Raw genomic sequence first — 115,343 nt, forward strand, 5'->3', positions numbered from 1 at the left:
AGGTGGTTCAACAGCCAAATTGCCTGGAATGCGAGATTGCCAGTCATGGTAATAAAATTATCGTTGAAGTTGAACGCGAGTTTGTCGTCCAAATTATCGGCGAGACAAAAGTTGCCGTAAAAGTTGATCCAAAAGGGCACACATTCGATGACGGTGATGATTGGGGCTTTGACATTACGGACGATGAGCTGAGTGATGTCAAACCTGACTTTGTCGATAGCAAGGATAAGGATTAAGGAACTTACGAGGGGAAACTCTCGTAAGTTTTTTTGTGTTCGGATTATTATGGTGAAAGTAGTTAGTATCAACATTATAAATTTTTATTGACATATATACTCAGTATATGTATACTCAGTAATTAGTTACTCAGTATATATAAGGGGTGGGAGAAATGTGATGGATTTTATTGTGGAATTTCAATGGGAAATCTTTATTTTTGCTGAGCTTTTGTCACTTGTATCGTTATTGTTATTTGGTGGAGCTCGCTACATTTTTGGCAAACGAGAGCTTAGCTTAATTTTTTTGCTTTTATTTATTGTATTGCTCATGTTAGAAGCTGCTTTAGCGCTTGTCATTTATAGAGAAACAGGAGAAATTTCCTCATTCCAAATCGTGATTATTATCTTTCTCGTCTATGCTTGCACATTTGGTATTAATGATTTTAAAAAGCTTGACCGCTGGATGCGATTGAAAATAGGGAAATGGCGCGGGATTGATTTGCTTACTGAAAAAGATAAGTACGTGATGAAAAGACAAAAGGACCCTGAATACATTGCGAAAAAATATCGTTATAGCTCGCTTATCCATTTACTGATATTTACAGTGGCTCAAGTGATTTTTTTGGGGTATGGCCTGAGTAGTTTCGGTCAAGCATTCGATTATTTGAGTGATCTTTCTTGGGTTGGCACTGAAAATGTCCATGAAACGCCGTATCCAAACGAGGTTATACTCGGCATTTCGCAAATTTGGGGAATCGTTTTTATCGCTGATTTTATTTATTCATGGTCTTATACTATTTTTCCATCAAAACAAAGAGGTGAATAGGATGATTGATGTTGCAGGTTTAAAAAAAGAATATAAGGCAGGATCAGAAGTGGTGCCTGTCCTAAAAGGAGTTGATCTTTCGATAGAAGAAGGAGAGTTCGTTTGTATTATTGGGCCAAGTGGTTCTGGAAAAACAACGTTGCTTCATTTACTTGGCGGATTAGATACGCCTGCGTCTGGAGCTATTCACCTGAATCGTTCGGAGTTAACGTCCAAAAATGAGAAACAACGTACGATAATGCGGCGAAAAGAAGTCGGATTAGTCTTTCAAAACTATCAATTGCTGCCAACGTTAACGGTCTATGAAAACATCATTTTTCCATTACATGCGGATGGGAAGAAAGCATCTGAAGGCGATGTCCAAATGCTATTGGAAGCTGTGGATTTAGGAGGGTTTCAGAAAAGATTTCCCCATGAGTTAAGTGGCGGTCAGCAACAACGGGTGGCAATAGCCCGGGCGTTAATTCACGAGCCTGCGATTCTGTTAGCTGATGAACCAACAGGGAACTTAGACAGACAGCGGTCAAGTGACATTTTAGATTTATTAGCAATGTTTCATCAAGAACGGAAACAAACCATCGTCATGGTAACCCATGATATGTTTGCAGCAGGATACGCTGATCGGATTATTTTATTTAAAGATGGTGTCATTGAAGCGGAAGTGAAAAGAGAGGATGACGATTATGCTAAGTTCCTGGCTCGTTTCATGGCGTAATGTCACGCGCCATAAAAAACGCTTCTTTTTCACCCTTGTTGCCCTGGTTCTGGGTGTCGCTGTTATGGCGAGCATGCTCATTTCGAAGTCTACGTTCTCCAATTTAATGGATGAACAGGAACGGTTACATGCAGGCGATGCCGACTTTTGGATTCAAAGCAATGAGAGCACCTTTTCAGAAAATGAACTGGAATGGCTGCAGCAACAAGAAGAAGTGGAAGAGGGCGTTTCGCTATTTAACAAAAAAGGGTTTGCGGAGATGGAAACAGAAGATCCAGCGCAAGCCTCTGTCCGATTTACCGGTATTTCTGACTTTAACAATACTCTAATCGAAATGCCTGTTAAAGCGGGAGATGTTACAAAAGAAGGGCTCATTATAACGGATAATGCGGCAGAACTTTTCGGAAAAGAAATAGGGGATCAAATTTCTTTTCAAGATATGGGAAGTTTGGAAATCACGGCGATTGTTCAGGAAGGGGGCATGCTAAACAGTCCCAAAACGTTTGAGGCTGCAATACTGCAGGATATTCAAGTGATGGTCCCTTTAGAGGAACTTCAGCAATGGACCGGTATAGACAAACAAATTTCCAATTTTAGATTTAAGGTAAATAATGACACAGATGAGAAGCAACTGTTATCAGCTTATCAATCGGAATTAGAAGGGACGGATTTATTTGTCCAGCCTATTGTTGCAGATAGTCAGCAAAATAATGATGTGGAAGGTCTTTATTATGTATTTGACCTAATTGCTATATTGTCCATCTTCATCAGTTCATTTATCGCTTTTAATATGATCAATACGAGCATTATCGAAAGAAAAAAAGAAATTGCGATCATGAAAAGCCTTGGGTATACAAATGGAAATATCGTAAAACTTATTGTAAAGGAAATTGGCTTTCTGGCTGTCATTGGAACTATTTTTGGTTTGGGCATTGGAATTTGGCTTGGATTATATTTTCAAGATATATTAGTTTCAGTTATTGTCACTCAAAATGTTAGTTATGATGTCGTCATCGTGGGACCATTAATCATCTCTGCCATCGTCGGAATTGTATTTCCATTTTTAGCCGCAGCATGGCCCTTGTATAAAGCAGGAAAAACACCGATTTTAAAAGCGATGTTCGAAACAAGTGCAACACATAACAGCTTTAACAAACTAAACAAATTTAGGATCATTCTAGGGGTTATTTGTTCGGGAATTGGATTAATTGATAATGTGTGGGCGTTTTTATTTCTATTCGTTGGTCTCGTGCTGTTGTTCCCATTATGGATGAGAGTTGTTCAAATAGTTGTCAACCCTATAATGGCATTCGTGTTTCGTTTTTCGGGAAAGCAAGCGCTTCGTTCAATCAAACAATTTGAACAAAGAAATGCAAACACTGCAGCAATGCTCGCAATTGGTGTGAGCCTGGCCCTATTTATGAGTGCGGCATTACAATCATTACCTGAAGGCATGGAGGAAGAAATCGAGGCAACGTTTGGCGGAGATATCCTTGTCGAGAAAGAAACGCCATGGACGGATTCCGATTTGGATAACGTACAGGGGATAGAAGACGTAGAGGATGCAAATTCTTATACAGAGATCCCAAATGTGACATGGCATACGAAGGCCGATGAACTGCGGGAATTCTCCATTATATCTTTTCCAGATATAAACAATGCTGAGAAATTTGAATTAGTAGAGGAAGTGGAAGGAAATAGTAATCATCCTTACATTTATGTTGGGGAGCGTGCCTTAACGGAATGGGGCGGTGATGTTGGTGATGTCCTGACGCTGAATACTCCAGCCGGGGAGCAAAACTTTTTCGTCAAAGGAAGCGTCCAAACCTCACATAATACAAGTTATATTGCCTTTGTGGAGGAAGATGTAATAAAAAATGAGCTCAATTGGCCTCATGATTATCATCTTGCGCTGGATGCAGTGGATAAGGATGCAATTTCAACTGCGGTATTGACCCTGGAAAGTACTTTCGGCGAGGAAATTAACGGGATAAATACGGTTACTTTAACCAAAGAACAAACAACAAGTGCGGTAAATGGAATGGATGAACTGATGCAAGGGCTGTTATTGTTAATCATTGCCATTTCAGCAATTGGTATCAGCAATACATTATTTATGAATACGATGGAACGCGTTAAAGAAATAGGAACAATGAGAGCGATCGGTTTTACAAAAAGGCAGGTCCAATTTATGATTATAGCGGAAGGTTTATTCATCGGTTTTACCGGTGTGATTGTTGGGGTGCTGTATGGAATTTTAGTCATTTATTTAAATTCTATTTCAGCTGATGCACAGGGATTACTAAACTTTATTGTTCCTTGGAATAGTTTACTCATAGCAATAGCAGGCGGCGTTCTGTTTACACTGTTTGCTTCATGGCTGCCAAGCATTTCAGCATCACGCACTTCAATAAAAGAAGCGATCAATTATGAGTAAGTGGGGATATTCATGTCCGTAAAACATTCATTACTTGCCTTATTATATGAAAAATCCAGACATGGCTATGAATTAAAAACAGGCTTTGAAGAACTTGTTCAAGGAATGTGGCCTCTGAATGCCGGCCAAGTATATACGACGCTTGACCGTTTGGAGCGAGATTTATTAGTGCAATCACCTGGCCATGATAAAAAGGACCGAAAGCTATATACGATTACACAAGCGGGTAAAGAGGAGCTTTGGTCTTGGTTAGAAGAGCCAGTTGGCAGATCATTGTTCAAGGATGAATTTTACTTTAAGTTTCTTTGCGCCAGCCAGGTTTCTTATGAAAACAAGCTAAACATGATTAAGAATCAAAAAGAAACAATGCTTAAGGATATTTTGCAACTTACACAATTAAAAAAACAAATGTCACAATCGGGTAATGAAACAATGAAAATGCTAATTGAAGGAGCGTTACTTCATTTAGAAGCGGATATTAAGTGGTTGGATATGATTGTGGATCGCTGAGATTAAAAAGGGGTAGTCCGAAGTGGGGATTACCCCTTTATTATATATTTAGAAAGTTTTATTTTTTGTTCTAATCAATTTAAATAGCAATTATAAGGGTACTTTTTATCTTCTTTCCACACGATAATCCAAATACCTGTTTTTTAAAATTGAAAAGAAAGCATTAATATGGCAATCTGCTGCCTCGCTGATTTCGTCCAATCCGATCTCTGAACTCCGGCATCTAAAAAGACGCGTCAGCGATTTTTCATAACAAACAACCGATAACAGTCGTCTTTATTCGGCAACATATGCTATAATATATTAATATATTCGTATGGTTTTGGAGGAATTGTAATGGCTAAAACACCCATGATGGAGCAATATTTAAAAATTAAAGCTGAGCATAAGGATGCTTTTTTATTTTTCCGGCTTGGTGATTTTTATGAAATGTTTTTTGATGATGCCATTCACGCAGCAAGAGAATTGGAAATAACACTTACCAAACGGGATGGCGGAAAAGAGGATTCCGTTCCGATGTGTGGTGTACCTTACCATTCCGCGAGCAATTATATTAAAAATTTAATCGATAAAGGTTATAAAGTAGCGATATGTGAACAGGTTGAGGATCCAAAAGCTGCTAAAGGTGTTGTGAAACGGGAAGTCGTTCAATTAGTTACGCCCGGGACTGTTATGGAAACGAACATGCTGGAGGAACGTGATCATAACTATATAGCAAGTCTTTCCCATTTTCATGATGGTTCATATGTGATTGTTTATAATGATTTATCGATTGGTGAGAGCAGTGTTGCACTCATTTCCGGTGGCTGGGATGCTGTGTTGCATGAATTGTATAATCAGCCGATTAAAGAAATGGTCATTTCTTCTGAGTTGCCTGAAACATGCCAACAGGCCTTGTATGAAAAGTTAAATATAACAGTGTCATTCCAGGATGAGATCACATTTAAGGCTGAGTACCGGCCTCTGTGTGAGAATTTAAATGATGAACGTCTTGTACAAGCTTTCAGTCGGCTGCTTAATTACATACAAAATACACAAAAACGATCACTCGATCACCTGCAGCCTGCCAACGTTATTGAATTGGACTATTATTTATCATTGGATATGTACTCAAAGCGTAATTTGGAATTGACCGAGACCATCATGAAGAAAGGTAAGCATGGCAGCCTGTTATGGGTTCTTGATCATTCCGTCACAGCAATGGGATCGCGAATGCTGAAAAAATGGCTTGACCGTCCTTTGTTAAAGCAGCAGGAAATTGAAGAACGCTTCGATGTTGTGGAAGGTTTTTTACATGGGTTTATGGATCGCGATGCTTTGCGTGAAGCATTAAAGTCGGTATATGATCTGGAAAGGCTTGCTGGAAGGGTTGCTTATGGCAATGTCAATGCACGGGATTTGATTCAGCTGAAACAATCACTTGAAAAGATTCCTGAATTAAAGACAATTTTAAACCAATTTGATCAGGTAAAAATAAACGAATTAAGCAGGGACCTCAGCTATCCGGAATACCTTGTTTCCCTGCTCGTTTCCAGTTTACACGATGACCCGCCGGTATCCATAACAGAAGGCTCCATCATTAAGGACGGCTATCACGAAAAACTTGATAAGTATCGTGAAGCTTCCAGAAACGGAAAACAATGGATCGCCGAATTGGAACAGAAGGAGAGACAGGAAACCGGTATTAAATCGTTAAAAGTAGGTTTTAACCGGGTGTTTGGCTATTATATTGAAGTGACTAAAGCTAATTTGCATTTACTTCCCGAAGACAGGTATGAACGGAAACAGACGCTGACAAATGCTGAGCGGTATATAACACCGGAATTAAAAGAAAAAGAACAACTGATCCTGGAAGCAGAAGAGAAAAGTGTTGATTTGGAATATCAACTGTTCCTGGAAATACGTGATCAGGTAAAAGAACGTATTCCGGAAATACAATACTTGGCAGAAGTTGTCAGTCAAATCGATGTGCTCCAGGGATTTGCTGTTGTAAGTGAAGCTAATCAGTATACGCGGCCGCACTTTTCACAAGACAAGTTATTTATCAAAAATGGACGTCATCCGGTTGTCGAGCGGGTTATGAAAGATGATGCGTTTGTTCCGAATGATATTGTACTGGATCAGGAGACTGATATTCTCTTAATCACCGGCCCGAATATGTCCGGAAAAAGCACTTATATGCGCCAGCTTGCTCTAACAGTTATAATGGGACAAATTGGTTGCTTTGTCCCTTGTGAAGAGGCTCGGCTGCAGCTGTTTGACCAAATTTTCACGCGTATTGGAGCGGCTGATGATCTCGTTTCCGGCCAGAGCACATTTATGGTTGAGATGCTTGAAGCGAACCATGCACTTGCCAATGCGACCGAGAACAGTTTAATTTTACTGGATGAAATCGGTCGCGGCACGAGCACGTATGATGGAATGGCGCTTGCACAGGCAATCGTCGAACAGATTCATAATCATATTCATGCCAAAACTGTGTTTTCCACACATTATCATGAATTGACAACTTTGGAGAATTCATTGGATAAACTTAAAAATATTCATGTCAGAGCAGAAGAATATGAAGGGAAAGTTGTTTTCCTTCATCAAATAAAAGACGGTGCAGCTGACCAAAGTTACGGCATTCATGTTGCTAAATTAGCCGGTCTTCCCTCATCCCTGATTGACCGGGCAGGCTCGATTTTGGAACAGCTGGAAAAGAGCGATCAGTCACGCCCTGAAGAAGCTGGACAGCTGTCGTTTTTTGCAGAGGAAAAATCACCTGTCAAAGAGACGAAAGCACCATCCGGGCAATCTGACAATAAGCTGATCAATGATTTAAAAAATATTAATCTGTTTGAAATGACCCCGATGGATGCTATGAATGAATTATATCGATTGCAAAAACAGGCAAAAGCGTAAGATAGAAAGGACTGTTTCCATGGAAATCTTTCAAATGCCAGATGGACTTGCCAACAAAATAGCTGCCGGGGAAGTAGTGGAACGTCCTGCCTCTGTTGTTAAAGAACTGATAGAAAACAGTATTGATGCAGACAGTTCCTGGGTAAGAGTGGATGTGGAAGAAGCCGGATTGCAAAAAATAAAAGTGACTGATAATGGAAATGGCATGCCTGAAGATGATGCAGAGAAAGCTTTTTTGCGTCATGCAACGAGCAAAATCAAAAACGAAACGGATTTATTTCGTGTCAATACACTGGGATTCCGGGGTGAAGCACTGGCAAGTATTGCAGCCGTCAGCCGATTAACAGTAAAAACCTCACAAGGTGAAAGCGCTGGTACATATTTGTCAATTGAAGGCGGTACAGTTACTGAGAGGTCCAAAAGTGATGCTCGGAAAGGGACGGAAATCACTGTTGAAGATTTATTCTTCAACACACCTGCACGCTTAAAATATATGAAAACCATCCACACTGAATTTGGCCATATTACGGATTTATTAAATCGGCTGGCCCTGTCTCATCCAAATATTCGCTTTGAAGCCGTACACAACGGGAAATCACTGTTCAAGACAGCAGGCACCGGTGATCCGCTGCAGGTCATCAGCCAGGTTTATGGTATGAATGTTGCGAGAAAAATGCTTCCGGTCAAGCATGAAACACTGGATTTTACGATTGAAGGATATGTTGCTAAACCTGAAGTCACCAGAGCGTCCCGAAACTATATGTCGACGATTGTTAACGGAAGGTTTATTAAAAGTATGCAACTCGCACACGCTATTACGCGAGGCTATCATACGCTTCTCCCGGTTGGACGTTCCCCGGTCGTTGTTTTAACGATTGAAATGGATCCCGTTTTAGTTGATGTCAATGTGCATCCTACTAAGCTGGAGGTCCGCTTCAGCAAAGACAAAGCATTATTTGAAGCAGTGGAAGAAACGATTCGGGACGCGTTCAGACACACAACGTTAATACCGGAAATGGAACAGAAACAACCACGGCAACATAAGCAATCAGTTCAGGACACCATGACATTTGAGGAATCTGAACAGAAACCAGGCAACATTCCGCCTGATCAGCACGTGAAGGAATATAAACCCGAAATCTTTGGAAGCGAAATGACGGATCAAGTTAAGCAGTCATCTTCTTTCAACAGTCATTCGGGAAGTTCGGCAATTGATAACGGGGATCAAAGGCCAACTGATACACCAATCAAAGATCTCAATGCATCATCAGACCCATCAGTTAAAGAGGAACGAGTTCCTGTCATGTATCCAATTGGTCAGCTGCAGGGCACATATATTCTGGCACAAAATGAAAATGGTTTTTATATGATTGATCAGCATGCTGCTCAGGAACGCATTAAATTTGAACGGTTCAGAAAAAAATTGGGTGAAACAGTGAACGAACTGCAGGAATTATTGATTCCCTTAACCTTTGAGTTTTCAAAACAAGAAACCATTTTTATCGAACATCATATGCAGGAGCTTGAAAACATCGGTTTGTTTTTTGAACCATTCGGCAACCAGACTTATATTATTCGCTCCCATCCAAGCTGGTTTCCGAAAGGTTTTTTGAAGAAGAGAGGTTATCCGGAATGATGACCAGAATCATGCAGGAGAAAAGGTTGATTGTTGGAAAAATCAGGGAAGATGCCGCTGCTTTAATGTCGTGCAAGGAACAAACACACCATTTAAATCACGATGATAGTTCACGCTGCTGGAAAGCTTGCGGAAATCATTCAGATCCATTCACTTGTCCGCATGGAAGACCAGTTTATTCATTTCTCTTCCTATGAATTGGAAAAGATGTTTAAGCGGGTGATGTGACGGTAAAAGCGCCAAACCTTGATAAGGGTCCTGGCGCTTTTTTAAACTTATGCATGCTGTTCTGCACCTACAGCACCCCCTTTTTTCTCTATAGGTTACAATTGGCCAAGTAAAGCCATAAGATAAATAAAGACTTGTAATTTGAAGGTGGGGAGGAAATGAGTCAGGATAAAGAACGGGTTGGCTCCTGGGTATTAGCTATGGGTGTGATTCTGGAAGCTATTTCTGAAACGGAAAAGATTAACTTAGGGGAAAGTACCAGATCCCGATTGCTTGCATATGGTAACTCGCTTGCTGCAACTGCTAATGCACTCTTGGCTGATACCATAGATGAACTGGATTTCGAAAAACTCGGTCTTAAAACGCTATCAGCTGGTAATCTTGCTGTCGTTTATGGGAATATGGTGCCAACCTCAGATGAGGCAACAGATCGTTTGGTTGTTAAAGGGAATTTAAAGCAAGCATTGGGTGGAAGTTTGGCTCTCACTGAAGTTTTCAACCCCAAAGAAGATATACTCCTCTCGTATGGTGTCACCTTTATTACAATAGGGGCCTCAATCATAGCGATTGGAGGCGGCAAGGAACTAAGGGATATTGAAAATCGTCTTCCTGAAATTGGTGCATGGGTGAAGGCGTTAGGCGCAATTATGGTGATGTTCTCTTTTTTTCTAAATGACAATGGTAAGTAACGTCCGCAATTAAAGTAATGATAATTAACTCATTAACTCTGGCCATATTTAAAAAAATCGCGAACAATTGTTTGCCAATAAAACTTGAGTTATACTATAATTCCAGATATAATATAGGTTCAAACAAAAAATCATCAGAACAGTCATAAGTGTCATGTACTCATGTATAATTCATCAGCGCCTTGTAAAAACTAAAAGAAAAGAATGCGAGGTGTCATTGATGGATAATCAAAAACTTATCAATTTTTTAAATCAGTTATTGTCCAATTATTTTGTCATGTATGTCAAACTGCATCGCTATCATTGGTTTATACAAGGGAAGCATTTCTTTCAGCTGCATAACGTATTTGAAGAGATGTATACCACCATTGCTGAAGATTTGGATGACATTGCCGAAAGAGTATTAATGATTGACGGCAAACCATTGGCAACGATGACCAAATACATAAAGGAAGCAACGCTGGAGGAAGCAACAGCAGATGATACGGAAGATGAAATAACCGCCAAACTGATTGAGGATTATCAACAGCTAATAACGGAAATAAAAGAGGAAGGGATTCCATATGCATCTGAGAGGCATGATGAACCGACGTTGGATTTGCTCATTTCGCTTCAAGGCAAACTTGAAAAATATGTCTGGATGATGCACGCATATCGCGCGTATGAATAAGAAAGATTCGGCTCCAGCCTCGTCTTTTCAGAGGTCAGATGCCCGAAGTCAGACTTGAAGAAATCGGCGAGTTGCCGATTTCCATATTGAAACTGTCATCCGAAATTTTTTACTTTCTTTCCGATTTTTAAAATAACAGGGGAATGCTGATGAAGAAAACAGTCATAGCAATTGTTGGACCAACGGCCGTGGGGAAAACCGGACTAAGCGTTGAAATCGCCGGCCGTTTTAACGGGGAAGTTATCAGCGGGGATTCCATGCAAGTGTACAAAGGGTTGGACATCGGGACTGCAAAAATTACCGATGAAGAAAAACAAGGCGTCCCGCACTATATGCTGGATATTAAACATCCGGAAGAATCTTTTTCAGTCGCTGATTACCAGAGACTGGTTCAACACTATATTGAAGAAATAGATTCACACGGGAAAGTCCCGATTATTGCCGGGGGAAGCGGTCTTTATATTCAGGCTGCTTTATTCGATTATCATTTTTCCCGGCAAAGACGGGATGAAAAGGTTACCCAACAACTGGAACGCCGGCTGAATGATCAAGGAGCCGATGTTCTGTATAATTATTTGCAGCGGGTTGATCCGGATCAGGCCGCAAAAATTCATCCGAATAATCACAGGCGACTCATCCGCGCGCTGGAAGTCTATGAAACAACAGGAATAACGATGTCTGAATATCAAAAAAACCAGACAGACCAGTCACCATATAATCCTATTTTTATAGGATTGGAGATGGACCGCGATCTGCTATATAAGCGTATAAACAACCGGGTTGATCAAATGCTGGATCAAGGGTTGCTGGAAGAAGCCAAATCATTGTACAATCACGGTTATGAAAATCATCAAGCAATGCGCGGTATCGGGTATAAGGAATTTGTCCCTTATCTTAAAGGTGAGCAGCCATTTGATGAGACCGTTCGTTTATTGAAACGTAATTCCAGACGTTATGCAAAACGGCAATATACGTGGTTTAAAAATAAAATGAATGTGAACTGGTATACCATTACACCAGAAAAAAGTAAAGAAACATTTAGAAATATTTTAACAGATCTGGCAGGAATGTTACAAAATATATAGAAGTAATTAAATACAGATAGAAAAGAGGAGGAAATGCAATGGCACAGTCCGTAAACATTCAGGATCAATACTTAAATAAACTCAGAAAGGACCATGTTTCAGTTACAGTGTTTTTAACCAATGGTTTTCAATTGCGGGGGGTTTTGAAGGCATTCGATAACTTTACGGTATTAATCGAAACAGACGGAAAACAGCAGTTGATTTTTAAACACGCTATTTCAACATTTGCCCCGGTCAAGAATATTTCATTGGATAAAGAGTAGTAGAAACAGGTGGCCTCAGGGTAACGAATTCAGTTTTGGGAGAGAAAAAGTGAACACGCAAGCTAAACAACATTTTGCATACCATTTCTATACAAATTAACATCATAATCAGCACATAAAAACGCACAGGTATTAAAATCCGTGCGTTTTTACTTTATGTTTTTTTGTCGTAATAAAGGTGTTTTCATCATTTAAACAAGAAAACTCCCTTCTGATTTTGTGCTTAAAATTTAAAGAATTGTGCTATTGCTCTTGGAATTAAAAGCAGTATTTCGCCGATTGTCCAAGCATTCTATACTTTATCAAATTTTTCATCAGTTGTATTTTTGTATTCCTGGAATGGGGGGTACCTTACTTCAAGTTACACGCGTGATAAGCCATCCTTTACTACAATCGAAAGTTTTATCAAAAAAGGGGCATGTTGATTGTGAAAATTTTTTTAAAAATACGCCCCCAAATTGTATCTCAATTCGATTGTAGTTAAAACAACCTTTATTTAACCTTCGTAAGTATAGGCGTTTGTCACACCTTGCTCTTTCATCACGTATACTATCGTGACGAAGGAGTGATCATGTGGATACGCAAAAAACCCGAAACAAAAACGGACAAATTAATATTATTTTGCAGGATAAGCAGCCGGCACTTGCAGAAGATAATCAGTCTTTTACTGCCGGTAACTCTTTTTCACATATTGATTCGCAATTTTCCTCATTTATTGGCATGAAAGATTTAAAACAAACGATTAAAGAAATTTATGCAACAATCGTTGTTAATGAAAAACGAAACGAGATGGGTTTAACCGAGTCAAAGCAAGTACTCCATATGCTCTTTAAAGGAAACCCCGGGACAGGGAAAACAACAGTGGCCCGAAAGTTAGCCGAAATGTATTTTGACATGAATTTGCTGTCAAAAGGACATTTCATTGAAGCAGAACGTGCTGATTTGGTTGGTGAGTATATTGGTCAAACTGCTCAGAAAACAAGGTCTATCATTCAAAAGGCTATGGGCGGCATTCTATTTATTGATGAAGCCTATTCTCTTGCCCGGGGCGGGGAAAAAGATTTCGGTAAAGAGGCAATCGATACATTAGTGAAGCATATGGAAGACAATCATAACGATTTTGTATTAATATTAGCTGGGTATCCATATGAAATGGAGCGATTTCTAACACTGAATCCCGGACTGAAATCCCGATTTCCGTTTATATTGGACTTTCAGGATTATGATATCGATCAACTTATGAATATTGCCAAACAAATGGTTCAGGACCGGGAATATGAATTAACGAAAGAGGCAGAATGGAAGTTAAGAACACAATTATACAAACAAAAGCAAAAAACACACTATAATTTTGCTAATGCCCGTTATATTCGTAATGCTGTTGAACAATCAATCAGACGTCATGCGGTGAGGTTATTAAATAAAGAAATGTTTTCGATTGATGATCTGATTTATTTAACAGGTGATGATCTGAAATTTGATACAGATTGAATCAGGGGTGAATTGTAGTGTTGTCCGTTCTTTGCTATGATAATGACTGGAGATAAAGTATGAAGTTCTTCTTACAGGAAGAGGTATTAATATGTCAGAAAGAATCGTAATTATAGCCGTAAAAATGCCTGATGATCATGATGAACGTTTTGAATCATCACTTGATGAATTGAAATCATTGTCTGAAACAGCAGGAGGTTCCGTCGAAAAAGTTATTACTCAAAATCGGCAGCGAATCCATCCTGCCTATTATATTGGTGAAGGTAAAACGGCTGAAATCAGAGAAGCGGCTGAAGCGTTGGGGGCGGATATTGTCATTTCCAATGATGAATTATCTGCCGGACAGCTGCGTAATTTGAGTGATCATATCGGTGTTCATGTCATTGATCGAAGTCAGCTGATATTGGATATCTTTGCTCGGCGTGCCCGCACGAAAGAGGGTAAACTGCAGGTTGAACTTGCGCAGTTGGAGTATACGCTGCCAAGGCTGCGCGGCAGAGGAAAGGAAATGTCACGTTTAGGTGCAGGTATTGGAACGCGCGGGCCCGGTGAGACAAAATTGGAAACAGACCAGCGGCATATCAGACGCAGAATCGATGATATTAAACAACAATTAAAACAAGTTGTAAAACAGCGGGAGCAATACCGTAAACGAAGAAAAACAAATGATGCTTTTCAAGTTGCCATTGTTGGGTATACGAATGCCGGAAAATCCACGCTCTTTAATCAGCTGACAAAAAGTGATGCAATGGTGGAAAATCAATTTTTTGCTACACTCGACCCATTAACACGCCGAATTCAGCTGCCATCAGGCTTTCAAACACTTATAACCGATACCGTCGGGTTCATTCAGGATTTACCAACCTCATTGGTGGCAGCGTTCAGATCAACATTGGAAGAAGTGACCGAGGCAGATTTCATATTGCATGTTGTTGATGTGGCCAACTCCGATCTGGAACAGCATCAGCAGACAGTTAACAGCTTGCTGAACGATTTAGGCGCTGAAACAATACCTAAGCTCACAGTATATAATAAAAACGATCAGTTAAAGACAGATTTTATTCCGATGCAGCACCCCAATATGTTAATCAGTGCCATCGATTCAACTGATATTCACCGCCTATTGGAAAAACTGGAGGAAACACTGAAGCATGAATGGGACTGGTATACAGTGCATTTAACGCCAGACAGGGGGAAATTGCTGCACCGCCTGAAAAAGGAAACGATTATGACAAATCGTTCCTTTGATGAAGACGAAAATAAATATATCGTTAGTGGCTATATCCGGCCAACCCATCCCATGAAACGTTTCATAAAGGAGTATTAAGACACAGATGCTGAAAAATTTGTTATCACAAGCAGAAATTGACTGTACAACACAGCATGAAAAAGTATCCGAAATAGTCGAGACAAACCAGAAACGGGTACTTGATGCCTTTAAACGAAATCGTGTAAGCGACAGCCATTTTCAATCGACCACCGGTTACGGTTATGACGATCGCGGCAGGGAGATATTAGAGGATGTCTACGCCGACGTTTTTGCCGGAGAGGATGCACTCGTCAGACCGCAAATGGTATCCGGAACTCATGCCATTTCAACTGTTTTATTCGGGCTTTTGCGGCCGGGTGATGAACTGTTGTATATCACCGGGAAACCGTACGATACATTGGAGTCGGTCATTGGCATTAATGAAGAGCATAGCGGCTCATTGAACGATTTTCAAGTTACATATAATCAGGTTCATTTATTAGAGGACGGGTCCATCAACTTTCCGGAAATCCGGCAAAAAATGTCAGCACAAACGAAAGTGATAGGTATTCAGCGATCCAAAGGGTATGACGATAGACCATCGTTTACTATCGATGATATTGAAGAGATGGTCCGTTTTGTAAAAGAACTAAATGAAGATGTGATTGTGTTTGTTGATAATTGTTACGGCGAATTTGTTGAAGAACGCGAACCATTGCATGCAGGTGCTGATATAATGGCCGGTTCACTGATTAAAAATCCGGGTGGCGGTCTTGTACGTGCAGGAGGGTATATAGCCGGCAAAACGAGACTTGTGGAACAATGTGCCAACCGTCTGACTGCCCCGGGTCTTGGCAAGGAAACCGGCGCCACTTTCAATACACTGCAGGAAATGTTTCAGGGACTGTTTTTGGCTCCGCATATTGTTGGGGAGTCTTTGAAAGGCACCATATTGACGGCAAGATACCTTGATTTGGCGGGTTTTAGTACAAGCCCTGATTATAAGTCGCATCGCACTGATCTCATTCAGTCCGTTACATTTCATAATCCGGAAAGTATGATTGCTTTTTGCCAGGCGATACAGCATAATTCACCGGTCGATTCTTTTGTGACACCTTATCCAAGTAAAATGCCGGGATACCAGGATGAGGTCATTATGGCAGCAGGCACATTCATCCAAGGTGCCAGCATTGAATTAACAGCCGACGGACCAATCAGGGAACCTTATACGGCATTTGTGCAGGGTGGATTAACATATGCCCATGTGAAAATTGCACTCGAAGCAGCGGTTGATGCTCTGATTGAACAGGGATTGATGACAGTAAAGAGCTGATGACGATATTTAAAAGCTGTCATGGAATCATATTTGCGATACAACATTCAATAGGTTATGATGAAAACCATATTAAAACTTGCATCCCTTAGATTACAGACTAACAATTGAGGAGGAAAATAATGGGCTCAGGTTTAACCAGGGAACAGATTGTGAAACAAATTGAGGAAGAAAACGTTCGATTCATCCGTCTGCAATTTACAGACATGCTGGGAACGATAAAAAATGTTGAAATTCCACTCAGTCAACTGGACAAAGCACTGGATAATAAGATGATGTTTGATGGATCTTCTATAGAAGGCTTTGTCCGTATCGAGGAATCGGACATGTACTTGCACCCTGACTTAGATACATTTGTTGTATTTCCGTGGACGTCGGAAAAAGGGAAAGTTGCCCGATTTATTTGTGATATTTATAACCCGGATGGAACCCCTTTTGCAGGATGCCCAAGATATAACTTGAAACGAAATCTGCAGAAAATGGAAGAGCTTGGTTTTGATGCCTTCAATATCGGTACAGAACCCGAATTCTTTTTATTTAAACTTGATGAAAAAGGCCAGCCTTCACTGGAGTTAAATGACCGCGGTGGTTATTTTGACCTGGCACCGACAGATTTGGGTGAAAACTGCCGGCGGGATATTGTGCTTGAATTGGAAGAGATGGGATTTGAAATTGAAGCCTCACATCATGAAGGAGCACCTGGCCAGCATGAGATTGATTTTAAATATTCTGATGCAGTAAAACATGCTGATGATATTCAAACGTTTAAACTGGTTGTCAGGACAGTTGCCAGAAAACATAACCTGCATGCAACGTTTATGCCAAAACCATTGTTCGGTGTTAATGGATCAGGTATGCATGTCAATATGTCGCTATTCAATAATGGCGATAATGCATTTTTTGACAAAGAAGGAGAAATGCAATTAAGTGATATTGCCTATCAATTTACTGCTGGTGTCATTAAGCATGCAACAAACTTTACGGCCGTGACCAATCCGACAGTGAATTCGTATAAACGGCTTGTTCCCGGATACGAAGCTCCGTGTTATGTCGCCTGGTCAGGCACAAACAGAAGTCCGTTGGTTCGTATTCCGTATTCACGCGGACTGAGCACGCGTATTGAAGTCAGGAGTGTGGACCCTGCTGCCAATCCATATATGGCCATGTCGGTTTTGCTTGCCAGCGGATTGGATGGTGTTGAGAATCAATTAAGGCCTCCTGAATCTGTTGACCAGAATATTTATGATATGGATAAAGAAGAACGTGAGCAAAACGGTGTGAAAGACTTACCTGCTACATTAAAAGATGCTTTGGATGTGATGAAGGAAGACGATATTGTTGTCGAATCCTTAGGCGATCATCTTTACGAGCACTTTGTTGAAGCAAAAGAAATTGAGTGGGATTTGTTCAGAACAACAGTACACCCATGGGAACGGGAACAATATTTAACAAGCTATTAGTTTTTGAAGAATAGGTTTTGGTATGGTCATCATATACATGTTGAAAGACAACTATACGAATCTGCTGAATACTTAAAAGCTGACAAAAAGGAGCTGATAATATAATGGATGCTGGAACTGGCGGAGATGTTGCCGGAGCTTTGTTCGGCCTGCTTTTTATAGGGCTGTATGGTCTTGTTGTCATATTTATACTTGTTTTGTCCATTGTATTTATTTTTAAGGCTATGGGTTTCATGAAACGCAAAAATGAAATGGACCGGGAGCTTAATGAAAATGTCCGGCAGCTGGTCCACTACCTTCGAAAAAATCAGCTTGAAGGTCAACAAACGCAAGGACAGCCAAGTGAATCAGAAATTAAATTGAAGAATGAAACTGAAGAGGGGACAGATTGATAGACTAATACAATATAGATAAAAATAGAGCTCAAAACGTTACATTTGTGTATTAAGTATTTTTAGTCACTATTTAATTTGCCACAATTATGTATAACCTTAAACGAGGCTTTCATCAGCTAAATGTGATGAAAGCCTCGTTTTTAATCAATATTTCGATAAAGCCCGATTACTTTTCCTAATATGGTCACATTTTTATAAATGAGCGGTTCCATGGTTGCGTTTTCCGGCTGCAGACGGACGTGATCTTTTTCTTTAAAAAACCGCTTCACAGTGGCTTCATCTTCTTCGGTCATGCCCACAACAATATCACCATTTTGTGCTGTGTTTTGCTGTTTAACAATAACCATGTCTCCATCCAATATACCCGCTTCAATCATACTCTCACCCTCAATGACAAGCACAAACAAATTTTCGTCAGTTCCTGTAACGGTGCCTGGCAATGGTACAAATTCCTCGATATTTTCCACTGCGGTGATGGGAATACCTGCTGTTACTTTACCAATTACCGGAGCATAACGCGGTTCTTCTCTTGGTATGTGACTTTCTTCAGATTGTTCCAGGACTTCTATAGCCCTTGGTTTTGTGGGGTCTCGTCTGATAAACCCCTTGCTTTCCAGTCGTGCCAAATGACCATGGACGGTTGAACTGGAAGCTAGCCCGACTGCTACTGCAATTTCCCGGACTGACGGCGGGTACCCTTTTGCATCCACTTGTTCTTTAATATAGTCGAGAATTGCTTCTTGCCGTTTTGAGAGTTTTGTCATCTATTAAACACCTCGCACATAATATTTATTGAGAAAAGTATACCATGGATTTTTAAAATAGACAAACATTCGTTCGAAAAACTATTGACAAGATCGTACGTTCGTATATAATAGTATATACGAACAATAGTTCTTGTTGAACATTTAAAGGAGATGGCGCATATGTTTGGAAAATTAACGAAAACTGATATATTCTATTTAGCAGCTTTTGCAGCAGCATTGATATTTTTATATTTTTCTTTGATAACAAGTGCATAACAGACTTAAGGAGACTTTAACTTGAGAGCTATCATTTATTGCAGAGTGAGTACGGACAAGCAAACACAGGAAACGTCATTAGAACGGCAGAAAGAAGAATTGCTGGAACTTGCCGGAAACTATCATTTTACAGTTATAGATTGTATAGAAGAACAGGCAAGCGGCTATGAAATAGATAGAGATGGTATTTTTGAAGTGCTGGATTATTTTTCGGACAAAAAGGCAGATTGTTTGCTGATTCAGGATGAAACAAGATTAGGGCGCGGCAATACAAAGATTGCTTTGTTTCATCAATTGGAAAAATTGGATGTTCGCGTCTATTCAGGGCTGTATAATGGAGAATTTGAACTGTCTGAATCAGATTCCATGGTGCTGAAGATTGTCAGTATTGTAGAGGAATACCAACGTCAAATCCATAATATAAAAATCAAACGAGGCATGAGGAAAGCAGTTGATAACGGTTTTGATCCGAGTAAGAACCTAACAAACCGTGACAAGGCTCCCGGAAAAGAACGCAAATCATTTCCGATTGAGGAAGTCGTCCGACTGAGGCAAAACGATATGACATTCCGTGAAATTGCCAATACACTCAATGGATTAGGTTATCCGGTTTCGAAAGCAACTGTCCATCGCAGGTATCGTGAACACCTCCAAACTTGAATATGACGTTATGGAAGTGTAATATAAAAAGGCAGGAACACACATATTGTTCGTGCCTTTTTATTGGTTTTCAGGAGGTTTAAAAAATGTTATCAAAAGAAAAACTTGACCGCATAAATCAGTTGGCAAATAAGTCGAAAGAAGAAGGGTTAACCGTGAAGGAGCAAGCGGAACAAAAAGACCTTCGGGAAGAATATTTGCAAAATGTTCGCAAGTCCTTTAAAAACCAGTTTAAGTCAATGACCGTAAAAGATCCGGAGGGCAAAGATGTCACGCCAAAGAAAGTGCGTGATTTACAAAATAGAAACAAAAAGCATTAGACATAATATGACTTGTTACAATGCCAGATTCATTATAGAATTAGGATGGACATGAATGCTAACAATGGAAAGGGGTATTGCTTTGTCAGAATCAATCGAACAATTATCCATTAATACAATCAGGACACTAGCTATTGATGCAGTTGAAAATGCAAGTTCCGGTCACCCGGGTCTGCCAATGGGTGCAGCACCAATGGCCTACACCTTGTGGACCGATTTTATGACCCATAATCCAAAAAACTCCAAATGGTTTAATAGGGATCGCTTTGTTTTGTCAGCCGGTCATGGATCGATGCTTCTGTACGGTCTGCTGCATCTGTCAGGTTATGATGTAACCATTGATGATTTGAAATCTTTCCGGCAATGGGATTCACGCACGCCGGGTCATCCGGAAGTCCACCATACTGATGGTGTTGAGGCAACGACAGGGCCGCTTGGACAAGGTATCGCCATGTCAGTCGGAATGGCTATGGCTGAGGCTCATCTGGCAGCAACCTATAATAAAGAAGATATTTCGATTATCGATCATTATACGTATGCACTCGTGAGTGATGGCGATCTAATGGAGGGGATTTCCCACGAATCCGCATCACTCGCAGGTCATTTAAAACTGGGTAAACTCATCGCGCTATATGACTCTAATGATATTTCATTGGATGGTGAATTGAATCGTGCATTTTCTGATAATACAGAGGAACGGTTTAAAGCATATGGCTGGCAGGTTATCCGGGTCGAGGACGGAAATAATCTGAATGAAATCCGGAATGCTATTAAGAAAGCAAAAGAAAATACTGATCAGCCAACTTTAATCGAAGTAAAAACGGTTATCGGATATGGGGCACCAAATAAATCCGCATCAGCTGCCTCACATGGCGCCCCACTTGGTGAGGATGAAGTTAAATTGACGAAAGAGCACTATCAGTGGGAGCATGATGAATTCCATGTACCTGAGGATGTTTATGACGATTTCAGGGAAAAAATTGCTGTAAAGGGTGCAGATGCTGAACAAGAGTGGAACCGTTCATTTGAAAGCTACAAGGAAAAATATCCTGAAGCCGGTTCTGAACTGGAACATGCCATAAAGGGTGAACTGCCGGAAAACTGGGATAAGAATCTGCCGGTGTACGATACGGACGATGATGCCAAAGCAACACGTGCAACATCCGGTGAAGTACTGAATGAAGTTTCCAAATCTGTGCCATACCTTTTCGGCGGCAGTGCTGATTTGGCAGGCTCGAATAAAACAACAATTAAAGAACAGGACGACTTCTCACGCAATAATTATGCAGGTAAGAATATTTGGTTCGGTGTCCGTGAATTTGCAATGGCCGCAGCAGGAAATGGAATGGCACTGCATGGCGGAATAAAACCGTATGTTGGCACATTTTTTGTGTTCAGTGATTACTTGCGTCCGGCGGTAAGGCTGTCGGCAATCATGAATAATCCGGTAACTTACGTGTTCACCCATGATTCGATTGCCGTTGGAGAAGATGGCCCGACACATGAACCAATCGAACAATTACCATCGCTCAGACCTATGCCGGGACTTTCACTTATCAGACCGGCCGATGGCAACGAAGTACGAGCAGCATGGCGGTTTGCTTTGGAATCCCGGAATAAGCCAACCGCGCTGGTGTTGACAAGGCAAGGACTTCCTGTGTTGGATGGCACAAGGGAAAATGCGTATGAGGGCGTGAAAAAAGGTGCGTATGTACTCAGTGAAGTGGGCAAAGAGACGCCTGATGCACTGCTATTGGCATCAGGATCGGAAGTTCAGCTGGCTGTAAGAGCGAAAGAAGCGTTACGTGATAAAGGTATTGAGGTTAATGTTGTCAGCATGCCATCCTGGGATCGATTTAACGAGCAGGATGAAGCTTACAAAAAACAGGTGCTCCCGCCAAATGTCAAGAAGCGTCTGGCCATTGAAATGGCATCACCGTTCGGCTGGGAAAGATACACAGGTGATGAAGGTGATATCCTGGCAATTGATCGTTTTGGCGCATCTGCCAAAGGTGATAAAGTCGTTGAAGAATATGGCTTCAATGTTGAGAATGTCGTCAAACATATAGAAGCGTTATTACAAAAATAGTTTTACCAGGTGACTTTTCTCTCAAAGAAGGGTCACCTTTTCAATTGCACCAATATCGACAAAATTAGTACTTCTTTGCTTCACAGAGTGACAAACTTTTAAATAAGAATCGGTATAATAGAAGGGAAAGAGGGAGGGATTTTGTTGAATCATTACGCCATTTACTGGATAAAAGAAGAATTTGCTCACTTTTTTTATTATCGAAGTGATGTATTATATCGATTCATTAAAAGTTATGAATATGACCAAAATAGAGAGGACCTCGCTATGCAATTCCGCTATATAACCATAGATATTCCGGAGGAGCTGCTCATCTCGCGGATTATGAAGTATCAGCCACAACAGGCAGACACCAAAGTAGAAGCGAATAGTGTGAAAATCCATGAGAACATGCGGTATATTTCTTTACATATGGAGCAAAAACGTATAAACTTTCGGGGTGACATCATTCACGATGCAGAAGATTTACTTTTCCCTGCATTACGGTCTTTCCAGCCGTATTTTTTCGTTGTCGGAGACCGCCCATATGATTTTGGCTGGATTTCTCCGGTCGGTATGGGAAAGTATAAAGACAGGGGCGGACAAGTATTGTATTCTTATCTTTAGTTTACTATACTGTATGCGAGACAACATGAAGGAGGAAAGCTTTAATGGACGTGATTTGGGTTGTGTTAATTGCAATTTTGGCATTAATTGCGGGCGTTGCACTAGGCTTTTTTATTGCCAGAAAATATATGATGAACTATTTAAAGAAAAACCCGCCAATTAATGAACAAATGCTGCGCACACTTATGATGCAAATGGGACAAAAACCATCACAAAAGAAAATTAATCAAATGATGCGGCAAATGAATAACCAGCAGCAAGGAAAAGGGAAGTAACGGAATTTATTAATACAAACATTTGCTAACATACCCCTGATTATGTCACATAACAGGGGTATTTTACGAGTGCAGGAAAAAATTAAGCTTTATAAGTGTCGCTTTATTGTCAAAAACAGTTTCAGGTTCCAATTGATTTATTTGGTAAAATGTAGACAGGGCATACTGTAGGAGGATTATCATGTCAGAAGAAATTAATGTCTTCATAGCATTTGGAGCGGGATTCCTGTCGTTTATCTCTCCATGTGTTTTACCACTGTATCCGGCATTTCTTTCATATATTACCGGAATGAGTGTGAATGAGTTAAAAGATGAAAATAAAATGCTGACCAGGAAAAGTTTATTACATACGATTTGCTTCCTGCTTGGTTTTTCACTGATCTTTATTATGCTTGGATTTGGTTCCTCCTTTATTTCGGAATTCCTGGAGGCAAACCGGGATATTATCAGGCAGATAGGTGCTATTTTAATTGTGTTTTTCGGACTTGTTATTGTAGGCGTATTCAACTTTCAATTTCTCATGAAAGACCGGAAAATCACATTTAAGAATCGACCGGCTGGCTTTTTTGGTTCCTTTTTTATTGGTTTGGCATTTTCGTTGGGATGGACACCTTGTATGGGTCCTATTCTTGTGATTGTCATTTCACTGGCGGCCACCAATCCCGATCTTGGCATGGTTATGATGATAAGCTATATATTAGGCTTTTCGATTCCGTTTCTCGTGTTATCATTTTTCGTTGGAAAGCTATCATGGATCAGACGGCACAGTGCTAAAATTGTCAAAATAGGCGGCTATATCATGATATTCATGGGGGTTGCGCTTTACTTTGACTGGATGACCGATCTGACAGCTTTTCTGGCAAGCTTATTTGGATTCAGCGGGTTTTAGTAGTGAACTGGATTTTTGAAATGCTTTATAATAGATTGAATATAAAATGAAACAAACATGGACAAGAAGCAACAGTTGTCATGTTTAAATGTTTCAATGACGATTATTTTATCGATTGCAGAGGGCCGGCAAAGGTTCTTGGAGGGGGAATAAAGGATGGCAAGAATTCTTGTAGTCGATGATGCAAATTTTATGCGGGTTACACTTGGAGCTATACTGAAAAAACAAACCCATGATGTTATTGCTGAAGCAAAGGATGGGGAGGAAGCCATTAGACTTTACCATGAAATAAGGCCGGATCTTGTCACAATGGATATTACAATGCCGGTAATGAATGGAATCAATGCTATTACGGAAATCATAAAAACTGATCCGCAAGCAAAAATAGTCGTTTGTTCTGCAATGGGGCAGCAAAAAGTAGTCGTTGAAGCGATTGAAAAGGGTGCAAAGGATTTTATTGTTAAACCGTTTGATGAAAATCGGGTTTTGGAAGCGATCAATCATGTACTGCATGACTTTGAACCGATTAATTAGATGCTGGGAAAGGGCTGTTGACGAATGTTTTGGCTGGTGGTAAGTACCATTGTTGCAACCTTTATGGCTATTACGATGATCTTCATTCGGTTAAAGGCCTCTCAAAAGCCGGCATCTGTCAAGAAAATTATATTGCCCCCATTATTTATGAGCACAGGCGCCTTTATGTTTTTGTTTCCCATTTTTCGGGTTGATATGCTTCAAGTAATGGAAGCTGTTTTGGTTGGGATTATTTTTTCCGCTTTTTTGATAAAAACATCCAAGTTCGAAATAAAAGGCAGCGATATATATTTAATTCCATCAAAAGCATTTATTTTTATTTTATTTGGATTATTATTTATCAGGGTTATTATTAAACTGGCGATCGGAGCAAGTATTTCGTTTGGCGAAATGAGCGGAATGTTTTTCCTGCTTGCATTTGGCATGATTGTATCATGGCGGCTGGCAATGTTGTATAAGTTTAAAAAATTAGAAAAAGAACTTGAATAATCAGAGCTCCACAAAAAAATGGACACTAAATCAGAACATTAAAGTCATGGCTTCTCCCTTTAAGTTCTGCATTCCAATGATTACATCAATATATTAAAATGGCAATGCACCCAACTGTTTGAGTGGCATTGCCATTTTATTTTTTCCGGATAATTTTTATATCGAAAAGAGAGTATAAGATTTCGGATGATGTTTTTCAATACGAAATCGGCCAAATCGCCGACTTCCACCAATCCGGTCTCTGACTTCAGGCTTCTGAAAAGATACATCAGCGTGTTTTCTTATAACGGGCCTTCCAATTATCAGCATAATCGCTGCGGGATAATTTAAATAAATGATTATAAGGCGCTACATCAATCTCTTTTTCTTTTAATTTTTTCCTTAAAAATTTGTGATCTCTTTTCGGGGTGGCTAAAATATATCCTTCGATCACTATTTCCTGTGTTATTTCATTGTTTTCTTTCTTTAGAGCGACTTCACCTATTTTACCAACAATTTTATGCCTTGCCACATCTCTAAATAATTCGGGTACTGGTGCTACTAATTCTTCCAGAAGTATTTTTTCATTTTCTCGCCACATATGTTTCGTATTGTTAACATAATATTCTTCCCAGTCCATGTTAGAATTCCCGTCTTCTTTTGGCAATTGTTTCAGGAATTTACGAAACATAAAAAATCCGCCGATTCCCATGAGACTAATCAGCAAAATTCCCCATAAAATAATCAGAATGTCGTCAATTATTGACATATTATCACCTATTTTGATTTTTGAATATATAAAATAACAATAATTTCCTTTAACTTTTAATTTCGATAGGCTATTATAGTACCATAAAGATAACCGGCAGAGGATGAGAATTTTTTACATTAACGAATAACTGTACTATAATTTAGTACAATTAATGGAGTATTTCATACATAATATTAGCATATATTCGTTAAATTTGTCATATGAATGACTGTGAGTAAATTAATAGGTAAGGAGGGCAAGAGATGATTGACAAATATGGAAAAGAATTGTCAGAATTCAACGAAAAAGAACAACATTCAACAACTCCCCGAAACCTTTACGAATTTTACAGTTTGGCTTCGTTACCTTCCTCAATCCTTAATTGGATAGACAGAAACATGAACGGAATCATTACGCTATGGGATCAAAGTGGAGCAATTATTTACGTATCGAAATCGGCTGAACGGCTGGTAGGGTACACCGTGGCAGAAATGATTGGTACAAAATGGTATGAATGGATTTCTCCGGAAGATATCTCATATTTAAAAAAGAATCTGGATGTTATCCAAAGTGCTAAACAAGTTTTTAATATTAACATTCAAAATGTGCACGGTAAAAACATCTGGACGGAAAATCAATTAACACCCATTCATGATGAAAGTGGCAACCATTATTATGTTTCTGCCACAAAAGACATCACCGATAAAAAAGAAGTGGAAGAAATGATGATTCGGTCCGAAAAAATGTCAGTTGCCGGTCAGCTTGCAGCGGGCATTGCACATGAAATCCGAAACCCCCTTACATCGATCAAAGGCTTTTTGCAGCTTCTGCAGGCAGGTGTGAACAGAGAAGGCGAATATTATAAAATTATGGTCGATGAAATTGAAAAAATGGAGTCTATTACATCGGAATTATTATTCATTTCGAGACCGATGACAGATCACAAAGAATTGGAAAATTTACCGGGAATGATTAGTGATGTGGTTACATTACTGGAACCTCAAGCCGGTTTGAAAAATGTAGAGATTCTTTGGCAGCAGGACTTAAATCAGGACATAAATTGTGACCGCTCTCAAATTAAACAGGTTTTTATTAATCTATTGAAGAACGCTATTGAGGCAATGGAGGATTCCGGATACATAGAAGTCACTAATTACTTGCAGGATAATCAGGTTTTCATCGATATTATTGATGAAGGCCCGGGCATACCCGAAGAAGTCATACATAAACTTGGAGAGCCCTTTTTTACGACAAAACAAAATGGAACAGGGCTTGGTCTGATGATTACCCGGCAAATCCTGGAACGGCATGGGGGAAAGCTCGAAATACTGCAAAATGAAAAAGCCGGAACCACGTTCAGAGTTGTTTTGCCAAAACCATAAAATAAATGCTCATTAATTCAGTGGAGCGGTTTGCTCCACTGAAAATAAAAAACAAAGGCTAACTATTCGGACGGGTCCTGTGCAGGCACCTTTGTGACACGCGGGATAAAAAAATCTTATCACTTTTTATAACTTATTAATATATGTCATTCACCAGGAAACGATTGTTTTATAGAATTATTTCATATAAGATATATTTGTAGGGGTTTTTTGCCAGATAGAAATAAATCTTTTTATCTGGCATTTCAAATCAGGATTATGCCGTAAGCCTTGGCAAAAATCCGATTTTCTAATCAGCATTAGGGTATTGTGACAAAAGATGATAGGGAGGAGTATAGCTTTTATGGGTATTGATGCGAAAAAACAATTCGAATTAAATGGCAAAACGTATAATTTTTACCAACTAAAAGCAATTGAAGATGCGAATCTGGGCAAAATATCCCGTCTTCCTTTTTCTGTTCGTGTGCTGTTGGAATCACTCATGCGCCAGCAGGATGGCCATGTCATAAAAGATGAACATGTGGAAGGCTTGTCTAAATGGGGAACAAATAATGGCAGTGGTGTCGATGTACCATTTAAACCATCCCGGATTATCTTGCAGGATTTTACTGGTGTACCAGCTGTCGTTGACCTTGCTTCATTACGGAAAGCAATGGTTGACATGGGCGGCGAACCGGATAAAATTAATCCGGAAGTACCTGTAGACTTGGTTATTGACCACTCTGTCCAAGTGGATCAATATGGTACCCCAAATGCACTTCAGGCAAACATGGAGCTGGAATTTGAACGCAATATGGAACGCTACGAATTCCTGCATTGGGCACAAAAAGCATTCGACAATTACCAGGCTGTGCCGCCTGCCACGGGAATCGTACACCAAGTAAACCTCGAGTATATCGCAAATGTTGTGCATGGTCTTGAAAATGAAGACGGCACTTATGATGCATTTCCGGATACGTTGTTCGGAACCGATTCACATACGACAATGATTAACGGTTTAGGCGTCCTCGGCTGGGGTGTCGGCGGTATTGAAGCTGAAGCCGGAATGCTCGGACAACCATCATATTTCCCAGCTCCGGATGTAATTGGCGTTAAATTTACCGGCAGTTTCCCACAAGGAACAACAGCAACTGACCTGGCTTTAAAAGTTACACAGGTTCTTCGTGAGAAAAATGTTGTCGGAAAATTTGTCGAGTATTTTGGTCCCGGGCTAAAGGACATGCCGCTTGCTGATCGTGCAACGATTTCCAACATGGCTCCTGAGTACGGGGCAACGTGCGGCTTCTTCCCTGTTGACGATGAAGCATTAAGTTATCTTCGTTTAACAGGACGCAGTGAGGAGCAAATTGAACTGGTAGAAAAGTATTGTAAGGAAAATGATCTCTGGTATTCAGCTGATCAGGAAGATCCTGAGTATACTGAAGTTGTTGAAATTAATTTATCAGAGCTTGAACCAAATCTTTCCGGACCTAAACGCCCGCAAGATTTAATTGCACTGTCCGATATGAAAGAAGCGTTCAATAAAGCTATTACGGCGCCATCCGGAAACCAGGGCTTTGGCATGGATGAATCGGAGTTTGATAAAGAAGCAACAGTTGAGCATCCGAACGATGAAACGTCTAAAATGAAAACAGGTGCGCTCGCTATAGCTGCGATTACGTCCTGCACAAACACGTCGAACCCATACGTCATGCTTGGTGCCGGATTACTCGCAAAAAATGCGGTAGAAAAAGGTTTGAAGGTACCTGAATATGTTAAAACATCACTGGCTCCAGGGTCTAAAGTCGTTACACGTTATCTGGATGATTCAGGGTTACAGGAATATTTGAACCAGTTAGGCTTCAACCTTGTTGGCTATGGATGTACGACATGTATTGGAAACTCCGGTCCTCTGCGCCCGGAAATTGAAAAAGCAATTGAAGAAAGTGATTTAACGGTTTCTTCTGTATTATCAGGTAACCGTAACTTTGAAGGACGTATTCACCCGCTCGTCAAAGCCAACTACCTGGCATCACCGCCATTGGTTGTTGCATATGCACTGGCTGGGACGGTTGATGTTGATTTAAGCAAGGATCAACTTGGCACGGATGCAGACGGTGAACCTGTTTATTTGAAAGATATCTGGCCATCAATGGGAGATATCAAAGATGCTGTTCAATCTTCTGTAACACCGGAGATTTTCCGTAAAGAATACGAAAGAGTATTTGATTCAAATGAAAAATGGAATGAAATCCAAACGACTGATGAACCATTATTCGAATGGGACAGTGAATCAACATACATTCAAAATCCGCCATTCTTTGAAGGGTTATCAAAAGAAGCAGGTTCAGTTAAGTCGCTGGATAATCTGCGGGTGATTGGTAAATTCGGTGACTCTGTAACAACTGACCATATTTCACCGGCCGGAGCTATCGCAAAAGATATGCCAGCTGGACAATACTTACAAGAAAAAGGTGTATCACCGCGAAACTTTAACTCTTACGGATCACGCCGTGGTAATCATGAAGTTATGATGCGTGGCACGTTTGCCAATATCCGTATCCGCAACTTGCTGGCACAGGGTAAAGAAGGCGGCTATACGACATATTGGCCAACTGGTGAACTGATGCCATTTTATGATGCTGCCATGAAATATCAGGAAGACGATACCGGATTGATGGTTATCGGCGGAAAAGATTACGGAATGGGCTCCTCGCGTGACTGGGCTGCTAAAGGTACAAACCTGCTCGGCATAAAGACAGTCATTGCTGAAAGCTTTGAACGTATTCACCGTTCAAACCTGGTTATGATGGGTGTGCTGCCATTACAGTTTGAAAAAGGTGATAGTGCTGATAAACTGGGACTCACCGGCAAAGAAACATATACTGTAGAAATCGATGAAAATGTGAAACCACATGATCGCATTAAAGTAACAGCTGTTGATGAAGATGGAAACACAACCGAATTTAATGCTGTTGCCCGCTTCGACAGTGATGTTGAAGTTGACTACTATCGCCACGGCGGTATTTTACAAATGGTATTGCGGAATAAACTTGAGCCTGCTGATAATGTTGTGCAATAAGCTTAAAAACAGAAGCCAATACACCGTACTTATGGTGTATTGGCTTTTTTTGCATAGGCTAATTTAGTAAACCCTGTTGTTTTTAATCTCGCAGTAGATATAAAATGCGACACAGAGTGAGTAAGTCTGTTCGTAGCATTTAGTGAGACTCTCTAACCTCGCAGCTGGAATATACATGGTGCTCGTCGTGTTGCAAGAGAACTCGTTGATGCAGCACTCCTCGCAACTCGTAGCTTATTCGGTTGGAGATTTGCTCGTCGCTTTCCGGAGCGGTGTCATTGCACACAAATTTTTGCTATGTCGCAGTTTTGGATCTTTCGGCAAGAGCAACAATCTTTGACAAACAGGCTTTGCGCATAAAAGAGGTTGTTTATGAACAACTTATGACAATAGCTTGTTTAACTTTACATATTCAATAAATAGCAGGTACGATAGAAGTATATTAATCGCTATGTTAGGGGATACATTAATGGTTAAACGAGTCTTGGGAGTCGCACTGCTGGTGTTTATGATTAGTATGACAGTAATCAGTTTTACCGATACAGATGAAAGTGCAAATAATGCTGAACAAGACAGTTCTGAAGGTGCGGGAATCGTCCCGCCTGGTGAAACAGGGATTGAAGAAGGAAAAGTTGCTCCGGATTTTGAAGTGGAAACACTTTCGGGGGATACATTCCGATTGTCTGATTTGCGTGGCAGGAAAGTCATCATGAATTTTTGGGCCTCCTGGTGTGGGCCTTGTAAAGAAGAGATGCCCGAAATGCAGGCGTTTTATGAAGATTACGGCGACCAAGTGGAAGTTGTAGCTGTTAATCTGACCGGAAATGATTCAAGCATTGAAGATGTCCGTGAATATATTGATCAGAACGGCTATACGTATCCTGTTCCGTTGGATAAGGACTCTGAAATTCAAGATCAATATTCCATTTATAACATCCCAACGACTTACTTTATCGGAACTGACGGTAAAGTACAGGAACCACCAAAGCTTGGCCCAATGGATTACGATTATATGGTGGATATGATGGAAAAATTAACATAATACTTGGATAAATTTTGAAAGAAATGGCCATACTACTCTTAAATACATTAATTTCAAAAAGAAAGAATTTTTGAATAATGTTAAGAAGGAGTGGATAACGATTTCTTTAAAAAAGCGATTATCTTTTGATGAACTTGTACAGGAAAACCGTAAAGAAATTTTGCAGGATGAATCAGTTTTAGAAAGAATTGAGCAAAATATGGAAACAAAAATGCATCAATCTTTAGATAAAGAGCGTGCATAGCAGGAAATGCCTTGTCCATTTTGGTAAAGATTGCGGCGGCCAATAAGAACGGGCTTTTTCTTTTGTATATTATCACTGTTTCGGTAAAAAATTAAATTAGACACACCTTTTAAGGTGACATCAAATTGATCAAGGAGGATTTAAGTGGCTGATAAATACAACAACAAACCTAAACCGGATGACCGAAGTGATAATGTTGAAAAATTACAGGACATGGTACAGGATACCATTCAAAATATTGAAGAAGCTCATGATACGATGCAACATAGCTCCGGTGAAGAAAAAGAAAAGATTGAAGCGAAAAACAGACGACGTGAAGAAGCGATTGAAGGTATGCGTCGGGAAATTAAAGATGAGGCGAAAAAATAACGTTAACCTCAAGCCATTGAATAATGGTTTGAGGTTTTAACGTTCATGCAAATACGCCTATTTTAAAAAGAAAATATGATAAACTGTTTTATAGACAAACTGATTTAGGGGGAAGCAAAATTGCATAAAACAAACACACCAATTGAAGTAAGATATCAGGAAACCGATCAGATGGGCGTTGTTTACCACGCCAACTATCTTGTCTGGTTCGAAATCGGCCGTACAAAATATATTGAAAGCCTCGGTCTTACATATACCGATATGGAAAAGCATAATATCGTCTCCCCGGTGGTTGATGCTCAAATAAATTTTAAAAAACCTGTTCACTATGGTGAAAAAGCAGCTGTTGAAACGTGGATTGATACATATGATGGTATCCGGACTGTATATGGCTATCATATTTTCAAGGAAAACGGTGAAATAGCTGTTAGCGGGACGACAAAACATGTGATTGTTCACAAGGAATCTTTTCGGCCAATGTCATTGCGAAAAGCTTTTCCTGAATGGCATCAGGTATATTTACAGCAAGTGAATGGAGAATCCTGATGGCTTTTGGCATTAATCGGAATGAATTGAAAAAATGGAAAACAGAAGTGGAAAATGGCCATATAAGTTTTTTAACCCATTATTGGATTGATGAACGGTTCCCCGGATGTGATACAGTAACGAAAGTCGGATGTAATGATATGGAAAAACTGATTGCCTGGGGAGCAAAATATGGGTTAAAACCGAATTGGATTCATAGGGATAAACATCATCCGCATTTTGATTTGTTCGGCGAAAAGCAAGTAAGCATATTAAGAACTGAGAAGCAGTGGGAACAAATCAACAGGTTTGATTTATAGATCAGACTTATTCAAAAATCATGAAAAAGAGGCGCTCTGATAACGCCTCTTAATTATAAATGAACGCCGGTTCCTGTTTATTGTCATCCAGCTGGATCGTCAAATCCTTCCCATCGAAATACCAAGCGTCTTTATTTTCCACGAAGAACGTGATTCCCGCTTTAACCTTTGAAGCATATATATCATCTGGCGTATCATTGCTGACACCTAACGAGAATCCGGGTATTTGTCCGCCAAATCCGTACCGGACAAAAAAACGCAAATAGGATTGATCATCCAAATCGAATTCTTCTTTATACCACTTTGCAGCTTCGTTCGTTATGCTTAAATTCAAATTGATCACTCCTTGAGGGACTCGGCTATTTTTCTCGTTTTTCAGGTACTAAATCGACACCACCAGCATGAAAAGGGTGGCATTTACTGATTCGCCGCATAGTCAGATAACCACCCTTGAGAAATCCAAATCGCCGGAAAGCTTCCAGTCCATATTCAGAACATGTGGGAAAAAACCTGCATGTCGGTGGTTTAAATGGACTGATAGCCTTCCTGTAAAATTTAATCAGGCCGATAAAGATATATTTCATATTATTTATCCTTCCTGAAGTTCGTCCTGCACTTTATCATACGTTACTGACGCTATAGCATCATGCATATGAATGGACTCTTCATTACGGCATTGAACCTGAAACCTGGTGACAAACGGCATTTCGTATAAATCAGCCGCTACAAGCCGTGTTAAATCTTCAACGAAACGGGGATTTTCATATGCCTGTTCGGTAACTATTTTTTCGTCAGGCCGTTTTAGAACAGGGTGCAACCTGGCACTGGCATTGCTTTCTGCTGCCTCGAGCAGAAATTCTTTCCAATCGGTTGTATCCTCATCGAAATCCTCTGCCAATGATACAGTCATGGTAACCTCCCCGCGCTGGTTGTGGGCACTGTATTCACTGATTTCTTTCGAGCAAGGGCAGAGAGTCGTAATCAGTGATGATAAAGTAGCTTCCACAGTGAATCCTGCGAGTGTATCATAGTTCACACAAATGGTAACATCCGCATGGTTCATGCCGGAAAGTTCTGATTGAGGGCCCCGGCGCTCATAAAACCACGGAAAACTCACCTTGATTTTGGCGTCCTTTTGGTTTAACCGTTCGGCCAGGTCTTTCGTGAATGTCTTAAGTGATTTTAAGTCAATGACAAAACCGATTTGATGAAAAGCCTGAAGCTGCTCTGTAAAACGGCTCATATTGGTGCCTTTACTGGATTTATTAATGCTCGATGAAAACTCAAACTCAGCAATTGTTGTTTGTGTTTTTGGCTCGAGGTTACTCGCAACAGTAATCGGATGTTTTACATTAGCGATTCCAACTGCATCAAGATCAAATAGAAAATCTTCCTTTGTATTTTGTAAATCAGCCATTTTGCTTTTTTCACTTGGTTTTGTTCTAGGACCGGGCTCGACAGAACCAAATAGTTGATGACGTTGTGCTTTATCCGGTAACTGTTTCTTTAAGATTGTTCTAGCTTTATTCATAACGATCTGTGACCCCTTCCAATTATATCTGTTACTTACATAGTATACTAAAAGTTAAAATAAAGATTCAATTTATTGGTTTCGTATGGTTACATCCATGTGATTTTCGGTTCGGTTTTATTTTTAATCCGCTTGATATTTTCACGGTGACGGTAAAACACAAAAATCGTTAAACCGGCTGTTACGATAATCAGGCCCAAATCCCGAAAAAGAATGGAAACAATCACTGCTATGATACCGGTAACCATGGAGGACAGGGAAACATATTTGGAAAAATATAAAGTCATCAGAAATGAGGCTACCATCACAACGAATAATACAGGATTAATACCCAAAATAATCCCGCCTGATGTTGCTACAGCTTTTCCGCCATTGAATTTGGCAAATAAAGGATAGGTATGGCCGAGAACTGCAAATAAACCGATTCCCAATCGAAATGCTTCCACATCGAAAAATAAAGGAAGTACCGTTGCAAGCGTACCTTTTAATATATCTGCCAACGTCACGATTATGCCGGCTTTCATACCCAGAACCCGGAATGTGTTGGTTGCCCCCAGGTTGCCGCTGCCGCGTTCTCTGATATCAATATTGTAACCAAGTTTTCCGACAATAACGCCGGAGGGCAGAGACCCCAATAAATACGCAATAATAGCAAATACGATAAATTCCATAGCCTTTCCCACTTTCCAGCATATTTTAACTTAACCCTATTCTACCATGAAGTGGTGTTTCAAAGAACCTTTATTCGTTGTTATCGAGAAATATAGTTTATAAAATATGAATAAAGGGTATATAATAAAACTCTTCTAAGCTAAGAATGTTTGTTAAAAGGAGAAGCGTATGATTGAATTCAAGGATGTCAAAAAAGTATATCCCGATGGTACAACGGCACTTAACGATTTTTCATTAAAAATAAATGAGGGGGAATTTGTGACATTAATCGGACCGAGCGGCTGTGGCAAGACAACGACTATGAAGATGATTAACCGGCTGATTGAACCGACATCAGGCACGATTTACATAAACAATACGAACATTAATGATTATAATATTCATGAGCTGCGATGGAATATTGGATACGTTCTCCAGCAAATCGCCTTGTTTCCGCATATGACGATTGAGGAAAATATTGCCGTCGTACCGGAAATGAAAAAATGGAGGCAAAAAGAAATCAGGAAAAGAAGTAAGAAATTGTTGGATATGGTAGGGCTTGATCCATCAACTTACAAAGATCGGAGGCCAAGTGAGCTCTCAGGCGGTGAACAGCAGCGGATTGGGGTCATCCGTGCATTGGCGGCCGATCCGGATATTTTGATTATGGACGAACCATTCAGTGCTCTTGATCCGATCAGTCGTGAACAACTACAACGTGATATCAGGCAGTTGCAGGAGGAAATCAGGAAAACAATTGTTTTTGTTACACATGATATAGACGAGGCGCTGGCACTTGGCGATAAAGTTTGTCTCATGAAAGAGGGGCAAATCATTCAGGTAGATACGCCACAGCAATTAGTTTTGAATCCGGAAACCCAATTTGTAAAAGAATTTATCGGAGAACGTAAATCGCCGTGGCAAACTGCTGTTGATATCATAGCGGACCAAACAGAGGCCAATATCATAACGAAAGCGGCATATGAAGAAGGCAACTACCCGAATCAAGGGGTATTTATCATTAAAGATCAGAAAAACGATTATGCAGGAGCGGTGGCAGACGGCCGGCCAACAGACGATTTTGCAGTACTAGAAAATAATCTGCCATTATATAAAGCAACAGAAATGTTACAGGAAAGTAACCAGCAAGTATATCCGGTTCTTAAAAATAATCAGCTGATCGGGACACTGACATACAAAGATATTGTCTCATACTTGAAGCATGAAACAGCTGTGAAAGACGGGGTGATCCGGTGATGGACGCGTTCATTTCCGTTTTTCAAAACAGGCAGGACATGTTATTGGAAACAATTTGGGAGCATTTACAGGTTTCATTGATTTCATTAATTATTGCGGTAATAATTGCAGTACCACTTGGGCTTATACTTACCAGATATCAGCGGATAGCCGAGCCCATTATCGGTCTCTCAGCTATTCTGCAAACAATCCCCAGTCTGGCTGTTTTGGCCTTTTTGATTCCATTCTTTGGTATAGGTACGACACCTGCTATTATTGCATTAACCGTATATGGCTTGTTACCCATATTACGAAACACCTATACCGGGATTAATGAGGTGGAGCCGGCATTAAAAGAAGCAGCAACCGGAATGGGGATGAACTCCTTCAAACGATTGACCAAAGTAGAGCTCCCCATTGCCATGCCTGTTATTATGGCCGGCATTCGGACATCCATGGTTTTAATCATCGGAACCACCACAATTGCTGCGTTAATTGGTGCGGGTGGTTTAGGTGAACTTATCCTGCTGGGTATTGATCGTGGAGCCGATTTGAATCTTATCCTGCTTGGTGCTATACCGGCTGCTCTGCTTGCTATATTACTGGATTTCATTTTGCGTGGGTTTGAACGTGTTTCCAGACGGGCAGGGTTTAAATCATTTACGGCAATGCTCGTGATAGCTGTTTTAATTGTTGTTTCACCATTTTTCTTTTCACCGGCAAAACAGGCAGATCTTACAATTGGCGGCAAGCTCGGTGCTGAACCGGCTATTTTAATCAATATGTACAAACATCTGATTGAGGAAGAAACTGATTTAACGGTTGAACTTGAACCGGGGCTGGGAAAAACTGCCTTTGTGTTTGATGCTTTAAAGAATGGCAGTATTGATATTTTTCCTGAATTCACGGGAACAGCTATTGTCACACATTTGGAGGAGGAAACGGACAGTAATGAGGCAAGTGCTGTCTATGAGCAAGCCAGGCAAGGTATGGAAGAACAATATGATATGATTATGCTGGATCCGATGGCATACAATAATACATATGCTGTTGTCACAACACAAGAACTGGCAGAAGAGCACAATTTGGAAGCCATCGGTGATTTAAACCGGGTAGAAGATGAGATTACCGCCGGATTCACACTGGAATTTAATGACCGGTATGATGGTTATGTCGGTATGCAGGATGTCTATGATCTTAATATTGCCGATGTCCAAACGATGGAACCTGGAATTCGCCAGGAGGCATTAGCGAATGGTGAAGTCGATGTGATTGACGCTTATGCAACAGACAGCTATATGGTTGATATGGCCTTGACTATATTAGATGATCCCGAAAACCTATTCCCGCCTTATCAGGGCGCCCCATTAATGCGGGAGGATACATTGGACGATCATCCTGAGCTCGCTGACATATTAAATCAGCTTGGAGGCAAAATAACCGATGAAGAAATGCGCCAGTTGAATTATGAAGTCGATTACGAAGACAGAGATCCGGCAAATGTTGCTCGTGAATACCTGGTGGAAGAAGGACTTATCGAATAACTGAGGGAGGGTATTAAGCATGTCATGGGTAAATCCGTCAAATGAAACTGTAAAAGAGATTTTGGAATCAGCTGAAACGATTGCAGTGGTTGGCTTGTCAGATAATCCTGAGCGCACGTCATACCAAATTTCAAAAATCATGCAGGATCAGGGGTATACCATTATTCCGGTAAACCCTAAAGTTGATGAAGTGCTGGGAGAGAAAGCGTATGATTCCTTGACAGAGGTGGATGGAAATATTGATATCATCAATGTTTTCCGACGTTCCGAATTTTTGCCTGATATTGCAAAAGAAGCGGCACAAACGGATTGTCGCATATTTTGGGCACAGCAGGGACTTATCAGTCAAGAAGCCTATGATTATTTACAGGAACGTGAATTTACTGTCATCATGGATATGTGTATCAAGGTTGCTCACTCTGTCCTTGTCAAGTAAACAGGAAAATTGCTTGAATGGCCTTCTCAGGTCATTCTTTTTTTGTACTCACGAAAAATTATAGTATACTAATAACCGTGTATGACGATGATATCAGCTTTATACGATATAAGAATAAAATATGCATTTTACATTTACAAACAATTGTTCTATTATTGAAATTATCATGGGAGAACGTGTATGCTAGTTAAGAAAGAGAGGAGTCGGGCTGCATGGTTAAAGAGTCTTTACAATATACAGATGATTCGATTCAAGTACTGGAAGGTCTTGATGCCATAAGAAAGAGACCAGGTATGTACATTGGCAGTACTGATCAGCGCGGGCTTCATCACTTGGTTTTTGAGATTGTCGATAATGCTGTTGATGAATCTTTAGCCGGGTATGGGTCAGTGATTAAGGTAACAATACACCAGGATAACAGTATATCCGTCGAAGATACGGGGAGAGGGATTCCCACTGGTGTTCATTCCAGTGGAAAGTCCACAACTGAAGTCATTTTCACAGTGCTGCATGCGGGCGGAAAGTTCGGACAAGGCGGCTATAAAACAAGTGGCGGGCTGCATGGTGTTGGCGCCTCTGTCGTCAACGCCCTGTCTGAATGGCTGGAAGTAACCATTTTCCGTGATGGGCATAAATATTATCAGCGATTTGAAAATGGGGGTAAACCTGCCAGTTCACTGGAAAAAATGGGTAAAACAAATAAAAAAGGAACGATTATTCATTTTAAACCGGATCCTGCTATTTTTTCGACGACTGTCTATAATTTTGAGACGTTATCCGAACGATTACGAGAAGCGGCTTTTTTGCTGAAAGGGTTAAAAATAGAGTTAGATGATAAGCGGGAACAGTTAAAAGAGGTGTACCAATTTCCCGATGGACTGGAATCATTTGTAACGTATTTGAACGAAGAAAAAGATACGTTGCATCCTGTCGTTTCGTTTGAAGGGCAGCAGCAGGAAATTGAAGTTGATTTTGCATTTCAGTTTAATGACGGGTTCGCTGAAAATATCCTGTCTTTTGTGAATCATGTCCGGACAAAGGATGGTGGGACACATGAATCAGGTGCCCGTACAGCCATCACCCGCGTTTTTAATGATTATGCAAGAAAAAATACATATCTCAAAGAAAAAGAAAAAAATCTGGAAGGTTCAGATATACGGGAAGGTTTTACAGGAATCGTATCCGTTCGTATCCCCGAAGAAATGCTGCAGTTTGAAGGACAAACAAAAGACAAACTTGGAACGCCGGAAGCACGATCCATAGTCGATGCCATCGTATCTGAAAAGCTTTCTTACTTCCTGGAAGAGAATCCGGAGTCCGCTGGAGCGCTGATTCGTAAAGCAATCAAGGCGAAAGAAGCCCGTGAAGCTGCACGAAAAGCAAGAGAAGAATCCAGATCAGGTAAAAAGAAAAAGCGGAAGGAAACAATGTTAAGCGGCAAACTGACACCGGCTCAGTCCAAAAACCCGAAGAAAAATGAACTTTATCTCGTGGAGGGAGATTCTGCCGGTGGTTCTGCCAAGCAAGGACGCGATCGTAAATTTCAGGCAATTCTGCCGCTGCGAGGAAAAGTGATCAATACCGAAAAGGCTAAAATTCAGGACATTTTAAAAAACGAGGAGATCTCCACCATTATTAATACAATCGGTGCGGGTGTTGGCGGCGATTTTGATTTGAAAGATGCCCAATACGACAAGATTATCATTATGACCGATGCTGATACTGACGGTGCACATATCCAGGTGCTGCTTTTGACCTTTTTCTACAGGTATATGCGTCCGCTTGTTGAGGCAGGTATGGTTTATATTGCCTTACCGCCACTTTATAAAATAACGAAAGGTAAAGGCAAAAAAGAAAAAACCGTTTATGCGTGGAATGATGAAGAAATGAAAAAAACCATTGAAGAATTCAAAAACGGTTATATTATCCAGCGCTATAAAGGTCTTGGTGAGATGAACGCCGACCAGCTGTGGGAAACTACCATGAATCCGGAAACGCGAACATTGGTCAGAGTGACGATAGATGATCTTGCCAGGGCTGAAAGACGGGTGACAACATTAATGGGAGATAAAGTGGAGCCACGGAGAAAATGGATTGAAGGCCACGTTGAGTTCGGACTGGAAGAAGACGCTAATATATTGGAGAATGATAAAATTCATTCGAAATAATATGCAAAACACAAAAGACATTGCAGTATTGTTTTAGGGGGGATTGGTGTGGCACAAGCTGAAAATTTTTTGGATCTTCCACTTGAAGAAGTCTTGGGTGACCGTTTTGGAAGATACAGTAAATATATTATTCAAGAGCGGGCTCTGCCGGATGCCCGGGATGGATTGAAACCTGTTCAGCGCAGAATATTATATGCCATGAACGAGGAAAAAAATACTTACGATAAAAATTTCCGCAAAGCAGCAAAAACAGTTGGAACTGTTATTGGTAACTACCATCCGCACGGGGATAGTTCAGTCTACGATGCGATGGTACGGCTAAGCCAGGATTGGAAAGTACGCAACAGCCTCGTTGAAATGCACGGAAATAACGGCAGTATTGATGGGGATCCGCCTGCCGCTATGCGTTATACTGAAGCAAGATTGTCAAGAATCGCTTCTGAAATGCTCCGTGATATTGGGAAAGAAACAGTCGATTTCATTCCCAATTTTGATGATACGATTACTGAACCGGTTGTTCTGCCGGCTAAATACCCGAATTTGCTCGTTAATGGATCCACTGGTATTTCGGCAGGGTATGCAACGGATATACCCCCCCACAATCTGGGAGAAGTCATTGATGCTGTTATCAAGAAGATTGATAAACCTGCCGTTACCGTTGATGAATTAATGCGGGTAATGAAGGGTCCTGATTTTCCGACAGGCGGCATTATTCAGGGTGTCGATGGTATACGACAAGCGTATGAAACCGGAAAAGGCAAAATTGTTGTCCGCGGTAATGCATCAATAGAAGATATGCGCGGGGACAGACAGCAAATTGTAATCGATGAAATTCCGTATGATGTCAATAAGGCGAATATGGTCAAAAAGATGGATGAAATGCGGATTGACCGGAAAGTGGAAGGTATTGCCGAAGTGCGGGATGAAACGGATCGCACCGGTTTGCGGGTTGTCATTGAGCTCAAAAGAGGTGCCAGCAGTGAAGGTGTCCTGAATTATTTATATAAAAATACAGATTTGCAAGTGACATATAACTTTAATATGGTAGCTATTTATGATAAAACACCTAAACTTCTGTCATTACAGCAAATACTGGATTCCTATATTGTTCATCAAAAAGAAATCATAACAAGACAAACCACATTTGATCTGAATAAAGCAAAAGACCGGTCACATATTGTTGAAGGTCTGATCAAAGCTGTTTCCATTTTAGATGAGCTGATCGCTACGATTCGGGCGTCAAAAGATAAACAGGATGCCAAGAAACGTATCATCAATCAATATGAGTTTTCAGAAAAACAGGCAGAAGCAATTGTTATGCTCCAGTTATACAGACTTACCAATACGGATGTTACCTCACTGGAGCAAGAAGCGGAAGAATTGAAAAAAGAGATCAATAAATTGGAGAAATTGCTTTCCAGTGAGAAAAATCTATTGCAGCATATTAAAAAAGAGCTGAGACAAATCAAAAAAACGTTCGCTGACGATCGAAAAACCGACATTGAGAATGAAATTGAGGCGTTAACGTTTGATATTGAAGTGACCGTGGCAAGTGAAGACGTGGTCGTATCGGCAACGAGAGACGGGTATGTTAAACGGACAAGCATTCGTTCATATGGTGCGTCGAATGGGGAAGATTTCGGAATAAAAGATGATGATCATCTTGTTGGATTATTTGAGGTGAATACGACAGATCATATTCTGTTGTTTACAAATAAAGGCAAGTATATATATCTTCCTATCCATGAATTGCCGGATATCAGATGGAAGGATATCGGTCAGCACATCTCAAACCTTGTCTCAATTGATCGGGATGAGCGAATCATTCAAACGATCCCGGTGCGGACATTTAAGGATGGCGCGTATCTTGTCTTCTTTACTAAAAATGGTATGGTCAAGCGGAGTGAACTTGCCTTGTATAAAGCACAGCGATACTCTAAAGCATTGATTGCCCTTAATCTGAAAGGCGATGATGAAGTAGTTGATGTGTTTCAAACAAAGGGAAACTCTGATGTGTTTATTGGTTCCAATAAAGGATTTGGCTTATGGTATCATGAATCGGAAATATCCGTTGTCGGACAGCGTGCAGCAGGTGTGAAAGCAATCAAGCTAAAGGCGGACGAATACGTTGTGAATGGACAAGTATTTGATGAAGTATCCAATCCATCGATTGTGGTTGTAACCCAGCGCGGTGCGGCCAAACGAATGACATTAAGAGAATTTGAGAAATCCAGCCGCGCCAACCGGGGATTGATCATGCTGCGGGAGTTAAAAACAAAACCCCATCGCCTTAAAGGGCTATATATCGCAGGTGACAATGATACAATATCGTTCAAAACAAGCAAAGATGAAAAGCATAGTATATTCCCCCTTGAATTGTCGGTCAGTGATCGTTACAGCAATGGCTCGTTTGTCGTTGACAGCGATAATCAGGGTGAGGTTATCGAAGTATGGAAAGAGCCGATTTACGAAAAACCTTTTGAGGAATAACAGTAATAGCAGACAGTATCAGCATTGGATTACTGTCTGCTATTTCCTTTTAAAAAAAGCCTATGAAAATCTCCTTTGTATTTTCTGAAAAATGTGATATAGTGTAGTTGAATGAGGAAGGGAGGGTTTAGAACGGACCTACGAAAAAAAATTATAGATGAAGCATTGATTTTATTTGAAAAATACGGCTTTCACGGCGTTACAGTTAATCAGATTGTCGATGAAACGGGAACTTCCAAGGGAGGTTTCTATCATCATTTCACAAGCAAAGACGAATTACTGTTTGTCATTCACGATGAGTTCATTACGTATGTATTAGAAAAGGCAACGATTGCAACCGAAACATTTTCTGATCCAACTGAAAAGCTGCAGGCGATCATCAAAGATTTTGTGAAGACATTCGGACTTTACAAACCCCACATTTCGGTTTTTTATCAGGAAAATATTTATTTAAAACCCGAATACGAGAATCGTATCAAGAAAAAACGGGACCAGTTTAAACACATTTTGCTGAATGCTTTGAGAGAAGGAAAAGCAGCCGGTGAATTCCGCGAAGATCTGCCAGTTGAAATAACGGCAATGGCAATACTGGGAATGGTCAACTGGACATACAAATGGTATAAATATTCAGGTGTGAAAACCATTGACGAAATAGGGTCGATTTATGTAGATTTAATATTACGCGCAGTATTGAAAACGGATTCATTTTCCGGGAGCTCATATCAAAATTTGCTGATTAACAGCGTCAAGGAGGATTTACAGCGGTTTTTTTATGGGTGATACAGACCAACCAGTCGGTCTTTAATGATTATACGAGGGGGTTTGACATGAATTTTGAGCTGACAAAAGAACAGACGATGACTCGGAAAATGGTATCTGATTTTGCGGAGGCAGTCATTAAACCGAGAGCCGTTGAAATCGATAAAGAGGCGAGTTTTCCATTGGATATTTTCGAACAGATGGGGGAGCTCGGCATACTGGGGATTCCATTTCCCGAAGAGTACGGCGGCTCAGGCGGTGACACGCTCTCCTATGCCATTGCAGTGGAAGAGGTAGGCAGAGTCTGTGGCAGTACCGGTCTCAGCTTTGCAGCAACTGTCTCACTAGGGGCAAGCCCAATCTATTATTTTGGAACGAAAGAACAAAAAGAAAAATTTCTGACGCCTATGGCAGAAGGGAAGGCATTGGGATCGTTTGGGCTGACGGAACCGAATGCCGGTTCGGACGCCGGAGGAACGAAAACCACAGCAGAGGAAGATGGCGATGATTATATCATTAATGGCGAAAAATGTTTCATCACCAATGCGAGTTTCGCCAAAACAATTATTGTCACTGCTGTTACCGGAAAAAATGAACGGGGCAAAAATATCATATCTGCCATCATTGTACCAACAGATGCCGAGGGGCTGACCATTACCAGCGACTACGACAAAATGGGGGTACGCGGTTCGGATACCGCTGAGATTGTGCTGGATAATGTCCGGGTACCGAAAGAAAATCTGCTTGGCGATCCGCAAAAAGGGTTCAATCAATTTCTGTATACGCTGGACGGGGGCAGAATATCCATTGCATCGCTCGGCCTCGGTATTGCTCAGGCGTCACTCGATAAAGCGCTTGCCTATGCGAAAGAACGCAAACAATTCGGTAAGCCGATATCGGACTTTCAGGCGATTCAATTCAAGCTTGCGGATATGGCGATGGAAGTGGAGCTTGCCCGTAATATTGTGTATAAAGCAGCATGGCTGAAAGATCAGGATAAGCCGTTTTCAAAAGAAGCAGCATACGCCAAGCTTTATGCAACGGAAACAGCCTTCCGGGCAGCGAACCAGGCTATCCAGATTCACGGCGGTTACGGCTACATGCGTGAATATGAGGTGGAAAGGTATTTGCGTGATGCGAAACTGCTTGAGATAGGAGAAGGGACCTCCGAGGTGCAGCGGATGGTCATCGCAAGACAATTGGGGTGCTAAGCTTTTCAAGGCATTAAATTACCAAAATAACATAAACAAATATCATATCGCTATACTAGCGGTAAAACCCAAAAAATTGAATTAAGAGAACTTGCAATTGCGGAGATAAGCAGATAGGTCAATAGGGGGATTCGATGATAAATAAAATATTAATCGCCAATCGGGGTGAAATTGCAGCACGGGTGATCCGAACGTGTAAAAAACTGGGCATTGAAACAGTTGCCGTCTATTCAGAGGCTGATCAGAAAGCGCCGTTTGTATCAATGGCGGATGAAAGTTTTTTACTGGGTCCGCCGCGTGTTCAGGAAAGCTATCTTGATACTGAAAAAATCATGCCGATTGCCAAAAAGTCAGGTGCGGATGCCATTCATCCCGGTTACGGCTTCTTAAGCGAGAACGGTTCGTTTGCTGAAATGTGTGAGCAGGCAGGGATCCGATTTATCGGCCCTTCTGCTGACGTGATGGAAAAAATGGGAAGCAAAATTGCTGCCAGGGAAGCTATGGAAAAAGCCGGTGTCCCTGTTGTTCCGGGGACAGACGGAGCCGTTGCATCGTCTGATGAAGCAATCGAAATTGCCCGGGACATCGGCTATCCGATTATGCTTAAAGCGTCCGCTGGCGGCGGTGGAATTGGCATGCAAGTCGTCAATACCGATCAGGAATTGATAAAAGCATTTGAAAGCAATTCCAAACGTGCCCGGACATTTTTCGGCGATGGTGCCATGTTTATGGAGAAAAAATTGGATCATGCCCGGCATATCGAAATACAGCTCCTGGCAGACAGTCATGGGAATGCGATTCATTTATTCGAACGGGAATGTTCCATCCAGCGCCGAAATCAAAAGGTCGTGGAAGAGGCGCCATCATCATTCATATCGGATGAAACGCGGCAGAGAATGGGGGAAACGGCTGTCAAAGCGGCTAAAGCGCTTGGATATGTCAGCGCCGGAACGATTGAATTTCTCGTGGATGAACAGGAGAATTTCTATTTTCTGGAGATGAACACACGCATTCAGGTGGAACACCCGGTCACAGAGGAAATAACCGGGCTGGATATTGTCGAGGAGCAAATCCGCATTGCTGAGGGCAAAGAACTTTCAATTAGGCAATCGGATGTCAAAATCGATGGTCACGCCATTGAAGTGCGGATTTATGCAGAAGATCCGGAAACCTTTTTCCCATCTCCGGGTCACATTTCGGCATTTGAATTGCCTGATGGTGAACATATCCGTAATGAAGCTGCTGTGACAGACGGTTATGATGTCACGCCATACTATGATCCGATGATCGGCAAACTGATTGTAAAAGGGGCTGACCGGAGCGAAGCCATTTCTCTGTTAAAAGAGGCACTGTTAACTTATAAAGTTGAGGGCATTAAAACCAATATTCCAATGCTGAAAACAGTGGCTGATCACGAGCAATTCAAAAATGGAAATACGACAACAGCATTTGTTGAGACGTATTATTTGCCAATGATTCAAACAAACTAGGAGGTCGTTAATATGACAGAAATTAAGGCATCTATGGCAGGCAATGTATGGAAGATTACAGTAGATGAGGGTGAAAAAGTAGAATCAGATCAGGACGTCGTTATTCTGGAGTCTATGAAAATGGAAATACCGATTGCATCTGAAACGGATGGTACTGTCAAGGAGTTAAAGGTTTCAGAAGGTGATTTTGTCAATGAGGGAGACGTCATCGCGGTCATTGAATGATTGAGCTTATGTTTGTTCCAGTCTCTTCTGAGGGTCTGGAACAGCTGTCTGATCAGCACTTTCAGCCTGAATGCCATGAAAGGAGATGATCACTGTGGCATCACTTATAAACTATGAAATAAAAGATGGGCACATCGCCGTCCTAACACTGAACCGGCCGGAAGCGATGAATGCGATGTCAAAAGGCCTGCTCGATGAATTAAACGAACTTGTTCAAAAGATTAATGGAGACGATGCAATCCGGTGTACCATCATTACCGCCTCAGGTGAAAAAACGTTCTGTGCCGGAGCGGATCTCAAGGAACGAAAAGGCATGACAGAGGAGCAGGTAGTCGATGCGGTTCAGTCTATCGGAAGCATTGCAGCAAACATTGAAAATATGAAAATGCCTGTTATAGCGGCCATTAATGGTGCTGCTTTTGGAGGCGGATTGGAGCTTGCTCTGGCCTGTGATATCAGAATTGCTGCTGACCACGCTAAGATGGGACTGACCGAAACGTCTTTGGCTATTATACCCGGAGCAGGCGGAACCCAGCGGCTGCCGCGGTTAATCGGTCCAGGCCAGGCTAAACGCCTTATTTTTTCGGCTAAACCTGTTACAGCAGAAGAAGCTTACCAATTGGGTGTTGCCGAACAGGTTGCGTCATCGGATAATTTGCTGCAGGAAGCCATTGAAATGGCACAATTGATTGCAAAAAACGGACCTGTTGCACTCCGGCAGGCAAAATTGGCTATAAATAAGGGTTTGCAGACTGATATAACAACGGGCTTGTCGATTGAACACTTATGCTATAAAGAAACAGTATCAACAGAGGATCGTCTGGAAGGATTACAAGCATTTAAAGAAAAGCGAAAACCTGTTTATCAGGGAAAGTAAGAGAAGCAGGGAGGAAGAAAAATGAGCTTTACTGAAGATTTTAAACACCGCGTGGAAACGATTAAACAAGGCGGACAGGAAAAGTACCACCGAAAGAATAAAGAAAAAGGAAAGCTGTTTGTTCGTAAACGGCTTGAATTATTGTTCGATGAAGACATTGATATAGAAGATGCATTTTTTGCAAATTATATGGATGGCGGCTTACCTTCAGATGGTGTCGTTACAGGAATAGGAAAGGTAAATGACCAGGACGTCTGTGTCATGGCAAATGATTCCACTGTAAAAGCTGGTTCCTGGGGCAAACGGACAGTGGAAAAAATAGTTCGTATTCAGGAAACAGCAGCAAAGCTGGAAATCCCGATGCTTTATCTGGTGGATTCTGCAGGCGCACGCATTACGGATCAAGTTGAAATGTTTCCGGGACGCCGCGGTGCAGGACGTATTTTTCATAATCAGATCAAATTATCCGGCCGGGTCCCGCAAGTTTGTCTGCTTTTCGGCCCGTCAGCGGCAGGGGGCGCATACATACCTGCATTCTGTGACATTGTTGTCATGGTTGACGAGAATGCTTCCATGTACCTTGGTTCGCCAAGGATGGCTGAAAAGGTTATCGGCGAAAAAGTCAGTCTTGAGGAAATGGGGGGCGCCAATATGCATTGCTCGGTTTCCGGTGTGGGTGATGTGCTGGTGAAATCCGAGGAGGAAGCCATAACTTATACACGCAATTATCTTGATTATTTTCCGGCCAATTTCAGAAATAAGCCGGCCGCCGCTGAGCCGAAAGACGTTAAAGAATTTGAAAAATCGATAACGGAGCTTATTCCGGAAAACCAGAATGCCCCCTTCAATATGTATGATTTTATCAAGCGAATTATTGATGAAGATAGCTTTTGCGAGGTCAAGAAGAAATTCGCCCCTGAATTAATCACCGGGCTTTCGAGAATAAATGGTAAATCAGTCGGCATCATTGCCAATCAGCCGCGAATGAAGGGTGGCGTATTATTTCCTGACTCGGCGGATAAGGGTGCCAAGTTCATTCAATTATGCGATGCATTTAATATCCCGCTGCTTTTCCTGATGGATGTCCCCGGTTTCATGATTGGTACAAAAGTGGAACAAGCAGGCATTATCCGCCACGGTGCCAAAATGCTGGCCATGATGAGTGAGGCCACCGTACCGAAAATCTCAGTCGTTGTACGCAAGGCCTATGGTGCGGGACTTTATGCCATGGCCGGCCCTGCATTTGAACCTGATGCCTGCCTGGCCCTTCCGACAGCCCAAATTGCCGTCATGGGGCCTGAAGCAGCTGTTAATGCCGTTTATGCCAATAAAATAGCGGAATTGCCGGAAGAGGAGCGGCCCCAATTTGTAAAAGAGAAGCAGGAAGAATATAAAGATAATATCGATATTTACCGCTTAGCATCAGAAATGGTTATTGACGCCATTATAGACCCGGAAGATTTGAGGGACGATTTGATAAAACGGTATAAGGTATACGAAGCAAAGAACACAACATTCACAGACCGCAAACATGGTGTATATCCTGTGTAGGATCAAAACCCTTGGAATGAATGCCAAGGGTTTATTTTTCTGCTCGGTTGTTATAAGGTCTTTTTAGTTAACCATAATAATGTTACGTAAATTAGTTTATTTTGAATGTTAAACCTGAAAACTGGAATATGTTATGATAAAGGTAATTGCATTGATGCTCTGCTGATATGTACAATGTGGGCTCTGTATTCAAAGAGGTGACAGCAATCAGGATTCAGGACTTCATAATTACCAAACATTAAGCATATGAAGTGTCGACGCAGGCAGTGGTGCTTTGCTATAATACGATGAGAAGTAGCTTGGATGGAAGGGAAACGAACAGCGTGATGATAACAAAAGAAAAACAGACGCATATCACACAGCAGCATTTGGCGGGCCTATACAAGGTGATGAACGAAAATGGGGATACCAAAAGCGCTGATAAGCTGCTGCAAATCTATCAAAAAATGAATAATCAGGAGTTTATGATCAGTTTTGCCGGTCATTTTTCCGCCGGCAAGTCCTCAATGATCAATCATCTTTTAGGTCAATCAATCCTGCCGAAAAGTCCGATTCCAACGAGTGCAAATGTCGTTAAAATAAAATCCGGAAGAGGATCTGCACGTGTCTATACGGACGAAGGCACTATACTTGAATATGAAGAACCGTATGATTTCGATATCATAAAGGATTATGCGAAACGTAAAGGCAGTATTAAGGAAATCGAGATCAGCACCAAAGAGGCTGTTTTGCCTGTTGGATGCACAATTATCGATACACCAGGCATAGATGCCGCAGATGATGCAGATCGATTGATTACCGAATCCTCGTTACATCTTGTGGATGCTCTGTTTTATGTCATGGATTATAATCATGTCCAATCAGAAGTTAATTTGCATTTCCTGAAAAAAGTGCAGGATTATGGGATACCGGTGTACATGATTATTAATCAAATCGACAAACACAACGAACAGGAGTTGACTTTCAGGAACTTCGTCGAAAAAATTAAACAAACGTTTGATCAATGGGGCATACACCCGGAAATAATCTATTATTCTTCTTTAATCGAGGCTAATGCGCTCCATAATCAAATAGATGATATTAAAATGAAGCTGTTTTCGATGCTTGATACACAAAGAGATGATTTATTTAATATCGAGCGGTCTGTTAATCAGGTTACCAGAGAACATAAGGATTATTTGCACCCAGCTTTATGAAGACGAAATGGCAGAAATGGAAACGCCGGATGGACACAATAGAGCAGATGTTCAAGCACGTTTGGGTGAATTGCATGCTGAAATTGACCGTTTAAACGGTATACCGGATCAGATGGAGAAGGATTTCCTCAATGAATTGAACACCACCCTAAAAAATGCCTATCTCATGCCGGCAAAATTGCGCGACACAGCCCATTTATTTTTGGAATCCCGGCAGAGTGATTTTAAAGTCGGGTTATTTGGATCAAAGAAAAAGACTGAGGAAGAACGGCATAAACGGGAGAACGATTTTTTAACCGGATTGCAGCAAAACATCGAAACTTCTGTTCAGTGGAGACTCCGGGATAAATTGCTGAATCTGCTTCATGATTATGGGCTTTATAACCAGGAACTGACACAGCAGATACAAAACATATCCATAACTTATGATTCCGAATCACTTAAAGCGTTAATCAAACCGGGCGCAACCGTGAACGGCGACTATGTTCTGCACTATACCGAAGATGTTAGTCATGATGTGAAAAAAACGTATAAACAGGAAGTACTGAAACTCATGGATTCTGTTCATGATGAAATGACCCGTAAAATAGCCGAAGAGTCCGCTGCATATGAGTCAGAACGTGATAAACTGGAGCAAATCCATAAACAGCAAGAAACACAGGAATCGTTAAAAAATAAACTGCAGGAACAAATTCATAAAGTGGATGCAGCCTTAGCTGAACCACAGCCAGATACAGATATATGGGCATTAATAAAGGAGAATCTGGCGGCAAAACAGGGATCTGTCACACAGGCAGCGTCATTTCCTGTCAGGGAAACAATCGAACCTGACATTACGGAAACGAATGATCAGCCTGCTGAAAAGCCGGTGTATCCGGTTCAAACTATTTTACATGATCTGGAAAAGACAACAGATACGATTTCAGACTTGCCAGGATTTCGATCTATTATTGATGATTTGAAACGAAAACATGACAGGCTGAACAACCGCACATATACGATTGCTCTGTTTGGAGCATTCAGTGCCGGAAAGTCGTCACTGGCCAACGCTTTAATCGGTGAACACATTTTTGCCATCGGCGCCAAACCGACAACAGCCGTCACATTAATCGCATTCATCCGGTAACGGTCAAAGCGGGCACGGAACTGTAGTCGTGAAATGAAAGACGAAACAAAGCTCGTTAATGATCTGACATCACTGGTCAGTCAATTTTCACCAAAAGCGGATAATCTCGATGAGTTGCTGAATTGGATAACCGAGCGTCATATTCATCAGAGTGATCAATTGCATAAAACACATCAGGCATACCTGGCTGCCATTTTGAATGGCTATGAATACAGCAGAGCTGCAATTGGTCAGGAAAGGACCATTCATTTAGACGACTTTGCCGCCTATGTGACCGATGAAACAATTGCTTGTTACCTGGAATCAGTTGACCTTTATTACGATTGTTCATTGACGAGGGAAGGGATTACACTGGTCGATACACCTGGTGCGGACTCGATTAATGCCAGGCATACCAATGTCGCGTTTGATTATATTAAATATGCAGATGCGATTCTTTATGTCACGTATTATAATCATGCCTTTTCTCGCGCTGACAGAGATTTTCTAATGCAGCTCGGCCGGGTGAAAGATGCCTTTCATCTGGATAAGATGTTTTTTATCATGAATGCTTCCGATCTTGCGCAAGATGCATCGGAACGTCGTATGGTGCAGCAATACATTGAAGAACAGCTGACGACTTTAGGCATCCGCTTTCCAAGATTGTTTCCGGTTTCGAGCAAACAATCGCTTGAGGAAAAACGTCATGACAAAGTATTAAATGACCAAATGGAATCGTTTGAAGCGGCATTCGATCATTTTATCCATCACGAATTAGCTTCGATTACCATTCAATCAGCTGTCCGGGATATCCAGCGGGCAAAACAGGCAGTGCGGCAGTATCTGGATTCTCTTCAGATGAATGCTGAAGAGAAAGAGCAGGCACGCAAGGAATTGATGGAAAAACAATCATCTCTGCAGAAACTGGCTGATGAAATCGACACTGGTTTATATGAACAGAAAATCAGCCAAAAATTAGAGAAACAATTATATTATGTGCTTGAACGCTTATCGATCCGGTTTCATGATTTATTCAAGGAAACGTTTAACCCGGCTACAATCACGGGTTCGGGTAAAGAAGCTAAACAGCAATTGGAAAACTGTTTATGGAATCTGCTTGATTACACAGGCTATGAGCTATTACAGGAACTGCGGGCTGTTTCACTGCGAATCGAATCATTTATATATGATTTGAAGCAGGAGGTTTACCTTGACTATACCAGTAAAAGCAGCAACATTGACCATGCTTTTCTGCTGCCTGATTTTGAAGAATCGGAGCTGTCGACACCTGATTATGAACAGGCGTTTTCAAACCTCGACGCCCAAACATTCGAGAAGGAATTGAAGCAATTTAACGGGACGAAAGCATTTTTTGCTAAAAATGAAAAGGAATCAATGAAAGAAAATCTTTTTAATCGTTTATACCCTTTTGCAGATAACTATATTGCTGAAAACCATAAAACAATGCATGCAGCTTATATAAATCAATGGAACGCTATAATAGACTCTATCAAACGATTTATTGCGGATCATGTTGAAAACTATATTGATAACCAATTGCGGATGATTACTGACCAATCGATTGACTTGAATACGTTAAGCGAAAAACATGATATGCTCAATAAGATTTTAACGGAATATGAGGAGATGAAAGCAGAATGACGACAAAGCACCATAATATTATGCTGGTGGATGGCATGGTGCTGCTTTTTCGCGGGTTTTTTGCCACAGCATTCACAGGAAATTTTATGAAAACCAAGAGTGGCATGCCGACTAATGGTGTTTATCAATTCATGCGCTACTTTCTTAATGCAGCCGATAAATTCGCACCGACACATATAATTTGCTGCTGGGATATGGGGAGCAAGACGTTCCGTACTGATTTATATGACGGGTACAAGGCAAACCGGTCAGAGCCGCCTGAAGAGCTGATTCCGCAATTTGATCTTGTGAAGGAAGTTGTGGAAGCTTTTGCTATTCCTAATATCGGTCTGGAAAACTTTGAAGCAGATGACTGTATTGGTACACTGGCAAAGGAGTACTCGAAAGATCATGACGTTCTGATTTTAACCGGTGACCAGGATATACTGCAGCTTGTTGATGACGGTATCAGTGTAGCCATTATGCGTAAAGGAATCGGCAACTATGAAATTTTTAAATCGGAAACGTTTGTGGAACAAAAAGGTATAAATCCAAAACAAATAGTTGATTTGAAGGGGTTAATGGGTGATACGTCGGATAATTACCCTGGCGTTAAGGGAATAGGTGAAAAAACAGCTTTAAAGCTGATTCAGGAATATAAGTCGGTTGATGAGGTTCTTGAAAACATGGACAAGCTGCCAAGAGGTGTCCAAAAGAAAATTCGGGAAAACATCGATATGCTTCATTTATCAAGACAACTGGCAGAGATCAGATGTGATATTTCAGTTGCCTGTACACTTGATGATGCGGTATGGCAATACGACAAGCATATTGTGGAAGAAAAATTTGCGGATTTGGAATTTGGGAATTTAGTAAAACTTGTCAATTAAATGGGAAGACATTTAAAAAGCCCTGTCTTTCCTGGATATCAGCAGTGAAAGCCAGTTTATCATGTTGTTCTTAACCCCGCAGCCCGAATACACTCCGCTTTCCGCGGGTGCCCCGTGATCCTCCTCGCTCGTACCTCGCTGCGGGGTCTCACACTGGTCACTGTCCCCACAGGAGTCTACGTGTATTCGGGCTGCTCAGTGCATAAAATATATCTTTCAACTTATTCCAAAAGTAACAAACTCTAAGAAAACACCCTACTCATAAAAACAGGTGATGGTAAGCATAGATGAGCTGCCATATTGTTACTTTCCGTATATCACTCTTGCTTCGACCATAATCGCAAACAGCAGTGTTGCAACAGCCAAATGTAAAACAGCCATGGATAATGAGACAAATGAAAGGATCGTTAAAATACCGACAATGATTTGTACCAGGACAACGATAAGTGCCAGCAGCATGCGTTGTTTTAGAATGGTTTCATTCGTTTTATAGACTTTATACACGAGATAAATGATATATCCTGTTACAATTAGGGCTAAGACACGGTGTCCTGTCTGCAATAGTTGCGGGAGTGAAATGGGCAAAAATGAATTTTCGGTACAGTTGAGCCAGCCACAGCTTAGACCGATTTCCTCATGTTTTATGTATGCGCCAAGTCCGATGGTTGCAAATAATAAAATGATGATAGCGTTTAAGTGTTTTGTGATCACCGGTTTTGGAATTATATAGAGATGTTGATTCGGTTCATTCCGCCAAAACCAGATTAATAGTGCCATAAATATCATCGCGATCAGCAAATGAATGGTAATAATGATTGAAGGCAAATGATAAAATACGACAATGGCACCCATGATTAATTGCAGCGCGAGCAATGCAATCATCCAATTGGCTGCTTTCCGTTCGAGGCTGCTATTGTTTTCCCGTTTGACTTTCATAAACAAAAACAGACTTATAATAAATAAAACAGCACCAATCACGCGGTGCCCAAATTCGATCAGTGTTTCACCTTCCAAATTCGGTATGACTTTCCCGTTACATAATGGCCAGTCCGGACCACATCCCATCCCGGATTCAGACGATGCCACATACCCGCCGAATACGATCAGCAAATATGTCAAAATCAATGTCACAAAGGCTAATAGTTGTTTAGTCAAAACTGACACCCTTTCCAGAAAAAATAAGTACCCAGAATAGTGTAGCAAAGTTGGAAAAAAATGAAGTGTTCTATATCACTCGGCAGACAATTTTACAAATGTTTAGTATGATGAAACATATAATGAAATGCTTGAAAGGGGAAAGAAGGTTGCCATATCTATTTGTCTATGGAACGTTGCGGTACGGCGGTAAAAACCACCATTTATTAAACAGTGCCCGCTGTATTTATCATCAATGCCAGGTGAGCGGATTATTATATGACACCGGCAAAGGGTATCCGGTTTTGCAAGAAAATACATCTGATTGGGTTTATGGTGAACTTTACAGCATAACTGAATTTCAGCTGAGAGAAATTGACCAGCTGGAAGGGGTGGCAGGGGATAAACCTGAAAACCTGTTTCGTCATGTGACAGCTCCGGTCTCTAATGATATCGGCGAACGATACCGTGCCTTTGTTTATACAGGAGGACATATACCACATCATGATTCGAACCATATTCCATCCGGAGATTGGCTCGTTTATAAATACCTGAACCAGAATTCCTTGCTTTATTTCGCTTATGGTTCCTGCATGGATGATGATCGTTTTAAAAAGGCTGGTGTTGTCGATTATTTTACGAATGTGAGAGGCAGAGGTGTTGTGGGTGGCTTTGAATTTCAGTTTTCCAGAAAAACGGATGATGGCGGCAAGGCAGATTTAATTGAGAATAACAGAGAAAGCGTGGAAGGAAAAGTTTATGAAATACCGCTCGATGCAATTGATTATTTATATGAACGGGAAGGTGTCCATACCAGTTCATACAGGCCGGCTATTGTACCGGTAACATTAAATGGCTCAGTTTATCAGTCCATAACATTTATTGGTGTCAGCAAATCAGCCGAAACAGCTCCGACCGAATTGTATGGAAACGAAATTGTCAGAGGGGGAAATGGATATTTGAGCCATGCCTATTTACAAAAAATCCGGGGAAAAATCAGCCGATTGAGCACATGATTGTTCTTTAGGTTCTTTTCGTAAACTTTTGCAGGCTTCTTTCATAATGATTGGTATCATGATAAGCTTCCATTAGGGAATGGTAAAAGTAAATCGAACGAAAAGAAGGTGGTCACCATCGTGTTTACACAGCGGGAAATTTATGAATGGCAAAAACAGTACCCAATACTGAAGGATATTGTTCATTTAAATCCTGTATTTTGGATGAACCCGAATCTTAAAAAAATGAATGAGACGACATCCCTGCCTTTAACACGTGATGATATAGAAGAGGCGGAATCACGGTGGCAGCGTTTTGCTCCGTTTCTGGCAAATGAATTTCCTGAAACACGTGACAGTAACGGCGTGATTGAATCACCTCTGAAGGAAATCAACAGTATGAAAGAAACTCTCTTTCCATCAATAATCGATGGGAGATTGTATCTGAAGTGTGATCATGAATTGCCGATTGCCGGATCGATTAAAGCCAGAGGCGGCATTTATGAAGTTCTGCAACATGCTGAAAAATTGGCACTGGAAGCGGGAATGGTGCATAAAGATGATAATTATGATGTCTTTTCAAGTGAGCGGTTTAAGTCGTTTTTCAGTCAATATTCAATAGGTGTTGGATCAACCGGGAATCTTGGATTGAGTATCGGCATCATCAGTGCAAAGCTTGGTTTCCATGTGTCTGTATACATGTCACTTGATGCGAAACAATGGAAAAAAGATTTACTTCGTGAAAATGGTGCTGAAGTGCTGGAATTTGAAGGGGATTTCGGTGAGGCCATTTCTGCAGGCAGAGAAAAGACAAGGGCGGCACCGAATGGTTATTTCGTTGATGATGAAGATTCCAAGCATTTATTTTTGGGCTATAGTGTTGCTGCCCTACGGCTGAAGGAACAATTGAAAGATGAGAGTATAAGGGTTGATGCCGATCATCCATTATTTGTTTATCTGCCTTGTGGTGTCGGTGGATCACCAGGCGGTATTACGTTCGGATTGAAGCAGGTTTTTGGTGATCATGTTCATTGTTTTTTTGCTGAGCCGACCCACTCACCATCTGTTTTGATCGGGCTAGCAACCGGGGAAATGGATAATGTCAGTGTACAGGATTTTGGTATCGATAACCGGACAGAAGCGGATGGATTAGCTGTCGGACGGCCGTCCCGTTTTGCAACAGTGATCAGTGAGCAATTGGCAAGCGGGATTTATACAATGGCGGATGATGAATTGTATCGTCTGCTTGCCGATCTTGCTGACAGTGAAGGTATCTATCTGGAACCATCTGCAACAGCGGGGCTGATTGGACCCGAACGGATTTCCACGTATATCAGGGAAAAAAATATCGATACCAGCAATGCTGCCCATATTGCATGGGCAACTGGTGGTTCGCTTGTGCCGGCAAAGGATATGGAAATGTTTTATAATAAAGGGAAGAGCTTGAGATAGAAAGGTTGTTTTATAATGAAAGTCGCTCAAAATATGACAGAATTAATTGGCGAAACGCCGGTTGTTAAACTGCATCATGTTGTACCCGAAAATGCGGCCGATATATTTTTGAAACTGGAATCATTTAATCCGAGTAAAAGCGTCAAAGACCGTGCAGCGTACAGCATGATTAAAATGGCCGAAGAAGAGGGACTTGTTAAACCGGGTGCAACAATTATTGAACCGACCAGCGGGAATACCGGTATAGGCTTGGCAATGAATGCGGCAGCAAAAGGCTATCGGGCGATTATGGTGATGCCGGATAACAGTACACAGGAACGCCGTAATATTTTGCGGGCGTTTGGTGCAGAGGTAGTGTTAACACCAAGTGAGGAAAAGATGCCCGGGGCAATTAAGAAAGCAAATGAATTGCACGAGGAAATCCCGAACAGTTTTATTCCGCAGCAATTTGAAAATCGTGCCAATCCGGATATTCACCGGTCAACGACGGCCCTGGAAATATATGACCAAATGGATGGGGAACTGGATGCGTTTGTTGCGACTGCAGGAACAGGTGGGACTATCACTGGAACAGGTGACGTATTAAAAGAAAAGTTACCTGATTTACACATTGCCGTTGCTGAACCGGAGGGATCGCCAGTATTGTCCGGAGGGAAGCCGGGTTCACACAAACTCGTTGGAACCAGTCCCGGATTTGTTCCGGATATCTTAAACACATCTGTATATGATGAAATTTTGCAAATTGACGATGAAGATGCAGTTGACATGTTCAAATATCTCCCCCAAAAAGAAGGAATTTTTATAGGTCTATCAGGTGCTGCTGCCGTGTATGCGGCCGTGAAAGTTGCCAAACGGCTTGGAAAAGGCAATAAAGTATTATGTATGGCACCTGATACTGGCGAACGTTATTTAAGTATGAATTTGTTTGACGAATGAGCAGTTTTTAAAAGCTGCTCATTCTTCGTTATTAATGTGTGCTCCAATAATAAATTCGCGGCAGGCCCCAATAAATCCAGTAATCATGTAGAAGATAACCTCCGACAAAAATAATCATTTGCCAATCAAGATGTTTCATACCGTTCCTCCTCGACTTTTTGTCTTATTGATTATGCTATTTTCTTGTAAACTTGTCTAAGAACCAGCATTTTTATGGCAGCTATCACAGGTCTTTTTGTGGGGGCATATAGTATTGCGTAAGTTTTGAATTCAGTCAGGGGGAGAATGATGTATTCAACAAATCCATATTTCAGAAATGTGTATCCTTATGCTTACAGTCCTAATGGTATCCAGCCTTATAATTTTACGTATACTGATTACCGGCAGCAGCCAATCAGTGGGCAGGCTACATGGACAGAAGGCGGACAACTTACCCAATGCGGCATTCCGTGGTCGGATAATTTATACATGACTGCAGCAGTTGGGGAAAATTCCCCGTATCAATGCGGGCAGACAATTCAAATCACTTATCCGGCCACAGGAAGATCCATTTTAGTGGAAGTTGTAGATCAGGTGCCTGGTTTCCCGGATAATCGACTTAATGTACACCGCAGAGTATTTGAAACATTAGGTGCCAATCCGCAGCAAGGCGTCATCGATATTCAAATGACGCCGGTCTCAAATTTGGAGCAGCAGCAATGGGGGAGATATTTATTGGAAATTGTCCAAACGGCTTATTCAGGTTACAATGTGAACGAATACAGCTTTGTTGGCAAAACAGAGGAGTCCCCATCACGGGTGAGGGAAACATATGAATACGTCCTGCATTCATCCCAGGAAACAATAACAGTAAGAGCAAGTGTTCTTTATAATCCAAATAACAATCGGATTATTTCGTTTGATGTAAATGAAGTTTGATTTTCGTATATAACAAAAGAACTTAAGTGACTTTAAATGGTAACGAACAGTATTTTTCACTGTTCGTTATTTAATTTTTTAAAAATTTACACCAAAGACTAAAAAGTATGATATAATAAAGGGGAACATACGATCTGAATAATTAACTTAATGAAGGATGATAATATGGCTAGTGAAACGGGAAAGACAAGAAAACGAACACTTGCAACCGAAAAGGTGATAAGTTTATACAAGGAAGGTATGAGTACAACAGAAATTGCTGCAATGGCTAACGTTTCGTCCAGATACATAAGTAAGTTGCTTAATCAAAACAAAGTAGAATTAAGACCACGGGGAAGCTGGAAAAGAAAATATATATTTAATGAGAATTACTTTAAGACATGGTCGGAAAATATGGCCTGCATACTGGGATTTTTTATAGCTGATGGCACAGTGGCACGTGGAAGTCAGTTTATCAGTTTTGCACAGAAAGAAAAATATATTCTTGAGCATATTAAAAAAGAGATTGCTTCTGAGCAGCCTATATACCAACATAAAAAGACGGGTGTTTACATCTTGAATTTCAACAGTAAAATCATGAAAGAAGATTTAATGCAGATTCATGGTGTCATGCCAAATAAATCAAGCTCTATTGAGTTTCCGGAAGTGCCTGATAAGTACTTGAGTCATTTTATCAGGGGTTATTTTGATGGGGATGGTCATGTTAACTATGAAAAGTATACTGTCACGTTTGCAGGTGGTTCTGAAAAATTCATGAAAACTTTAATAAATATTTTGTCTAATAAAGGCTATAGAACTCAATTTGTTACTCAGGGTAAAAACTTTCGAGTACATATAAGGGGCAGAAAATCCATTAAACGATTTTCAGATTGGATCTATAATGATAGGAACAATAATCTTTATTTAAAACGCAAATATGAGAAGTTTGCAGAAGAAAAGCTGGATATTGAACAATTAAAAGACAGCAAAGATGTAAATACGGTTGAAGCTATTGCGAGTCGTAAAATAAGGGGAAACTTAAGTGTTCAGTTCATTATTTTTTCATACTCGCATTTACATAATACTTATTATAGGAATCTGTAAAATATTTTGTCTTAAAAAGAAGTATACTTATGATAGTGAGACAACTGAAAAAATCTCGGTGCAAAACAAACATGATTTATAGCGTGATTGATTTACTTTTTACATTATCCAGCATATCATTCATCTCCATAATTTTCTTTTTTAATGTTTCTGCTCGCGGATCAACTGTTTTATAGACGCGATGCCCGAATCCCATAATACGTTTTTTTGTTATTGAGTTTCTTGTGAATGATTTCACTTATTTTATCTTCTGTATTAATCCCTTCCATTATTTGATGATTCCGCCTGGTGCACCGCCATGCATGGGCATTTCATTGTCAATATGAAATGGAAAATCAGTTTGCAAAGTTTATCTCTGATTTCCACTTCAGTTAAAAAACAAAAAGCAACCAAATGGCTGCTTTTAATCCAAATCCACTTTGTTCAACGGTTCTTTTGCCGGGCCTTCAATGACTTCGCCTGTGTAAGAATATCTGGATCCGTGACATGGACAATCCCAAGTACGGTCACCCGAGTTCCAGTTCACTTCACAACCAAGATGTTTGCATGTTGTGTCAACAGCATACAATTCATTATTTTTGTCTTTATAAACGCCGGTTCGCTGTCCGTTAACACGTGTCACTGTAGCGTTGTCAGATTTCAGGTCCTTCACATTATCATTGGTATATTCAAGTTTTCCGCGAATCATATGTTTTGCAACATCGGTATTCATCTTTGTGAATTGTCGAAAGTCCGGATCTGCCTGGAAACGAGATGGTGCGTACAGTTCGCTATAGGGATTATCTTTGCAAAGAATCCGGTTACTAATGAGTTGGGCTGCGATTGTACCATTTGTCATACCCCATTTACGATAACCGGTCGCAACAAAAACGTTTTCCTCATCCTTTGTAACCGGTCCGATATAGGGCAGCTTGTCCATTGTTGTTAAATCCTGTGCAGACCACCTGTAAACGAACTCGGATATGCCAAATTTGTTTTCGGCAAATTCCTGGAGTGCTTCGTAATACTTTATGGTTGATTTGCCCTGGCCCGTTTTATGATTTTCCCCGGCAATCAGCCACAATTCCTCACCATCCATGGTGGCAGATCTGATTGATCGTGTAGGTGATTCAGCATTGATATACATACCGCCGGGAAATTGTTCCGGTGTTTTGACAGCAACGATATAAGATCTTTCCGGGTACATTCTGGCGGGATAAAACCCCCCGCCATCATAAAACGGAAAATGGGACGCCTGAATAGCGTAATTGCAGTTGATCCGGTGTCCATCTCTGGTTACAATTGACGGATGTTTGTTATGTTCAATATCTGTCGCCGTTGTTTGCTCGTATATTTCCAGCCCATTCTTAACAGCTTCGTCGACAAGGACTTTTAAATATTTAAGCGGGTGAAACTGTGCCTGTTTGTCCATTTTCAATGCGGATTCAACCGGGATGTCAAGTGGCATACCGCTCGTTAATTCACCTGGGATGTCAAGCTGCTCATATGCCTTCATTTCCGTTTCCAGCTGGGATACATAATCATTTGAATTGGTAAAAATGTATGCATCCTCTTCCCGGTAGTCACAATCGATATGGTGTGTTTCGATGGTGTCTTCGATAAACTGTTTGGCATCCATACCAGCCTGGTAATACTGGGATGCTTTATCTTGACCAAAATGCTGGATGAATTCATCGTAAATGATACCATGCTGGGCAGTTATTTTGGCAGTCGTGTGCCCTGTCACGCCATTTAAAAGGTAACCTGCATCGATTAATGTAACCTTCTTGCCCTGTTTACTCAGCAAATAGGCTGCTGTAATACCGGTGATTCCACCGCCGACAACGGCGACTTCCGTTTTAATAGATTCGTTTAGCTTTGGAAAATCAGGGAGTGAAACAGAATCTCTCCAGAAGGCTTGCGGAAATTGCGGGATATTGCCGGATTCGGCCATATTATCAATCCTTCCAACTATTATTATTCACTGTTTGTTATTTTCACTCATTGATCAGATTTTATTCTTCAGGTTTAATCCGGATTATCAGGGCAAAAAAATCGGGAATTTCGCCCGATTTAAGTGTTACTTTAATTCCAATAGTTTATTTTTCAATTCATCTTCCATGCCGATCAATTCCTTCTCGGCCTCGTTGCGTTTTTTTCGTCCTTCCGTTTGAATCTGCATCGTTTCTTCTATAGTGTTCACCAAATTTTCCTGCGTCTGTTTCAAAGTTTCAATATCGACCAGTCCGCGTTCATTTTCTTTTGCCGTTTCGACTGAATTAGTTTGAAGCATTTCGGAATTCTTCAAAAGCAGATCATTCGTGGTTTGGGATACTTGTTTTTGTGCCTCCATGGCATGGCGCTGCCGGATCAGCGTGAGTGCAATGGCAATTTGATTCTTCCAAAGCGGGATGGCTGTCAGGATTGATGATTGGATCTTTTCCACGAGTGCCTGGTTTGTATTTTGAATAAGACGAATCTGTGGTGCTGTTTGGGTCGTGATTTGGCGGCTCAGCTTCAGATCATGCACACGCTTGTCCAGACGTTCAGCAAATTGCACCACGTCATTCACTTTTTGTACATCCATCTGATCCCCCGTCTGTTCAGTTTTACGTTTTAGCTCAGGAATAAGCTGCGTTTCCAATTCTTCACGTTTTACCTCGCCTGCTGCAATATAAATATTAAGCGCATCAAAATATTCCTTATTTTTGTCAAACACTTGTTGAAGCAAGTCATTATCTTCGGTGAGAACGCCTTTATAATTATCAAGCTTAACACTGATCCGGTCTATTTGGGCGCCGGTTTTTTGATATCTGGAAAGAATCTCATTTACAGAATTTGAAATTTTTCCGAATATACGTGATAATACACCACGTTTCTCAGGTTTTAGTTCACCCGGATTAACCTGCTCCAATTTTTTCATCAGGTCCTCCAGAATACTGCCGATTTCATTTGTATCATTTTTTTGCACATGTTCGAGCATCGAGTGGGAAAAGTCGAGTAGTTTCGACTGTGCCTCTGTTCCGTATTGTGTAACGGACTGATAATTATCAGGATCAATTTGCTTTGCCAGCTGCAGGGCTTTCTGGCGGCTATCTTCGGTTAACGTATCAATGAGTTTGGCCTGCTTGTCCGATTTGTAGCCGTTGTTATTCACTTGTTGATCTTGTGTCCCGAATGGGTTTGCTAATAAGTCATCATTTAAGTCATTTGAGTTCTGGAATTTATCATGTTCGTTCATTTTAATGCCTCACTTTCACGTTTACGTACTTTTTCAAATGATTGATTAGCTACATCCAGTTCAAATTGCAGTGTGTTAACATCATCATGCAGCATCACATGCAAATCTTTTTTAACTGTTTCACTTAATCGAGTGATCGTTTGCCCTGTATCCTTCAGTGACTGATTGATTTCGTCAGAACGGGATGGCTGTGATTTCAGATAAACATATTTCTCCATTAATGCCACAAGTGAATCCAAATGCTTATAGTAGAATGGCTCTGCCTGGTAAAAGCGGATCGGTTCCTTTTTCGTGTTGGCATAAATTTTCCGGACTGTTACGAGTATTTCAAAGTATTTTTTGGCTTGCTGCAGATTACGGATACTGTATAATGTCCGCTGCAGACGTTTAATTTTTGCCTTTGCCTCATTAAGATTTTCTCTGATATATTTATATTCTTTCCTGGTAAGACCCTTCTGCCGCAAGTAGCGAAAAAACATGACCTCTTTTGTCAAAAAATAGCTTGCTCCCCCACCAGCGACAGCATACAAACCTGACATCAGCAAGGCCGCATCAAATGCGAAAAAACTGATTAAGCCTGTTAAAACGGCAACCGATGTCCCCATCGTTGCCCGGAAGATAAAATAAAAAAATCGTCGCATATATGTCAGCTCCTGTTACGCATAAAAAACGTTGTCACGTCTTAGAATCTCATTATGTTAGTACGTAATGTTAGTACGTAAAGCACCAGTAGAAAGTTTCATAATTCCATTTTAAACATGTTTGGTCAATTTTCCAACAAAATAATACATAACGTAACATAATTGTGGATAGAAAAACTCAGACCTGGACGCGCCTTGCCAGAGGTCAGATGCCGGAAGTCAGACTTGGAGAAATCGGCGAGACAGCCGATTTCTGTGTTAAAACATCACGCTGTATTTTTATACTTTTCTCTTCAAAATCAAAAAAGAACTGAAAGCAGGATTATCTGCTTTCAGTTCTTTTTTCGCTGTTTCAGCTGCTTTTCTTTTTGTATTGTGACCTTGAACGATATTGCTGCGGAGCTCTTGCCGGATATGTTACCGGCACGCTGTAAAAATGAACCAGTGATGTAAAAGGTATTGAAGCAAACAGACCAAAACCAAGCAGCGTATGCAATTTAAAAAGGAAAGGTACACTGGTCATCAAATGGTACTGCGGATCCAATGCAAATAAACTTCTGAACCATGGTCCAATTGATGTGCGGTAATCAAATTCCTGCGTCGTATCATTTTGAAATAACATCATATAGACACCAATCCCTGAAATGACCAAAAGTGCTATCACTGAATAGTAGTCTGAAAAACTGGCATGGACTCTGACCGGATTATATACAATTTTCCGGAACAAAAGAATGATCAGACCAGCAATGGTCATTAAGCCGGCTGTCAAACCGCCATAAAAAGCTCCGAAATGATAAACATCATCCGATACGCCAATTGCATGATAGAACTCCATCGGGATAACAATTCCCATTATATGTCCGAAGAATGCGGCAATAATACCCACATGAAAAAGCGGGGAGCCAATTCTCAGCCATTTTTTCTCAAAGAATTCAGTTGAAGGTGCTGCCCAGCTTAATTGGCGAAATGCAAAACGGTATAACAGACCTAATATCATGATAATTAAGGATGCATAAGGGAAAATAACCCACCAGAAAACTTCATTCACATGCCACCACTCCTTTTAATTAAGAACGCCTCAGCAGAAGGATTGTACCTTCTGCTGAAAGTTCTTTACTCAGCCATACATGATTGGAAACGGCAATTCTTCCAAATCTGCTTCTTCCCGTTCGAACTCCAGCTTTGCAATTTCCTTTTTGGTTGGTTCTGGAAATACAACTTCCATTAATAGCTGCAAAAGGTTGTAATATGGGTTCTCATCAGGCAGATTTTTCATGATCCGCTGAACAGCAACCGCAAGACGTTTGATTAACCGCTCATTATCCTGACTCTCCGGTGCAACAGCGAGGAATTCAAACAGCATTGGGATATAATCTGCCAGGTCGTCATCAATCCTTTCATAGCCAGCCTGCTTGATGATATTTTGCAATCTGATAAGGGCTGCCCCCCGTTTGCTGCTGTCACCGAGTTCATGAGCAGTCAGGTAAAGACCATTTTTAGCCCGGAGATCAAAAGTTGACACATACATCTCTCTTAAATCCTGAAGTGAGAAAAGGTTAAAGATAGATACGATAGACTTCAGACGGTCGCGTAACCGTGATGTTGTCATATTGTCTTCGATGCTATCGTTAATATCTCTCAGATCACCTCTGAAATCGTCCTCAGGATACGCGAGTAAGCGGGACCCTATTACCAATAACGTGCGTTCCTGACTATCCATTATCTGTTACCTCCGATAAGGGATGCCATACCTTCCGGCGGTGCAAGATCCTCAAGACTGCACGCTCCTTGCTGGTAATAGAGATCATCATCCATTTCCCTTCTGCCGGTCGGGATAACAAATCGTTCATTATATTTGGCAATGCCCAGCAGACGAGCCATGTCTTCAAGTTCTTCAGGTGTTGTATTGGCTTCTTTCAGCAGTTCACTTTCTCTGAATTCATCGACACCGCCTACTGTTTTTCCGCGCATATGCACCCGCATAGCTGTTAATTTAAGCAATACTTTACGGATGAGTTCGGTGTCATCAGCCGCCAGAATCGAAGCAAGATACTCTACCGGAATCCGCATTTGGTCGATAGCCGGGATATAGCCATCTGTATCCAGATCATCTTCGTTTGTAATATGATTCATAATTGGACTGAGCGGCGGTACGTACCAAACCATTGGCAGTGTACGATATTCCGGATGTAATGGCAGAGCGATTTTCCATTTAATCGCCATTTTATAGATTGGTGAATTTTGTGCGCCTTCAATCCACTCATCATTGATCCCCGCTTTACGTGCTTCTTCAATCACCTCAGGATCAAATGGATCAAGGAATACAGATAGTTGCGATTCATACAGATCTTGTGGATCCTCAACAGAAGCTGCCTCTTTTACGCGATCCGCATCGTACAACACGACACCGATATAGCGGATTCTTCCGACACATGTTTCTGAACAAATTGTCGGCATTCCTGCCTCAGTCCGTGGATAGCAGAAGTTACATTTTTCGGCTTTGTGTGTATTCCAGTTATAGTACACTTTGTGATACGGGCATCCGCTCATGCAAAAACGCCAGCCGCGGCATGCTTCCTGGTCAACCAGAACAATGCCATCTTCATCGCGTTTGTACAGTGCACCTGATGGGCATGAAGCAACACATGACGGGTTCAGGCAATGTTCACAGATTCTCGGTAAATACATCATAAATGTTTTTTCATATTCCAATGAAATATGTTCCTGCAGTTTTTCGACAGTCGGATCCTGTGATACGGTTTCAGTGCCGCCTGCCAGGTCATCATCCCAGTTCGATCCCCATTCCGGTTTGTCGATATACTCACCTGTGATAGCGGACTTTGGACGGGCTACAGGCAAATTTTCGCTCTTAGGACTATCGATTAAATGTTCATAGTTATATGTCCACGGCTCATAATAATCATCCATTGTCGCCATGTCCGGATTGTAAAAAATGTTTAATAGCTTGGAAATGGGTCCTCCGGCTTTAAGCTGCAGTTTTCCATTTTTAAGTGTCCATCCGCCTTTAAACCGTTCTGTATCCTCCCAGCGTTTTGGATAACCGGTGCCTGGACGGGTTTCCACATTATTGAACCACATGTATTCGGTTCCCGGCCGGTTGGTCCACGTATTTTTACACGTTACAGAACAGGTGTGACAGCCGATACACTTATCCAAATGCATTACCATTGCGACTTGTGCTTTAATTTTCAAGCCAATCTACCTCCTTTAAAGCTCTGATGACCGCTATTGTATCCCGTTGATGGCCAGTCGGTCCGTAATAGTTAAAACCATAGCTTAATTGTGAATAGCCACCAATCATATGTGTCCCTTTAAGTGTCACACGGGTTACACTGTTATGGGTTCCACCACGCTTTTTGCCGCCGTTTTTAGTGATGGATGTTGCCGGTACGCCTAATGTCCGGTCCTGTGCGTGGTACATATAGGCCATGCCTTTTGGTATCCTGTAAGTTACAACGACTCTTGCTGCAATCGCACCATTACGGTTGTAGACTTCAACAAAATCATTATCCTTAAGATCAATGGAATGGGCATCATCTTCATTCATCCAGATGGTCTGCCATCCTCTGAACAGTTGTGACATAGGGGTTGTATCCGTAAACATCGTATGGATTCCCCATTTTTGATGTGGCGTCAAATATCTGACCGTAATTGATTTGTTGTCATTCTCCTCTACGCCTTCCTCTTTTTTCAGGAATGGCCCGAAGCGTAATGGTGGTAAATACAATGGCAGTCCTTCGCCATAATCAAGCATCATTTCATGATCAAGATAAAAACTTTGCCTTCCGGTAAGCGTCCGCCACGGAATGTTATATTCGGTGTTAACGGTAAATGGTGAATAACGCCGATGATCCTTTTCCAAACCGCTCCATACCGGAGTTGAAATGGCATTGCGCGGCTGAATGCTCAAATCTCTCAGTGTGTGATCTTCCTCTGCACGTGGCTTCGCAATGTCCTCCAGTTTTTGTCCTGTTTTGGCTTCGAGTGATTTCCATCCGGCAACAGCTCTTTTGCCGTTAGTCGCACCGGACATCGCCAGAATGGCATTGATAGCCTGTTCGTCCGTGTATAAATCCGGACGACCTTTTCCAATGCCGTCACGCCTCGATTTACCGAGCCTGGTCTCCAGTTCTTCATAGACTTCTTCACCCGGTATTGTGACACCTTTACCGCCATAGCCGTTTTTGATTAAAGGTCCAATTGTGGTCATTTTTTGATAAACATTCGGATAATCGCGTTCGACCACTTTCAGGCTTGGCATCGTTTTGCCTGGAATAGCCTCAACTTCACCTTTGCGCCAGTCTTTCACTTTACCGAGCGATTGGGCAATTTCACCAGGTGAATCATGGCCAAGCGGTGATGCTACAATTTCTTCCGTTTTCGGTAGATGTTTTTCTGCCAGCTCTGAAAATACTTTACCGATTTCACGGAATGTATTCCAGTCACTTTTAGCTTCCCACGGCGGTGAAATAGCTGCATTGAACGGATGGACGAATGGATGTAAATCCGTACTGCTGATATCATTTTTTTCATACCAAGTTGCTGCCGGCAGGACAATATCGGAAAACAGGCCTGAACTAGTCATTCGAAAGTCAACACTTACTAATAAATCTGCTTTCCCGGTAGGTGCCTCACCTTCTGTATTAACCGTTTCCGGCTGCCATGAATTTTCCGGTTCAGCCAACACCTGATTGTCACCGCCAACCAGATGTTTGACAAAAAACTCATGTCCTTTGCCACTGTCACCAAGCAGGTTGGAACGCCAATTAAAAAATACTCTTGGGAAGTTTCTTGGGTCGTCAGGATTTTCGATTGCCCAATCGATTTGTTCATCTTTGATTTGCCCGACAACATCATCAATAATCTCCTGTTCAGTTTGTGCTCCCCTCTCACGACTTTCCTTTACGAGATCAATAGAGTTTTGGGAAAACTGCGGATATGATGGAAGCCAGCCCAATCTTGCAGCCAGTGCATTTAAATCAGCTGGATGCATCGCATTATATTTACTTCCCCATTCTGTTAGCTCAGGTTCTTCCGGTATTTCTTCATAACGGAACTGATCGGTTATGAAATAAAAGTAAGATGTGCCGTTTTGGTGCCGCGGCGGTTTTTGCCAGTCGCCTGCAAACGCCACTTGCTGCCAGCCTTCCTGAGGCCGAACCTTTTCCTGGCCGACATAATGTGCCCATCCGCCACCATTGACACCTTGTGAACCTGTTAACAATACGAGATTCAGAATAGCGCGATAGATTTGGTCACTATGAAACCAGTGATTGGTTCCGCCACCCATGGCAATCATTGATTTCCCTTTTGTACGTTCAGCATTGTCCGCAAATTCTCTGGCTACCTTGATCACATGGTTTTTATTTACCCCTGTAATGGATTCCTGCCACGCCGGTGTGTATGGTTTCGGATCGTCATAGTCTGCCGGATAGTCACCTGGCAGGTTCCGGTCAATACCTGTATGTGCCATCATCAGATCATAGACAGTCGTTACTTTTACGGTATTACCGTCAGCATCCTGAATGTGTTTGACAGGGACCCCGCGTTTGACAATATCGCCTTCCTTTTCTGCAAAATAAGGAAAGCTTACCATCACCGTTTCATCTGATTTGTCTATGAAACTAAGTTCCGGATCAATCAAACTGCCATCCTCTTTATCTAATTGAAGATTCCAATTGCTGCCGTCATCCCAGCGGAAGCCCATACTGCCATTCGGCGCTGTCAGTTGACTCGCCTGGGAATCCCATACTAATGTTTTCCATTCACCGAGGTCATGCGCGTCATTTATGTCGGATGCACGCAGGAAGCGGTCACTGCGGTATTCATCATTTTGTTCATTCACGGTAACTAAGTATGGCAAGTCGGTGAACTTCTTGGCGTAATCTATAAAATAAGGTGTCTCTTTATCAACATAAAATTCTTTTAAAATAACATGGGTCATCGCCATAGCAAGTGCTCCATCAGTTCCGGCCTTTGCAGGAAGCCAGATGTCAGCAAATTTTTCATATTCTGCGTAGTCCGGACTGACACCGACGACTTTGGTACCGTTATACCTTGCTTCCACCATAAAATGTGCATCAGGTGTACGGGTTTGCGGCAGGTTAGTTCCCCAAATGATAAAGTATTTGGAGTTGTACCAGTCAGCACTTTCCGGTACGTCTGTCTGCTCACCCCATACTTGAGGAGAAGCTGGCGGTAAATCAGCGTACCAGTCGTAAAAGCTTAAAATTGTTCCACCGATTAACGATAGAAAACGGGTCCCAGCTGAATAGCTGATCATTGACATTGCCGGGATTGGACTGAATCCGGCAACACGATCAGGTCCATATTTCCTGATCGTTTGGATGCTGGCACTGGCAATCATTTCGGACATGTCCTGCCAGGTTGCCCGTACGAAACCGCCTTTTCCGCGAGCCCGTACATATTGCTCACGCTTCTCAGGGTTCGTGACGATGTTTTCCCACGCTTGTACCGGGTCATTGCTGTTAGCACGCTCTTCTTTCCATAACTCATATAAGTCACTGCGCACATATGGATATTTGACCCGGATTGGGCTGTAAGTATACCAGGAAAAACTTGCTCCCCTTGGACATCCGCGTGGTTCGTATTCCGGAAAATCATCACCTGTGCTTGGATAGTCTGTCTGCTGCGTTTCGGACGTGATGATGCCGTCTTTAACATAAATTTTCCAGCTGCATGAACCAGTACAGTTCACACCGTGTGTTGAACGTACAACTTTATCATGCTGCCACCTTCTCCGGTATATATCTTCTGAATCACGCGGGCGCGGGCTTTCCTCAGTCCAGCCCTCATTCAGTTTGTTTCCGGTTTTGACGTGCTTCAATTTTTCAAATAATTTATTTGTGTTTTTTCTCACCTGATCCATCCCCCTCATATTGAGCTTCGATTGGATTGAATCTGTCTCCTAATATCCGGAAGCTGCCTTCTCCTTCTTCCAGCTCTTCAAGAAATACTTTGAAATTTGGCACATTGGAGGCAACCAGTATTAACCGTTCCAATGTTTCGTACGACTTAACGTCATAAATAGCTTCTATAATTTTTGGAGGAATATCACCAAACCGCATTTTAAGAATAGAAAGCAAATCCTCACGATCCTGGACAATATTTGCTTCATCTTCAAATAAAAACAATCTTAAAGCCCCCTTTCGATGAGAAGTTCCTTGACGTTTCTATGTTGGCCTCATCATCTTAAAGTAATCGGCAATCATAACTTCTTTACAGGCATCTCCAAGTTCTTCTATAAATCCGGATTCATCAGTATCCATTTTTTCAATGGCTTCACTTGAAAAATGCTTTGATTTTCGATGTGAAAACCCATCACCGAAGTAAATGATGACCTGATAACCTGAATCCTCGGTTACTGCTTTTGCCTGGATATCATAGGGATGAATGTTATGTTGTTCTTCCAATTGTTTGGTTATTTCATTATATAAATTTGGCAAAATGATTCGCATAGGTTGCTCACGCCCGGATGATGTTTCATCAAAGCTCAATGCATTTCACCTCCAAGTTAAAATATTATCTCAATCAGTGATCAGGGAGTACTTCCATTTCCTTCTCATTATGCAATTCATCAACAATAATCAGGGACTGGAAACGTTGTATGATCGCATCGTTTATACCATTCTCAGGAAGATCCTGTTTAATTTCACTGACAATGATTCGTAATAAATCATGATCGCGTGTCAAAGCGACAATATCGTCTTTTACTTCCGGGTTTTCCTCCACCAGATCTTTATATAACCCTTCTTCCTCCGCGTCTGCGTGGGCAAGTGTTCGTGTTTCCCATTGTTCAACAAGAACGTATGCTAATTCCAATGCTTCCTCTTTCTGATTATTTTGGTGAAGATTGTCGAGCATGTTTGTTAATTCGATGGCTTCATTTAATGCTGCTTCATGAATAGCACTATGACTGTCTGCATGTTTTAAGGCAGGACCAGACATTATTTCACCTCCTCTTTGCAGTCAAGCTGAAATATCACCATTGGCAGGTGCTTCTTATTGTTTTTCAGCATATCATGCAGTCAAATGAGTAACAATTAATATCTCAACAAGATTTAAACTTATGTGATAATTATCACGGAATTTTAGTAACAGGATTGTCGAAAATTCATTTGATTTATGACATATTTTTTGGTATAAGGGTAAAAATTGGATAGTTTTAAATAAAGAATGTGCGGCTATATAATATAAGGCACTAATCATAAAGGAGACGATAATGATGCATGCACATATCATCGCAAACGGGCGTGTTCAAGGTGTCGGTTTCAGGTATTCGGCACAACAGTACGCCAAGGAATATAACTTAAATGGATGGGTTCAAAACAAATCTGACGGCAGTGTTGAATTGGAAGTGGAGGGCAGTGACAGTCAGGTTCATTCATTTATGACTGACCTGGAAAGTGGGTTCAGCCCATTTATTCGGATTGAGGATATGCAGATAGATACGCAGCAAGAGGAAAAGGGCTACAAGACGTTTTCTATCAGATAAGAAAAGCCGCTTGCCATGACAGGCAGCGGCTTTTCCCTAATTTTCCCGGAAAAATTTGGCGTTCAGTTCAATAAATTTCTCTTCTTCTTCCGGTACGTCATCTTCCATATAAATGGCTTCCACCGGACAAACAGCTTCACATGCTCCACAGTCAATACAGATATCCGGATCAATATAGAACATATCCTTACCTTCTTCTATACAATCAACAGGGCAAACTTCCACACATTCGCCTGATTTTTCATTTATACAAGGTGATGTAATGACAAATGCCAAGCAAATCTCCTCCCTTAAAGATTCAAACCAACATAACTTCTTATAAACATATTACAGAATATGTCTGCCGGTTTCAAGCGAGATAACACGTACATGGCGAAGATACATAGAATTTATTATCCTGATATATGAGGAGAGATAAATTATGGAAGTTGTCATCCGTCCCAATGATTCCTTCTGGTATTACAGTGAATTATTTGATGTTCCACTGGTTCTGATTGAACAATCAAATCCACAATTAAACACTTATCAGTTAGCGGTCGGTCAGGCTGTGCAGATACCCGGTTATATGGCGCATTTCTATCAAGTATCTCCAGGTGATACGTTATGGCGTCTTGCAATGACACGAAATATCCCGGTCGATATGCTGCAATTAGCAAATCCGGGTATTGATTCGGAAAGTTTGCAAGCCGGTCAGCAAATTGTCATTCCGGAACGTGTGAATGATCTGATTCTAATAGATTTTGATCATTATACATTTGATAAAATGATACGCGATATCAATCGTTTACTTAGTGTTTATCCATTTATTTTTCAACAGGCAATCGGAAGCTCAGTCCTGGGAAAAGATATTATCGAATTGCAGATAGGCACAGGAAACAAACACGTTCATCTGAATGGATCATTTCATGCTCAAGAATGGATAACAACATCAGTCATTATGCGCTTTATCGATGAATATGCACGCTCACTGACGAACCGGATGCCAATAAGGGGGATGAATGTACTTCCTTATCTTTTTGAGACAAACTTATCTGTTGTTCCAATGGTTAATCCGGATGGCGTCAATTTGGTACTGGACGGTGCATCGGCAGCCGGACCTTACCAGGATGATGTGTTAGAGCTAAACAATCAGAATCCGGATTTTTCGAACTGGAAAGCAAACATTACCGGGGTTGACTTGAATAACCAGTATCCGGCACTTTGGGACGGAAGCAGCACGAAAACTGATCACACAACCGAGAGATATCTGGTCCAAATCCATTGTCGGAACCTGAAGCCGATAGCATGGCAAATTTAGCCAGGGAACGGAACTTTTGCGTGTTAATGCACTCCCATACCCAGTGAAGTCATCTACTGGGGTTTGAAGGACTGGAACCACCTGTTGCACAAGATATTGTCAATGAATACAGTCGTCTGAGCGGTTATCAGCCCATACGGTATGTAGACAGTTATGCAGGTTATAAAGACTGGTTTATCCAGGAATTCAGACGTCCCGGCTATACCGTTGAATTGGGAACTGGTGTGAATCCGCTGCCATTTCGACAATTTGAAGAAATTTATCAGGAAACGTCGGGGATTCTCCTGGCAAATCTTTATTTATAAAAGGGCCTTTTCATAAACCTAGCTGCTGTTTAATTTCGCAGTTGATATAGATTGCGGCACACTGAAAAATTTAAGTGCAATGACACCGCTTCGGAAATACACTTCGCTTTCCGCGGGTGACCCGTGAGCCTCCTCGCTCGTTCCTGTGTGCTCGTCGTGTTGCAAGTGTGTTCGGCGAAGCAGCACTCCTCGCAACTCGCAGCCTACTCGGTGGATGTTTTGCTCGTCGCTGCGGTCTCACATTGGCCACTTTCCGCAGGAGTCTCCGTGTATTTCCTCCGCTGGTGTTGACTTTCTGTAGATTGAATCTTCTCCACTAGAACAGAACACGACACGAAGCTGCGGAAAAATGCGACACTCCTGCGGAAAGGACAGTCTGAAAGACCCGCAGCGAGCGGTTTGCGAGCGAGGAGGCTGAGGCGTCCCCGCGGAAAGGGAGTATTTTTCCGCAGCGATGAACTAGCACTCAGGCCCTGATAGAATGGGAGGAAGACATTCTTTATGGATTTTGTGGCAAGAACCACAATCTTTTGGAAAACAGCCTTATAAAATAAATGAAAAAAATAACGGGCATGCGCAGCCCGTTATCCGATCTCTTTAAAATAGTCCTTATAAAATCCGCCGATCCGATTACTATTATCGATAATGAAGTAAAATTCGTCCGTTTCATTTTTGACATCGTATTGCTTGCCCGGCGTTAATTTATTGTGAACGATAAATTTTTCGGCGTCCACATGAACACATTCAATTGTTTTAATCGTTTCATTGCCTTCCCATTTTAAATGTATCATGTTATCCTCCAACCTTGTTAACATAATTATATTATCGTCAACTTAATCGAAAAGGTGTAAATAATTTTCATAACCCTTCTCTTTCATCTCTTCTTTTGGTATGAATTTCATCGCAGCTGAGTTCATGCAATAGCGTAATCCACCTCTGTCTTTTGGGCCATCATTAAAAACATGCCCCAAGTGTGAATCGGCATTCTTGCTTCTGACTTCAGTCCTGATCATGCCGTGACTTGTGTCCGTATTTTCCTCAACCCGGTATGGATCAACAGGTTTGGTAAAGCTTGGCCAGCCGCAATTCGAATCAAATTTTTCCTGTGAAGAGAACAGGACATCGCCTGAGATGATATCGACGTATACACCTTCTTCTTTATGATCCCAATACTCATTTGCAAAAGGCTGTTCCGTGCCGTTTTCCTGTGTAACATTATACTGGATTGGTGTGAGTTTTGCCTTTAACTCAGATTTATCGGGACGCTGCTTCCAGTTTTCTTTAATAAAGTCTTCTCTTCCTGATCCTTTTTTGTACAGGCGATAATGAAATGACTGCTTTTTGTAATAGTCCTGGTGTGCTTCCTCAGCCCTGTAAAACGTCTGCGCAGGTAGAATTGGTGTAACAATCGGTTTAGAGAATTTGCCGCTTTGTTCCAGCTTTTGTTTGGATTGTTCAGCTATTTGCCTTTGAGCCTCATTATGGTAAAAAATAGCTGTCTGATACGATTCACCTCTATCATTAAACTGACCGCCGGCATCGGTTGGGTCAATTTGCTGCCAAAACGTATTAACAAGTTCGTCATATGGCATTATATCAGGGTTAAATGTGATTTGAACTGCTTCCACATGGCCGGTTGTATCAGAGGATACCTCCTCATATGTGGGATTTTCGACGTGGCCCCCGGTATAACCTGACACAATATTCTCAATACCTGGGCGCTCATCAAATGGCTCTACCATACACCAGAAGCATCCACCTGCAAATGTAGCTAATTCAGTCGTCATAGTATACCTCCATTTTACCAATATCCTATGCCTATTTTTTCGTTTTTAACAGAAAAAATCAAATCATGTGCCTGGAAAGGAATGAAGGCTGTTAAAAAATACATTTAAATGAACAATTTAGGCGTTGATTCACCTGACTTTACCGTCTCAAATTCCATCTCATCCAAGTTGTCTTCTTCCGGATCCGCATCTGTTATGTCTATTCCTTCTTCACTTTCGGGCTGGTCTTCACTAACAGCACTCTCGGCTGTTTCCTCAGAATCGTCCTCGTTTAATGCTTTCACCAGTTTGAAAAGCATTGGCAGGTTTTTTACCATTGGTCCGTATTGTTGAACAAGTGGAGCAGTTTGCTGGACGACGTTTAATACCTGTTGTGCGTTACCCAGTTTTTGTGATAAACCACTAATTCGCTCCGGTGTTAATAGACTTTGGGGAGCCTGGGATGATAAAAGTTTCTGCAACCCCCCTGGTGCTTGCTGCGGAGGTGGTCCTCCCGGGAAAAAACCATCACGTGTCATCATGCCGCTATTCGGCTGTTGTTGCTGGATAGGCCATACCATTATGATCCTCCTCTATAGGTGAAGTCACTTAGGTTATTATACGTCGTGACTATATAATAGTGTAGGCGTTTATCCGGCAAGTCGCTGATAATTAATGTGGCATTTCATGAATTCATAAATGTTTGGCAAATGAATATTTCCCGGGCAACCGCATAAGCCTACATAATATTACATTGCCAACGAGGATTTTGGCGAATAATCAGGAATGCTGTTACCCTCCCCCATTTCAATTACAAAAACCGGTCCATAGGTCGGAGAAAAAATTGATCAAACGTTTGTTTTAAATTGTGTGCTGTTAAATATGTGTCCTCACTATTCGTTTAAGCAAAATATATTGCTGGAAATCGAACCCATGTTCTTGTATAATAACGTTTGAGGTGAATAAAATGCCAAGAGATCGCGGGAGTATTAAATGGTCATCGTTAATGTTACCGGAACACGCAGAGCTGTTAAAGGAGATGTGGGAAAATGATGGTGAGAGAATAAAGCCCAATCTCGATGAACAACAGTCAGAACTGCTGAATGCTCAACTGCTGGAGGCCTTTGAATTTCAAGTCCCTGTTTGTCTGCAGATATATGAAAATGGCACAATAGCAGAAGTGACAGGAGTCCTCAATAAATTAGACTCTCAAACAGGTCATGTCATCCTGAATAGATTTAGTGAGCCGGATAAGCGAATTGCTTTTCATAACATCCTTTCAATTGGATGTTTATATGACCAGTCCGGCTGATTCCGGAACTAGTCTATTTGATCCCGCTTTGTACTGTCCCATAGCCTCATTCAAAAACGGCTAGAGCATTTGTGAACGGCTGTTCCACTCGAGGGTAATTGCTGATTTCATGATAATCAGCAGACTGCTTCGGAAAGTCGTGATCAAAAAACATCCAGTCAGCCAAACGACTTTTATCGTCCGTCTCCCTTCCTCTGTATGTTAATGCATAATGATAAAATGAACGCATGCTTTACTGTAAGCCCCCCACTGCCTAAACAAGATTATCACTCTCCATAAATTCCCGATGTTTTTTCATCTTTTTCCGGTAAACAATCCCGGAAAGATAAATGCTGATTTCATATAAAAGAATCAAAGGCACAATTGCAACAAGCTGTAAAATAAAATCCGGCGGTGTAATGAATGCACCGATAATAACAAGTATCAGATACGCGTACTTTCGCGTTCTCCGCATGAATTCCGGTGTTATTATCCCCAGACGTGTCAGAAACATAGCGATAACCGGAATTTCAAAAAATATAGCAAACGGAATGACAATCCGGAATAACAATTTGAAATACCGGTCGTATGTGAAGATTTCATTGAACATTCCTTCGTTTAAGGAAAGTAAAAACGGTATAATCAATTCCACAAACGCAAGATATCCGAAGACAAGGCCAGTGATAAATAAAATAAATATCACCGGTATATACACCAGTGTTGCCCTCCGCTCCGGTTTGGTCAACCCGGGTCTGATAAACAGCCAGGTCTGCAGACATAATATCGGCAAAGTCCCGATAAACGCTGTAACAGCAGCCAACGTTAAATAAACGGATATCAAATCAGTCAGACCGGTGACACTTAATTTGAACGGTAAGTCACTTTCTATAAAGCTATAAATCACATCAACATATATAAAACCAATGACAAAAAATATAACAAAAAAAACAGCTGTTACGATAAGACGATTTCTGAGTTCAGACAGATGCCCTATGACGTTCATCTCTTTTTCATTTTCAAATTGCTGTTCTTCAGACATGGTTCACGCTCCCAATCCAAGCATAAAAGAAGATGTAAGGTAATCCCCTACACCTTCGTTAAGCAGCTCATTTCTTTGATGATTGATCACTGTTATCGGAATCATCTGAACCTATATTTTTGGTCGCATTTTTGAATTCCTTTAGTGAACTCCCGACAGCTTTACCGATTTCGGGTAATTTGGACGGCCCGAAAACGATTAATGCAATAATGAGAATTAAAATTAACCCGGGAATACCGATACTGCCTAATCCCATTTATAATCACTCCGGATGATTATTTATTTTGATCATCTTTCTTCACAATGTCTTTTGTTTCTTTGACTTCATCAGAAACATCGCTCGTTAAATCCTGTGTTGATTTTTTGAATTCACGTAATGTATTCCCGGCAGCCTTTCCGATTTCCGGAAGCTTCTTTGGCCCGAAAATAATCAATGCAATCACTAAAATCAAAATTAATCCAGGAAAGCCGATACTGCCTAATCCCATTTATGACACCTTCTTTAAGTATATTATAATATATCCAGCAGAAAACTCACGATTCCAACGTTCAGACATTCGACTGCGGACAGCCTTAAGTTGATAAAAGTGTAACATGAGCGGATGCTTTTAGGCAACTTAAAACCAGGATGACTATCTGATAAGGCAGGTATAAAATTCAGGGGTGATATTTTAAACATAGAAATCGGCTAACTCGCCGATTTCCACCCAATCTGATCTTTTACTCCTGGCTTCTGGAAAGACGAGGTTAGGCCTGAGTTTTTCGTTTCGCCATTTCGTATTGTTCCGGATAATTCATGTTAAAAAAATGCTTATCCAAAATATACTCAGGGATGCCGCTATAATCAGTTACATAATTAACCGTTATAGAGTCGAATAAAGCCCTGATTTTACGCTGGTCGTTGTCAAGCAGCTTTTGGATTTTCGGCAGTACATTTTTTGTATATACACCTGATAATGGGTGCATTCTGTCATGATACACCGGAATGACGGCCTCAGCTTGATTCAACGATTGGACTAAATACCGGTAAACGTCCTGATGGACAAATGGCATATCACATGCAGCAAATACATAAACATCTGCCTCTATATGATGAATAGCTGATTCTATTCCAGCCAAGGGTCCCATGTTTTCGTATCTGTCCTTGTATAAATCCAGCTCAAGAAATTGATAGGTTGCCGGCTCATTTGTAATAACCGCTAAGTGATGGGCGTATTTTTTTAATTCATCAGCAATATGTTCAATAGCGGACTTCCCATCAATTTCCAGTAATGATTTGGTCTTCCCCATCCGGGATGATTGACCGCCCGAAAGGATGACGCCACAGATTTTCATACTTCACACACCCTATCGATCATATTGCAGGAAGTAATAGTCATAAGGGTTCTTATTGTCTTTTAACCCTTTTTCCTTAGCTGTTAATTGCCATTCTGCTTCTTTAAAATCAGGGAAATATGTGTCCCCCTGAAAAATCTCATCAACCCACGTAATATACATGCGATTGGCATGTGGCAGAAACTGTTTGAAAATATCTCCGCCGCCAATCACAAACAATTCATCATCCGGTTGCTGACTATTCCAGTCTAAGACGGTTTTCGTATCACGGATGACGTCAATCCCTTCCGGAAATTGATCATGCTGTTTCGAAATCACGACATTTCTGCGGTTTGGCAATGCCCGTCCGATTGCTTCAAACGTTTTTCGACCCATAATAATCGTATTTCCGGTCGTCTTTTGCTTAAAAAACTTTAAATCGTTTGGCAGGTGCCATGGTAAATCATTCTGGTACCCAATGACACCATTGCGATCCATGGCAACAAGAAATGATATCATCTGTGTCCTCGACCTCCTTTTGCTCAAACTGCGATAGGTGCTTTAATTGATGGATGCGGGTCATAATCAAGAATTTCGAAATCTGACAGTTCGAAATCGAAAATAGATGCTTTTTCCTTGTTGATCTTAAGCGTCGGGAATGGTCTGGTATCCCGTCCCAGCTGCGTTTTCACTTGTTCAACGTGGTTCGTATAAATATGGGCATCCCCCAGCGTATGAACGAATTCCCCTGCCTCGAGGCCGCATTCATGTGCTATTAAATAAGTCAACAATGCATAACTGGCTATATTAAACGGCATACCGAGGAATATGTCGGCACTGCGCTGATATAATTGGCATGAGAGTTTTCCATCCGCCACATAAAACTGAAACAGCGTATGACACGGCGGCAACGCCATATTCGGGATATCTTCCGGGTTCCACGCTGTAACGATATGCCGCCGTGAATCCGGCTTGTTGCGAATCGAATCGATAACGTCTTTTAATTGATCGATTGTTTCATTTTGAGATGTTTTCCAGGCCCGCCATTGCTCTCCATATACGCTTCCCAAATCACCAAACTTCTTTGCAAATGCATTATCATTCAGTATTTTTTCCTTAAAAATAGTCATCTGTTCCTGATAAAGCAAATTAAACTCAGGATCCTGCTGACTGCGATTTCCGAAATCGGTCATATCAGGTCCCTCATACGCCTCGCTTTGCACCCATTGTTTAAAAGCCCATTCGTTCCAGATATTATTATTGTGCTGCAGCAAGTATTGGATATTTGTATCACCTTTAATGAACCAGAGCAGTTCACTGGCAATCAGCCGAAATGGCACTTTTTTTGTTGTCAGGAGCGGAAAGCCGTCCTGCAGATCGAACCGCATTTGTTGACCGAATACAGAATAAGTCCCGGTATTAGTCCGGTCTGTCTTCTTCGTTCCATTTTTGAGTATGTATTGGCATAAACTTAAATAGCCTTGTTCACCATTCATCATTTTTCTCACCTCATACATCTATCTTAATATAAATGTTTAGTTAAATCATAGCAATTTAATCTTATTGTAACACAAACGTAAACACCGGCTGGCGCATAAGCAGGCTGGGAAAGACATAAATCTTTATAAGCAGTCACTCATGAAAGGGGATATTTGCATGCTGAATGGTACTATGGAACATGTAGTGAAACAATCAATATTGTATAGCTACGTGTTAAGTCAGCCGTTTGCATTCTATGTTGATGCATATCCTGTACAACAAAATGAGCAATTGATCGAGGCTGAGCAATTGCAATATGGACAGCATGGTGAAACTGTAAGAATCCTGCAGCAAAAGCTGAATAAATTATCTTATTTTGATGATACAATTGATGGTGATTATGGTCTTTTGACAGAACATGCATTGAAAAATTTCCAGGCAAACCATGATTTAAAAGTTACTGGTCAGGCCAATTTTAAAACATTAAATTCAGTTGTTGACAGAGAAAAGAAACAATACGAAGAACAGCTGGATGAATTGTCCGGTTCGATCCATCCAGGTATGCCAAGTTCGGATGTTGAAATCGTGCAGCGTGCACTGGAGTATTTCGGTTACTACAAAGGTGAAATTGATGGTCTTTATGGACCGCTGACCCAAAAAGCTCTCGAAAAAGCTGAGCAAGAACATGATACGGAATTGATCGATGATGCTGCTTTAAAAGCGTTATATGAAGAAAATCAATCCGAACAACAGGATAATGAGCAGGCTCCACAAGAAACAATTCAGCAAACAACAGAAGACGAGACGCCGCAAGAAGAAACAAATCAAGCGGAAACAACTCAGGAACCAAAACAAGTTAATGTAACAAGTACAAATCATCCTGAAGCCATTGAAGCAGCACGTGCCCAGATTGGAACACCGTATGTCTGGGGAGGGGAGTCTCCGGGCGGGTTTGATTGCAGCGGATTCATTCAGTATATTTTTCAGGCAGAAGGGATTTCCCTCCCCCGGACTGTAAGTGATACATGGAATTTTACAACACAAGTTGACAGTCCTTCAGTAGGAGACCTTGTCTTTTTCGAAACATATAAACCAGGGCCGTCTCATATGGGGATTTATATTGGTGACGGCAAATTCATTCATGCCGGCGAATCCAATGGTGTTGAAACCAGCAAACTGAGTCAGTCCTATTGGCAGGATCGGTATTTGGGTGCGGGAAGGGTTCAGTAAACGTTTGTGTTCTTCCTGAATAAGTTCTGCCTTTATCGCACATGTTATCCATATAAAAATGATAAAGGTGGGATTTTATGACCGGGTTAATCGTGAAATTGCTCGTATGTCCAATTGCGTTATACGTTGCATCATGGATTTTTCCGAATGTCGATTTTGGTTATTGGTACCAGCCGATTATACTTGGTGTTGTGTTAGCTTTTGTAGGGTATTTTATGGAAAGAGCGATGTTACGTGAAGAAACGAATGGACTCAGTATCGGTGTGGATTTTATCGTTAGTACGTTGATTGTCTACTTTGGTGCCATGATGTTTGCTGATACCGCTGTTACTTTTTTCGGAGCGATTCTGACGGGTATTTTATTGGCCGTGACAGAAATTTTCCAGCATAACTGGCTATTGAGCCATGACAGGATAGAAAAAGAAGAAACGGTACGTGAATAATTGGTAATCGGGCAGGATGTGACACATTTTCTGCCCGATTTTAATGTTTAAAGCTGTTTTCTCAAAGGTTGTTATTGCCACTCCCAAAAAAATTGTTTTAAGTATGTCTCCATAAATTGGTGCCGCTGGTCAGCTATTTGTTTAGCAGTATCCGTATTCATTGAATCTTTCAAGTGAAGCAGCTTGTCATAAAAATGCTGGATGGATGTTTGCTGCTGGAGCTCCTCTTCGTTATACCAGATCAATTGTCCGCTGGCGCCCCCATATGCAAAAGTACGTGCAATGCCAATGGCTCCAATTGCATCCAATCGGTCCGCATCCTGAATAATTTTCCCTTCCAGCACGGACGGTATTTTTCCCTTGCTGAACGAAACATCTTCTGCAGCTGTCGATATTCGGTTGATGTCTTCATTCGAACAACCAATGGATTGTAAAAATTTATACAAATCACTAATAGCTTGTTGAGGACCCGAAAATAACTTTCGGTCACCGATATCATGGACCCATCCAGCCGCTTCACAAATGAATGGATCTCCTTGCTCCTCTTTTGCTATATGTCTTGCCATAAGCGCAACCCGTTCCATATGGAAAAAATCATGACCGGTTGAGTCATTATTAAAAACGGTATATACATAATCCCGGATAGCATCTAATTGATTGACTTGATCCATTAGAATAACCCTAAAACTCTTCCATTTCGATCGACATCCATATTGAGTGCCGCCGGTTTTGCAGGCAAGCCCGGCATGGTCATCATGTTGCCGGTCAATGCAACAATGAATCCGGCTCCAATTGACGGCCGTAATTCCCTGATTTCAACTGTGAAGTTTTTGGGTCTTCCCAGCAAAGACGGATCATCCGACAATGAATATTGTGTTTTCGCCATACAGACCGGCAGTTTCCCCCACCCTTGCTGTTCGTAAAAGGCAAGCTGTTTTTTGGCCGTTTGTGACAGTTCTATATCGTCAGCACCATAGACGGATTGCGCTATCTTCCTGATTTTTGCCTCGAGTGTCTCATTTAAATCATATACATAATTGAAATTCCGGACAGAAGCATCAGCTTTCTCAACAATTTTTTCAGCGAGTTCCGTTCCACCCTCCCCGCCATTTGCATGTACATCTGTTAACGCAACATCAACATTTTCAGATTCACACCATGTTTTTATAAAGTCAATTTCCGCATTTGTATCAGTTGGGAATTTATTAATCGCAACAACAAATGGCAGTCCAAATGATTCAATCGTTTCAATATGCTTTTTAAGATTGTCCATACCTGCTTTCAATGCTTCCACGTTTTCTGACTTAAGCTTATCCTGCTCAACACCACCATGCATCTTTAAAGCACGTACAGTTGCAACGATTACGGCAGCATCCGTATTAAATTCCCCCGCACGCGATTTGATATCCAAAAACTTTTCAGCACCAAGATCAGCTCCAAATCCTGCTTCCGTTACAACATAATCACTCAATTTAGCAGCCGTTTTTGTCGCCATAATACTGTTGCAACCGTGGGCAATATTGGCAAACGGTCCGCCATGTATGATGGCTGGTGTGTTTTCCGTTGTCTGAACCAGGTTCGGTTTGATGGCATCTTTTAACAGGAGTGAAAGAGCTCCCTCTACTTCTAAGTCCTTTACCGTTACAGGTTGTTCATCATATGTATAGCCAATGACAATTTCGGCAAGTCTCGCCTTTAAATCTTCGAGACCTGTAGCGAGGCATAAAATTGCCATTATTTCCGAGGCAACAGTAATATTAAAACCATCTTCTCTCGGAACACCGCGCAACGGTCCGCCCAGGCCGACAACAATCTGTCTTAAAGCGCGATCATTCATATCCATTACCCGCTTCCATTCAATACGGCGCGGGTCAATGTTCAATTCATTTCCCCTGTGTATATGATTGTCGATCATCGCGGATAATGCATTGTTGGCACTGGTAATCGCATGCAGATCTCCCGTAAAGTGAAGGTTGATATCCTCCATCGGTAATACTTGCGAGAATCCCCCGCCTGCTGCGCCACCTTTCATTCCCATAACCGGACCTAAAGACGGTTCACGCAACGCAATCATCGCATTTTTTCCTATTCGATTCAACGCCTGTCCCAAACCGACTGTCACAGTTGATTTTCCTTCCCCGGCTGGTGTCGGATTGATGGATGTCACTAAAATTACTTTGCCATTTGGCTTATCATCCAGCTTGTTCAATAATGTATCAGAGAGTTTCGCTTTGGTATGGCCGTACGGTTCCCAGTCCTCCTGCTTTAGATCAAGCCCGGCAGCAATCTTATCAATTGGCTTTAACTCAGCATTCTGTGCAATTTCGATATCGCTTTTCATCTGAAATGCTCCTCTCCGGTTCATTTTATTCCAGTGTAACGTACCTTATAAATTTTTAACACACTTTTCCACAATTTTATTAAGCGGTTTCACAACTCTTCTGAATGCAAACACGTATTTGCTAAAAAACCGAAAGAAATCAACGCATTTTCTTGACTGAAGGATTAAAATAAGCTATATTAGACTCAAGCAAAGAAGATGTATGGAATCATTAATGACAAGCGGCTTCTATGGAAGTGGATGCAATAGTGAATCCAGCACTTCTGTAGGAAGCTGCTTTTTAAATTCTGTTTATCTGCTTTGTATTAACACGTTTTACGTGAAAGTTTTTAGGAGGATTATTTACAATGGAAAACGGCGTAGTAAAATGGTTTAATGCGGAAAAAGGCTATGGCTTCATCCAAGTGGAAGAAGGAAATGATGTATTTGTACATTATTCTGCCATCCAGGAAGAAGGTTTTAAAACGCTGGAAGAAGGTCAGAATGTTACATTTGACATTGTAGAAGGCGAGCGCGGCCCGCAAGCTGCAAACGTTGTTAAACAATAACCAACTTGAAGTATATACACAAAAGGCGGTAATCTTATAATGATTACCGCCTTTTTAGTAAAGCTAAGAACATATATCACGTCAGGGGACATTTTCAATCTTGAAATCGGCTAATTCGCCGATTTCCTCAAGCCTGACTTCCGGCCTCTAAAAAGACGAGGCTGGGCCTGAGTTTTTCTTAGGTGCAGATTGTCTCCTATGAAGAAACAGGGATAGCTGCTTATCACAGTTATCCCTGTTTCTCCCTGTTTCTCCCTATGTTGCCCTTGTTAAAGCTTTTTCCTCACGTGGTATTCTGACCCTTAATAAGACAAGGTGCAGTATCGGATATAAAAATGCTGTCAATGGTGCACCTACAAGTAATGGTATGACGAATAATTCAACTGCGACAATCATATAATTCGGATGTTTGACATACTTGTATGGACCTTTTTTAATAAGCGCGACACCGGGTAATATGATCACTTTTGTATTCCAAAACTTCCCTAACGCATGAATACACCAGAATCTGCCTGCCTGTGCCGCCAGGAAGATAAACAGCAGAAAATAATTGACGCCCATGAATTCATGGTTTTTGAGTGACGTCTCTATAATGATTGATATAAAAAAACTGCAATGAAGCAAAATAAACCATTTATAATGTTTCTCCCCTTTTTCGATACCTCCCATGCGCTTCATCCATTTTTCATTGCTTTTGGCAATCGATAGTTCCACTAGGCGTTGTGTTATGACGGCTAATAAAAATAGCCACATCCATGTCGTCATGTTTTATCCCACTCCAATAATAGTAATTCTGAGCTGAATCCCGGCCCTAAAGCCGATAAGATACTAAATTGATTTTCCGTGATTCCTGTCTGCATCCATTTTTTCAATACGTATAACACAGTTGCCGATGACATATTGCCATGATCCCACAGTACGTCATAGGAATATTTAAATTTTTCCCGGGCAGCTTGCAGAACATCCTCCATTGCTTCTAACACCTTTCTGCCTCCAGGGTGTGCTATATAGGAATGGATGGATTGATGATTGATATTCACGGTTTGTAGAAACTGATCAGTATGCTGCTGCCAAAAAGATCGCACAAGTGCCGGAATACGTTTGGAAAAGATGACTTCCAGCCCTCTATTGGTAACTTTCCAACCCATGACATCATGACTATTTTTTTTGGTGGCAGAACTTGTCTGAATGATTCGTGGTTTCGTATGTTTACTGTAAGGCAAATAAGCTGAATTATCCCCCATTAGAAGTGCAGCCCCAACCCCATCTCCGAACAAAGCTGTTCCTACGAGGTTGCTTTTCTGAAGATCATCTTTTTGAAACGTCAGGCTGCACAATTCACAACAGATGACCAGCACATTCTTTTCGGGATGTGCTTTTATCCAATCAAAAGCACGTGACAGGCCAATAGCACCGCCTGCACAACCGAGTCCCCAAAGCGGCATCCGTGCTGCATCTTCTCTAAACGGGCGTTCATTCATGATGTATGTATCCAATGAAGGTGTGGATATTCCTGTACTGGAAACAAACATGAACATGTCAATAGCTTCATATGGAACAGGTTGTTTCAGAAAATCTCCATCTGTTAAACAAGCATCAATGGCATTTAATGAATGTTTGATCGCAAGCTGATGATAAAGATCATTTTTTTCCTGAAATGAATGAGATTCTCTAAACCATTCTGAATCCACAACAAACTGCCGCTTATCAATTTCCGCATGATCAAAAATCGGCAAAAGCCGTTCAACCAACCGTGATTCACGATCACTGAAAATTTCCTTAACAATCGATTTAATTTCCGTTTGCGATATTTCATATGGCGGAATTCCTAACCCTACTGAGCTAATCACTGTTATGCATCCCCCTTTACACGGGCAATTGGTATCTTCAAAAAAACTGCTGAAAAAATTAATATCTTAGCAATGACTTTAGCTGGTTAGATGTAAATTATTATCAAAACTATATAACAGGTTTTTCACAAACGGTTTAAACAAAAGGGTTAGTTTGAAAGGCGTACTTATTTTTGCTGCTTGGACTTTTTATTATCATTAGCTGGTTTGGTGTTTTTATTCGTCTTATTGATGGATCACAATTGTAAATAAAGAAAAAAACCAGAGGATATGTCCTCTGGTTTTCAGATCATTAATATTATTTTTTCTTTCCATAATACTGATAATAATTGGTTTGAATAAATCCGTTAAAAAGCTTGCGTTTCCTGGTAGCTTTTTGTCCGTATTTTTGCTCAAACGCATCAAATGCCGTTAGTATATAGACACTCCATGACGGAAGTTCTTTCATTATTTTTCCCAAATCCCGATATATATCCGCTGCCGCATCCCGGTCACCTATACGCTGTCCATATGGCGGGTTACCAATTAAATAACCGTTCGCTTTACGGATAGACAGGTCACCCGCTTGCATTTGTTTCCATGAAATAAGATCACCCAGCCCTGCCTCAGTTGCATTATCCTTCGATATTTCAATCATCTTATGATCAATGTCCGATCCGGTTATATCAAGCTTCTGATCATAGTTGGCTTTGTCTTCCACTTCTTCAAATGCTTCTTCCCAGTACCGGTTTTTAATCCACTTCCAATTTTCAGAAGCAAATTCACGATTGAAACCGGGTGCGATATTCTGTCCGATTAAAGCTGCTTCAATTGGAATGGTCCCTGAACCACAAAAAGGATCGATAAAGGGATCATCAGGTTTCCAATTCGTCAATAATACTAAAGCTGCTGCCATCGTTTCCTTTAATGGCGCCTCGCCCTGGCCAATACGATAGCCGCGTTTGTGCAATCCTGAACCGGATGAGTCAATGCTTAATGTTGCCTCGTCTTTATGGATGGAGACTTCCACCTTATATAAAGCACCCGTTTCCGGCAAGTCACCGGCAACACCATACTTTAATTTTAAACGTTCGGCAATTGCTTTTTTAACAATGGATTGACAATCCGGGACACTATGTAAAGTTGATTTGACGGATTTTCCCGAAACAGGAAATTTCCCCTCTTCCGTAATAAAATTTTCCCAAGGCAATGCTTTTGTAGCTTCAAATAGTTCATCAAATGTTATGGCCTTGAATTGCCCAATTTGCACTTTGACACGATCAGCACTTCGCAGCCATAAGTTACAGCGCGGGATGGCAGAAACAGGTGCATTAAACATAACTTTACCATTTTCGACGCTCACATCATAACCGAGCTGTTTGACTTCCGAGGCCACAACGGATTCCAATCCCATTGCAGCTGTTGCTATTAACGTCACATCATCAGACATAGACTATAACCCTTTCGTTTTAAAGTTATAAAATTTGGCTCTTTTTATGTATTAATACTTTTGAACACCTCAGCCCGAATAGATTTCGGTTTCTTGTTGCCGGGCTCTCGCTTTGTTGCTTTTTAACATCGTAGTCGATATAAAATGCGACGCAGTGAAAAATTTGAGAGCAATGACACCGCTCCGGAAATACGCTCCGCTTTCCGCGGGCGGCTGGTGAGCCTCCTCGTGCTTACGCACTGCGGGGTCTCACCTATGCCTATCCTCCCGCTGGAGTCTCCGCGTATTTCCTCCGCTGTTTTGTGCTTTATAATCCTTTATCGTGTAATCAAACCTCTCTTGTGAGCGTTGATTGGAGTGGAGGCCAGTCGGCTCCTGCGGGAACAGCACGTGTCTAGACCTGAGCAGCGGCGGTTTTCCGCAACGGAGGCTGAAGCCGTTCCCTAAGGTGCGCGGCTGGCCGGAACGGAAATCAACATAGCACTACGTCGCAATTTACGGATTTTGTGGCAAAAAAACACGTTTTTTGAATTAACCAGTATTAGTTTATCACATTAGACAGCAATTTAAAAAACCTTTCCGATAACATCAGAAAGGTTATACATTAACATTATAGACGACCATTGAATACTTGATAAGCCATGTTCTGTTCCGTTGTACTTCGACGGTGGTCAGCCTTGTACATCGGTCGTAACCATCTATCTACAAGTATTTGTGAGAATACTTGTCCCTTTTTCGGTTCACTTCCCTATTCAAAGGTGCCCCTACCAATATTTGGGTTGCTCACTCGTGGGGTTTACCGCGTTCCATTCGGACTGTTTCCAGGCCGACTGCGTCACTGTGGCACTTTCAAGTGTACTCATCCTTGTCTTACGAGTTAGGATTTTCCACTGCCGTTAGCCATCAAGGCTACCTTGACTTATGATTTCGTCAAGCACGAACACTACAAGCATCTCAGCCTGTGTGAGCATGGACTTTCCTCTGTATATGTGACATATACAGCGATTACGCAAGTACTCAATTATTTTCTGGTACCATTATATCATATTTAATCATAACAGGCACTGGAAATTTTAACCATTACTCAGAATCATCATATTTGTTGCCGAACACAGCTTTTTCAAGGTTGGATACACGTTTTAAAATATCATAATTTACTTGGTGGTTCGGTGAAGTTGCACGGCTTCTTGTCTGATCGGATTGTTTTCTGATCCTTTCGTTTTCCTGTTGAAGCTTATCAATTTCCTGTTGAAATGCTTCGTAATCCTGAATGATCGTGTCAAGGAACTCATCAACTTCTTCCTGGTTATAGCCGCGCATTCCTGTTTTGAATTCTTTTTCCAAAATATCTTTTCCTGTAAGCTGGATGCGGTTTGCATTCATCTTAAGTCACCTCGGATTTATCAATTATAAACGATTTCCAAACAAAATCAATACGCATGTCCATTTTTATATCTCTATTTAGTTTCATATGTATATATGCATCTTTTCCCTTACTTTATAATAGTATAACATGACCTGCACCGTATTGTCTTATCGAATTAAATGATAAAAAAGAAGCTGATTAAATCAGCCTCTATCTCCCATATCACTTGAGTTGAAAGAAAATGGTAATAATTCTTCCATTGTGACAGTTTTGGTGTAATTATGTATATTTGTCAGGTTAATCTTCGTGTCACTGTTAAAAAATTCACTCATAACCTGCCGGCAGGATCCACAAGGCGGAACAGGCCTTTCGGTATCAGCAACAACGGCCATTTCAGTAAAATCGGATTCACCATCAGAAATTGCCTTAAAAATGGCTACCCGCTCAGCACAGCAACTGACCGGATAAGCTGCATTTTCGATGTTACAGCCTGTATAGATTTTTCCTGATTGGCTTAATAATGCTGCCCCGACAGGGAATTCAGAATAAGGAACATAAGCTTTTTCCTTTATTTCCCTGGCTTTATCAAGTAGCTCCTGACTGCTCATATGCTTCCCTCTTTCTTTTCATTGCACTCAAATTTTCACTGTGTCGCAGTGTATATCGATTGCGAGGTTAAAGAACAACAAAGGTTACGAAAAGAGCCTTTCAATATAAAGTGAAACTTATATCCATAAAAGACTGTGCCACGATGCCTTTGTAACCTGAAATGGGATATAATTATAATCGAAAACGTTATGGTTGTAAAGCACCTCAGTTGTTCTGCAATTCTGATAACAACTGATCAAATATATAGAGAATAGAATGATTTAATTCCATGTATCGCCGTCGTTTGACATCAACGTAATAACTGTTCAGCAAAAGCAATTCCATATTTTCCCGTGTCGATGCAACCTGCTGCGGATGCAGGTTTACTTTACGTTCTTTGACAACCTGCAGTGCTTTTTCTTCCCACTTTTCCAGCAATTCATAAACTGGCGCTGTCTGCTCCTTCACCATTTGAAAAAATTGTTTATCTTTTTTACTCTCGGGGGGATTATTTTCTTCGTATATGTCCTTTAACCGTTCAAGCTCCTTCTTGAGTTTTTTGGTTTGTTGTTCCAAATTCATATCATATCCTGCTCTCTGCTTTTGATTGCTTACAGTGACATTTTATCATCCGGGCAGTCAAAAATCATCCATTAGATAGTCTTTTTTCCGCATGATTAAAAGTAAAACGACCGGGAACAAGTTTTTCTGTATGTTGCTTTTGCTGCTTTCGATGAAGTTTGTTTACCGTATACGTTATGTGGTTGAGTTCCTTCTGTTGGCTTGTATAATCTTCCTGTACACGATTGTCGGTCATCATGGTGATTTTCTGTTCCATTAAACGCAACTGGTTACCCATATCTGATAATGCATTAGCAAATTTCCGTTTCTCAATTCCGTCAACTGTCGGACTTATTGTAATCATATTTGTCATGTTATACACCCTCACTTTATTTATTAATCACTATTTCGCTGTAAAACCTGACTTCCCTTCCCCTTCGACAAAACTAGAAGAATCATGGCAAAACTAGTGTAAATTCATTGCAGTTCAGCCAAACTAACAAGTGTAAGGAGGTATCCTCATGGACAAAAAGAAACCATCCGAGCAGAAGACTGCAAGACATCATCAGAAAAAAGAAAATCGCAGCCGAAGCAAAAAATTAGATGGTCCAAATCGGCCGTCTACGTAGTCATCCCAAAAAACTCGACATTCGTCAGTTAATAACGAATGTCGAAGTTTTTTCTTATATCCAAAATAGATACATTCTGCTAATCCAGCCCTGAACAATTTCTTACATAAAGACGTTTTTTAAGCACTCATAGGCATATAGTAATTTTCTCCGGCTATAAAACGATTTGCTGATATGCGGATCCGGATTTTCTTGAACATTTTTTGTCCAATGACGTTTTATCCCCCTTTTTCTGAACCAGTCTTTTCGAATAATATCCTGATGGGAGATGACCGGATAAAGTGCTCGTAACATGGGAGCTTTTTCCGTTTGCATACTGAAAAACTGTTCATAATCCCGTCGTGAGCCTGTATGCTCTACAGATTGGATGAATGCCAATAATGGATTATATATTTGGGAATGGAACATAATAGATGCGATCTTTTTCCCTAACGCAATGCGTTTATCAATATTTGTGAAATCATGTACAAAGGCACCATACAGCCCTTTTGATTTTGCCGGTAAAATAATGGCATTTAATAACAAAATGTCCTGCAACAGGTATGGCGGGCGTAAAAATACACGATACTTGAAATAGTCCTGTTTGATGACGGGATTTTGAATAACATTTTGTTCATTGATGATTAATGCAATCATAAGACGTTGCTTATCATGGTGTTTCCAGAAGTGCTCCCACTCTTTTTGCATATATCTGGATACGTTGAGTTCCGGGAGTAAATGAAACAATGGCTTATTCACATGTAACGAAAGTTTATAAACGAGTAATTGGGGATATGCATCCGAAAAAATCAGCCAGTTGGCACGTTCATATGTCATGAACAGACGTTCTCGCTGGTTATGGGAAAGTATCTTACGGAATGGTGACAGCCATAAATCAGTCATATTCCATCCAGCATTACGGGAAACCATACTTGCCACAAGTGCCCACTTAATTTCAGGATAAGCCATATAAAAGTTTTGATAGGCTTTTGTTCGGGAAATGTTATCAAAATTGTGCTCATTTGTTTTAAATATTATATAATGGATATAGTGATGTTTTTCCTGGTGTGCATTCATATGCCGACCCCCATTTCTTAAAATATTATGGTCAATTTCGGCAATTTTTGGTATGATACTGTAATATGCCAGGAGGGAGAGACTATATTGCATTATCCAAACGGCAAAAAGAACAATGGTATGCACCAGCTATCTGCAACGAATCGTTCAATGAGATTCAGCAACCGGGGTATGACGCTGGAAAAAGATATCAACGCGACAAACACATTTTATCGGGATAGGAATAAAGCTGTTATTCATAAGAAACCTACGCCTGTACAAATCGTTAACGTCCATTACCCAAAGAGAAGTGCTGCTGTCATAACAGAAGGCTACTTTAAGCAGCCTTCCACGACTGATTATAATGGTCTTTACCGCGGGCGGCACATCGATTTTGAGGCAAAGGAAACTAAAAATAAAACCAGGTTCCCGCTTGCCAATATACATGAACATCAGATTAAGCATATGAAATCCATAACAGATCATGGCGGGATTTGTTTTTTAATCATACGGTTTTCCGCCCATGATGAAACATATTATCTGCCCACTGAATCGTTTTTTCCGTTCTGGGATAAACAATTTAACGGTGGTAAAAAATCGATCCGCTACGAAACGGTAAAGGATAAAGGTTATCTAATTCCGTTTCATTTTCAGGCAAGGGTTGACTATTTAAGTATTATTGACCAGCTTTATTTTTAGATTGGAGGAGAATGCGTTATGGCAACAAATGGCCAATCTCGCACAGCACGAAGAAAGCAAAAAAAAGCTGCAAAAAAACCGCTATGGAAAAAAATACTCATGATAACAGGTATTGCTATACTGGCACTTGGGATAGGTGTTGGCGCCCTGTTCACCTATTATATTGCCACAGCACCGGAAATTGATGCATCAAAACTGGATACACCGTATTCATCAAACATATATGATAAAGATGGTGAACTGATTGCCAACCTGGGCGCAGAAAATCGAACCAAAGTTGAATATGAAGAACTGCCGCAAGTGCTGATTGATGCTGTCCTGTCAACTGAGGATGCGCGATTTTTTGACCACCCCGGTGTTGACGTATGGCGGGTTGGTGGAGCAATCGTTGCCAATATTACGGACGGCTTCGGTTCTGAAGGCGCCAGTACAATTACACAGCAGCTGGTTGAACAATCCTTCCTGTCACCGGAAAAGGATATTGGCATTAAAGTACAGGAAATGTGGCTGGCACTTAGGCTGGAGCAGCAATATTCCAAAGAAGAAATTCTGGAAATGTATTTAAATAAAATCTTTTTCGGAAATAGGGCATATGGGGTAGGCAAAGCAGCCGAATTGTATTTCGGTAAAACGGATCTTAGTGAATTGACACTGCCTGAAGCGGCTATTCTTGCCGGATTGCCACAACGCCCTTCCGCGTATAACCCGTTTGAAAATCCGGATTTAACAAAAGATCGAATGAATATTGTATTAGGTTTAATGGTCGATAATGATAAAATATCGCAAAGTGAAGCCGAAGAGGCGAGTCAGGTCGACATCCCGTCTCTTTTGACCGATGATACACCTGACCCAACACCTTATCAGGCCTTCCTGCAGCAGGTAAGTAAAGAGGTTCAAGAAAAAGTTGATGGTGCAGATATTTACACAGATGGTCTGGAAATCCACACCACCCTTGATACCGATGCACAGGAACATGTTGAATTGCTATTGTCAGACAGTGAGGAGAACCCAATTAACTACCCGTCTCCCGTCACTGATGAGAATGGTGATGAACACGATATGGAAGCCGGCATGACAGTCCTGGATACCGAAACCGGCGCAATACGGGCAATTGGCGGAGCTCGTGGAGGTGTGGAAAATGACGGATGGAATTTTGCAACCGACATAAGCCGTCAACCGGCATCTACGTTCAAACCGATTATTGACTATGGCCCCGCTATTGAGCATGAGCAATGGTCAACATACCACCAGCTGAATGATGATGGTCCATATGATATTGCCGGTTCCGATGCCCGGATTAACACATGGGCCGGTCAATATTACGGCTGGGTATCAATGCGGTATGCTCTGGAGCAGTCATTGAACGTACCGGCCGCCAAAACATTAGAAGAAATCGGCTATGGCACAGCCAAAGAATTCGCGGAAAATCTGGGCATCTCGATCGGGGACACCGATATGGGAATAACTGATGCGATAGGCGGCGGACAGATTGGAACAAACCCGCTTGAACTGGCAGGCGCATACCGTGCTTTTGGGAATGGCGGTATTTATAATGAACCCTATGCCGTTACAGAAGTGGAATTTCCGGAAAGCGGAAGAACTGTTGATTTAACACCGGAGCCTGAAGCAGCCATGTCGGAATCCACTGCTTACATGATAACGGATATGCTCAAAACCGCTATTACAGAAGGAACTGGAACTGATGCGAACGTTCCGGGGATTCCGGATGCAGGCAAAACAGGTACTTCCACACACGATGAAGTAGAAGGTTCTCCCGATTCGTGGTTCAGTGGATACACAACGAATTATACGATATCTGTCTGGACCGGTTATAATGATAACAGTATAACATTACCCAATACTAAGATCTCGCAGCAATTATATCGAAACACGATGACCGAACTCTCAGAAGGTATTGAAACAGCAGACTTTACGCAACCTGATTCAGTTGTGGAAGTACCGGTGGAAGCAGGATCAAGACCTGCCAAACTGCCAAGTGATTATACACCGGAATCTGAAATTGTTACTGAGTTGTTTGTACAAGGAACTGAACCAACTGAGACATCGGAACAATTTGACCAGTTGAATCCTGTGGAAGCTCTCGATGCTACGTATGATGAAGAATCAGATGTTATTCAAGTTGAGTGGGATCATGAGTCAGATGACGTATCATTTGAAGTGAGCGCCAGTATTGATGATGGTCAAATGCAAGGTCTTTCTTCCACTGATGAGACATCGATGGAAATTTCAAATGTTGAGCCAGGTACAACATATGAAATTCAAGTTGTTGCGAATTCAGACGGAGATACCAGTGAACCAGCGACAACTACTGTTCAAGTACCAGGTGACGAAGAAGAAAACGAAGAAGAAGGCAATGAGGAAGAAGAAGAGAACGGAGAGCAGGATGAAGAAGAAGAGAATGAAGAAAATGGTGAAGAAAATGTTCCACCGGTTAATGGATTAAATGCCAGCCCTTCTGGTTCTGATATAGATGTTTCCTGGCAATACAATGGCCCGCCTGCACAATTTGAAGTTGTGGTGGCACAAGATGGCACTGAATTACAAACACAGACGGTACAATCTGAAGGTATCGTCATTGAAGGTGCCCAGCCAGGTTCTTATACCATTACGGTCACGCCCGTCGGGCAAAATGGCGCAAACGAAGGAACAAGAGGAGAATCGAGCAGTACGAGTACCGAGATAGAATCAGAAACTGATAATGAAAATGAAGGTGATCAACAAAACGATGAAGGAAACTAATTACGCTTAGCAAAAAGAGGCAGCTTCCTCAAAGAAGGCTGCCTCTTTTTATTATTTACTAACCAATTCTGCTTTCCTCATTCTTTTTTGACCTTCCCGGCATAAATCAAGAAGCGGGCACTCGGGGCATTGCGGGTTTCGTGCCTTACAGTGATATCTCCCGAAGAAAATCATCCGATGATGTGTATCGGCCCACTCATCTTTCGGAACTTTTTTCATCAGCGTTTCTTCCACTTCAAGAACAGAATCCTTCCAGCGGCAGATCCCCAATCGTTTGGCTACGCGTTCGACGTGTGTATCAACCGCGATCGCCGGTTCTCTGAATGCTACTGATGCAACAACATTTGCGGTTTTCCGCCCTACCCCGGCCAGCTTCATCAATTCCGGTTTCGTTTGTGGCACTTCCCCATCATAATCATCAATCAGCATTTGGCAAAGCTTGCGTATATTTTTGGCTTTATTTCGATATAACCCGATTGACTTAATATCCTGTTGTAATTCTTCCAGTGATACAGCGAGATAATCTTCCGGTGTTTTGTATTTTTTAAATAATGACGCTGTTACTTTGTTGACAAGATTATCCGTGCATTGAGCTGATAATAAGACAGCGATGACCAGTTCAAATGGATTATCATGGGTCAGTTCACATTGTGCTTCCGGGTACATCCCCTTCATAACATCCAGACAGTGCTCTACCTGTGATTTATTTAACATCCTTTATTCCTCCTCCAGCCAGTTATAATAAATCGATGTGTCCCGTTTTTGGTCAGCAGCTTCTTGTTTAGGCTTTTGATTCTCATGGAAAGCTTTACTTGCTTCACGGGCTTGTTCCACGGAATTGATTCCTTTCTTCTTCCAGTCACGGAGAATCCGGTCAATATATTTGAAATTCAGTTTTCCCATCAGAACGGATTCTCTTAATGCCGCTTTTATAAGTGAAGGCGGCAATTTGTCTTCATCCAGCCATGTGTTGATCATTTCAATCTCAAATGGTGAAAGCGGTCTGCCAAATTCCTGTTCAAACAGTATAAAGATCGTGCCGTCATCCTGTGAGTTGGTTTCAGCTTCTTCTGTGTATAATTTCTCCCATAGTGGGTTAAGGCTGTAGGACTCGGTTATTTGATTGTGTTCATTTTTCAACTGCTCAATGGATAAGAAGTTTTTTTGAATGAGTTTGCGTAATATATTCGCACACTCTTTCTCACTGATGGTTAAATGGCTGGCCAGGTCATTGGGTGTCGGAAAGTCATTTTTTTCCTGTAAAAAACGAAGCAACTGTAAAATTACCATGACTTCCTGTTCCTTAAGTCCCAATGCCGCGTACTTATCAAGCAGCTGAACGGGGACTTGCACTTGGTTTAATAAAATATCCTGAAATGAAATGAATTTTGACATAAATGGTACACCTCATTTCTTAGTATAGCATGAATAGCCAATCAAATGTGTCAAAAATCGACAAGTATAATTTGTTCTTCTATGTGCAAAATCTTTTTGATCGCAAAGGTATATAACAGAGTTTATGAAATCACGTTTCAGTAGTAAAATCCCTTGCCGCTGATTCAGCAAGGGATCCAATACACAATGACGCTTTCATTAAAATTAAGGATATAGACGGTTCAGAAGTCTTGGAAATGGAATGGTTTCACGAACGTGTTCCACTCCTGCAATCCAGGCAACAGTCCTCTCAAGCCCCAAGCCGAAGCCTGAGTGAGGAACGCTGCCATATTGGCGCAATTCCAGATACCATTGGTAAGCAGGACCGGACAGGCCATGCTCTTCATAGCGTTGTTTCATAAGCTCAAGATCATCAATCCGCTGTGATCCGCCGATAACCTCCCCGTATCCTTCCGGTGCAATCAGGTCGGCACATAACACAACTTCCGGACGATCGGGATCCGGTTTCATATAGAATGCTTTAATGTCAGCAGGGTAATTCGTAATAAACACAGGTTTGTCAAAACTTTCAGCAATCGCCGTTTCATGCGGTGCACCGAAGTCCTCTCCCCACTCAATATCGTCAAATCCTTTTTCCTTAACCAATTCAATCGCGTCATCATAGCTGATTCTTGGGAATGGTGCTTGAATGGATTCAAGTTTCGAAGTATCCCGTCCCAGCGTATTCAGTTCAAGCTCACAATTGTTAAGAACAGACTGGACGACAAACGTGACATACTGCTCCTGAATTTCCAGACTTTCATCGTGATCGACAAATGCCATTTCCGGTTCAATCATCCAGAATTCAATTAAGTGCCGTCTTGTTTTTGACTTTTCTGCTCTGAACGTCGGTCCGAATGAAAAGACTTTTCCAAAAGCCATTGCAGCAGCTTCCATGTATAATTGGCCGCTCTGTGATAAGTAGGCATCTTCATCAAAATATTTGGTATGGAAAAGTTCTGTCGTGCCTTCTGCTGATGACCCAGTTAATATGGGCGGGTCGACTTTAACATAATCATTGTCATTAAAAAACTGGTAAGTAGCCCTGATGATTTCATTCCGGATTTTCATAACAGCATGCTGACGTTTGGAACGCAGCCATAAATGGCGGTGATCCATTAGAAATTCTGTTCCGTGCTCTTTTGGTGTTATCGGATAATCAACTGCTTCCTGAATCAGTTCAATATCAGTCACATGCATTTCATATCCAAATGGCGATCTTGAATCTTCGGCAATTGTACCCGTTATGTACATGGATGACTCCTGGGTCATATTTTTAGCCATATGAAAAACGTCCTCGGAAACATCATTTTTGGCTACAACACCCTGAATGAATCCAGTTCCATCTCTTAGCTGTAAAAAGGCAATTTTACCACTTGATCTTTTGTTTGCCAGCCATGCGCCAATGGTAACTTCTTGTCCTGTATAGTTTGGTACTTGTGAAATCGTTGTCTTCAATATGTTCCCTCCAAAGCTATGATTGATGATTTAACACAAAACGGTTTATGCGTTTAGCTGCTTCCTTTAATGCATCAAGCGAAGTAGCGTACGATAATCGAACATTTTCCGGTGCACCGAATCCGGTTCCTGGAACTAACGCAACCTTTTCCTCCTCAAGCAATGCTTTCACCCATTCATCGACAGAGTCAAAACCGTTCTGCCTGACAGCTTCCTGTACATTCGGAAATACGTAAAAAGCCCCTTTAGGTTTCATACATGAAATCCCAGGTATATCATTTAACAAGCTATGCAATTCGTCGAGTCGTTCGCTGAAAATGTCCCGCATTTCCGCGTTGGGGTCCTCGTTCGAACTATAAGCAGCCAATGCCGCATGTTGTGCGATTGACGTTGGATTGGATGTGGAATGTGAAGCCAGGCTTGTCATAGGTTTAATAATGTCAGAAGACCCGGCAGCATAACCGATTCTCCAGCCTGTCATCGCATGAGACTTGGACACACCATTTATGATGATTGTATTCGCTTTAAGTTGCTCTGAAATTTCTGCTACTGAAACATGTTTGTCATTCGTATAGATCAACTTTTCATAAATTTCGTCGGACACGATCAAAATATCATTATCCAGACAAACGTCTCCTAACTCCTTCAGCTCTTGCTGATTATACATCATACCGGTAGGATTACTTGGAGAATTGATAATAACGGCTTTTGTTCTGGAAGTAATCGCTGATTTAAGCTGTTCCGGTGTTAATTTAAACCCGTTTTGTTCTTTTGCCTCAATAAACACCGGTTCGCCTTCAGCCAGCTTAACCTGTTCCGGATAACTGACCCAATAAGGTGCGGGCACAATCACTTCATCACCTTTATTCAATAATACCTGGAAAAGTGTGAATAAAGCATGCTTGGCACCTGTTGTGACAATCACTTCATCCGAGTTGTATGTCAGCCCATTATCACGTTGGAACTTGTTTATGATCGCTTGTTTTAATTCCGGTATACCGCCAGCCGGTGTATATTTTGTAAATCCGTTTCGCATAGCATCCTCTGCTGCTTTCAGGATATACTCAGGTGTATTAAAATCAGGCTCTCCTGCACCAAGCCCGATCACATCATAGCCTTGACTCTTTAGTTCCTTGGCTTTTGCTGTAATTGCTAAAGTTGCGGAGGGTGTTAAAGTTTTCACCCGATTTGCTAATTCCATTTAATCACTCTCCCTGTTAAATAACCGATTAAAACGACGTGCTTCAATTCTTGAGCCATCCGAAACAGATAAATATTCCATGACATAACGGCCTGAATTATCTTCATATGTTATTTCCCATGCAGGCTGCTGATCGTCACCATCTGAAATAACGGCTGGTGTTATGTCAATCATTTTACATGAATTGCATTGATTATTCCAATTGGCTCGGACTGTTTCCTCTGATACAATTTCCGACTGATTTAAACTAATTATACTGGATTGATCCAGGTCAAAGGGGTAAAAAACAATCTTGTTTTCTTCATGATCCGTTTCGCCATAAACAATATAATACGCATTCTCACCATGAAACCGTTCGATACTACTTATGGCAGTCAGTTCCGTTTCTTGCAGCACTTCTTCTGCCACTTGGTCATATGCTGCTGTTCGATTTCCTTGAGCAGCCTGATATAAATAGATGGCGAAAATAAGAAAAGCAATTATCAGCAGGCCGACTATTCCCAAGGTCCATTTCAGCCAGTTTGGCACCGTGTTTCGTGAAATCCCATTATTTATCATTTACATCATCCCGTATAAGATAAAACCCTGAACGTCATATCCATTATTTGTCCTCCGTTAATAAATGCTGTATGTATTATCATATTTTGCTACTCATACAGCTGATAGCAATGCTAACACTATAAGTAACGTTGAAAATAAATAAGTAAAATCACATTATATAGTATAACAAGCATAACGGCAAATTTGTTTCATTTTTATTTATTTCAACAAAAAATTTTCCTGCCCCATACGACCTTGAAACTGATGCATGAGCCTGTGCATCAGTATTTTTTTACAATTTTCACCTTAAAATAAGAAACTGTCCAATTTTAAAACCATTCTTCCGCTTTTTCCATTATGGTTTGTGTTGATTCATGTGTGATCGGAACGGATGGGATTGATTCGGTGAAATACTTGCCATATCGAGCTTTTTTAATACGTGTGTCGCAGACAAATACAATTCCCCGGTCACTGCCTGAACGAATCAGTCTGCCAAACCCCTGTTTAAATCGGATAACAGCATTTGGTAATGCCAATTCAAAAAAAGCATTTTTGCCCTCATGCTTAAACGCATTCGATCTTGCCTCATATACTGGGTGATTGGGTGGCTGAAACGGAAGCCTTACAATCATAAGACATGATAAATCCTGACCTGGTATATCGACGCCTTCCCAAAAAGAGCTTGTTCCCAGTAATATGGATTGATCAAATGTTTGAAAATTCTTTTTTAACCTGGATCGGCTGCCAGTGGAAATTCCCTGAGCGATCAGCATGTACTTATTAATATCAATTGTTTCCCTTAACAAGTAATAGGACTTCCGCAACATGTCATACGACGTAAATAAGACAAGCATTCGCCCATCCGTAATCCGGGCCAACGATATAATGGCTTCACATGTGGCATGTATGAAATCATCTAAAGCATCGTTTCTGACATCAGGAAAATCATTCGGTATCATTAACTGAACCTGTTCCTCATATGAAAAAGGTGAACTTATTTTAGCTGTTATCAGGTTTTCTGATGAAAGTCCAAGTCTTTTTTGGCTAAACGAGAATGAATTTCGTATCGATAATGTAGCACTTGTTAAAATAATGCTGTCTTTTTGCTTAAAGAAGTCATTCGCCAGCAATGTGGATATATCTGTCGGCTCACTATAGAGATATACCGCATTTTTAGCCCCGTAGGCTTCCATTTCAATCCATTTGACGGCATTATCAGTATCCATTAAAAACAGTTGCTCCAGACGATCAATAATGGATTGGAATGATGCCATATGCTCTGTCACTTCATCCACATAATGGTTATCATCAGGTTTAACCGTTACCAGCTGCTGCTTTAATGATGAAAGCAAATGGATCAGATCACGAAAATAAAACGTTAATCTGTTAACCATTTCGGTTATGACGGACCATTTTTCAGGATCTTCCTTGTTTTCGTCAAATCGGTATTGAACCCTCCCGATATCGCTTAACCGTTTGCTTTTTTGTTTCTGTTCGACAACATATTGAAACAGTGTTCGAAATAAATCATCAATTTCATGTTTTGTGTTTTCAAAAATATGATCCCATTCTGCTTCCGAAAACCCGTCTTCATCATTTGAGGGCTGGTCCTTCAGCAGTTTGTCGAGCCAGTTACCATCATTTACTGCCCCGATTTGTGTCAACGTGTTTTGTATGAAAACATAATTGAGTGTTAATCCATAATGTTTGGATGCCGTTTCTTCCAGATGATGTGCCTCATCAATGATAGCTTTATCATAGGATGGGAGCAATTGATAGTCATTAAACATATCTGTACATAACAAAGCATGATTCGTGATCAGAATATCTGCATGCTGTGCTTTCCGCCTAGCCTTCTGATAATATGACCGCGAAAACCATGGTGATGATGGATCGAAGGCATTTTCTGAATCTGTTGAAATTTGCCTGTAAAATATATAGCCACTGGATGGAAGCTGAATCTCATCGACATCTCCTGTCTCAGTCTCTGTCAGCCAGACAAGTATCATTGCTTTCGTCAGTGTTATATCGTAATTGTCAGTCTGATCAGAGGCCAATTCGCGCTCAAACTTTTCAAGGCTGATATAATGCTGTTTTCCCTTCAGCAAGGCCACGTTGAATGGAAATGAAACGAGCTCGCGTATTAATGGCACTTCTTCATCCAATAACTGTGATTGGAGTTGCGTTGTATATGTACTGATAACAATTTTTTTATTCGCGGTCACTGCCTCATAAATGGCTGGAAGCAGATAAGCTAAAGATTTGCCTGTACCGGTTTCTGCTTCAATCAAGGCATGATTTTTCGATTGGAAGGCATCGAACACCGTTTCCGACATTTCGCGCTGACCTGACCGTTTTTCATAATTGGCCATTTGCTGCTCCAGGGTCCCTCCAGCTTCATAAATAGCATCAAGATAGCTGCCAAAGGATGTCTCGACATGTTGTTTTTCAGGTTTGTCATTGGACGTTTTTTTGATGGCTAAACCTCTGTGTATATCCATGTTTTCATCTGTATCAGTTGAAAATGCCAATGCCTGCTGTTGTTCAGATAATAGAGCGTACAAATCTGATTTCAGGCCGCTTTCCAGGCTTAGCATATGGGTTATCGTTTCATAAGGCAGTGACCGGAGTTTTCTCAATTGTAATAAAAGCATTTTTGCGGTCATATGTGCATCTGTTATTGCACGGTGCGGTTCGTCATGGGCAATTTCAAGATAATCTGCCAATTGACCCAATTTAAAACCGGGTGCTTGCGGGTAAAGGATACGAGCTAGTTCAACCGTATCAATTACAGGGTTCTTAAGTTCAAAAAAGCCGGCAGCAGCAAGCTCTCCATTCAGGAATCCCAAATCAAATGGGACATTATGTGCCACGAGATAACCGTTAGCAAACAGAGACGCTATTTCAGCCGCTTTGTCCTGAAAACTCGGTGCGTCACTGACATCCTGATCGGATATGCCTGTCAAATTGGTTATAAAAGGCGGGATTTCCCTGTTCGGATTAAGAAAAGTTGAAAACTCCCCGGTAATTTCATTATTTTCGATTATAACAATCCCAACTTCAATAATCTTATCAGGACTCACCGGTGCATGACCGGTTGTTTCCAAATCAATCACCACATACTTTTCGTTCATAATGCCACCTTGCTCTCATAATTATACATGTTAAGTTTTTCCTCTATTTTAAAACCATTCGATTTCGCCGGAGTATATTTTTTGACTGCCTTCACCTGTTTCTATAAGCAATGCTCCGTCCTCAGCAACGCCGGTAAAAGCAGCCTCTAATACCTTATGGTTTGTCCGGATCCTGATGGTCTCCCCTATCCTGTATCCATATGATTCCCATTTAGTTTGCACTTTTGAAAAACCATGGTGCATAAATGTATCATAGGATCGTTCAAACTTCAGCAGTAATTGTTGAATAAGTGGTACGATCGGCTGGTCTTCACCGGTTGCTGATTTAAGCGAAGCAGCCCGATCATTTATTATGCCGGGAAACTCATCACTTGTTTGATTCACATTCAGACCTATTCCCACAACAATATAATGTATCCGGTCTTGTTCGGCTTGCATTTCGGTTAAAATACCTGCTGTCTTTTTACCATCAATTAAAAGATCATTCGGCCACTTGATTTTTGCCTCAGCTGTCGTTTGTTCGGTTATGACGTCTGCCAGAACAGTCGCTGTTAATAATGTTAATTGTGGTGCTGCAGAAGGAAGTATGGACGGGCGCAAAATAATACTCATCCATATACCTTTATGTTTGGATGAATGCCATCTGCGTTCCATCCTCCCTTTTCCTTCTGTTTGTTCATCAGCAATAATCACGGTGCCATGTTCGGCATTTTCTTGAGCGGCCTGATGAGCTATAAGCTGTGTCGATTTTGTTGTTGGTTTATGTATGATATTCTTTCCCAGCCAGTTTGTTTTCAGCCCCCAATGCAGGGTGTTTGCACTAATCTTATCAGGTGATTTGACAATTCGGTAACCTTTTCGGGGGACACCTTCAATGATGTATCCATCTTTTTCCAGTTCTTTCATATGCTTCCAAATAGCACTGCGCGAAATATGCAATTTGTCCGATAAAAATTGCCCTGACACGTATTCATAATCACTTGTTTCCAGCAGCTCAATTAATCGGTTTCGTGTAGGTTCCATTTGATCCATTCCTTTAACGCATTCTTATCATTGCTGAGATGCCCTAAAACAACCTGTTTCTCAATTTCATTCAACGCTTTCCCGATCCACGGTCCCGCGGTTTTATCAGGAAAAGCCCTGCGTAAATCCATACCATTTATCACTATATCTTTTTTCGATTGAATGGGTAGCGAATGATTAATCTGTTTCATCATGTCACGGGTTACAGTGTCATCGAATAACATCTTTACTAATGCTGCAAAATCACTGTAACAATCAGCATAGAGACGATAAACGATACATCGGTCCAGGCCGTTGTGCTGATAATGCACCAATGCTTCGTTCAAGGCTTCTGCTTCATATTTTATCTTGTTGGAACATCTCCATTGTCCGGCCCACTCCTGAATCGTTACCCCTGGCTCATTAAAATGCAGTAACGCCATAACAGCACCAAACGACGTTAAAGGTATTAGCTCTCTGGGTAATCTTTTGATAATATGGGGATGTTCTTGCAGAATGGGCAAGTGTTTTACAATGTTAACCATCTTGAAGTAATACATGCCCGTATTGACATATGATCCTGCAAAAAATTTAGCCGTTTCCTGGACAATCCGCTCCATAGCAATCGTCTCTATCTCATTCGAAACAGCCCGCATGGCATCCAGGGTATCTTCTTCAAGAGAAAACCCTAATTGGCTGGAAAACCGGAGCGCACGTATGATGCGTAAAGGATCCTCCATAAATCGTTCATAACCGTTTCCAACTGTGCGGATAATGCCGTTTCTAATATCCTCTTGTCCATTAAATAAATCGATGATATTTCCACTTCTGTCCATTGCTAAAGCATTAATCGTAAAATCACGCCGTTTCAAGTCCTGATCAATCGTTTGAACAAATTGTACTGAATCAGGGTGCCGTTGATCAGAATAGTCATCATCCACCCGGAAAGTTGTGACTTCATAAGATTGATGGTTGTGGCGCACGATGACCGTACCATGTTCCAGACCTACCGGGATTACCTTGCTGAAAATCTGCTGAATAACGTCAGGTGGGGCAGATGTGGCGATATCAATATCGCCAATTTTGCGCCTGAGTAATAAGTCCCGTACACAGCCACCAACGAAATAGGCATCATAGCCATATCGTTCAATTTGTTCAAGTACGTCACTTGCTTCCTGAAATTGTTTGGTTAATAACACCGGCATCACCATTTATTTTTGAAGCAGCTTATCATATAAACGGATATACTGCATGACAATATCTTGTGAATAGAAATGTTTTCGGGCGTGTGCTAAGGCATTTTTCGAAAAATGCCTTAGCAGTTTTTTGTTCTGCAATAAATTAATCGCGTACGCTGCTGCCTGGCTCGTGTCTCCCGTTTCAACAATATAGCCTGTTTCATCGTGCCTTATGACTTCAGGAATGCCGCCGATATTTGTCCCGATACATGGCACTTCACAGGACATGGCTTCTAATAACACGAGACCAAAACTTTCTTTTTCGGACATGAGTAACTTCAAATCAGAAATGGATAATAAATCATTCACATTTTTCTGTTTACCCAGAAATAATACATTATCATTCAGCCCTAACTCTGAAACCAATTGATACATTTCCGAATATTCAGGGCCATCACCGACTAACAGAAGCTTTGCGTTGACTTCTTCATGAATTTGCTTAAACGTATAAATGATATCCTCCACACGTTTGACCTTACGAAAATTTGAAATATGGATAATAACTTTTTCATCCGGATCAATACCATATTCCTGCCGTATGGAATCACCGGCTATTTTCGTATATTCCGTTTCATTCACGAAATTATAAATCACCTCTATAGCCTTATCTGTATCAACGACATCTCTTGTTTGTTCAACAAGGCTATGGGATACTGCCGTTACAGCATCAGATTGTTCGATACCATGCCTGATCATTTTTTTCAGAGAATGGTCAATACCGAGTACCGTAATGTCGGTTCCATGCAGTGTCGTAACGATTTTAACATCATGCTCGGCAATATCCTTAGCCAGTATAGCACAAATGGCATGTGGCATCGCATAATGAACGTGCAGAATATCGAGTTTTTCCTGGTCAATCACTTCAGCCATTTTATTCGCCAGCGTCAAATCAAATGGCGGGTATTGAAATACCGGGTAGTGGTTCAGCTCAACTTCATGATAATAAATATTGGGCTGAATCCGATTTAAACGAAATGGCAGACTGGAGGTGATAAAATGGATCTCATGACCTTTCTCCGCCATCATCATGCCAAGTTCCGTAGCTATTATACCTGAACCCCCAACCGTCGGATAGCATGTAATACCTATTTTTTTCATATATCATTACCTTCTTGCTCGTTTTCCTTTGCAACTTTTCGCCAGTCAAAATTTCCATTTGCAAGCGCATGTATCATGATTTCAGCTGCTGCCGGATTAGTAGCAAGCGGAATCAGGTGAACATCGCATAAACGCATAAGAGCACTGACATCCGGTTCATGCGGTTGTGCTGTCAAAGGATCTCTGAAAAAAATAACGGCATCCATCTCATTATTGGCTATCCTGGCGCCAATTTGCTGATCACCGCCAAGCGGCCCTGACTGGAATTGGTGAACCGGAAGCCCGGTCCCTTCAGCGATTCTCTCCCCCGTTGTTCCTGTTGCAAATAGCTGATGCTCTTTAAGTACATGTTGATATGCGACTGTAAAATGAATGATATCCTGCTTCTTCTTATCGTGTGCAATTAATGCGATATTCATCGTAATCCCCTATTCAAGTATATTTTCCAATCCATATACAAGCTTATTTAATTCCATCACTTTATTGACTGACAGCTTAACCCCTTCCATGAATGAAGCCCGGTTGTAGGAGTCGTGTTTGATCGATAAGGTCTGTCCGGGGCCGCCGAAAAGCACTTCCTGATGTGCAACAAGTCCCGGGAGCCTGATGCTATGAATGTGGATACCATCTGTATCAGCCCCTCGTGCCCCATCAAGGGTTTCTTTTTCATCCGGATGCCCTTGCTGTTTGCTCTTTCGTGTTTCCTCCATCATATTAGCGGTTTTCACAGCCGTACCTGATGCGCGTGTGTTTTGATATAATCCTTCTACCGCCGCAATTCTTGATCTTGAGAAAAAGCCGATGTACCAACTACTTGTCGAATATCATAATTAAAAGAGCGGAGCTTTGATTGTGTTTCAAATCCTGAAACCCGGAAGGCGTTAAATCAATAAATACATCTGCATCAGTCTCTTGAAAGCATTGTTCGGGATCCTCAAAATCCGGTAACGTCAACATCTGGAAGAATTTTCAATATCCATTAGTGTTTACCGTCATTTTTTTCCGGTCAATACATGCCAAGATGATGATTCTTCATTGTTCACCATATGACGCCTTCAGATCCCCATTTTTCCCACGGTGTCCTGCAATAATAATCTTAGTGGCCATTGTTATCCTCCTGTTACATTGATTCGTTCTTTTTTTAATCTTTATGTGTCCAGCGATTTTTGTCACGGGTTTCGATTTTTTGCATCGCAAATATGAATGCTCGGAATAAATCAATATCGGGTGAGTTGGCAAAGACGTCAAAATACAAACATGATATCACCAAGCTCTTCTTCACTGTTTTTTTTTTCTTTTTCGGAGGCTTTTCGGCTTTTCCCCGTAGTATTGATTGACTTTCACGAGCCAGTTCACCAGTTTCTCACTTAAGCCTGGCTATTAAGCTTAAGGGGAAAATAGCCCTTTAAACTGGGGATATGTAATCATCAACGCCTGCTGTTTTCTTTCTTATTAAAATTGGGGTGATCTGTTTTCATAAAATATTCGCCTTTTAGTATTTATATTTAATCTTTTTTTGTTTAGCTAAAAAAGGTAACGTTTTCAAATCATTGGGGCTTTTGACTTTTACATGTGAATTGTTCTATAATGGAAACGTATCTATTTGGACGATGGAATGGAGGTTTTATGATATATTCGGCTTAAAATTTAAGAACATCTTTCTTTTATTTTGGCTTGGTTCTGCAATTTTTCATTTGGGTATTGTTCATTTATATGCAAAATACCTCGGGGTGAAGGCGGATTTACTGGGATCACCTCTTTTTTATATTTTTTATTGGGAATTGGGGATTCCTGCTATTTCGAAATTATCGTGTTAATTCCTGTCTTTTTCATTTGGATGGAAATATCTCGGACGCAACACATTCATTTATACGGTTATTGGGGACCTTTGGGTTTCTTTTTATTTTCTGGCCATTTTCAATTCAAATCCATTTTCCGGTTGAGGCTGGATCGATATGACCCGCCAGCACTGTTTGCCCGGTGCGTTATCGGCGTCGCCTGGGTTTATTTTTTTCGTTATGGCGGCACAACCAAGTGGTTGGTTGATATCATCGCAAGGGCTCGTTAAACAAAATACGCAGGTGGACTTATGGGGCAGAACAATGTTTTCTTTTTGACTTTTGTTGTCATAGCAACACCTTTTGCTGCCTATCTTGAAATGGTGCAGGGTATGTATACGCTGTAGCCGTTTATATTGGCGCAAGGGGATGACCATCCAGGAAGTGCATATTCTGCACGCGTGCGCCATCATTTCAGCCATAGTGACCATTTCCCGCGCCATTATGAAGAAATGGGACCTGGTGTAAACAGTATGGATGGACGTGGAGTTATACCGGGAAAAACGGGATGTCCTTTACTGCATTGTCGGGAGGAATGAAATTGTCCGGCTGGAAATATTAATAAAATGACATTGACCCCATGGCGTTTGTTGCCATGAGTTCGGTTCACGAGTGTCTTGGGCGAAGGATTCACATTGGATGAAAACAAGAATCCAATCGAATAATTCAGTGGGGTGATTTCTCCGCTGATGTTCGGTTAGGCCGAATCGGACAATGTGTTGCAGTTGCATGCTGTTTCAATCGGGACTTACAATACCCCTCTGTTCTAAATTACAAATCGAAATTCCGGCATGTAAAAAAGGGGCATGATTTTAAAAAAATTTTTTAAATCCTGCCCCTTTTTCTTTAATAGTTTTCGATTGTAGTAATGAGAAGGGCTGAAAAATTTATGTGGTTTCACAAGGATTGTTGTTTTTGCCGCAAAATCCAAAAATGATGCAACTTAGTTCCCCCTCTGTCTATAGGAGGTGAGTGCTAGTTCCTCGCTGCGGAAAAATACTCCCTTTCCGCGGGGAACGCTTCAGTCTCCTCGCTCGCCGGGCCAACACGATGTTGGTCACGGGAGGCGTTGGCTATTGACGTGGCGTTCTTAGCCTTTGTTCCTTAGCGCTCGCTGCGGGGTCTTCAGACTGTTCCTTTCCCGCAGGAGTGTCGCATTTTTCCGCAGCTCAGTGTCCTGTCCTATCCTAGTGAGAAAAAGCCCACTAGATACTTTATTTTGAGTTTCAACATTCAAAATGCAGAACGAACGTCAATAAAAGCGGAGCGTATTCGTATTTCCGGAGCGGTCATTGCACTCAACTTTTTCATTGTGTCGTATTTTGTATCGACCACGAGATTAAAGGCAACAAAAAAGGATGACACAATTGCATGCCATCCCTTTAAATACATTATATCCCTTATTCACTGCTTGCGGCATAAATCAGAATAAACCGAACCAGTTCAGCAACAGCTACCAACGCAGCTGCAACGTAAGTTAAGGCGGCAGCATTCAGCACTTTTTTCGTTTCACGTTCTTCATTATTGCGGATAACACCTGTTGAAACCATCTGGGCCATTGCCCTGTTTGAGGCATCAAATTCAACAGGCAGTGTCACTAACTGGAATAAAACAGCTGCCGAAAAGAAAATAATGCCAAGTAACAGCAGCCCCTGACTAAAGATCATACCAGCAATTATCAGGAATATTGCCATATTCGACCCTGTTGCAGCTATGGGAGCCAGTGAGGACCTGAAACGCAAGAATGCATAATCCTCTGCATCCTGAATGGCATGACCTACCTCGTGTGCCGCAATAGCTGATGATGCCATTGACTGGCCGTGGAAGTTGCCTGACGAAAGATTTACGGTTTTCTTTTTTGGATTATAATGGTCTGATAAAAACCCTTTCGTTTCCTGAACTTGTACATCATAAATACCATTATCATTAAGAATCTTTCTTGCAACGTCAGCACCTGTCATACTGGATGATGTTGGTTTTTTGGAATATTTCTTATACGTATTTTTAACTTTGGATTGTGCCCACAAAGGGATAATCATCAAAAGTGCAATATAAATTAAATAACCGCCAAGACCCATGTACATTCCTCCATCTATTTTTAATATATTCCCTTATGGTCAATTTTAGTCAAAAATTCTCTGAACGTCAATTATTTGAATCGTCCTCTGACCGTTTCTTTTTTTCTCCTCTATATTTTCTCCAGCTTACATACGATAATGTAATCGCTATTGAGCCACCAACAATTCCCACCATCCAATAGAAGGGAACCATGTTTACATTCGCATTGGTTTTTGCTGCAACTGTTAAATTCTGCTGTGCTGAGGCGAGGATTGGAGCTGATAGTTGTATATATATGTACATTCCGATGATGGCAATCAGCATACGCTTTATGAATTTCATGGGGTCACCTCACATAACATCTTCATTACTAATGTATGTGCGGCTAATACAATATATAACTGATCACGTCAGCGAATTTTTGGATTTAATGGTTAACATATAAGCTATCGCTATGGATAGAATACTCAGCCAAAAGGTAAAATAGCCAATTTCATTCATATAAGCTGTTAATGAGGAATAATTAGGCATTTGCTCAAATACATAATCAATTATATCATTGTGCAGCACCCAAATGGCAGCGACCACAATATGCCGTAATTTTATAGCATAAAAAGGTGTATACAGCAAGCCTTGAATCGCCATTGCCCCATGAGACAGCATGAGCATATAACCTGTCCAGCCCAATGAACCTTCAATCATTAATGTGAGTAAATTCATGACAACTGCCCAAGCGCCGTATTTGAATAACGTAATCATGGCAAGTGCTTCAATATATGGAACATTTTTATTGAACAGAAAAAATAATAAAACAATCGTAAAAAATAAACTTGCCGTTGGACTGTCAGGAACAAACAGCAGGAATATATCCGGCGTACCGGATAACTGATGACGGTACCAGTAAAAACCGTAAATGGTGCCTAATAAATTAATCATAAACAGTAAACGTAAAAACCATTTATCCAGAAGTATGTATTTGATCATTAATAAATCCCTTCTTGAAGTATCCAGTAGTAAAAACACCTTTACCAATTATAATTGGCAAAGGTGTATAGGTAAACATTATCATTCGGATTGGTCTTCGTTCACAGATACAATGAAGTCAGCTAACTGCTGTAATTCCTCATCTGACCCTGTGAACTGATCAGTCGGCATAGTACCGATACCATTCACGGCGATGTCTGCAATTTCCTCAGCAGAACGATCAATACCGGTTAACGGCGGACCAGCAGACCCCCCTGAAAGATCATCACCATGACAACTCATACAGTTATTCTCATATATGGCGTAACCCTCGGATTCCGTATCGATATCGGCTTGTTCGGACGGCGGGATTGGCTGATTGGCTTCAGCACGCTCTTCATAATCTACGCCTGCTGCCGATTCATAGGTCAGCCAAAAGACCGATGTAACTGCCAAAAGCATCATACCGACTGCAATCGGTCGCTGATGCGGACGTCTGCCCGGGCCTTTATCCAGAAAAGGTGCTAAAAACAGTCCACCGAATGCCACTCCGGGGATAACGAGCATACCTAATAAAACATACGGTCCACTGGCAAAGTCATATTTCAGCAGTTCATATAAGAATAAGAAGTACCAGTCCGGCAAAGGTATATAACTGGCATCAGTCGGATCGGCCATCCCTTCAAGCGGAGAAGGATGTGCTAAAGTCAGACAAAGAAACCCTACTAAAAACACAGACCCTGCCAGCCATTCTTTTAATAAGAAATTGGGCCAGAATGCTTCAGTCCTGCCGGGATATTCTGAGTAATCTTTTGATTTATTCGGTTTGCGTTCCGCGGAGATTCGCGAATCTCCGACGAACTTCATTCCCTTACCCTTATGCACGGCTTAACCTCCTTTATATTATAATGGTCCGGATATTCCTTGTTTTCGAATTAATATGAAGTGTACACCCAATAAAGCAAATAACGCAGCAGGCAAGAAGAAAACGTGTATTGCAAAGAACCTGGTTAATGTCTGGGCACCAACAATTTCCTCATCACCGGCCAGCAACGTTTTCAGCTCGTCTCCAATTAGTGGAACATCCGCTGCAATGTTCAATCCGACTTCTGTTGCAAAGTATGCTTTATTGTCCCAAGGCAGCAGATAGCCTGTGAAACCTAAGCCCAGGACGACGAAAAACAACAGGACACCGACCATCCAGTTAAGTTCACGTGGCTTTTTGTATGCACCCTGAAAGAATACACGTAAAGTATGTAGCAGTAGCATTACAACCACAACACTGGCGCCCCAGTGATGCATGCCGCGCACAATTTGACCATGTGCCACTTCAGTTTGCAAATAATAAACAGAACGCCATGCATTTTCAATATCTGGAACGTAGTACATCGTCAAAAACATACCTGACAGTATTTGAATGACGACTACGAAAAAAGTCAATCCGCCAAAACAGTAAACAAATGCGGAAAAGTGATGGGCTGGATTAACATGCTCAGGAACCTCGTGGTCTGCAAGATCGCGCCATAAAGGGGTAATATCTACGCGCTCATCAATCCAGTCATAAATTTTTTGCAGCATTACCAGTTACGCCTCCTCTCTCGATTGTGAATTACCCAGGAATAACATTCCGTTTTCAATTTTGTGCTCATAAACGGGCAATGGTGCTGTAGGTGGTGTTCCTTCAACGTTCACACCGTCTTTATAATACAGCCCGTCATGGCAAGGACAATAGAAGCGTTCCGGATGGTCTTCGCTTCCTTCCCATGACACAACACAACCAAGATGTGTGCAAATTGGGGAAAGGGCAACTATATCACCATTGTCGTCTTTGTAAACCCATGCAGTTTGACTGACAGTTGATTCATACCAGCCATCAACTTGTTCAATTTCCCAATCCACTCGCTGAGGCACATTTGTAATATCCTCCTCCGCAAGCTGAACATTGGTAAAGTCACTTTCACCTTCGCCCTGTTGCAATACAGGATCAATAGCCATTCTTAAAGGTGAAATCATTATGCCCGCTGCCATAAATCCTCCTACACCTGTAAGTGTATAATTCAAAAATTGTCGACGGGATACTGGTTGTTTATCTTCGCTCATGATTTTCCCCCCCTCTATACATTTTTCACGGACAAGCTTATAAAATCAGATTACTAGGACAATACCATAATAGCGCAATCTTCCTGACGGGTCAATATAAATCCTTTGCACTTCATGGGTCTTCTGCAGTTGTCCACTCTAAAGAAGTATATCAAAATTTACAGCTGAATTCGATTAAAAAGTGTTTTTAATTAACCTTTCCAATAGGAGCGTATAAGTTCAGTGACTTCCTTGACCTGACTGCGGATAACTGACTGTATATCTGATGCTTTCATTGATTCTGTGGCTGTCGCCGGCAGCCAGATTAAGCTTCCCTGTAATGATTGTTCGACCTTTTTCCAGCCGGAATCAGATGTCACGAAAAAGACATGATGAAAAGGCTGTGTCTGTATATCTTCAACCCATGTATGAACCCGTTCCATCTCAGCTTCTTTATCAGCTGATGTTAAATAGTGAAAATTTGGTGCCAACAGGACACGGCCAGTTAGCTCTTTTTCCAATTCACGGTTGAATACAGAGAGAATTTCGCTTTGAAAAGCATCCTTTTCAAGGTTTGAATCATTCGATAATTGAAAAGGCAATAAAGGTATAATAATCGTATCGACATACTCTTTTGCCTGGACATATTGCTGCAAATCCTGTTTAATCCATTTCATAGTATACTACCAGCCCTTCTATCTATTCTTCATACTGAGAAAAATTTCAAATCAAGTTTCATGTTATCCCA

General features: G+C 41.2%; 112 protein-coding genes, 1 other RNA gene and 3 pseudogenes (1 of these 116 only partly in view). 58 read left to right on the forward strand and 58 right to left on the reverse strand.

The annotated features are described in order from the left end of the window. From Len3610_RS05255 to Len3610_RS05330, 16 genes and pseudogenes are all read left to right on the forward strand, one after another. Nucleotides 1–236, forward strand: partial view of an outer spore coat protein CotE gene (locus tag Len3610_RS05255; RefSeq protein WP_176447024.1) — the 3' portion only. 331 nt of this gene lie to the left of the window's left edge; 236 of the gene's 567 nt are visible here — the last part of the coding sequence; its start codon lies beyond the left edge, outside the window; it ends in the stop codon at nt 234–236. 160 nt (nt 237–396) lie between these two features. Then, the gene (locus tag Len3610_RS05260) at nt 397–1,044 is read left to right on the forward strand and encodes a hypothetical protein (protein WP_176449556.1); all 648 of its coding nucleotides are present in this window, start codon (nt 397–399) and stop codon (nt 1,042–1,044) included. Between the two features lies 1 nt (nt 1,045). After that, on the forward strand, nt 1,046–1,759 hold the full coding sequence (locus tag Len3610_RS05265; protein ID WP_176447025.1) for an ABC transporter ATP-binding protein: 714 nt from the start codon (nt 1,046–1,048) through the stop codon (nt 1,757–1,759). Then, complete coding sequence (locus Len3610_RS05270; protein ID WP_176447026.1) at nt 1,728–4,196, forward strand: ABC transporter permease; 2,469 nt, start codon at nt 1,728–1,730, stop codon at nt 4,194–4,196. Before Len3610_RS05265 ends, Len3610_RS05270 begins: the two co-directional genes overlap by 32 nt. A gap of 12 nt (nt 4,197–4,208) precedes the next feature. After that, the gene (locus Len3610_RS05275) at nt 4,209–4,706 is read left to right on the forward strand and encodes a PadR family transcriptional regulator (protein ID WP_176447027.1); all 498 of its coding nucleotides are present in this window, start codon (nt 4,209–4,211) and stop codon (nt 4,704–4,706) included. Between the two features lie 336 nt (nt 4,707–5,042). Further along, nucleotides 5,043–7,610, forward strand: coding sequence for a DNA mismatch repair protein MutS (mutS, locus tag Len3610_RS05280; protein WP_176447028.1), 2,568 nt, complete (start codon nt 5,043–5,045; stop codon nt 7,608–7,610). A 19-nt stretch (nt 7,611–7,629) separates the two neighbouring features. Beyond that, nucleotides 7,630–9,474 (forward strand): annotated as a pseudogene (mutL, locus tag Len3610_RS05285) (DNA mismatch repair endonuclease MutL). A gap of 158 nt (nt 9,475–9,632) precedes the next feature. After that, on the forward strand, nt 9,633–10,163 hold the full coding sequence (locus Len3610_RS05290; RefSeq protein WP_176447029.1) for a DUF6944 family repetitive protein: 531 nt from the start codon (nt 9,633–9,635) through the stop codon (nt 10,161–10,163). Between the two features lie 220 nt (nt 10,164–10,383). Next, on the forward strand, nt 10,384–10,833 hold the full coding sequence (locus Len3610_RS05295; RefSeq protein ID WP_176447030.1) for a Dps family protein: 450 nt from the start codon (nt 10,384–10,386) through the stop codon (nt 10,831–10,833). A gap of 149 nt (nt 10,834–10,982) precedes the next feature. Next, nucleotides 10,983–11,918, forward strand: a complete 936-nt coding sequence (miaA, locus tag Len3610_RS05300; RefSeq protein WP_303700088.1) for a tRNA (adenosine(37)-N6)-dimethylallyltransferase MiaA — start codon at nt 10,983–10,985, stop codon at nt 11,916–11,918. 38 nt (nt 11,919–11,956) lie between these two features. Continuing rightward, nucleotides 11,957–12,181: an RNA chaperone Hfq gene (hfq, locus tag Len3610_RS05305; RefSeq protein ID WP_176447031.1), complete on the forward strand. Its 225-nt coding sequence runs from the start codon at nt 11,957–11,959 to the stop codon at nt 12,179–12,181. Nucleotides 12,182–12,754: 573 nt separating this feature from the next. Beyond that, nucleotides 12,755–13,672 carry a stage V sporulation protein K gene (gene spoVK / locus Len3610_RS05310; protein WP_176447032.1) on the forward strand — a complete coding sequence of 306 codons (918 nt, stop codon included), beginning with the start codon at nt 12,755–12,757 and terminating at the stop codon, nt 13,670–13,672. Nucleotides 13,673–13,763: 91 nt separating this feature from the next. Then, nucleotides 13,764–14,999 carry a GTPase HflX gene (hflX, locus tag Len3610_RS05315; RefSeq protein WP_176447033.1) on the forward strand — a complete coding sequence of 412 codons (1,236 nt, stop codon included), beginning with the start codon at nt 13,764–13,766 and terminating at the stop codon, nt 14,997–14,999. Nucleotides 15,000–15,006: 7 nt separating this feature from the next. Continuing rightward, the gene (locus Len3610_RS05320) at nt 15,007–16,254 is read left to right on the forward strand and encodes a methionine gamma-lyase family protein (RefSeq protein ID WP_176447034.1); all 1,248 of its coding nucleotides are present in this window, start codon (nt 15,007–15,009) and stop codon (nt 16,252–16,254) included. A 122-nt stretch (nt 16,255–16,376) separates the two neighbouring features. Then, a complete protein-coding gene (gene glnA, locus Len3610_RS05325) occupies nt 16,377–17,714 on the forward strand; it encodes a type I glutamate--ammonia ligase (protein WP_176447035.1) in 1,338 nt (445 codons plus the stop codon). 104 nt (nt 17,715–17,818) lie between these two features. Continuing rightward, complete coding sequence (locus Len3610_RS05330) at nt 17,819–18,106, forward strand: hypothetical protein (protein ID WP_176447036.1); 288 nt, start codon at nt 17,819–17,821, stop codon at nt 18,104–18,106. Between the two features lie 143 nt (nt 18,107–18,249). Here Len3610_RS05330 and lexA read toward each other — a convergent pair whose 3' ends face one another. Beyond that, nucleotides 18,250–18,873, reverse strand: coding sequence for a transcriptional repressor LexA (lexA, locus tag Len3610_RS05335; protein ID WP_176447037.1), 624 nt, complete (start codon nt 18,871–18,873; stop codon nt 18,250–18,252). A 279-nt stretch (nt 18,874–19,152) separates the two neighbouring features. Here lexA and Len3610_RS05340 point away from each other — a divergent pair, with 279 nt between their 5' ends. The 8 genes from Len3610_RS05340 to Len3610_RS05375 all read left to right on the forward strand — a co-directional run bounded on the left by Len3610_RS05340 (nt 19,153) and on the right by Len3610_RS05375 (nt 24,993). Then, the gene (locus tag Len3610_RS05340; RefSeq protein ID WP_176447038.1) at nt 19,153–19,791 is read left to right on the forward strand and encodes a YneB family resolvase-like protein; all 639 of its coding nucleotides are present in this window, start codon (nt 19,153–19,155) and stop codon (nt 19,789–19,791) included. Nucleotides 19,792–19,877: 86 nt separating this feature from the next. Beyond that, nucleotides 19,878–20,111 (forward strand): DUF896 domain-containing protein, encoded by a 234-nt coding sequence (locus tag Len3610_RS05345; RefSeq protein ID WP_176447039.1) that lies wholly within the window; start codon nt 19,878–19,880, stop codon nt 20,109–20,111. A gap of 82 nt (nt 20,112–20,193) precedes the next feature. Then, a complete protein-coding gene (tkt, locus tag Len3610_RS05350) occupies nt 20,194–22,200 on the forward strand; it encodes a transketolase (RefSeq protein WP_176449558.1) in 2,007 nt (668 codons plus the stop codon). A 144-nt stretch (nt 22,201–22,344) separates the two neighbouring features. Continuing rightward, nucleotides 22,345–22,806, forward strand: a complete 462-nt coding sequence (gene sirA, locus Len3610_RS05355; protein ID WP_176447040.1) for a sporulation inhibitor of replication protein SirA — start codon at nt 22,345–22,347, stop codon at nt 22,804–22,806. A 44-nt stretch (nt 22,807–22,850) separates the two neighbouring features. Next, a complete protein-coding gene (locus Len3610_RS05360; protein ID WP_176447041.1) occupies nt 22,851–23,081 on the forward strand; it encodes a YneF family protein in 231 nt (76 codons plus the stop codon). 181 nt (nt 23,082–23,262) lie between these two features. Beyond that, a complete protein-coding gene (locus tag Len3610_RS05365) occupies nt 23,263–23,970 on the forward strand; it encodes a cytochrome c biogenesis CcdA family protein (RefSeq protein ID WP_176447042.1) in 708 nt (235 codons plus the stop codon). 156 nt (nt 23,971–24,126) lie between these two features. Further along, the gene (locus Len3610_RS05370; protein ID WP_176447043.1) at nt 24,127–24,504 is read left to right on the forward strand and encodes a response regulator; all 378 of its coding nucleotides are present in this window, start codon (nt 24,127–24,129) and stop codon (nt 24,502–24,504) included. A gap of 24 nt (nt 24,505–24,528) precedes the next feature. Then, the gene (locus Len3610_RS05375; RefSeq protein ID WP_176447044.1) at nt 24,529–24,993 is read left to right on the forward strand and encodes a CcdC family protein; all 465 of its coding nucleotides are present in this window, start codon (nt 24,529–24,531) and stop codon (nt 24,991–24,993) included. A gap of 268 nt (nt 24,994–25,261) precedes the next feature. Here Len3610_RS05375 and Len3610_RS05380 read toward each other — a convergent pair whose 3' ends face one another. Continuing rightward, complete coding sequence (locus tag Len3610_RS05380) at nt 25,262–25,741, reverse strand: DUF2621 family protein (protein ID WP_176447045.1); 480 nt, start codon at nt 25,739–25,741, stop codon at nt 25,262–25,264. Between the two features lie 245 nt (nt 25,742–25,986). On the opposite strand from Len3610_RS05380, the gene Len3610_RS05385 reads away from it, so the two are divergent. The 7 genes from Len3610_RS05385 to Len3610_RS05415 all read left to right on the forward strand — a co-directional run bounded on the left by Len3610_RS05385 (nt 25,987) and on the right by Len3610_RS05415 (nt 32,666). Beyond that, nucleotides 25,987–27,105: an ATP-binding protein gene (locus tag Len3610_RS05385; protein ID WP_255259804.1), complete on the forward strand. Its 1,119-nt coding sequence runs from the start codon at nt 25,987–25,989 to the stop codon at nt 27,103–27,105. 343 nt (nt 27,106–27,448) lie between these two features. Then, a complete protein-coding gene (gene acnA / locus Len3610_RS05390) occupies nt 27,449–30,166 on the forward strand; it encodes an aconitate hydratase AcnA (RefSeq protein ID WP_176447046.1) in 2,718 nt (905 codons plus the stop codon). Nucleotides 30,167–30,635: 469 nt separating this feature from the next. After that, complete coding sequence (locus Len3610_RS05395; protein ID WP_255259805.1) at nt 30,636–31,208, forward strand: TlpA family protein disulfide reductase; 573 nt, start codon at nt 30,636–30,638, stop codon at nt 31,206–31,208. 70 nt (nt 31,209–31,278) lie between these two features. After that, entirely contained in the window at nt 31,279–31,452 is a 174-nt protein-coding gene (locus Len3610_RS05400; RefSeq protein WP_255259806.1) for an FbpB family small basic protein, read from the forward strand. 144 nt (nt 31,453–31,596) lie between these two features. Further along, complete coding sequence (gene tlp / locus Len3610_RS05405; protein WP_176447047.1) at nt 31,597–31,821, forward strand: small acid-soluble spore protein Tlp; 225 nt, start codon at nt 31,597–31,599, stop codon at nt 31,819–31,821. Between the two features lie 120 nt (nt 31,822–31,941). Beyond that, nucleotides 31,942–32,367 carry an acyl-CoA thioesterase gene (locus Len3610_RS05410; protein WP_176447048.1) on the forward strand — a complete coding sequence of 142 codons (426 nt, stop codon included), beginning with the start codon at nt 31,942–31,944 and terminating at the stop codon, nt 32,365–32,367. Then, nucleotides 32,367–32,666: a hypothetical protein gene (locus Len3610_RS05415; protein WP_176447049.1), complete on the forward strand. Its 300-nt coding sequence runs from the start codon at nt 32,367–32,369 to the stop codon at nt 32,664–32,666. The genes Len3610_RS05410 and Len3610_RS05415 overlap by 1 nt, the downstream gene beginning before the upstream one ends. Nucleotides 32,667–32,715: 49 nt before the next feature. On the opposite strand, the gene Len3610_RS05420 is transcribed toward Len3610_RS05415, so the two are convergent. The 4 genes from Len3610_RS05420 to plsY form a co-directional block, all read right to left on the reverse strand. Continuing rightward, complete coding sequence (locus Len3610_RS05420; protein WP_176447050.1) at nt 32,716–33,000, reverse strand: HesB/YadR/YfhF family protein; 285 nt, start codon at nt 32,998–33,000, stop codon at nt 32,716–32,718. Between the two features lie 25 nt (nt 33,001–33,025). Continuing rightward, a complete protein-coding gene (yidD, locus tag Len3610_RS05425) occupies nt 33,026–33,250 on the reverse strand; it encodes a membrane protein insertion efficiency factor YidD (protein WP_176447051.1) in 225 nt (74 codons plus the stop codon). Nucleotides 33,251–33,255: 5 nt separating this feature from the next. Continuing rightward, on the reverse strand, nt 33,256–34,197 hold the full coding sequence (folE2, locus tag Len3610_RS05430; protein ID WP_176447052.1) for a GTP cyclohydrolase FolE2: 942 nt from the start codon (nt 34,195–34,197) through the stop codon (nt 33,256–33,258). An 89-nt stretch (nt 34,198–34,286) separates the two neighbouring features. Further along, a complete protein-coding gene (gene plsY / locus Len3610_RS05435) occupies nt 34,287–34,868 on the reverse strand; it encodes a glycerol-3-phosphate 1-O-acyltransferase PlsY (RefSeq protein WP_176447053.1) in 582 nt (193 codons plus the stop codon). A 169-nt stretch (nt 34,869–35,037) separates the two neighbouring features. Here plsY and Len3610_RS05440 point away from each other — a divergent pair, with 169 nt between their 5' ends. The 14 genes and pseudogenes from Len3610_RS05440 (at nt 35,038) to Len3610_RS05510 (ending at nt 53,667) form a co-directional block, all read left to right on the forward strand. After that, the gene (locus Len3610_RS05440) at nt 35,038–36,105 is read left to right on the forward strand and encodes an ABC transporter ATP-binding protein (RefSeq protein ID WP_176447054.1); all 1,068 of its coding nucleotides are present in this window, start codon (nt 35,038–35,040) and stop codon (nt 36,103–36,105) included. After that, nucleotides 36,105–37,628, forward strand: a complete 1,524-nt coding sequence (locus Len3610_RS05445) for an ABC transporter permease/substrate-binding protein (RefSeq protein WP_176449562.1) — start codon at nt 36,105–36,107, stop codon at nt 37,626–37,628. The genes Len3610_RS05440 and Len3610_RS05445 overlap by 1 nt, the downstream gene beginning before the upstream one ends. Nucleotides 37,629–37,647: 19 nt before the next feature. Continuing rightward, entirely contained in the window at nt 37,648–38,064 is a 417-nt protein-coding gene (locus tag Len3610_RS05450; RefSeq protein WP_176447055.1) for a CoA-binding protein, read from the forward strand. Nucleotides 38,065–38,276: 212 nt separating this feature from the next. After that, nucleotides 38,277–40,232, forward strand: a complete 1,956-nt coding sequence (gene parE / locus Len3610_RS05455) for a DNA topoisomerase IV subunit B (protein WP_176447056.1) — start codon at nt 38,277–38,279, stop codon at nt 40,230–40,232. Nucleotides 40,233–40,280: 48 nt separating this feature from the next. Beyond that, the gene (parC, locus tag Len3610_RS05460; protein WP_176447057.1) at nt 40,281–42,722 is read left to right on the forward strand and encodes a DNA topoisomerase IV subunit A; all 2,442 of its coding nucleotides are present in this window, start codon (nt 40,281–40,283) and stop codon (nt 42,720–42,722) included. A 111-nt stretch (nt 42,723–42,833) separates the two neighbouring features. Next, on the forward strand, nt 42,834–43,502 hold the full coding sequence (locus tag Len3610_RS05465; RefSeq protein WP_176447058.1) for a TetR/AcrR family transcriptional regulator: 669 nt from the start codon (nt 42,834–42,836) through the stop codon (nt 43,500–43,502). Between the two features lie 47 nt (nt 43,503–43,549). Next, entirely contained in the window at nt 43,550–44,692 is a 1,143-nt protein-coding gene (locus tag Len3610_RS05470) for an acyl-CoA dehydrogenase family protein (RefSeq protein ID WP_176447059.1), read from the forward strand. A 134-nt stretch (nt 44,693–44,826) separates the two neighbouring features. Continuing rightward, the gene (locus tag Len3610_RS05475) at nt 44,827–46,182 is read left to right on the forward strand and encodes an acetyl-CoA carboxylase biotin carboxylase subunit (RefSeq protein ID WP_176447060.1); all 1,356 of its coding nucleotides are present in this window, start codon (nt 44,827–44,829) and stop codon (nt 46,180–46,182) included. A 12-nt stretch (nt 46,183–46,194) separates the two neighbouring features. Beyond that, complete coding sequence (locus Len3610_RS05480) at nt 46,195–46,407, forward strand: acetyl-CoA carboxylase biotin carboxyl carrier protein subunit (protein ID WP_176447061.1); 213 nt, start codon at nt 46,195–46,197, stop codon at nt 46,405–46,407. A gap of 94 nt (nt 46,408–46,501) precedes the next feature. Beyond that, entirely contained in the window at nt 46,502–47,284 is a 783-nt protein-coding gene (locus tag Len3610_RS05485) for an enoyl-CoA hydratase (RefSeq protein ID WP_176447062.1), read from the forward strand. Between the two features lie 21 nt (nt 47,285–47,305). Further along, nucleotides 47,306–48,835, forward strand: coding sequence for an acyl-CoA carboxylase subunit beta (locus Len3610_RS05490; RefSeq protein WP_176447063.1), 1,530 nt, complete (start codon nt 47,306–47,308; stop codon nt 48,833–48,835). Between the two features lie 326 nt (nt 48,836–49,161). After that, nucleotides 49,162–50,031 carry a dynamin family protein gene (locus Len3610_RS05495; RefSeq protein WP_255259885.1) on the forward strand — a complete coding sequence of 290 codons (870 nt, stop codon included), beginning with the start codon at nt 49,162–49,164 and terminating at the stop codon, nt 50,029–50,031. Between the two features lie 553 nt (nt 50,032–50,584). Beyond that, nucleotides 50,585–52,798 (forward strand): annotated as a pseudogene (locus tag Len3610_RS05505) (dynamin family protein). Beyond that, nucleotides 52,795–53,667, forward strand: a complete 873-nt coding sequence (locus Len3610_RS05510; RefSeq protein ID WP_176447067.1) for a 5'-3' exonuclease — start codon at nt 52,795–52,797, stop codon at nt 53,665–53,667. Before Len3610_RS05505 ends, Len3610_RS05510 begins: the two are co-directional and overlap by 4 nt. Nucleotides 53,668–53,970: 303 nt before the next feature. Here the strand turns inward: Len3610_RS05510 and Len3610_RS05515 are convergent, their stop codons facing one another. Continuing rightward, a complete protein-coding gene (locus tag Len3610_RS05515) occupies nt 53,971–54,822 on the reverse strand; it encodes a COX15/CtaA family protein (protein WP_176447068.1) in 852 nt (283 codons plus the stop codon). A 149-nt stretch (nt 54,823–54,971) separates the two neighbouring features. On the opposite strand from Len3610_RS05515, the gene Len3610_RS05520 reads away from it, so the two are divergent. From Len3610_RS05520 to Len3610_RS05540, 5 genes are all read left to right on the forward strand, one after another. Continuing rightward, entirely contained in the window at nt 54,972–55,817 is an 846-nt protein-coding gene (locus tag Len3610_RS05520; protein ID WP_176447069.1) for a gamma-glutamylcyclotransferase family protein, read from the forward strand. A gap of 120 nt (nt 55,818–55,937) precedes the next feature. Further along, nucleotides 55,938–57,248 (forward strand): D-serine ammonia-lyase, encoded by a 1,311-nt coding sequence (locus tag Len3610_RS05525; RefSeq protein ID WP_176447070.1) that lies wholly within the window; start codon nt 55,938–55,940, stop codon nt 57,246–57,248. 15 nt (nt 57,249–57,263) lie between these two features. Further along, nucleotides 57,264–58,184 carry a cysteine synthase A gene (gene cysK, locus Len3610_RS05530; protein ID WP_176447071.1) on the forward strand — a complete coding sequence of 307 codons (921 nt, stop codon included), beginning with the start codon at nt 57,264–57,266 and terminating at the stop codon, nt 58,182–58,184. Between the two features lie 285 nt (nt 58,185–58,469). Next, complete coding sequence (locus Len3610_RS05535) at nt 58,470–59,102, forward strand: RlpA-like double-psi beta-barrel domain-containing protein (RefSeq protein ID WP_255259807.1); 633 nt, start codon at nt 58,470–58,472, stop codon at nt 59,100–59,102. 165 nt (nt 59,103–59,267) lie between these two features. Further along, nucleotides 59,268–60,185: an LAGLIDADG family homing endonuclease gene (locus Len3610_RS05540; protein WP_176447072.1), complete on the forward strand. Its 918-nt coding sequence runs from the start codon at nt 59,268–59,270 to the stop codon at nt 60,183–60,185. 76 nt (nt 60,186–60,261) lie between these two features. On the opposite strand, the gene Len3610_RS05545 is transcribed toward Len3610_RS05540, so the two are convergent. The 11 genes from Len3610_RS05545 to Len3610_RS05595 all read right to left on the reverse strand — a co-directional run bounded on the left by Len3610_RS05545 (nt 60,262) and on the right by Len3610_RS05595 (nt 72,035). Next, nucleotides 60,262–60,423 (reverse strand): citrate/2-methylcitrate synthase, encoded by a 162-nt coding sequence (locus Len3610_RS05545; protein WP_176447073.1) that lies wholly within the window; start codon nt 60,421–60,423, stop codon nt 60,262–60,264. A gap of 165 nt (nt 60,424–60,588) precedes the next feature. Beyond that, a complete protein-coding gene (locus tag Len3610_RS05550) occupies nt 60,589–62,118 on the reverse strand; it encodes an FAD-dependent oxidoreductase (RefSeq protein WP_176447074.1) in 1,530 nt (509 codons plus the stop codon). 126 nt (nt 62,119–62,244) lie between these two features. After that, nucleotides 62,245–63,405 (reverse strand): toxic anion resistance protein, encoded by a 1,161-nt coding sequence (locus Len3610_RS05555; protein ID WP_176447075.1) that lies wholly within the window; start codon nt 63,403–63,405, stop codon nt 62,245–62,247. After that, nucleotides 63,402–64,046, reverse strand: a complete 645-nt coding sequence (locus tag Len3610_RS05560) for a 5-bromo-4-chloroindolyl phosphate hydrolysis family protein (RefSeq protein WP_176447076.1) — start codon at nt 64,044–64,046, stop codon at nt 63,402–63,404. The genes Len3610_RS05555 and Len3610_RS05560 overlap by 4 nt, the downstream gene beginning before the upstream one ends. A 352-nt stretch (nt 64,047–64,398) precedes the next feature. Continuing rightward, nucleotides 64,399–65,094: a respiratory nitrate reductase subunit gamma gene (gene narI / locus Len3610_RS05565; protein ID WP_176447077.1), complete on the reverse strand. Its 696-nt coding sequence runs from the start codon at nt 65,092–65,094 to the stop codon at nt 64,399–64,401. 69 nt (nt 65,095–65,163) lie between these two features. Continuing rightward, nucleotides 65,164–65,766, reverse strand: coding sequence for a nitrate reductase molybdenum cofactor assembly chaperone (gene narJ / locus Len3610_RS05570; protein WP_176447078.1), 603 nt, complete (start codon nt 65,764–65,766; stop codon nt 65,164–65,166). Next, nucleotides 65,766–67,259, reverse strand: coding sequence for a nitrate reductase subunit beta (gene narH, locus Len3610_RS05575; RefSeq protein WP_176447079.1), 1,494 nt, complete (start codon nt 67,257–67,259; stop codon nt 65,766–65,768). Before narH ends, narJ begins: the two co-directional genes overlap by 1 nt. Beyond that, on the reverse strand, nt 67,249–70,947 hold the full coding sequence (locus Len3610_RS05580; RefSeq protein ID WP_255259808.1) for a nitrate reductase subunit alpha: 3,699 nt from the start codon (nt 70,945–70,947) through the stop codon (nt 67,249–67,251). Before Len3610_RS05580 ends, narH begins: the two co-directional genes overlap by 11 nt. After that, nucleotides 70,928–71,221, reverse strand: a complete 294-nt coding sequence (locus Len3610_RS05585; protein WP_176447081.1) for a hypothetical protein — start codon at nt 71,219–71,221, stop codon at nt 70,928–70,930. Before Len3610_RS05585 ends, Len3610_RS05580 begins: the two co-directional genes overlap by 20 nt. Nucleotides 71,222–71,260: 39 nt before the next feature. Further along, nucleotides 71,261–71,584, reverse strand: coding sequence for a hypothetical protein (locus Len3610_RS05590; protein WP_176447082.1), 324 nt, complete (start codon nt 71,582–71,584; stop codon nt 71,261–71,263). A 34-nt stretch (nt 71,585–71,618) separates the two neighbouring features. Next, entirely contained in the window at nt 71,619–72,035 is a 417-nt protein-coding gene (locus Len3610_RS05595; RefSeq protein WP_176447083.1) for a hemerythrin domain-containing protein, read from the reverse strand. A gap of 274 nt (nt 72,036–72,309) precedes the next feature. Between Len3610_RS05595 and Len3610_RS05600 the strand changes: the two genes are divergently transcribed. Next, complete coding sequence (locus Len3610_RS05600) at nt 72,310–72,582, forward strand: acylphosphatase (RefSeq protein WP_255259809.1); 273 nt, start codon at nt 72,310–72,312, stop codon at nt 72,580–72,582. 36 nt (nt 72,583–72,618) lie between these two features. On the opposite strand, the gene Len3610_RS05605 is transcribed toward Len3610_RS05600, so the two are convergent. Next, nucleotides 72,619–72,858 carry a 4Fe-4S dicluster domain-containing protein gene (locus tag Len3610_RS05605; protein ID WP_176447084.1) on the reverse strand — a complete coding sequence of 80 codons (240 nt, stop codon included), beginning with the start codon at nt 72,856–72,858 and terminating at the stop codon, nt 72,619–72,621. A 145-nt stretch (nt 72,859–73,003) separates the two neighbouring features. Between Len3610_RS05605 and Len3610_RS05610 the strand changes: the two genes are divergently transcribed. Further along, the gene (locus Len3610_RS05610) at nt 73,004–73,879 is read left to right on the forward strand and encodes a M14 family zinc carboxypeptidase (RefSeq protein ID WP_369693648.1); all 876 of its coding nucleotides are present in this window, start codon (nt 73,004–73,006) and stop codon (nt 73,877–73,879) included. Between the two features lie 889 nt (nt 73,880–74,768). Here the strand turns inward: Len3610_RS05610 and Len3610_RS05615 are convergent. The 3 genes from Len3610_RS05615 to vrrA form a co-directional block, all read right to left on the reverse strand. Further along, nucleotides 74,769–74,975, reverse strand: a complete 207-nt coding sequence (locus Len3610_RS05615) for a DUF6501 family protein (RefSeq protein WP_176447085.1) — start codon at nt 74,973–74,975, stop codon at nt 74,769–74,771. 42 nt (nt 74,976–75,017) lie between these two features. Continuing rightward, the gene (msrB, locus tag Len3610_RS05620) at nt 75,018–75,971 is read right to left on the reverse strand and encodes a peptide-methionine (R)-S-oxide reductase MsrB (protein WP_176447086.1); all 954 of its coding nucleotides are present in this window, start codon (nt 75,969–75,971) and stop codon (nt 75,018–75,020) included. Nucleotides 75,972–76,075: 104 nt separating this feature from the next. Further along, the gene (vrrA, locus tag Len3610_RS05625; protein WP_176447087.1) at nt 76,076–76,531 is read right to left on the reverse strand and encodes a VrrA/YqfQ family protein; all 456 of its coding nucleotides are present in this window, start codon (nt 76,529–76,531) and stop codon (nt 76,076–76,078) included. A 386-nt stretch (nt 76,532–76,917) separates the two neighbouring features. Here vrrA and Len3610_RS05630 point away from each other — a divergent pair, with 386 nt between their 5' ends. Beyond that, nucleotides 76,918–77,262: a YolD-like family protein gene (locus Len3610_RS05630; protein WP_176447088.1), complete on the forward strand. Its 345-nt coding sequence runs from the start codon at nt 76,918–76,920 to the stop codon at nt 77,260–77,262. Between the two features lie 46 nt (nt 77,263–77,308). Here the strand turns inward: Len3610_RS05630 and Len3610_RS05635 are convergent, their stop codons facing one another. The 7 genes from Len3610_RS05635 to Len3610_RS05665 all read right to left on the reverse strand — a co-directional run bounded on the left by Len3610_RS05635 (nt 77,309) and on the right by Len3610_RS05665 (nt 81,093). Next, a complete protein-coding gene (locus Len3610_RS05635; protein ID WP_176447089.1) occupies nt 77,309–77,491 on the reverse strand; it encodes a YozE family protein in 183 nt (60 codons plus the stop codon). Nucleotides 77,492–77,515: 24 nt separating this feature from the next. Further along, entirely contained in the window at nt 77,516–78,280 is a 765-nt protein-coding gene (gene tatC, locus Len3610_RS05640) for a twin-arginine translocase subunit TatC (protein WP_176447090.1), read from the reverse strand. Nucleotides 78,281–78,347: 67 nt separating this feature from the next. Continuing rightward, nucleotides 78,348–78,536 (reverse strand): twin-arginine translocase TatA/TatE family subunit, encoded by a 189-nt coding sequence (gene tatA, locus Len3610_RS05645; protein ID WP_176447091.1) that lies wholly within the window; start codon nt 78,534–78,536, stop codon nt 78,348–78,350. A gap of 19 nt (nt 78,537–78,555) precedes the next feature. Next, nucleotides 78,556–78,768, reverse strand: coding sequence for a twin-arginine translocase TatA/TatE family subunit (gene tatA / locus Len3610_RS05650; protein ID WP_176447092.1), 213 nt, complete (start codon nt 78,766–78,768; stop codon nt 78,556–78,558). Between the two features lie 259 nt (nt 78,769–79,027). Beyond that, entirely contained in the window at nt 79,028–79,615 is a 588-nt protein-coding gene (locus Len3610_RS05655) for a molybdenum cofactor guanylyltransferase (RefSeq protein WP_176447093.1), read from the reverse strand. Between the two features lie 12 nt (nt 79,616–79,627). Continuing rightward, on the reverse strand, nt 79,628–80,113 hold the full coding sequence (locus Len3610_RS05660; RefSeq protein WP_176447094.1) for a dihydrofolate reductase: 486 nt from the start codon (nt 80,111–80,113) through the stop codon (nt 79,628–79,630). Nucleotides 80,114–80,136: 23 nt separating this feature from the next. Then, nucleotides 80,137–81,093, reverse strand: coding sequence for a thymidylate synthase (locus tag Len3610_RS05665; protein ID WP_176447095.1), 957 nt, complete (start codon nt 81,091–81,093; stop codon nt 80,137–80,139). A 157-nt stretch (nt 81,094–81,250) separates the two neighbouring features. Between Len3610_RS05665 and Len3610_RS05670 the strand changes: the two genes are divergently transcribed. Together Len3610_RS05670 and Len3610_RS05675 are read left to right on the forward strand one after the other, a co-directional pair. Continuing rightward, a complete protein-coding gene (locus Len3610_RS05670; protein WP_176447096.1) occupies nt 81,251–82,303 on the forward strand; it encodes a C40 family peptidase in 1,053 nt (350 codons plus the stop codon). Nucleotides 82,304–82,380: 77 nt separating this feature from the next. Beyond that, the gene (locus tag Len3610_RS05675) at nt 82,381–82,746 is read left to right on the forward strand and encodes a DUF2512 family protein (protein ID WP_176447097.1); all 366 of its coding nucleotides are present in this window, start codon (nt 82,381–82,383) and stop codon (nt 82,744–82,746) included. Between the two features lie 71 nt (nt 82,747–82,817). Here the strand turns inward: Len3610_RS05675 and Len3610_RS05680 are convergent, their stop codons facing one another. Together Len3610_RS05680 and Len3610_RS05685 are read right to left on the reverse strand one after the other, a co-directional pair. After that, nucleotides 82,818–83,417 (reverse strand): HD domain-containing protein, encoded by a 600-nt coding sequence (locus Len3610_RS05680; protein ID WP_176447098.1) that lies wholly within the window; start codon nt 83,415–83,417, stop codon nt 82,818–82,820. Then, a complete protein-coding gene (locus Len3610_RS05685) occupies nt 83,417–85,087 on the reverse strand; it encodes a formate--tetrahydrofolate ligase (protein ID WP_176447099.1) in 1,671 nt (556 codons plus the stop codon). Before Len3610_RS05685 ends, Len3610_RS05680 begins: the two co-directional genes overlap by 1 nt. A gap of 347 nt (nt 85,088–85,434) precedes the next feature. Here Len3610_RS05685 and Len3610_RS05690 point away from each other — a divergent pair, with 347 nt between their 5' ends. Continuing rightward, nucleotides 85,435–85,635 carry a cold-shock protein gene (locus tag Len3610_RS05690; protein WP_010530780.1) on the forward strand — a complete coding sequence of 67 codons (201 nt, stop codon included), beginning with the start codon at nt 85,435–85,437 and terminating at the stop codon, nt 85,633–85,635. A 255-nt stretch (nt 85,636–85,890) separates the two neighbouring features. Here the strand turns inward: Len3610_RS05690 and Len3610_RS05695 are convergent, their stop codons facing one another. The 9 genes from Len3610_RS05695 to Len3610_RS05735 form a co-directional block, all read right to left on the reverse strand. After that, nucleotides 85,891–86,400, reverse strand: a complete 510-nt coding sequence (locus tag Len3610_RS05695) for an isoprenylcysteine carboxyl methyltransferase family protein (protein ID WP_176447100.1) — start codon at nt 86,398–86,400, stop codon at nt 85,891–85,893. Further along, nucleotides 86,397–87,548: a type III polyketide synthase gene (locus Len3610_RS05700; RefSeq protein ID WP_255259886.1), complete on the reverse strand. Its 1,152-nt coding sequence runs from the start codon at nt 87,546–87,548 to the stop codon at nt 86,397–86,399. Before Len3610_RS05700 ends, Len3610_RS05695 begins: the two co-directional genes overlap by 4 nt. Nucleotides 87,549–87,783: 235 nt before the next feature. Further along, the gene (locus Len3610_RS05705) at nt 87,784–88,914 is read right to left on the reverse strand and encodes a THUMP domain-containing class I SAM-dependent RNA methyltransferase (RefSeq protein ID WP_176447101.1); all 1,131 of its coding nucleotides are present in this window, start codon (nt 88,912–88,914) and stop codon (nt 87,784–87,786) included. Between the two features lie 630 nt (nt 88,915–89,544). Further along, nucleotides 89,545–89,931: RNase P RNA component class B (rnpB, locus tag Len3610_RS05710), an RNA gene on the reverse strand. 63 nt (nt 89,932–89,994) lie between these two features. Further along, a complete protein-coding gene (gpsB, locus tag Len3610_RS05715) occupies nt 89,995–90,297 on the reverse strand; it encodes a cell division regulator GpsB (protein WP_176447102.1) in 303 nt (100 codons plus the stop codon). Between the two features lie 186 nt (nt 90,298–90,483). Then, complete coding sequence (locus tag Len3610_RS05720) at nt 90,484–90,888, reverse strand: cytidine deaminase (RefSeq protein ID WP_176447103.1); 405 nt, start codon at nt 90,886–90,888, stop codon at nt 90,484–90,486. A 205-nt stretch (nt 90,889–91,093) separates the two neighbouring features. Beyond that, complete coding sequence (locus Len3610_RS05725) at nt 91,094–91,450, reverse strand: DUF1798 family protein (protein WP_176447104.1); 357 nt, start codon at nt 91,448–91,450, stop codon at nt 91,094–91,096. Nucleotides 91,451–91,514: 64 nt separating this feature from the next. Then, the gene (locus tag Len3610_RS05730; protein WP_176447105.1) at nt 91,515–91,802 is read right to left on the reverse strand and encodes a hypothetical protein; all 288 of its coding nucleotides are present in this window, start codon (nt 91,800–91,802) and stop codon (nt 91,515–91,517) included. Between the two features lie 358 nt (nt 91,803–92,160). Next, the gene (locus Len3610_RS05735) at nt 92,161–93,114 is read right to left on the reverse strand and encodes a DUF2515 family protein (RefSeq protein ID WP_176447106.1); all 954 of its coding nucleotides are present in this window, start codon (nt 93,112–93,114) and stop codon (nt 92,161–92,163) included. A gap of 120 nt (nt 93,115–93,234) precedes the next feature. Here Len3610_RS05735 and recU point away from each other — a divergent pair, with 120 nt between their 5' ends. Then, nucleotides 93,235–93,792: a Holliday junction resolvase RecU gene (gene recU, locus Len3610_RS05740; RefSeq protein ID WP_255259887.1), complete on the forward strand. Its 558-nt coding sequence runs from the start codon at nt 93,235–93,237 to the stop codon at nt 93,790–93,792. Between the two features lie 18 nt (nt 93,793–93,810). Beyond that, entirely contained in the window at nt 93,811–96,552 is a 2,742-nt protein-coding gene (locus Len3610_RS05745; protein WP_176447108.1) for a penicillin-binding protein 1A, read from the forward strand. A gap of 51 nt (nt 96,553–96,603) precedes the next feature. Here Len3610_RS05745 and nth read toward each other — a convergent pair whose 3' ends face one another. The 18 genes and pseudogenes from nth to Len3610_RS05840 form a co-directional block, all read right to left on the reverse strand. Further along, nucleotides 96,604–97,266, reverse strand: a complete 663-nt coding sequence (gene nth / locus Len3610_RS05750) for an endonuclease III (RefSeq protein ID WP_176447109.1) — start codon at nt 97,264–97,266, stop codon at nt 96,604–96,606. Nucleotides 97,267–97,269: 3 nt separating this feature from the next. Further along, the gene (locus Len3610_RS05755) at nt 97,270–97,947 is read right to left on the reverse strand and encodes a DnaD domain-containing protein (protein ID WP_176447110.1); all 678 of its coding nucleotides are present in this window, start codon (nt 97,945–97,947) and stop codon (nt 97,270–97,272) included. Between the two features lie 204 nt (nt 97,948–98,151). Further along, nucleotides 98,152–99,444, reverse strand: coding sequence for an asparagine--tRNA ligase (gene asnS / locus Len3610_RS05760; protein WP_176447111.1), 1,293 nt, complete (start codon nt 99,442–99,444; stop codon nt 98,152–98,154). Between the two features lie 16 nt (nt 99,445–99,460). After that, nucleotides 99,461–100,645: a pyridoxal phosphate-dependent aminotransferase gene (locus Len3610_RS05765; RefSeq protein WP_176447112.1), complete on the reverse strand. Its 1,185-nt coding sequence runs from the start codon at nt 100,643–100,645 to the stop codon at nt 99,461–99,463. Further along, a complete protein-coding gene (locus Len3610_RS05770) occupies nt 100,646–101,203 on the reverse strand; it encodes a cell wall elongation regulator TseB-like domain-containing protein (RefSeq protein ID WP_176447113.1) in 558 nt (185 codons plus the stop codon). 311 nt (nt 101,204–101,514) lie between these two features. Further along, a complete protein-coding gene (gene dinG, locus Len3610_RS05775) occupies nt 101,515–104,319 on the reverse strand; it encodes an ATP-dependent DNA helicase DinG (protein ID WP_176447114.1) in 2,805 nt (934 codons plus the stop codon). Between the two features lie 48 nt (nt 104,320–104,367). Beyond that, complete coding sequence (locus Len3610_RS05780) at nt 104,368–105,342, reverse strand: biotin--[acetyl-CoA-carboxylase] ligase (RefSeq protein WP_176447115.1); 975 nt, start codon at nt 105,340–105,342, stop codon at nt 104,368–104,370. After that, a complete protein-coding gene (locus tag Len3610_RS05785) occupies nt 105,318–106,520 on the reverse strand; it encodes a CCA tRNA nucleotidyltransferase (RefSeq protein ID WP_176447116.1) in 1,203 nt (400 codons plus the stop codon). Before Len3610_RS05785 ends, Len3610_RS05780 begins: the two co-directional genes overlap by 25 nt. A 12-nt stretch (nt 106,521–106,532) precedes the next feature. Then, complete coding sequence (gene bshA / locus Len3610_RS05790; protein ID WP_176447117.1) at nt 106,533–107,657, reverse strand: N-acetyl-alpha-D-glucosaminyl L-malate synthase BshA; 1,125 nt, start codon at nt 107,655–107,657, stop codon at nt 106,533–106,535. Then, on the reverse strand, nt 107,654–108,076 hold the full coding sequence (locus Len3610_RS05795; protein WP_176447118.1) for a methylglyoxal synthase: 423 nt from the start codon (nt 108,074–108,076) through the stop codon (nt 107,654–107,656). The genes bshA and Len3610_RS05795 overlap by 4 nt, the downstream gene beginning before the upstream one ends. A 9-nt stretch (nt 108,077–108,085) precedes the next feature. Then, nucleotides 108,086–108,397: pseudogene (locus Len3610_RS05800) on the reverse strand (dihydrodipicolinate reductase C-terminal domain-containing protein); the annotation flags it as partial. 2,498 nt (nt 108,398–110,895) lie between these two features. Beyond that, on the reverse strand, nt 110,896–111,573 hold the full coding sequence (locus Len3610_RS05810) for a zinc metallopeptidase (RefSeq protein WP_176447119.1): 678 nt from the start codon (nt 111,571–111,573) through the stop codon (nt 110,896–110,898). A 67-nt stretch (nt 111,574–111,640) separates the two neighbouring features. Continuing rightward, nucleotides 111,641–111,895 carry a sporulation protein YpjB gene (locus Len3610_RS05815; RefSeq protein WP_176447120.1) on the reverse strand — a complete coding sequence of 85 codons (255 nt, stop codon included), beginning with the start codon at nt 111,893–111,895 and terminating at the stop codon, nt 111,641–111,643. 63 nt (nt 111,896–111,958) lie between these two features. Beyond that, complete coding sequence (locus Len3610_RS05820) at nt 111,959–112,537, reverse strand: lipoprotein heptaprenylglyceryl N-acetyltransferase LhaT (RefSeq protein WP_176447121.1); 579 nt, start codon at nt 112,535–112,537, stop codon at nt 111,959–111,961. Nucleotides 112,538–112,618: 81 nt separating this feature from the next. Next, a complete protein-coding gene (locus Len3610_RS05825; RefSeq protein ID WP_176447122.1) occupies nt 112,619–113,401 on the reverse strand; it encodes a menaquinol-cytochrome c reductase cytochrome b/c subunit in 783 nt (260 codons plus the stop codon). 18 nt (nt 113,402–113,419) lie between these two features. After that, a complete protein-coding gene (gene qcrB / locus Len3610_RS05830; protein ID WP_176447123.1) occupies nt 113,420–114,094 on the reverse strand; it encodes a menaquinol-cytochrome c reductase cytochrome b subunit in 675 nt (224 codons plus the stop codon). 6 nt (nt 114,095–114,100) lie between these two features. Then, nucleotides 114,101–114,616: a QcrA and Rieske domain-containing protein gene (locus Len3610_RS05835; protein ID WP_176447124.1), complete on the reverse strand. Its 516-nt coding sequence runs from the start codon at nt 114,614–114,616 to the stop codon at nt 114,101–114,103. A gap of 191 nt (nt 114,617–114,807) precedes the next feature. Then, complete coding sequence (locus Len3610_RS05840; protein ID WP_176447125.1) at nt 114,808–115,272, reverse strand: YpiF family protein; 465 nt, start codon at nt 115,270–115,272, stop codon at nt 114,808–114,810. Between the last annotated feature and the right edge of the window lie 71 nt (nt 115,273–115,343).

The sequence above is a fragment of the Lentibacillus sp. CBA3610 genome (assembly GCF_013373365.1).
In the GTDB taxonomy this organism is placed as follows: domain Bacteria; phylum Bacillota; class Bacilli; order Bacillales; family Amphibacillaceae; genus Lentibacillus.

Bases quoted from the DNA above. Each gene is read 5' to 3' on its own strand.
- yidD (WP_176447051.1), bottom strand. From the start codon at position 33,250: ATGAAATATATCTTTATCGGCCTGATTAAATTTTACAGGAAGGCTATC.
- Len3610_RS05560 (WP_176447076.1), bottom strand. From the start codon at position 64,046: ATGCGACGATTTTTTTATTTTATCTTCCGGGCAACGATGGGGACATCG.
- glnA (WP_176447035.1), top strand. From the start codon at position 16,377: ATGGGCTCAGGTTTAACCAGGGAACAGATTGTGAAACAAATTGAGGAA.
- Len3610_RS05370 (WP_176447043.1), top strand. From the start codon at position 24,127: ATGGCAAGAATTCTTGTAGTCGATGATGCAAATTTTATGCGGGTTACA.
- Len3610_RS05265 (WP_176447025.1), top strand. From the start codon at position 1,046: ATGATTGATGTTGCAGGTTTAAAAAAAGAATATAAGGCAGGATCAGAA.
- gpsB (WP_176447102.1), bottom strand. From the start codon at position 90,297: ATGAATGCAAACCGCATCCAGCTTACAGGAAAAGATATTTTGGAAAAA.
- Len3610_RS05665 (WP_176447095.1), bottom strand. From the start codon at position 81,093: ATGATGAATGGTGAACAAGGCTATTTAAGTTTATGCCAATACATACTC.
- Len3610_RS05610 (WP_369693648.1), top strand. From the start codon at position 73,004: ATGGAAGTTGTCATCCGTCCCAATGATTCCTTCTGGTATTACAGTGAA.
- mutS (WP_176447028.1), top strand. From the start codon at position 5,043: ATGGCTAAAACACCCATGATGGAGCAATATTTAAAAATTAAAGCTGAG.
- Len3610_RS05670 (WP_176447096.1), top strand. From the start codon at position 81,251: ATGCTGAATGGTACTATGGAACATGTAGTGAAACAATCAATATTGTAT.
- Len3610_RS05660 (WP_176447094.1), bottom strand. From the start codon at position 80,113: ATGATATCATTTCTTGTTGCCATGGATCGCAATGGTGTCATTGGGTAC.
- acnA (WP_176447046.1), top strand. From the start codon at position 27,449: ATGGGTATTGATGCGAAAAAACAATTCGAATTAAATGGCAAAACGTAT.
- Len3610_RS05395 (WP_255259805.1), top strand. From the start codon at position 30,636: ATGGTTAAACGAGTCTTGGGAGTCGCACTGCTGGTGTTTATGATTAGT.
- Len3610_RS05470 (WP_176447059.1), top strand. From the start codon at position 43,550: ATGAATTTTGAGCTGACAAAAGAACAGACGATGACTCGGAAAATGGTA.
- Len3610_RS05595 (WP_176447083.1), bottom strand. From the start codon at position 72,035: ATGTCTGGTCCTGCCTTAAAACATGCAGACAGTCATAGTGCTATTCAT.
- Len3610_RS05380 (WP_176447045.1), bottom strand. From the start codon at position 25,741: ATGTCAATAATTGACGACATTCTGATTATTTTATGGGGAATTTTGCTG.
- Len3610_RS05365 (WP_176447042.1), top strand. From the start codon at position 23,263: ATGTCAGAAGAAATTAATGTCTTCATAGCATTTGGAGCGGGATTCCTG.
- Len3610_RS05720 (WP_176447103.1), bottom strand. From the start codon at position 90,888: ATGAGCAGTCAGGAGCTACTTGATAAAGCCAGGGAAATAAAGGAAAAA.
- Len3610_RS05535 (WP_255259807.1), top strand. From the start codon at position 58,470: ATGATGTATTCAACAAATCCATATTTCAGAAATGTGTATCCTTATGCT.
- Len3610_RS05330 (WP_176447036.1), top strand. From the start codon at position 17,819: ATGGATGCTGGAACTGGCGGAGATGTTGCCGGAGCTTTGTTCGGCCTG.
- Len3610_RS05465 (WP_176447058.1), top strand. From the start codon at position 42,834: ATGAGGAAGGGAGGGTTTAGAACGGACCTACGAAAAAAAATTATAGAT.
- Len3610_RS05675 (WP_176447097.1), top strand. From the start codon at position 82,381: ATGACCGGGTTAATCGTGAAATTGCTCGTATGTCCAATTGCGTTATAC.
- bshA (WP_176447117.1), bottom strand. From the start codon at position 107,657: ATGAAAAAAATAGGTATTACATGCTATCCGACGGTTGGGGGTTCAGGT.
- plsY (WP_176447053.1), bottom strand. From the start codon at position 34,868: ATGGAATTTATCGTATTTGCTATTATTGCGTATTTATTGGGGTCTCTG.
- Len3610_RS05440 (WP_176447054.1), top strand. From the start codon at position 35,038: ATGATTGAATTCAAGGATGTCAAAAAAGTATATCCCGATGGTACAACG.
- Len3610_RS05540 (WP_176447072.1), top strand. From the start codon at position 59,268: ATGGCTAGTGAAACGGGAAAGACAAGAAAACGAACACTTGCAACCGAA.
- Len3610_RS05275 (WP_176447027.1), top strand. From the start codon at position 4,209: ATGTCCGTAAAACATTCATTACTTGCCTTATTATATGAAAAATCCAGA.
- Len3610_RS05260 (WP_176449556.1), top strand. From the start codon at position 397: ATGGATTTTATTGTGGAATTTCAATGGGAAATCTTTATTTTTGCTGAG.
- folE2 (WP_176447052.1), bottom strand. From the start codon at position 34,197: ATGAATAAAGCTAGAACAATCTTAAAGAAACAGTTACCGGATAAAGCA.
- Len3610_RS05360 (WP_176447041.1), top strand. From the start codon at position 22,851: ATGGACGTGATTTGGGTTGTGTTAATTGCAATTTTGGCATTAATTGCG.
- Len3610_RS05295 (WP_176447030.1), top strand. From the start codon at position 10,384: ATGGATAATCAAAAACTTATCAATTTTTTAAATCAGTTATTGTCCAAT.
- Len3610_RS05415 (WP_176447049.1), top strand. From the start codon at position 32,367: ATGGCTTTTGGCATTAATCGGAATGAATTGAAAAAATGGAAAACAGAA.
- Len3610_RS05815 (WP_176447120.1), bottom strand. From the start codon at position 111,895: ATGAAATTCATAAAGCGTATGCTGATTGCCATCATCGGAATGTACATA.
- Len3610_RS05450 (WP_176447055.1), top strand. From the start codon at position 37,648: ATGTCATGGGTAAATCCGTCAAATGAAACTGTAAAAGAGATTTTGGAA.
- Len3610_RS05745 (WP_176447108.1), top strand. From the start codon at position 93,811: ATGGCAACAAATGGCCAATCTCGCACAGCACGAAGAAAGCAAAAAAAA.
- Len3610_RS05655 (WP_176447093.1), bottom strand. From the start codon at position 79,615: ATGAAAATCTGTGGCGTCATCCTTTCGGGCGGTCAATCATCCCGGATG.
- Len3610_RS05770 (WP_176447113.1), bottom strand. From the start codon at position 101,203: ATGATAAATAATGGGATTTCACGAAACACGGTGCCAAACTGGCTGAAA.
- tatA (WP_176447092.1), bottom strand. From the start codon at position 78,768: ATGGGATTAGGCAGTATCGGCTTTCCTGGATTAATTTTGATTTTAGTG.
- Len3610_RS05765 (WP_176447112.1), bottom strand. From the start codon at position 100,645: ATGGAATTAGCAAATCGGGTGAAAACTTTAACACCCTCCGCAACTTTA.
- Len3610_RS05725 (WP_176447104.1), bottom strand. From the start codon at position 91,450: ATGAATTTGGAACAACAAACCAAAAAACTCAAGAAGGAGCTTGAACGG.
- Len3610_RS05490 (WP_176447063.1), top strand. From the start codon at position 47,306: ATGAGCTTTACTGAAGATTTTAAACACCGCGTGGAAACGATTAAACAA.
- miaA (WP_303700088.1), top strand. From the start codon at position 10,983: ATGAAGAAAACAGTCATAGCAATTGTTGGACCAACGGCCGTGGGGAAA.
- hfq (WP_176447031.1), top strand. From the start codon at position 11,957: ATGGCACAGTCCGTAAACATTCAGGATCAATACTTAAATAAACTCAGA.
- cysK (WP_176447071.1), top strand. From the start codon at position 57,264: ATGAAAGTCGCTCAAAATATGACAGAATTAATTGGCGAAACGCCGGTT.
- Len3610_RS05680 (WP_176447098.1), bottom strand. From the start codon at position 83,417: ATGGATCAAGTCAATCAATTAGATGCTATCCGGGATTATGTATATACC.
- Len3610_RS05475 (WP_176447060.1), top strand. From the start codon at position 44,827: ATGATAAATAAAATATTAATCGCCAATCGGGGTGAAATTGCAGCACGG.
- Len3610_RS05755 (WP_176447110.1), bottom strand. From the start codon at position 97,947: ATGTCAAAATTCATTTCATTTCAGGATATTTTATTAAACCAAGTGCAA.
- Len3610_RS05555 (WP_176447075.1), bottom strand. From the start codon at position 63,405: ATGAACGAACATGATAAATTCCAGAACTCAAATGACTTAAATGATGAC.
- Len3610_RS05840 (WP_176447125.1), bottom strand. From the start codon at position 115,272: ATGAAATGGATTAAACAGGATTTGCAGCAATATGTCCAGGCAAAAGAG.
- Len3610_RS05735 (WP_176447106.1), bottom strand. From the start codon at position 93,114: ATGAATGCACACCAGGAAAAACATCACTATATCCATTATATAATATTT.
- parE (WP_176447056.1), top strand. From the start codon at position 38,277: ATGGTTAAAGAGTCTTTACAATATACAGATGATTCGATTCAAGTACTG.
- Len3610_RS05445 (WP_176449562.1), top strand. From the start codon at position 36,105: ATGGACGCGTTCATTTCCGTTTTTCAAAACAGGCAGGACATGTTATTG.
- Len3610_RS05685 (WP_176447099.1), bottom strand. From the start codon at position 85,087: ATGAAAAGCGATATCGAAATTGCACAGAATGCTGAGTTAAAGCCAATT.
- Len3610_RS05695 (WP_176447100.1), bottom strand. From the start codon at position 86,400: ATGACGACATGGATGTGGCTATTTTTATTAGCCGTCATAACACAACGC.
- recU (WP_255259887.1), top strand. From the start codon at position 93,235: ATGCACCAGCTATCTGCAACGAATCGTTCAATGAGATTCAGCAACCGG.
- Len3610_RS05810 (WP_176447119.1), bottom strand. From the start codon at position 111,573: ATGGGTCTTGGCGGTTATTTAATTTATATTGCACTTTTGATGATTATC.
- msrB (WP_176447086.1), bottom strand. From the start codon at position 75,971: ATGACGACTGAATTAGCTACATTTGCAGGTGGATGCTTCTGGTGTATG.
- tatC (WP_176447090.1), bottom strand. From the start codon at position 78,280: ATGTCTGAAGAACAGCAATTTGAAAATGAAAAAGAGATGAACGTCATA.
- Len3610_RS05615 (WP_176447085.1), bottom strand. From the start codon at position 74,975: ATGATACATTTAAAATGGGAAGGCAATGAAACGATTAAAACAATTGAA.
- vrrA (WP_176447087.1), bottom strand. From the start codon at position 76,531: ATGGTATGGCCTATCCAGCAACAACAGCCGAATAGCGGCATGATGACA.
- Len3610_RS05290 (WP_176447029.1), top strand. From the start codon at position 9,633: ATGAGTCAGGATAAAGAACGGGTTGGCTCCTGGGTATTAGCTATGGGT.
- nth (WP_176447109.1), bottom strand. From the start codon at position 97,266: ATGTTAAATAAATCACAGGTAGAGCACTGTCTGGATGTTATGAAGGGG.
- Len3610_RS05495 (WP_255259885.1), top strand. From the start codon at position 49,162: ATGATAACAAAAGAAAAACAGACGCATATCACACAGCAGCATTTGGCG.
- Len3610_RS05795 (WP_176447118.1), bottom strand. From the start codon at position 108,076: ATGAATATCGCATTAATTGCACACGATAAGAAGAAGCAGGATATCATT.
- Len3610_RS05780 (WP_176447115.1), bottom strand. From the start codon at position 105,342: ATGGAACCTACACGAAACCGATTAATTGAGCTGCTGGAAACAAGTGAT.
- lexA (WP_176447037.1), bottom strand. From the start codon at position 18,873: ATGACAAAACTCTCAAAACGGCAAGAAGCAATTCTCGACTATATTAAA.
- Len3610_RS05730 (WP_176447105.1), bottom strand. From the start codon at position 91,802: ATGACAAATATGATTACAATAAGTCCGACAGTTGACGGAATTGAGAAA.
- Len3610_RS05600 (WP_255259809.1), top strand. From the start codon at position 72,310: ATGATGCATGCACATATCATCGCAAACGGGCGTGTTCAAGGTGTCGGT.
- Len3610_RS05345 (WP_176447039.1), top strand. From the start codon at position 19,878: ATGTTATCAAAAGAAAAACTTGACCGCATAAATCAGTTGGCAAATAAG.
- Len3610_RS05375 (WP_176447044.1), top strand. From the start codon at position 24,529: ATGTTTTGGCTGGTGGTAAGTACCATTGTTGCAACCTTTATGGCTATT.
- Len3610_RS05635 (WP_176447089.1), bottom strand. From the start codon at position 77,491: ATGCGTTCATTTTATCATTATGCATTAACATACAGAGGAAGGGAGACG.
- Len3610_RS05550 (WP_176447074.1), bottom strand. From the start codon at position 62,118: ATGGCCGAATCCGGCAATATCCCGCAATTTCCGCAAGCCTTCTGGAGA.
- Len3610_RS05690 (WP_010530780.1), top strand. From the start codon at position 85,435: ATGGAAAACGGCGTAGTAAAATGGTTTAATGCGGAAAAAGGCTATGGC.
- Len3610_RS05835 (WP_176447124.1), bottom strand. From the start codon at position 114,616: ATGAGCGAAGATAAACAACCAGTATCCCGTCGACAATTTTTGAATTAT.
- Len3610_RS05320 (WP_176447034.1), top strand. From the start codon at position 15,007: ATGCTGAAAAATTTGTTATCACAAGCAGAAATTGACTGTACAACACAG.
- Len3610_RS05820 (WP_176447121.1), bottom strand. From the start codon at position 112,537: ATGATCAAATACATACTTCTGGATAAATGGTTTTTACGTTTACTGTTT.
- hflX (WP_176447033.1), top strand. From the start codon at position 13,764: ATGTCAGAAAGAATCGTAATTATAGCCGTAAAAATGCCTGATGATCAT.
- narJ (WP_176447078.1), bottom strand. From the start codon at position 65,766: ATGGATAGTCAGGAACGCACGTTATTGGTAATAGGGTCCCGCTTACTC.
- dinG (WP_176447114.1), bottom strand. From the start codon at position 104,319: ATGAACGAAAAGTATGTGGTGATTGATTTGGAAACAACCGGTCATGCA.
- Len3610_RS05705 (WP_176447101.1), bottom strand. From the start codon at position 88,914: ATGTCTGATGATGTGACGTTAATAGCAACAGCTGCAATGGGATTGGAA.
- Len3610_RS05630 (WP_176447088.1), top strand. From the start codon at position 76,918: ATGCCAAGAGATCGCGGGAGTATTAAATGGTCATCGTTAATGTTACCG.
- qcrB (WP_176447123.1), bottom strand. From the start codon at position 114,094: ATGCTGCAAAAAATTTATGACTGGATTGATGAGCGCGTAGATATTACC.
- Len3610_RS05480 (WP_176447061.1), top strand. From the start codon at position 46,195: ATGACAGAAATTAAGGCATCTATGGCAGGCAATGTATGGAAGATTACA.
- Len3610_RS05270 (WP_176447026.1), top strand. From the start codon at position 1,728: ATGCTAAGTTCCTGGCTCGTTTCATGGCGTAATGTCACGCGCCATAAA.
- Len3610_RS05385 (WP_255259804.1), top strand. From the start codon at position 25,987: ATGATTGACAAATATGGAAAAGAATTGTCAGAATTCAACGAAAAAGAA.
- tatA (WP_176447091.1), bottom strand. From the start codon at position 78,536: ATGGGATTAGGCAGTATCGGTATTCCCGGGTTAATTTTAATTCTCATT.
- Len3610_RS05510 (WP_176447067.1), top strand. From the start codon at position 52,795: ATGACGACAAAGCACCATAATATTATGCTGGTGGATGGCATGGTGCTG.